A 115,343-nucleotide genomic window follows, 5' to 3' on the forward strand; every position below is an offset into this window, starting at 1 on the left:
TAGAGTATTGATTAATGCTGAAGGAGATGGAGTTATAGAATATGTAGATGCAAATATCATCACTATCAAATACGACCGTTCTGAAGAAGAAAGAATGGTGAGTTTTGAGCCAGATGAAAAAACATACAATTTAATTAAATTTAGAAAAACCAATCAAGGTACAAGTATCAACCTTAAACCTATCGTAAGAAAAGGGGATAGAGTGGTTCCTGGACAAGTATTATCTGAAGGATATGCGACTCAAAATGGTGAATTAGCTTTAGGTCGTAACCTAAAAGTTGCATTTATGCCATGGAAAGGATACAACTTCGAGGATGCGATTGTAATTTCTGAAAAAGTTGTTCGTGACGATATTTTTACCTCTATTCACGTTGATGATTATTCATTAGAAGTTAGAGATACTAAATTAGGTAACGAAGAATTAACGAATGACATACCAAACGTTTCTGAAGAAGCTACTAAAGATTTAGATGAAAATGGTATGATCAGAATTGGAGCCGAGGTTAAACCTGGCGACATTCTTATCGGAAAAATTACTCCAAAAGGGGAATCAGATCCTACTCCGGAAGAGAAATTGCTTCGTGCAATCTTCGGGGACAAAGCAGGTGATGTAAAAGATGCTTCATTAAAAGCTTCTCCTTCTTTACATGGTGTAGTTTTAGACAAAAAATTGTTCGCAAGAGCAGTAAAAGATAAACGTAAACGTACTCAAGATAAAGATGCTTTAGGAGCACTTGAAATGGAGTTTGAAGTTAAATTTGTTGAATTAAAAGACAAATTAGTGGAGAAACTTTTCTTGATCGTAAACGGAAAAACATCTCAAGGGGTAATGAATGATTTGGGTGAAGAAGTTTTACCAAAAGGTAAAAAATACACGCAAAAAATGCTTTATGCTGTTGAAGATTTTGCTCACTTAAGTAAAGGTCAATGGGTTGCTGATGATGCAACTAATAAAATGGTTAATGATTTAATTCATAACTATAAAATTAAATTGAACGATTTACAAGGGGCTTTACGTAGAGAGAAATTCACTATTACTGTTGGGGATGAATTGCCAGCAGGAATCTTGAAATTAGCGAAAGTATATATTGCCAAAAAACGTAAACTGAAAGTTGGGGATAAAATGGCGGGACGTCACGGTAACAAAGGTATTGTTGCTCGTATCGTTCGTCATGAAGATATGCCTTTCCTTGAAGATGGAACGCCAGTTGATATCGTGTTGAACCCATTAGGTGTACCTTCACGTATGAACATTGGTCAAATTTATGAAACTGTTCTTGGTTGGGCTGGACAAAACTTGGGTAGAAAATTTGCTACACCAATTTTTGACGGAGCAACTCTTGATCAAATCAATGAATTGACTGACGAAGCTGGAATACCACGTTTTGGACATACACATTTATATGATGGTGGTACAGGAGAACGTTTCCATCAAGCAGCAACAGTAGGAGTTATCTACATGTTGAAACTTGGACACATGGTTGACGATAAAATGCACGCACGTTCTATAGGTCCATACTCGTTGATTACTCAACAACCACTTGGAGGTAAAGCTCAATTTGGAGGGCAACGTTTTGGAGAGATGGAGGTTTGGGCACTTGAAGCTTATGGAGCATCAAGTACACTTAGAGAAATCTTGACTGTGAAGTCTGATGATGTTATCGGTAGAGCTAAAACTTACGAAGCAATCGTAAAAGGTGAATCTATGCCAGAACCAGGATTACCTGAATCATTCAATGTATTAATGCATGAATTGAAAGGTCTTGGACTTGACATTCGTTTAGAAGAATAAATAAATTTTGTCAACTGTAGAGACGCGATTAATCGCGTCTCTACTTTGGCATTTATAAAAGTTTTTAGGATTTATACCCGTAACCCGTTCCGATTTTTTATTTAAACCCAAAGGTTTTATAAATAGCACTTCAAAATTTTTATTTGAAGTTTAGAGAAGTAACTCGAGGAAGTGTTTAAGTCGAAAGTTTGAAAGTCCAAAGTCTAAAGTCATCTGTGACTTTAAAAACTTTATGACATTTGACTTTAGATTAAAACGAAAATCAATTTTTAATTGCAAATAAATCAATAGTAAAAACTATGATGAATAATAGAAATAATAACAATAAAGATAAAAACCCTGTAAAAAGGTTTAATAAAATCTCCATAGGACTTGCTTCTCCCGAATCTATCTTGAAAGAATCAAGAGGTGAAGTATTGAAGCCCGAAACTATCAACTACAGAACGCACAAACCTGAGCGTGATGGTCTTTTCTGTGAACGTATTTTCGGACCAGTAAAAGATTTTGAATGTGCTTGTGGTAAGTATAAAAGAATACGTTACAAAGGAATCATCTGTGACCGTTGTGGTGTTGAAGTAACTGAGAAAAAAGTACGTAGAGACAGAGTAGGTCACATCAACCTTGTTGTGCCAATTGCTCATATCTGGTATTTCCGTTCTCTTCCAAACAAAATTGGTTATATCCTTGGTCTTCCGTCTAAGAAATTAGATATGATTATTTACTACGAAAGATACGTAGTAATCCAAGCGGGTATCGCTAAAAATGCAGAAGGTGAATCATTGCAAAGACTAGACTTTTTGACAGAAGAAGAATATTTAAATATTTTAGATACACTTCCTGCTGACAATCAGTATCTTGATGATTTTGATCCTAATAAGTTTGTTGCCAAAATGGGAGCAGAGTGTATTATGGATTTATTAGCAAGAATAGATCTTGATGCCTTGTCTTACCAATTGAGACACAATGCTAACAATGAAACGTCTAAACAACGTAAAACTGAAGCGTTAAAAAGATTACAAGTTGTTGAATCTTTCCGTGAGTCTAACTTGAACCGTGAGAATCGTCCGGAATGGATGATTATGAAAGTGGTACCAGTTATTCCACCAGAATTACGTCCGCTTGTGCCACTTGATGGAGGCCGTTTTGCAACTTCAGATTTAAATGATTTATACCGTCGTGTAATTATACGTAACAACCGTTTGAAAAGATTAATGGAGATTAAAGCTCCAGAAGTTATCTTAAGAAACGAAAAACGTATGTTGCAGGAATCTGTAGATTCACTTTTCGATAATACTCGTAAAGCTTCTGCAGTAAAAACAGAATCAAACAGACCATTAAAATCATTATCTGATTCCCTTAAAGGTAAACAAGGACGTTTCCGTCAAAATTTACTTGGAAAACGTGTGGATTATTCTGCTCGTTCGGTAATTGTTGTTGGACCTGAATTGAAATTATCTGAATGTGGTATCCCAAAAGATATGGCAGCAGAATTGTACAAACCTTTCGTTATCCGTAAATTGATAGAAAGAGGAATTGTAAAAACTGTAAAATCAGCTAAGAAAATAATAGATAAGAAAGAGCCTGTAGTTTGGGATATCCTTGAAAATGTAATTAAAGGTCACCCAATATTACTGAATCGTGCTCCTACTTTGCACAGATTAGGTATCCAAGCATTCCAACCAAAATTAATTGAAGGAAAAGCAATCCAATTGCACCCTTTAGTTTGTACTGCATTTAATGCGGATTTTGATGGGGATCAAATGGCAGTTCACTTGCCATTAGGACCAGAAGCTATTTTGGAAGCACAACTATTAATGTTGGGTTCTCACAATATTCTGAATCCTGCTAATGGTGCACCAATCACGGTACCTTCTCAGGATATGGTCTTGGGTCTATACTATATGACCAAAGAACGTTTATCTACTCCTGAGCTTAAGATTTTAGGAGAAGGAATCACTTTTTATTCTGCTGAAGAGGTAAATATTGCTTTGAATGAAGGTAGATTAGAATTGAATGCTTCTGTTAAAATTAGAGCAAAAGATTTTAATGAAGCAGGTGAGTTGGTTTACCAAATCATCAAAACAACTGCGGGTCGTGTATTATTTAATGAAGTAGTACCGGAAGCAGCTGGATATATCAATGATGTATTGACTAAGAAAAACCTTAGAGATATTATCGGTCACGTTTTGAGTTCTACTGATGTACCTACAACAGCGGCTTTCTTGGATAACATGAAAGACATGGGTTACAAATTTGCCTTCAAAGGTGGTTTGTCATTCTCTCTTGGAGATATTAGAATTCCAGATCAAAAACCTAAATTAATTGCAGACGCCAGAGAACAAGTTCAAGGTATTTCTGTTAATTATAATATGGGTCTTATTACCAATAACGAACGTTACAACCAAGTTATTGATGTATGGACTTCAGCAAATGCTCAATTGACAGAGTTAGCAATGAAAAACATTAGAGAAGACCAACAAGGTTTTAACTCAGTGTATATGATGCTTGATTCTGGAGCAAGGGGTTCCAAAGAACAAATTCGTCAGTTAACTGGTATGCGTGGTTTGATGGCTAAGCCAAAAAAATCTACTGCTGGTGGTGGTGAGATTATTGAAAACCCGATTCTTTCTAACTTTAAAGAAGGTCTTTCGATCCTTGAGTACTTTATCTCTACTCACGGTGCGCGTAAAGGTCTTGCGGATACGGCATTGAAAACTGCCGATGCAGGATATTTAACAAGAAGATTGCATGATGTATCTCAAGATGTTATTGTTAACATAGAAGATTGCGGTACACTTAGAGGTGTTGAAGTATCAGCATTGAAGAAAAATGAGGAAATTGTTGAATCATTAGGAGAAAGAATTTTAGGACGTGTTGTTTTACAAGACGTAATTAATCCTTTAAACAATGAGGTTTTAATTCAAGCTGGACAGCAAATCACTGAAGTTATAATGAAAGCAATTGATGCTTCTCCAATCGAGAAAGTAGAAGTGCGTTCACCATTAACTTGTGAAGCGTTAAAAGGTATTTGTGCAAAATGTTACGGTAGAAATTTAGCTACTGGTAAAATGACACAAAGAGGAGAAGCAGTTGGTGTTATTGCAGCTCAGTCTATTGGAGAACCGGGTACACAGTTAACATTACGTACATTCCACGTTGGTGGGGTTGCGGGTGGTATTTCTGAAGAATCAAGCATCATTACCAAATTTGATGGTAAACTTGAAATCGAAGATTTAAAAACTGTTAAAGGAGAAGATAGTGAAGGTAATGCAGTTGATATTGTTGTATCTCGTTCTACTGAATTGAAATTAATTGATGAAAGAACAGGTATCTTATTAAGTACAAATAATATTCCTTACGGTTCAAGTATTTTCGTTAAAGACGGTCAATCTGTTGCTAAAGGAGATGTAATCTGTAAATGGGATCCATATAATGGAGTTATCGTTTCTGAGTTTACTGGTAAAATTGCTTACGAAGATTTAGAGCAAGGTCAATCATTCATGGTTGAAATTGATGAGCAAACTGGTTTCCAAGAAAAAGTAATTTCTGAATCTAGAGCTAAAAAATTAATTCCTACTTTATTGGTTTACGGTAAAGAAGGAGAACTAATTCGTTCTTATAACTTACCAGTTGGAGCCCACTTGATGGTTGAAAACGGTGAGAAAATTAAAGCAGGTAAAGTATTGGTGAAAATTCCACGTCGTTCTTCTAAATCAGGAGATATTACTGGAGGTTTACCTAGAATTACAGAGTTGTTAGAAGCTCGTAATCCTTCAAACCCAGCTGTTGTTTCTGAAATCGATGGTGTTGTTTCTTTTGGAAAAATTAAAAGAGGTAACCGTGAGATTGTTATCGAATCTAAATTTGGTGACGTTAGAAAATACTTGGTTAAATTATCAAGCCAAATTCTAGTTCAAGAAAATGACTTCGTAAGAGCAGGGGTGCCTTTATCTGATGGTGCAATTACTCCGGATGATATTTTAAGAATTCAAGGACCGGCAGCTGTTCAACAGTATTTGGTAAATGAAATTCAAGAAGTATACCGTTTACAAGGGGTAAAAATTAACGACAAACACTTTGAAGTAGTAATACGTCAAATGATGCGTAAAGTAAGAGTACAAGATCCAGGTGATACTTTATTCTTAGAAGATCAATTGATTCACACTAAAGACTTTATCGTTCAAAATGATAAATTATATGGTATGAAAGTAGTTGAAGATGCTGGAGATTCTAGTGCTTTAAAAGAAGGACAAATTATTACGCCTCGTGAGTTGCGTGATGAAAACTCTTTATTGAAACGTACAGATAAAAATCTTGTTGTAGCTCGTGATGTTGTTACCGCAACTGCAACACCAGTTTTACAAGGTATTACTAGAGCATCGCTTCAAACTAAATCGTTTATTTCTGCTGCCTCTTTCCAAGAGACTACTAAAGTATTGAACGAAGCTGCTGTTGCAGGTAAAATCGATTACTTAGAAGGATTGAAAGAGAATGTAATTGTAGGACATAGAATCCCTGCCGGAACTGGTATGAGAGAATATGACAACACAATTGTAGGGTCAAAAGAAGATTATAACGACATGATGGCTAACAAAGAAGAATATATTTATTAAAATATGAGTAATTCTAATCAACAACAAGAGCAAATTAATATTGAGCTAGATGAAAAAATTGCTGAAGGGATTTATTCCAACTTGGCAATAATAAATCACTCTTCATCAGAGTTTGTTTTAGATTTTGTAAGCATCATGCCTGGTATTCCTAAAGCTAAGGTGAAATCAAGAATTGTCTTGACACCACAACATGCTAAAAGATTGTTGAAAGCAATAGGAGAAAACATTCATCGTTTTGAAGTCGCTCATGGCGAAATAAAAGACACTGAACAAGCACCAATACCGCTTAATTTTGGTCCAGCAGGACAAGCATAATTAAAATAATAAAAAGGCTCCAGAAATGGAGCCTTTTTTTGTTTATGGATTAATTCTTTATTTTATAACGTAACTATTAGCTTTGTGTTTTTTGATTTAAGATGTATAATAGTACTACTTCAATATTTCTCTATTATTCGTTCCTGAAATTTTGAATTTCTAAAAAAAATTAAACAATACTTTTTATTTGATAAATTGACATTAAGGAACCTTTAAATTCAGTGGCTTAATAACAAGTTTGTGCTTTAAACGATTATTAAGGTGCTTCATCGAAAATATTTTTTGCTGGTAAATAAATGATATACTTTCGTTCTCGAGATAGGGAAGTAAATCCTATCTATCATAAAAAAACGAATTGTTATGAAATATTTTTCTTTAAAAGCTAACACTAAAGGGATTTCAAATCTCTTGATAATGTTCGTTTTTATATTAATGTCAAACGTATCTGTATTTGGTCAATCTGCTCAAAATGTAGTTGATGCTAATACTATTGAAGTTAACAGTAATACAAAAAGAGAAAATGTTTCAGGAACTTCTTCTTCAAATAGTATGAATTTCGTATTATGGTTTATGGGTACTAAACAAGGTCCAAACGGTACAATTTCTAAAGAAAGTTCAAGTGCAAAAATACAGGTTATAACATCTGGTTCTGCTCCAAACCGTTTGTTAATCAAAGCTTTTTTAAAGAAAGCGGTAGATACTGACAGTATGGTTTCTTAAGTGGAGATTTATTTTAAAAGGGATATAAAAAAAACGCTAATTTTTTAATTAGCGTTTTTTTTGTAAATATTTTAAAAGGATATGTTTTATTCAAATTCTGAAGTAAAAAATAATTTCACATTCGGATATTTATTCTGTGTCATCTGTATAGTAAAATCAGAATCAGCTAGAAATACCAATTGCCCGTATTTATCATGTGCTAAGAATTTTTGTTTGATTCTTCTAAATTCTTTAAACTCATCACTTTTGAGGTCCTTTGGTTTTACCCAACAGGCTTTGTGAACCGGGAAGTTTTCATATGTACATTTTGCGCCATATTCATGCTCTAAACGGTATTGGATAACTTCGTATTGAAGCGCACCAACCGTTCCAATGATTTTTCTGTTGTTCATTTCCAGTGTAAATAACTGTGCCACACCTTCGTCCATCAACTGATCAATTCCTTTGTCTAATTGTTTGGCTTTCATCGGGTCAGCATTATTGATGTACCTGAAATGCTCTGGAGAAAAGCTCGGAATTCCTTTGAAACTCATGATTTCTCCTTCGGTCAACGTATCTCCAATTTTGAAATTTCCGGTATCATGCAAGCCTACAATATCACCCGGATACGATATATCTACAATTTCTTTTTTTTCAGCAAAGAAAGCATTCGGACTTGAGAATTTTAAGTTCTTTTTCTGGCGAACGTGATAATACGGTTTGTTTCTTTCGAAAGTTCCAGAAACAATTTTTATAAAAGCCAGACGGTCTCTATGCTTTGGATCCATATTGGCGTGGATTTTAAAAACAAATCCAGTCATTTTTTCTTCTTTTGGATCTACTAATCGTGTTTCAGAATCTTTTGGTCTTGGCGATGGAGCAATTTGTACAAAACAATCCAATAATTCTCTTACACCAAAATTATTCAATGCCGAACCGAAAAACACGGGTTGTAATTTTCCGTCTAAATAATCCTGACGATCAAATTTTGGATAAACTTCGTCTATCAGCTCTAGTTCTTCTCGTAATCGATCTGCAGGTTTTTGACCAATTATTTTCTCTAATTCTGGGTTTTGAACATCAGAGAAAGCGATGGTTTCTTCAATGTTTTTACGACTATCACCACTAAATAAGTTGATATTTTGTTCCCATAGATTATATATTCCTTGAAAATCATAACCCATTCCTATCGGAAAACTTAACGGCGTAACGGTTAAACCTAGTTTTTGTTCTACTTCATCCATCAAGTCAAAAGCGTCTTTTCCTTCTCGGTCTAATTTATTGATGAATACGATAATTGGAATTTTTCGCATTCTACAAACAGCTACTAATTTCTCTGTTTGTTCCTCAACACCTTTGGCAACATCAATTACAACAATAACGCTGTCAACTGCAGTTAAAGTTCTAAAAGTGTCCTCGGCAAAATCCTTGTGTCCCGGAGTATCGAGAATATTTATTTTTTTGTCTTTATAATTGAATGCTAAAACCGAAGTAGAAACCGAAATTCCTCTCTGGCGTTCAATTTCCATAAAGTCACTGGTAGCACCTTTTTTAATTTTATTGTTCTTTACGGCACCTGCTTCTTGAATAGCACCACCAAAAAGGAGGAGTTTCTCAGTAAGTGTTGTTTTTCCGGCATCAGGATGTGAGATAATCCCGAAAGTTCTTCTGCGTTGTATTTCTTCTAAAAAGCCCATATTTGTATAAATAGTTTGCAAAAGTACTATTTATAAATGCCAATTAAAAAAATTGTATACTCTAAATGGAGTAGGTGGGTTTTGAAGTTGCAATTCATGTGATTTTAATTCAATAATTAAAATTACGAAGATTTAATAACTGATAAAAAGAAGGCTGTCTTTTCAGACAGCCTTTATGATATTTAGGTGTTACATGTTGATTGACCAAATAGAATATCCATTTGGCGGACATTGAATTTTAACCCATTTATCACCTTGTGTTGTAGGAATCCAAGTTGAATTTCCTGTAAAATCTTTGATTTGTGCATTAGCCCAATTCGTCTGAATCCATCTTTCTTGCCAAGTTGATGAGTTATTAATGTAAACCACTAAACCGGGATTCCCATTATAACCATTTCTTCTAGCGATGTATTCATCAGTATCGGTGTATAAAATAGAAGTAGTTCCCGTTCCTTTATTATTGTGAATCCAAATAAGATTGTCCATTTTTGTTTTATTCAACCATTCCTCATAATCCCTGTAAAAAATAGTTGGATATCCTTCGTGCGTTAAAATATAAGCGTATGCTAACTCTTTTTTCCAAATTTCATCGGTGTCATGATTGGAAACGAAAGTAACCGCTTTATAAGGATTTCTTTTCCACATCATATCATCATTCAAAATATTTAAATTGTTTCCGTCAAATGCATCGTTCATTTTATAATAACAGGCAAAATCAAAAACAGAACTATTGGCATTATTCGCCCAATCATTCAGTATGTTTACGTTAGAATCCCATAACTCACCAACGGAGAATCCACCAACGTTTGCATTCCAATCATTCACAACCCAAGGAGCAAAACCTTTAACGTAATCAAATCTCCATCCGTCAAATTTCATCGTATTTTTATAATATTTACCAACTCCGTCTGCTCTTTTCCAAAGCCAGTCTTGCACATTTGGTACCACGTGAGCTAAGTCAGGAAAACCGCCAAAAGCCCCTTCATCGTTATTTCCGTATGCATTTTTATAAAAATCAGCACTGGTTCTTGGGAATTTCCCTGAAGCGACAGCAGTAAAGTTAGTATAGGTTTGTGTTCCTGTAAAAGGATTGTTTTCTAATTGTCCGCCGCTATTGTGATTTAATACCATATCAGCATATACTTGCATGTTTTCGGCGTGTACTTTTGTTATCAGACTTTCTAATTCTGTGCGGGAGCCAAAACGTGTTTCTATAGTGCCATTTTGATTGTAATTTCCAAAATCGAAATAATCTGTAGGATCATAACCCATAGAAAAAGGTCCATTTTGCGCTTTTGATACTGGAGGAAGCCAGATGGAGCCAATACCGGCATTTGACCAAGCAGTTATTTTAGTATTAACAGTATTCCACCACGTTCCACCAGCAGGAACATCCCAATAGAAAGCTTGCATCATAACACCACCGCCAGGATTTGCAACATATCTTCCGGTCGTGGAGTTAGTCGATTTCCCGGTACTGAAAGGTTGTCCGTCGTGATGTGTAACATTGATTACTTTGAATTGTGAAGCTGCAGCAGCGGAATCTGTTACTAGATCGTCATTCGAATTGCACGAATACAGACCAACTAATAAGGCTGATATTAGATACGCTTTAAAATTTTGTTTTTTCATAAAAGAATAAATTAGGTTAAGTAATAGATTTTGGGGTAATAATTGAAAAACAGAAAGTAATATGATAGCTAGAAATTAAATTTTATTTAGTGGTTTTTAAGATTATAAATAAAATCTAATTTTATTAAAATCAAAAAAATAAATTAAATAATTAGTATAAATTTATTTTTATGTTTAATATTTTGATAAAACAGCATTTTTTTTAGCTAATTTATACAAATTCTTACACGAGTAGCATGTGAGTTTTTTTAATACTCAACGAAAACGTTGTAGTGTTTACAACTTTTTGAATAGAGTGTTATAAATGAGAATTTTAAAGCCTTTTTTTTTGTTTTTAGGAATGACTTTTTTGTTATAAGTTGATTTAGAATCAATGAAATACTAGAAAAAGGAAAAACAGTTCCCTCGAAAAGTATGATGTTTGATAAAGCTAAATAAATTTATTACAGGAATCATTCAATACTGTAGAATAAAGATTTTAGATTTTTTACTTCTAACCTGCAGTTTCTTTACGATTTAGAAGCGAAACAGGACAATAAATAAATGCGTTTATAATTTTTTGTTAATAGTAGGCAGGAAACTTGTATTATGTAATTGAATTGTTATTTTTGTTCGTTTTAAATTTAAAGAATGGTAAGAAATTGTATTATAAATTCAATTCACTTCTTGATTCTTAAAGTGTATATTTGCCAAAATTATTCTGGCCTTTATAAAATTAGGTTTAAAGACAATTAAATATAAGGATGTTTTAAAATAAATACAAATTATAATAATGCCAATAAATAAAATACAAATGAGATCCATCAATAATAGAATTGCACTTACTTTTTTTGTTTTGCTTTTTTCCAGTGTTGTAGCAAGTGCTCAAGAAATTATTAAGGATAGTGTCATTACTCCGGTTAAGAAAATCCAATCTACCGGGAAACAAAAAATTGACGGTGTAATTGCCACTGTAGGGGATTATATCATACTTGATTCAGATATCGACAAGTCGTATCTTGAAATTTCGACTCAAGGTGGATCTGTAAAAGACATTACAAGATGTCAAATGTTAGGGAAATTATTGGAAGATAAATTATATGCTCATCAAGCTATTCAAGATAGTATCGTAGTGACAGATGCTGAAGTCAAAGGCATGATGGAAGATCGTTTGAACTATATGGTAGAACAAATTGGGTCTTTAGAGAAAGTGGTGAAATACTACAAAAAAGATTCTGAAGAAGAATTTAGAACTTATTTTTCTGATATTTTGAAAGAAGGGAAATTGAGTACAGAAATGCGAAATAAAATTATCGAAGATGTAGAAATTACTCCTGAAGAAGTTCGTAATTATTTCAAAACAATACCTATTGCTGATCTTCCTTTTTTTGGTGTAGAATTAGAAGTAGCGCAAATTGTAGTTACTCCTAAAGTTTCTGATGCTGATAAACAAAAAGTAATTGATAAGCTGAATGGTTTTAAAAAGGAAATAGAAGAAGGTTCCAGCTTTTCTACTAAAGCGGTTTTGTATTCTCAGGATCCCGGATCAAGATCGAATGGCGGATTTTATAAAATGAATCGTAAAACACCATTTGTAAAAGAGTTTAAAGATATTGCTTTTAGTCTTGCTGAAGGAGAAATTTCTGCTCCATTTCAAACAGATTTTGGGTATCATATTATTTATGTAGAAAAAATCAAAGGACAAGAAATAGAATTGCGTCACATATTATTGACACCAACAGTAACTGAAGAGGCTTTGAACGAAGCGAAAGAAAAAATTACTTTGATTAAAAAAAGAATCGAAGATAAAGAAATCACTTTTGCAGATGCCGCCAGAACATTATCTGATGAGAAAGAAACAAGAGCCAATGGCGGTGCTTTAATAAATCCAAAAACACAAGATACTCGGTTTGAGTTGACAAAATTGGATCCTGCTTTTTATAGTCAAGTTTCTAATTTAAAAGAAGGTGAAGTTTCGGCTCCATTATTAGAACAAGGAGAAGAGGGAAAGAAAACATTCAAACTGATTACTGTTACGAATAGAATAGATGAACATGCAGCAGATTATGCTAAAGATTACATCAAAATAAAAGACTTGGCTTTAAAAAGCAAACAAATTACTGCTATTGGAAAATGGTTTAATGAAAAGATTAAAGAAACATACATCAAAATTATTGGAGAATACAGAGATTGTGATTTTACAAACAATTGGCTTAAAAAATAGTCTCCTTTTTCATTTATCAGATTAGAATTAGGAATAAAAATTTTTCAATAAATAAATAAAAAGAGTTAGTTTTATGATTTCATAATGCTAACTCTTTTTAATTTTAAATACTTAATACATGTCAGACGTAGCAGCAATACATAACTTGGTTCAAAAAAGGAATGAGCTAAAAGCGGAGATAGCAAAAATCATTGTAGGTCAAAATGATGTAGTAGATCAAATTTTGCTTTGTATATTTTCTGGAGGTCATGCATTATTGGTTGGAGTTCCAGGATTAGCCAAAACATTGATGGTAAATACCCTGGCACAAGCATTAGGACTTGATTTCAAAAGAATTCAATTCACGCCAGATTTAATGCCTTCTGATATCCTTGGAAGTGAAATATTAGATGAAAACCGTCAATTTAAATTTATAAAAGGTCCTGTTTTTTCGAATATTATTCTGGCTGACGAAATCAACAGAACACCACCTAAAACACAGGCTGCTTTGCTGGAAGCCATGCAGGAACGTTCCGTTACTATCGCCGGTGAAAACTACAAACTAGACTTGCCTTATTTTGTTTTAGCAACTCAAAATCCTATTGAGCAGGAAGGGACTTATCCTTTGCCGGAAGCACAATTAGACCGATTCATGTTTGCTATAAAACTAGAGTATCCTTCTTTTTTAGAAGAAGTTCAAGTGGTGAAACAAACTACTTCTGATATAAAAAACACTATAAATCCATTGTTTACTGCTCAAGAAATAATTGATTTTCAGCAGTTAATCCGTAGAATACCTGTCGCCGATAATGTAATTGAGTATGCAGTGACCTTAGTTAGTAAAACAAGGCCCGATAATCCGATGTCTAATGAGTTTGTGAAAAATTATTTAGATTGGGGCGCTGGACCAAGAGCTTCTCAAAATTTGATTTTGGCTGCCAAAGCGAATGCTGCTTTTAATGGGAAATTCTCTCCGGATATTGAAGATGTAAAAGCGGTGGCTACTGGAATTTTACGTCATAGAATTATCAAAAATTATAAAGCTGATGCCGAAGGAATTACCGAAGAAGCTATTATTCAGAAGCTGATGTAATAATTTTAATATTGAGAAAAAAGCCAAACAAATTTCTAAAATCTGTTTGGCTTTTTTTGTTATCACTTAATAGGCTAATTTGACCAAAAAGAGCTTTAAAAATACAACTACAACGTTGTAAATGGTAATTTAGAAAGGTTCTTAGCTGAAAGTAGTGTAAAATCTCACTCTCTAAGTATCGTTAAATTTCAACTTTCTCAAAGAAAAGATTTTAAATTATTAATAATTCATTATTTTAATTTAAAATTGAACTTTTGACAATAAAAAGCAGTGAAACTCTTTATTTTGTAATAATAATTTTTGAAAAAGCTACATCTATTATATTTTTTTTAATTCTCGGCTTTAATTCCTAAATTTGCGTACAAAAAATAAAAATACCAAGAAAAGACTTCTATTATGAACACTTATAAGGATTATATTCAAGAGATTGAAGAGCGAAAAGGCCAAGGGCTTAACCCTAAACCAATTGATGGTGCTGAATTATTAAGCGAAATCATTGCACAAATTAAAGATTTAAATAACGAGTACAGAGCAGATTCTCTTAACTTCTTTATTTATAATGTTGTGCCTGGAACTACTCCTGCGGCTAATGTAAAAGCTGATTTTTTAAAAGAAATCATTCTAGGTCAATCAGTAGTTGCTGAAATCACGCCTGCTTTTGCTTTAGAGTTATTATCACACATGAAAGGTGGGACTTCTATCAAGGTTTTACTTGATTTAGCTTTAGGTAATGATGTTGCTATTGCAAAAGACGCTGCAACCGTTTTAAAGACACAAGTTTTTCTTTATGAGGCTGATACAGATCGTTTAGAAGTAGCTTTCAAAAGCGGTAACGGAATAGCAAAAGAAATTTTGGAGAGTTACGCTAAGGCTGAGTTCTTTACTAAATTACCTGAAATTGCAGAAGAAATTAAGGTAGTTACTTTTATTGCTGGTGAAGGAGATATTTCAACTGATTTACTTTCTCCAGGAAACCAAGCGCACTCCCGTTCGGATCGTGAACTTCATGGTAAATGTTTAATTTCTCCTGAGGCACAAGCTGAAATTAAAGCATTAGCAACAGCGAATCCTGATAAGAGCGTGATGTTAATCGCTGAAAAAGGTACTATGGGTGTGGGATCTTCAAGAATGTCAGGTGTAAACAACGTGGCGCTTTGGAGTGGAAAACAAGCAAGTCCATATGTTCCATTTATTAATATTGCTCCAATCGTTGCGGGAACAAACGGTATTTCTCCGATTTTCCTAACAACTGTTGATGTTACTGGTGGTATTGGTCTTGACCTTAAAAACTGGGTAAAAAAATTAGATGAAAATGGTAACGTTCTTCGTAATGAAAGCGGTGATCCTATTCTTGAGGAAGTTTATTCTGTTGCTACTGGTACTGTTCTTACAATCAACACAAAAACAAAGAAACTTTATAGTGGAGATAAAGAATTGATTGATATTTCTAAGGCATTCACACCTCAGAAAATTGAATTTATAAAAGCTGGTGGGTCTTATGCTATTGTATTTGGAAAAAAACTTCAAACATTTGCATCAAAGACTCTTGGTATTGATATTGTACCTGTATATGCTCCGTCAAAAGAGGTTTCTGTTGAAGGACAAGGTCTTACAGCTGTAGAAAAAATATTTAATAAAAACGCAGTTGGTTCAACTCCGGGTAAAGTTTTACACGCTGGTTCAGATGTTCGTGTTACCGTAAATATTGTTGGTTCGCAAGATACAACTGGTTTGATGACTTCTCAGGAATTAGAGTCTATGGCTGCTACTGTGATTTCTCCAATTGTTGACGGTGCTTACCAATCAGGTTGTCACACTGCTTCAGTTTGGGATAATAAATCTAAGGCAAATATTCCGAGATTGATGAAATTCATGAACGACTTCGGTTTGATCACAGCTCGTGACCCAAAAGGCGTTTATCATGCAATGACTGATGTAATTCACAAAGTGCTTAACGATATTACTGTAAACGAATGGGCTATCATCATTGGTGGTGACTCTCATACAAGAATGTCTAAAGGTGTTGCTTTTGGTGCAGACTCAGGAACAGTTGCTCTTGCACTTGCTACTGGTGAAGCTTCAATGCCAATTCCAGAATCTGTGAAAGTAACCTTCAAAGGAGATATGAAAGGGTACATGGATTTCCGTGATGTGGTGCATGCTACGCAATCTCAGATGCTTAAAACATTTGGTGGAGAGAATGTATTCCAAGGAAGAATTATTGAGGTTCACTTAGGAACTCTTAATGCGGATCAAGCCTTTACGTTTACCGACTGGACTGCAGAAATGAAAGCAAAAGCTTCCATCTGTATTTCTGAGGATTATACCCTGATTGAATCTTTAGAGATTGCAAAAGGTAGAATTCAGATCATGATCGACAAGGGAATGGATAATAAGAATCAAGTTCTTAAAGGATTGATTGCTATTGCTGATAAAAGAATTGCTGAGATTATATCAGGCGAGAAACCAGCGCTAAGACCAGATGCAAATGCTAAGTATTACGCTGAAGTTGTTGTAGATCTTGATCAAATTGCTGAGCCAATGATAGCAGATCCAGATGTTAATAATGCTGATGTTTCTAAAAGATATACGCACGACACTATTCGACCTCTATCTTTCTATGGAGGAGTTAAAAAAGTGGATCTTGGATTTATTGGTTCTTGTATGGTTCACAAAGGAGATATGAAAATCCTTGCTCAAATGCTTAAAAATATTGATGAGCAAGAAGGTAAAGTAGAGTTCAAAGCGCCACTAGTTGTAGCTCCTCCTACTTATAATATTGTTGATGAATTAAAAGCAGAAGGTGACTGGGAAATTTTACAAAAATACTCTGGTTTCGAATTTGACGATAATGTTCCTAAAGCTTCGGCGCGTACAGCATACGAAAATATGTTATATCTAGAACGTCCGGGTTGTAACCTTTGTATGGGTAACCAGGAAAAAGCAGCTAAAGGAGATACTGTGATGGCAACATCTACTCGTCTTTTCCAAGGAAGAGTTGTAGAAGATACTGAAGGTAAAAAAGGAGAATCTTTGCTTTCCTCTACACCGGTTGTGGTTTTATCTACAATTCTTGGTAGAACTCCAACAATAGAAGAATATAAAACGGCAGTGGAAGGTATCAATCTAACTAAGTTTGCGCCTTCTCATAAGTTATTAGTTAAATAATTCATATAATTAGTTAATTATAATTTAAAAGCCTGAGTCTAATGACTCAGGCTTTTTTTGTACTCTATTTTTTTGTATCTTGTATGTTTAAAATAGAATAGTAACAATTATATATAAATCTTATGGCTTTTGATATTGAAATGATTGAAAAAGTGTACGCAAATATGACATCCCGTGTTGATAAAGCACGTGAGATAGTTGGTCGTCCACTTAGTTTAACAGAGAAAATTTTGTACAACCACCTTTGGGATGGAACTCCATCTGTCGCTTTTACAAGAGGTGCTGATTATGTTGATTTTGCTCCAGACAGAGTTGCTTGTCAAGATGCAACGGCTCAAATGGCATTGTTGCAATTCATGCATGCGGGTAAATCTAAGGTAGCTGTTCCTACAACAGTACACTGTGATCACTTGATTCAAGCTAAAGTTGATGCTGTAACTGATTTGGCCAGAGCAAAAACACAAAGTAATGAAGTATTTGAATTTCTTTCTTCAGTATCTAATAAATACGGAATTGGTTTCTGGAAACCAGGAGCAGGGATTATTCACCAAGTAGTTTTGGAAAACTATGCATTCCCAGGTGGAATGATGATTGGGACCGATTCTCACACTGTAAATGCAGGTGGTTTAGGAATGGTAGCAATTGGTGTTGGTGGTGCAGATGCGGTTGATGTTATGTCAGGAATGGCTTGGGAATTAAAATTTCCTAAATTAATTGGAGTAAAATTAACTGGAAAACTCTCGGGTTGGACAGCTCCAAAAGATGTTATTCTTAAAGTAGCTGGAATTCTTACTGTAAAAGGTGGAACTGGTGCTATTGTTGAATATTTTGGTGAAGGTGCAACTTCTATGTCTTGTACTGGAAAAGGAACGATCTGTAATATGGGTGCCGAAATTGGTGCTACTACTTCTACATTTGGGTATGATGCTTCAATGGGACGTTATTTACGTTCTACAAATAGAGCTGATGTTGCTGATGCAGCTGATAAAATTGCTCCTTACTTAACAGGTGATGCTGAAGTTTATACTAATCCAGAATTGTATTTTGACCAAGTAATCGAAATCAACTTAGACGAATTAGAGCCACATTTAAATGGACCTTATACTCCAGATTTAGCGACTCCAATTTCTAAAATGAAAGAGGAAGCAATCAAAAATAACTGGCCTTTGAAAATTGAAGTTGGTTTGATTGGTTCTTGTACGAACTCTTCTTATGAAGATATCGCTCGTGCAGCTTCAATAGCCAAACAAGTCACCGATAAAAAATTAAAATTAAAATCAAAATTCACGATCACTCCAGGTTCTGAGGTGGTTCGTTATACAATCGAGCGTGACGGTTTTATTGATACTTTCGATAAGATTGGTGCGACGGTATTTGCAAATGCGTGCGGACCATGTATCGGTATGTGGGATAGAGAAGGGGCTGATAAAGAAGAACGTAATACTATCGTTCACTCTTTCAACCGTAACTTTTCTAAACGTGCAGATGGAAACCCAAACACATTGGCTTTCGTGGGTTCACCTGAATTGGTGACCGCTATGGCCATTGCAGGTGATTTAGGTTTCAATCCATTGACTGATACCTTGATCAACGAAGATGGTGAAGAAGTGATGTTAGAGGCGCCAACAGGCGACGAATTGCCGAAAAACGGATTTGATGCTGAAGACCCAGGTTTTCAAGCACCAGCCCAAGATGGTTCAGGTGTTCAAATCGCAGTTAGCGAAACTTCAGAAAGATTACAATTATTAGCTCCGTTCTTACCTTGGGATGGAAAAAACATCACAGGCGCTAAATTGCTTATCAAAGCTTTCGGAAAATGTACTACAGATCACATCTCTATGGCTGGACCATGGTTGCGTTTCCGTGGACATTTAGATAATATTTCTAATAATATGTTGATTGGTGCTATCAATGCATTCAACCAAAAACCAAATACAGTTAAAAATCAGTTGACGGGTACTTACGATGCAGTTCCTGCTGTAGCGCGTGCTTACAAAGCAGCTGGTGTTCCTTCAATTGTGGTGGGAGATCATAACTATGGAGAAGGATCTTCTCGTGAGCATGCCGCTATGGAACCTCGTTTCTTAGGTGTAAAAGCAGTATTGGTAAAATCATTTGCTCGTATCCACGAAACAAACCTTAAAAAACAAGGTCTTTTAGGATTGACATTTGCTGCTGAAGCTGATTATGACAAAATCCAGGAAGATGATACTATCAACTTCACAGATTTAGTTGATTTTGCTCCAGGAAAACCATTAACGTTAGAATTCGTTCATGCCGATGGAACCAAAGATATCATCTTGGCAAACCATACCTATAACGAAGGACAAATTGGTTGGTTCGTTGCCGGTTCAGCATTAAACTTGATTGCTGCTGCTGGAAAAGCATAAGCATTTAAATAATTTTATTTCAAAACTCCCAAAGAAACTTGGGAGTTTTTTTTGTTTTATGGGTTTTTAAGAACAACAATATTTGTCTTCTCAGGATATGTTAAATTAAGTTAAAGTATTGGTAATCAATAAATTAATAACAATGTAAATTATCTTATTTTGTATCTTTAGTTACTATTAATCTTAAATCCAATTGCAATGAGAATGTTAGTTAATGTTATCTTTCCTATTGAGCCTTTCAACTCAATGGCTAGAAATGGAACAGCTGGTGAAATCATTAGTCGAGTGATTAATGATATCAAACCAGAGAGTATTTATTTTTCGGAACAAGACGGTCATCGAGGCGCTATTATGGTAGTTGAAGTTCCTGATGCGGCTGCAATTCCATCTATTGCTGAACCTTGGTTTTTAAATTTTGAAGCCAATTGCGAATTTAGAATAGCGATGACTCCTGATGATTTAATGCGAGCCAACCTCACGAAACTTGCTGAAAAGTGGAGTGATATTCATGTAGTATAAACAAATCAATAGAATTAACAGCACCACTTCATGTAAAATGAGGTGGTTTTTTTTTGAGCTATTTCCTGCTGACCATTTCAAGCTTTTTCGCGCAATTGCTTTTTTCCAAAATAAAAAAGGAGCTTCTTTTAGTCGCTCTTTTTTCTCAGGAAAAATAGGCAATTCCGCTTCAAAAGGCTTTCCACTCACATCAGGGCTACAAATCAAAAACCAGAATTTCAATTCCTATTTATTGATTTGGAACAAAAATCTTAAAAAAAAAGAAAAGAGCTTTAAGCCGAAAATAGGGGCGAAATTCAAAAAACAAGGCTAAATTTTATTTTTTGAACGTTAAAATTTAAAAAAAGCTCGTGTTTTTTGATTAAATCTCTTATATTAGCTTTTTTGAAAAATTAAATTTTCAAAGAAGCTTTTTTTGATTGTTTTTTAAATCAACCTTCTTTAGAATTTTTATTTTCAGCGCAACAATACATTAGGATTGTACGGCGTTACTATTTCAACTGCTTTTGCAATTGAAATAAAAATCAACTAGAATTTAAAACGAACACATTCTGATCCTCTTTTTATAAAAGAGATAAGGATTATTTTACAATTTTTTAAATAAAAAAAGTAAAAAAACAAACCATAGCGAGATTTAATAATTATATCCCGAAATCGCTGTGAAGAATAAAAATGGGGTAAGTATTTGAAATAAATGAATATGAGTTTAAGATTAATTGTAACATTGTTTTTATTGAATAGTATCGTTCTTTTTTCTCAGGAAAATACCACGAAACACACCATCGTAAAAGGAGAAACAATTTCTAGTATTGCGGAGAAATATGATGTTAAACAAAGCGCTATTTTTAAACTGAATCCAAAGGCAAAAAATCTCTTAAAACTCAATTCCATTTTATTGATTCCTGTAGCAGCCACAAAAAAGACAAATACTAAATCTAAGGTTGCAGCAAATTTTGCCGCAAAAGAACATGAAGTACTTGCCAAAGAAACGCTTTACGGAATTGCAAAACAATACGGAATCTCTGTAAAAGAATTAAATGAACTCAATCCAACATTAGAATCTACAGGATTGAAAATAGGTCAAAAAATTATAATTCCTGCAAACACATCTTCAACGGAAGTAGCAGTTGTTCCTCAAACAAAAAAGACTTCTCAAAAACCGGAATTAGCAGTTATTCCACAAGTAATTGAAGCTGAAAAATCTACAACAGAGAAAACCACGATAGAAGTACTTCCAAAAGAATCAAAATATTCTATCGCAAGAAAATACGGAATTACTGTTAAAGAATTAGATAAAGCCAATCCAACTTTAGGAACCAAAGCGCTTAGAGTAGGCCAGAAAATAACTATTCCAGGAAATGCAATACCAGTAACTGAAGTAGCAGTTGTACCACAACAAAAAAAAGAATTATCAACTGCTGAAGCTGTAGTTATTGCAGAGCCCGTTACAATTACACCCAAAACAGAAGAAGCAGTAGTTTTACAACCGAAAATAGATATATCAAAATTAGAAGTTGCAACTGTTTCTCAACCAAGAGAAATAGTAAGCGTAACTTCAGATAATATTGTTCGTGAAGTATTGCCAAAAGAAACTAAATATGGTATTGCTAAACAATACGGAATCACAGTTCAGGAATTAGAAAAACAAAATCCAGAAGTTAAAAACGGACTTCATGTAGGTGATAAATTGAACATTCGTGCAAATTATGTACCAATAGAAAACAATGTAATAGCTAGCGCTGATAGCAACAATACTACTATTGAAAACACTAAAATTGATTTTAACAATTCAATAAAACCAACTTTTAGTCATGATTTTCTAGATCAATTGATAGAACGTGCTTCAGAAAACATAGGAACCAGATACCGTACTGGAGGAACCTCAAAAGCAGGATTTGACTGCTCCGGGTTAATGTGTACTACTTTTGGTGCATTTGACATTAAATTACCTAGAACATCAAGAGAGCAATCAGGTATTGGTACTAAAATAAATACTGAAGAAGCTCAAAAAGGGGATTTAATTTTCTTTAAAACAAATGGTAGACGCCAAATTAATCATGTAGGTATGGTGGTAGAAGTTTGTGAAGGAGAGATAAAATTCATCCACTCTTCAGTGAGTAATGGAGTTATTATTTCTTCAACAAAAGAAAAATACTATGAGAAAAATTTCTCCCAAATAAATAGGGTATTGCAGTAATTGTAATTCAATAAAAGGAATAAAAAAGCGAAACTCCTCAGGCAACTGAGGAGCTTCGCTTTTTTAGTTTTACAGTTTAATGTTGTTCGGCACTGTTTATTTCAATCCAATAGCCATCTGGATCCTGAATATAAATTTGTTTGATTCCGTCTGCTCTAACGGTGATGGTGTCAAGTTTTCCCGGCCAGTCAGAATATGTGATATTTAAAGCTTTTAGCGCTAGAATCAGTTCGTCAAAATTAGCCGATTTAAACGCAAGATGCACTGCTTTGTTTATTGTAACAGGCCCTTTAATAGTGGAAACTAAATGTAATTCTTTTCCATCACCCAATGAAACCCAACGAATGCCTTCCTTTCTTGTAAGATTTGTGATTTCAGAAAGTTTTAAAACGTTAGTATAAAAATCAACAGAACGATCCAAGTCTTTAACTGAAAGTGCCATATGATCCAGCTTTAAAGCAAAGGCGTTAGTGTTCTGGGCGCAAAGTGTTCCAGTGAATACAAATACAATTAGGAATGCGGCTATTTTTTTCATGGATTATTATATTTTACTAAAATAGTATTTGTTGTTTTATATTTAAAATTAATTTTTACGAAGAATGTTGTTTATTACTTTGATTGAATCTGGAGTATTGCTTGTATTAGTGTTTATTGCTACACTATTATTATTGTAAGGCTCATATTTGTTTTGATTTGGTCTGGAAAATAAACCCACAGTAGGTGTTAGTGAAGCACTGGCCAAATGCATAATTCCGCTGTCGGCACCAATAAAAATTTCAGTATTTGCAATTACGGAGCCAATTTCTCGAATGTCTTTGCTATAAAAGGTAGGAGCTTTAAATCCTATTTGTGAAATATTTTCTACGGGTAAAACTTCTATGATATTATAGTCATCATATTGTATTTTTAATTGCTCATAAAATTCTTCCCACCAAGTTTCTGAATAGCATTTATCATCTGTTGCATAGGTGAAAATAGAAATGGTCTTTTTGTCATTAGGAACTATATTGTCTACTATTTTTTTGCCTTCAGCTAATTCAACGGGACTTAATTTAAGATCTAAAGGCGGAACTGGACTGTCTTTTTCTTGAAAGCCTAATTTAGTTAAAAAGCCTCTAAATTCATACACAGGATATTTTGCAATATGCTCATAATCGTTGTGCTTCAATTGAATTGTTTCGTCAGCTTCACCAAAAAACTTGTATTTTGCATCCGCAAACTGAGCAGACAATCTTCCTGATGATGAGCCTTTATCTACATTTATTACAATGTCATAGTGTTGTTTTTTAATTTTTATCCAAACTTGAAAGTAATCGATTAAATTTTTAAAAGGCTTTTTAGGGAGTTCTATAATGTAATTGATGTTTTTATAATTTTGGAAAACAATTGGGGCTAATCCTCCTTTTACAAATAAATCAATTTTACAATCAGGAAAAGTGGCTATTACTTCCTGAACCAGCGGCGTGATCAGTAATAGGTTTCCTAATCGATGATTTGGTCTGGAAATTAAAACCCTATTGATTTCGATTTTTTGTGTCAAATCTATTTCTTGATTTTTCTGGGAACTGCCGATGTTTTTTGTTAGTCCACGTGTTAAAATCCTTCGAAATACATTGATTTTTTTTAAGATACTCATGCTTTTAAAATATTATATAGTATTGAATTCATTTTTAATTACACCCTTGAAAAGGTGTATTTTTATTGTTTTCAGAAAATAAAATTACTAATACAGTCCAAAATGGCTTGCCTAACAGACAAATATACGATATAGACGGAAATCATTTTGTTTATAGCATAAAATAAAAAGAAACTAAGAATAGTAGTTCGGTTTATGAATTATATTTTCAATAAATTGTATTCTCGATTGGTCAAACAATTTAAGAACCGATAATATTCTATTGTGAATACATTAAAAAAAAAGCCAGACTCATTAAGAATCTGGCTTTTTTAATATTAGGTAATGGGTGTTATTTTTTGATTATTTTGTCAGTAAATAAAATTTTGTTTTCAGTACTTAATGTGAATACATAAACGCCTCTTCTAAAATTACTTACATTGATTTGAATTGTGTTTTCAGTTGTGATACCACTAATTTCAATAGGTGATCCAATTAACATTCCAAAGATATCATATAGTCTCAATGTCATGTTTTTTGGTGCATCCGTTTTTACAGTAATGTTTACAAAATCAGTTGCTGGATTAGGATGAGCCACTACAGAAAGCACTGGGTTTGCATCGCTATTTTTTGGAGTTATTGCCTGAACAACTGTTACAGTAAAGGAACAGTTTGCTGTGTTTCCTGAAGCATCAACTATTTTGAAGGTGTTGGTTGTAACTCCTAATGGGAAAATACTTCCTGAAGACAATCCTTCTGTTTGAGTAATAGTAAAGCCAGTACAATTATCATTTCCTACAGGAAGCGTATAAGTAACCGCTACTCCATGTAGTTTACCTTCTTTTTTCTGAATGATGTTTCCTGAAGAGATTAGTGTAGGTAATTCGGTATCAGTTACCGTTACGTTAAAAGAACTTATCGCTGAATTCCCGGAAGCATCAGTTACTTGAAAAGTATTTGTTGTAGTTCCTATTGGGTATTCGGCACCAGAAGGCAATCCAGCGGTTTGTATTGTTGAAGCTCCTGAGAAATTATCCGTTCCACTTGGAGCTACAAAATTAACTATCGCACCACAAAATCCATTGTCATTGTTTTGTGTAATGTTTGCTAAAGTTGGAATAGCAGGTAAAATAGTATCAGTTATAGTAAGGGACTGAGTCGCATCAACAGCAGCCGAATAATACTCATTTCCTGATTGAGTTGCCGTAATAGTAACAGTTCCTGCTCCAACAATTTGGATTGTATTGTTGTTTATTCTTGCAATTGTCTCGTCAGAACTTATATAAGTAACGTTTAAACCGGATGTTGCAGTCGCTGTTAAATCATAAGAAGTAACGGTTTCGCTTACAATAATCGATGGAAAAGCGATAGTTTGTTCCTGCTTTTTAAGCTCAAAACGTGCAATCACAGGTCCGTGGTCAGAAGTTGTATTTACATAATTAGCAATATCTAATCTTGGGTCATAAACGGCAACTGAATTCGGCACGTACTCATTTGTTAATTCATTGGATACAATAATATGATCTAAAAATCCTCCAGAACCTAAGTAGCTATATGCTCCTGCTTTACTGATTTCTAATGTTAATGCATTGTAACGGTCAGTATCCGCTACCATTTTCTGATATGATGAAGGATTAGGGCTAATAACTGATACATCTACATCATCGTTATAATCTCCTAAAATCATAAAGTTCGCATTTGGATACTCTGCGTCCAAACTGTCTTTTAAAAATTCAGCATCATATTTACGCATGTTGTATCTTGAAATATCGCTGCCGCTATTGGCACGACCGTGAAGATCAATAAGATTTATTTCTTTTTTAACTCCGTTAATATTGGTTTCCACATTAACTAAATAGGGTAAGCGTCCTGAAGCAAAAAAACTTGAACTGCTACCCGGATAATTAGGCAATGTTGTGTTTCCGGCACGAATATTATCGTACAAATCACTAAACATAACACGTGCTTTGTTTACTTTGGTGGTTTGAGTATTATAAAGTACTACTAATTTTTGATCTGGAAAAAGGGGATCTGCAGGAGCAAATGAATAAGACCATGCAGGCGAAACGCTTTTGTCAAATGTTTTTCCGTTGATACTTATTTTTTGAATCAATAGGTCTAATGAAGGTTCATCAGAAACTTCTTGAATGACATAGACATCCGCGTTCAGTTTATTCATAACCTTGGCAACGTTTTCAATTTGCAAAGCATCATCAATAGGTCCAAATTCACTTCCTGTTGAACCGATTACATTACTTCCGAAAAATTCCAAATTGTAAGTTACAATATCAAAAGTTTCTGTTTTTGGTAAAGAAGAACCCGTAAATAAACCTATTTCCTGGTTTAGCTCAGTTGCAGTAATTGTCAATGAACCAGAAAGGCTTAAGGCTTTAGAGGTAGGCGCAAACCGCGCATATATAGTTTTTCCTGCAAGAGCTTCGGTTTGTGAAACGACTACATTAGAACCAAAATTTACATTGTCAACAGATAATAGATAATCTAAAGGAGCTGCGATTGTAAAATCGCCATAACCTCCAGCCATGAAAATAAACGATTGACTGTCAGAAGTTGAATTTGGACTTACTTCTCCAAAATTTAAATTAGGATTTGAAGCCAAGAATGTTGCTTCATTGGTAATACTCACATCATCAATTGTCCATTCTGCCGAGTTATCCCCGGCATTAGTTGGAGTTTCATAAACCCAAGCCACATAAGTATGATTTGTTTTATAGGCTTCTAAATTGATGTATTTAGATTGTTTGAAGGCACCTGTTGTGCTTGGGAAATCACCTTCCAAAGCGGTCCATGTCGCTGTTTCTGGATTGCTTATTCCATCATAATCAGTAGATATCATTAATTTTAAATTACTGCCAGCATAGAATTTACGGGCATAAAATGACAATAATGGAAATTTATCAAAGCTGTCCAAACGTAAACTTGGTGAAATCAACCAGTCTTTACTTGCTCCAGTTTCTGAATATCCATTCATTAGCACTGCAGCTGGTGAGCTGTTAAAACGAGTGCTTGTGCTAGCCCATTTAACTTTGTCACCACTTACGCTATATGCAGTCCAGCCACTATTAGTTAAAACATTCACATCGTTAAAGTTTTGAATGTATGGATTAATCCCTGTTCCTGATAAAATAACTGTTTTATTGGCAGCACCAGCAGATTGATGGACAATAGAACCCGAAGAAGCACCTAGAGCATTAGGTGTAAATCGCACATAAACGGTCATGTTGTTGTTTGCAGCTAAATCAGTAGCGTCAAAAGTCAGAGTCGATTGAAAATTATCATTCTGATTTTTAGAAATACTGAAATTCCCTTGAGCAGTAAGTGTAACTACATCAGTAAGATTTGCATACTGTAATTGATAATTTAACGTTTTTGAATCAAAATTCTGTTCTGAATAACCAAAATTAAGATTGTTTATAGAAGGTAATAATTTAGGTGTTAAAACACTAGATGTTTTAACACTGATTTGATTTCCTTCTGTTTGTATGTTTCCAAAAGTATCTTTTGAAATGGAATACACTTCGTAGCTTGTACCTAAAGTTAATCCCGTAATATTTTTTGTATATACGATAGTTTCGTCTGTAACTAGCAATAGGTCAGCTTGAAGTGCGGTATTTCCGTTTGAATCTAATCCCGCAATTATTTGTGCAGGGCTTGGTTTTGAACTGCCAGCAGCTAAAACAACAAAATAGGTTGTTCCAGTTTCGTTTATTTGGGATGAAAAATCAAACCCATCCGAAAGGATAGTATCAATTTTAGGGAATCCAGCAACATTTACTGGTGGAGTAATATCATTTTGGATTTTGATATTATCAATAGCAAAAGAAGGACGTGAACCACTTCCGGAATTTTGTTTAGAAATCCATCTTAATTGAACCACTTCTTGATTGTTACATTCAGCCGGTAAAATCACTTTGATAGTTACTGGATTTAAAGGTGCTGTAACTCCTGAAGTTGTTTGTCTTACAGTATTACTTAAATAGGAAGTAGTGGGTAATGTATTGAAAACGGTAGTAGTTCCTATTCTATATTGCAATACCATCTCATTGATACGTGTATTAGCAGAACCATCGTATGGGTTACGAATCACCATAGCGTCAAATTGTACTTCAATCGCAGATTTACCCACTGTGTTGATAGCTAGTCCAATAGTTAAGTCTAAAGAGCCACTATTCAAAAAACCAATTTTCCCATTGTAATTATGAAAGTTCCCACTGGTTGTAGAGGCAGCACTATTTGCAGTTAAAGCTCTGTCAGCACCTAAATTTGCGTTTGTGTTGTACGAACTTCCAGGAGCTACACTTGCTGTCCAACCTTGGAATCCCGGAGGGTAGGTAGTTGAAGAGGATGGTAACGTGGAAAAATCTTGTACATAAGGTATGTTTTGCGGTACTGGCGATGTTCCTTGGGCAAGTAAGGATCCAGAGAAGCAACAAAAAATACTTAAAAAGGCCAAAAAATGGCGAATTTGGTAAAATTGTTTCATATGTTATTGGTTTTTTTGAATTTAATCCCCAAATATATAACCTCTAATGTTAAGATATTATTATTTATATAATGATTTGTTATATTTTTTTTAAATGATAGAATTTATGTGTCATTTAAAATATTGCAGATATCATATGATTCGGACTTATTTAACTATGAAAAAAGTTTGAATTTTTTGATAATGTATTTTTGAGATTTTACCAGCTGCTGTCGTGCAAAATAGAATTAATGTAAATAAGCTTTTATCCTCATAAAAAAGTATAGTAATGCTAAACGGTACTACTATTTTTTGCAATCTTTGAACTCTAAAAAATTAAAAAGCATTATGAGCAAGACAAAACTAACAATCAATCGCAATGGATCTATAAAAATAGAAGGCGATTTCGAAATAACAGACTGTGAAGGAAAAACATACGGATTAGAAGGAAGAACGGCTTTGGGTCTTTGCCGTTGCGGATTATCAGTAAACAAGCCTTTTTGTGATGGTTCCCACCGCAATGGTTTTGAGCATGAATCTGCTGCATTTGACTTGCCACCAGTGAAAACGAAGTAATATCATTTTCTGATTCGATTAAATAAGAAAAGCTAAATCTTTATAGGTTTGGCTTTTTTTATTGTCATGATTGGATACCGGAAGTAACAATGTTTTATTCGGAGCCTAATTCAATTGCCTTATCTAAAATTTCATCTCGACCTTGTTTTAAGCCCTCAATTGTTGGTTTAATTTTGATGTCAATTTTAATTCCTTTTCTTTGTGTTTCGGTTTTATCAGGATACAGAATGCCATTTCCTGAAATTGCTGTTTTGTAACCTCCAATGTACTCAAAAATAACTACGTTTCCATCTGCTCCGGCTGTTTGATTTCCAATTGTAATTACATTGTCAGCCGTTTGTATTGCCATAGCAGTAAATTCTGATTTACTTATTGATTCATCATTTACTAAAAGAATAACTTTTCCTTTAAAATTTTTGCTGTTTTTTATACCTGTTTGTAAATTCTCTTTATAGCGGAACATTCCCGGATAATCCATATTTGGACTGTAAATTTTACTAAAATCTCTTTTTTCTGAATTTAAATGCTTTGAAAGCAGTTTATAAATTGAAGCGGGATAATTCCTCAAGTCAATTATTATTACTTTTTTATTTTCAAAGGATTTAAAGATATCGGAAACATCGGCACCTTTAATACTTGCCATGTTTATATAACCAATTTTTTCGTTTATTGATTTTGTTTTAACTGCTTTTGGGCTGTCCCAGTATTTAAAGTCATCAAAATTATATCGATTGGCTTGAATTTTTTCGATTTGGTTATTCCTTTCTATAGTTAATGTTATTATACTGTCTTTTCCAAAGAGGATTTCTTGATAAGTCTGTCGAATTTTAATATTTGCATTCGAGCCAGAAATGTATTTTGATTTTTTTTCTGTTTCTTCTTGAATGTTTACGGCGTTAATTTTTAGGAGTATATCTCCTAATTTTAAATTATTAACTTTCGCAAGAGAATCATTGTAGAAACCTGAAACTACAGCTTTATTGTCAATGTTTGAAATTTTGATAGGAAGGTATTTGACTTTCTCAGCATTGAAGCTGACCCAAGCGTGTGTATCGTCTAATTTTGCAATGAGTTCTTTAACGAGAGATTGATAATCTTCTTTGTTGGATGCACTTCTAAATTTTGGAATCATTTCTGTTAATACAGAATCCCATTTTTGGTCAGTAAGATATTTGTAAGGATAGAAATATTCTATGATATTCCAATATTTGAATAAGCCCAAAAGTCTATATTCTTCACTTGGATATGAAAAATTTTGATAAACAGGTTCATTTGTAACTTTAATAGTTCCAACAGGTTCTGTAGTGACATAGAAATTTTCTCCTTGAAATCTGTTTTCTTCAATGTATTTTAATTTTGCGGTAAGTTCAGTATTGAAAATCTCTGAATCTTGTGTCCAAGAAAGATTGAAATTTTTATCAAAAAGAAGTTGGTCAGAATCACAGTTTTTGCATTTTTCAATCTTGCCCAAACTGTTAATCCAATTATTGTAAATTTTTGATAATGATTCCTTGTCTTTAGCTTCAAGTACTTGCGGGAGATATTTAATAAATTCGTTATCCCAATCGTATTTTCCTTTTCCAACTTCTGGATGATAATATTTTAGAAAACCATAAATTTTGGCAATTGTAGCTAATTTTTTGGTATCCGAAATCTCTTGTTGAGCAATTAGGTAATTAAAACTGAAACAGATTAAAAGTAGAAAAGTTTTTTTCATATTATAGCCAACTTATTTCTTTATAGCTTTTCAAATATATTGAAATTTTCTTACAATTATTAATGAATTAAATCATTGCTATTTCAGTTTTCACAGTGTTACTTGCTCTTTAAACTGCTGATAATCGCCATAACATCTTGATCGCCTAATCCTTCTTTTTCTGCTGCAGCATAACTGTCGTACAAAGGATGAATTAGCGGGGAATCGAGTCCGGCCTCTTTGGCCAGCCTTAAATCTTTAACCAAATGTTTCAAAGCAAATGCTGCCGGATAAGAGTCGTTCAGAATAGAAGGCGTTTTGATATTCGTAATTCCGTTGCCGCAAGCGCCTTGATTGATGATGTTGAGCATATCTTCTTTGCTCACGCCGTTTTTCTCGGCAAATAAAACCGTTTCAGCTATTCCTTGAAGATTCAATCCTAATAGATAATTGATGGCTAACTTAGCTGAACTTGCCACGCCAGGTTCGCCTACATGAATCGCAATTTTACCCAAAACGTCAAATATCGGTTTGGCTACTTCGTAATCTTCATTCGAAGCGCCCACGAGAATGACCAAAGTTCCGTCTTGTGCCGGTTTTACACTTCCAGAAACGGGAGCATCTATAAAATGTACTTTATGTTGGTTGCAAATGGTGTTTAAATAACGCGAGGTTTCCGGAGCAACCGTACTCATATTGATGATGGTTTTGCCAGGATTGGTTTTAGACAATAAACCCGTTGGTCCTTCAAAAACTTCTTTGACAGCTGCGTCATTGGATAACATCGTCAAAACTACGTCACAAGTTTCCATTAGTTCTTGTAAACTGCTTGCTGATTTTGCTCCTGCAGCCAGTAATGGCGCTTCTTTCTCTTTGGTACGATTGAAAACGGATACTTCAAAACCCGCTTTGAGTAGGTTCATAACCATTGGATTTCCCATGTTGCCAAGACCTGTCCATCCTAATTTTAATGTATTCATAGTTTTTAGTGCTAAATGATACGTTTCCTGTTTTGGTGTTAAAAGCTATACTAACATCAGGAAAGCGACACTAAAGTACGTTTAATTTCTGGGAAAGAAACATAAAATTGCGAGTCGAACGGATTATTAACATCCAAGCGAACGGGTTTTATAAATTCAGGTATTCCTAAAGTAAATTTAGAAGTTTAAAAAGTGCAATTCCTGTAGCTACTCCAATTAACATCCAAAAAAATCTTTGCTTTTTGTCTATTTTTACAAATTGTTCCTTGAGTAATACGCCATTTTCTTTCAATTCGAGTTTGATTTCTTTTTTGTCGAATTGTTTGTATTTGGATTCTAATATTAAATCTCTGGCGTGTAGTTTTATTTCATGGGTAATACCAGAAAAAGAAAACTTTTTAGAAATTCTTTTCCCATTCAGTAAGACACTTTCAATTCCAAAAATAGAATTCCAGAATTCTATTTTATTCGAGTCGATGCTAAATTCAGCGTATTTCATTTCTGTTTTGAGTTTTTTTTATAACGTCCCCGCGCTACACGCAGTTTGGGACTAAATTAAGCCCATTATTCGGATTTGCCAAATCATTCCAAATACAAAACCAACTTTCAATTAATCCTATTGCCCAAATCCGTTGTAGTAGCTGTTGGCAGATGTAATTTTATTTCATTACGAATATTTTATCTTTTGGAATACAAGCTTTAATAAACAAACTACCAAATTTAGTCGCATAAATATGTGTTTTCCGATAAATTCCGTTTTGTATTTTTTTCTCTGTATTATCTCCATTTTCCCAGATTGGGGTTTCTGTTATAAGTGACCATTTTATCAAATTCAACGATTCCAAATGAGATACATACATTTCAAAATGTTCTGTGAAATTAAGTTTTTCTTTTGGTAAAGAATCAACTACGACTCTAACATTTTCAAATTGACTTTCGCCAAGAAAATTTTTTGTTAAATCCATTGTATATTCATATTGTATTGATTTTTCTGAAAGGCAAAATAAGATTAATGCTTCATCAGGAGAAAGTTGGTCAATTATATGAAAAAAGGCAGGATGAGCCTCATTAATCCTATCCTTATCAATTGCTCTTTGCAAAAGAGAAAGATATAAATCTAATAGATAATTATCATCTTCTAAATATTTTAATCTGTCCATAATTGGACCACTTAATGAAGTTGGTGCTTCAATTTGTCTTTCTTCTGGAACACCTTCTCTAACTTTATTTAAATATTTAGTTAGTCTGTCTTGATAGGCACCTAAATATTGAATTGGAGCAGTAAATAATCTTGCAGCTTTAATAAAATCTGTTGAAATTTTTCCTGTTTCTTGAACAGATTCAGACAAGCCATCTTCGTATATTTTTTTTACAGTATCAGCACCTAAAATGTTTGCTAATTTTTCAATTCCTTCTATTCCCATATCTTTTTTATTATATCTGCCAATTAGTATATAAGCTAAACAAACCTTCGTATACTCACCCAAATATGGGTAGGTTGGCGAAGGTTTGTTTCGCTTTATATTTTCTCAAATATATTAAATTTTTCTTACAAATTTTATTGAAAGGAATAAACGGTTAGTTATTGCGGTTTGCGTACCGCCCGACCCAAAGTAGCGAGGAGGAACGACAAAGCTACTGCAGGGTCACGCCCAAAGGAACAATCGGTTAGTCAATTCTCACTCTTTGCTCTTGTCTCTTTACTCTTTATTTTGAACTTCTCACTTTTCTCCTTCAATTTATGAAATTTCTAAAAAAAGTATATCTTTAGCCAACTAAAACCAAAACCCCAAAACCAAAAAATATGGAAGACCATAAACCAGACGATTTTAAAAGAGAATTAGGATTACTCGACGGAACCATGCTTGTGGTGGGTTCTATGATAGGTTCCGGGATATTTATTGTGAGCTCCGATATGGTTCGCCAGTTGGGATCTGCCGGTTGGTTGATTGCCATGTGGGTGCTTACGGGAACGATTACCGTGATTGCTGCCGTGAGTTATGGTGAGTTGAGCGCGATGTTTCCTAAAGCGGGTGGTCAATATGTGTACATCAAGGAAGCCTACGGGAAACTGGTGGGTTTCTTGTACGGTTGGAGTTTCTTTGCCGTGATACAAACGGGGACAATTGCTGCTGTGGGTGTGGCTTTTGCTAAATTTGCCGCCTATTTGTACGCACCTTTAAGTGATAAGAATATTTTATATGAAATAGGGGATTTCAAACTCAATGCGGCTCAGATTGTTTCTATTTTCACCATTATTTTGCTGAGTTACATCAACAGTCGCGGGGTGAAAAACTCTAAGATTCTACAAACAGTTTTGACGGTTATCAAAATTTTATCGTTGGCAGGTTTGATTATTTTTGGTTTTATGGCTGCCAAAGCTGAGGTTTGGGACGCTAACTGGACGAATGCCTGGACGTCACAAACACTAAATGTAGAAACGGGTTCGTGGTTGCCCATCAGTGGAACGGCATTGATATCTGGAATTTCGGCAGCATTAGTAGGTTCGATGTTCTCGAGTGTGGCTTGGGAAGGGGTAACTTTTATCGCTGGTGAAATAAAAAATCCAAAACGCAATGTGGGATTGAGTTTGTTCTTAGGAACCTTAATTGTGAGTGTGATTTATATTTTGGCAAATATCATGTATTTAGCAGTGGTACCTTTGTATGAAATTGCAACGGCAGAATCTGATCGTGTGGCTGTTGTGGCTTCGCAAAGTATTTTTGGTTCAGTGGGAACATTAATTATCGCTGTGATGATTATGATTTCGACTTTTGCCTGCAACAACGGATTGATTATGGCGGGAGCCAGAGTGTATTATACGATGGCGCAAGACGGTGTTTTCTTCAAGAAAGCGGCTGAATTGAATCATGCCAGTGTACCGGCTTGGTCTATTTGGGCGCAGTGTATTTGGGCTTCGGCGTTGTGTCTCACAGGGAAATATGGGGATTTACTGGATTTTGTGGTCATCATCGTTTTGATATTTTATATTCTGACTATCTTGGGAATATTTATTCTTCGTAAAAAAATGCCAAATGCCGAAAGACCATATAAAGCTTTTGGATATCCATTTTTGCCGGGATTATACCTAATTATAGCAACGGCGATTTGTATTGCTTTGTTGTATACTAAAACGAGTACAAGTGGTTGGGGAGTTTTGATTATGCTGATAGGTATACCAGTATATTATTTGACAAAAGCTAAGGAGTAGTTTTTTTTAATTATGAGTTATGAATTATTAATTATTAATTTGTGGATGTTAAATCGAATTTTTAAATATAACTTTTTGGAAATCAGTGAAAATCCGTTTATTCTGTGTCATCTGTGGCTAAATTCAGTAGAATAACAAAAAAATCCGTCTCGTTTTGATAACGCGACGGATTTTCTATTTAATTCAGGCTGGGTTGCTGCTTTCTTCAATCTAAATCTAAAAACTAAAAAACTAAAAATTACAATCTGCAACCATCAACCTGTAATCTATAGGCTAGTAATACGTAAAACGTCTTACTTTGGCAATGTATTTTGCTAATCGGATTACCTGGTGGCTGTATCCGTATTCGTTATCGTACCAAATGTATAACACGATATTTTTACCATCGGTAGAAACGATTGTGGCATTACTATCATAAATGGCGGGAGCCGATGTTCCCACGATATCCGAAGAAACCAATTCGTTATTCAAAGAATATTTGATTTGCTCTACCAGTTCGCCTTCCAACGCATATTTTTTCATGATGGCATTGATTTCTAACAGCGATGTCTCTCTGGACACTTCAAGATTCAAGACTACTAATGAACCGTTAGGAACCGGTACCCGAATCGCATTTGAGGTTAATTTTCCGGCAAGGCTTGGCAATGCTTTTGCAACAGCACTTCCGGCGCCCGTTTCAGTAATTACCATATTTAAGGCTGCTGCTCTACCACGACGGTATTTTTTGTGCATATTATCCACAAGATTCTGGTCGTTTGTGTAAGCATGGATGGTTTCTAAATGTCCTTTTACAACTCCTAAAGTATCTTCAACAGCTTTTAATATTGGTGTAATCGCATTGGTAGTGCACGACGCAGCCGAAAAAATGTTGATTTCATCAGGATTGTATTCGTTATGGTTTACGCCATGAACAATATTTGGAACTCCTTTTCCGGGAGCGGTAAGCAATACTTTATCCACACCTTTGGAAACCAAATGTCGGCTTAATGCTTCGTGGGTTGTAAAAGCGCCTGTGTTGTCAATTACCAATGCATTATCGATTCCAAAAAGCGTATAATCAATTTCTTCAGGTCCGTTTGCGGTAATAATGTGAACGGTGGTTCCGTTGATAATCAAAGCATTATTTTCAGTATCAGCAGTTACTGATCCTTGAAAATCGCCGTGAATGGAATCATATCGCAATAAGGAAGCTCTTTTTTCAAGAGAATTGGCGTCATTTTTATCGCGTGTCACGATAGCGCGCAATCGCATTTGACTTCCTTTTCCGGTTTTAGACATTAATTCTCGGGCTAATAGTCGACCAATTCGGCCAAAACCATATAGCACAACATCTTTCGGCTGAATTTCCTCAGAGTCTTTAGCGTTTTTAAGTTTGTCAATTACAAAATACTTGGCATCCGGATATTTATCTTCTTCTAAACCATATTCATACGTCAGTTTGCCAATGTCCAGTTTTGCAGGCGGCAGATTCAATTCTAAAATCGCTTTTGCAATTTTAACCGAATCAAAAACTGAAATAGGTTTACCTACAAATTCAGCAGCATATTCATGCAGGTTGATAATATCACTGACATTTCTATCAATTAATTGATTTCGAAATAAAACCATTTCTATGGATTTATCATACCATAAATCGCTGATAATTTTAATCAGTTTTACTCCTGCACGTCGCCTGTCGGCTTGAAAAGTAACTTCCTTTTCGTATAAAGTTGTGGTTGCCATGTTGAAAATTTAATGAAAAATAAGTGATTGTATTTTTTAAAATTTGCGCAAAAGTACCCATTTCAATCGATTTCGTAACGCATTTTATGATTTATTTGTAAAATAAAAAAGCCACCTTGTTTTTTAAGATGGCTTTGGTTTTTTAAAGCGGGGATGCGTTAGAGAATCACACGCATAATTTCTCCGTTTTTATTAATCATTTCGATACGTACCGTTTGGCTTTCCTCTTTTTTACTTAAAAGTTTAGAAACGGTTTCCACATCGGTAGCTTTTACATTATCAATACTCAAAATAATATTTCCTATTAATTCGTCTTCGTATTGTTTCAAGTTTTGGCTGCTTATGGATTTGATTCGTACACCGTAATCAATTTTAAACTTCTTTTTGTCAGCAGCTTCAATGTTCTCTAATTCGATACCTTTAAATTCAGCATTGAAAAATTCATTTTTGCTTAAAACTACAGGAACCACTCTTGTTTTTCCATCTCTGATATACGTAACCTGCACTTTGTCATTCGGTCTTTTCGTATTGATGTATCCAGAAAGATCAGCAAAAGTGGCCACATTTTGTTCGTCTAATTTGATGATGACATCGCCTTTTCCAAGTCCAGATTTTTCTGCACCTGAATTTTTAGTTACTTTATTAATGTAGAAACCTTGCGTTTGTGTTATGCCTAATTCTTTAGAACTAATGCTGTTCAATTCGCCTCCTTCAACGCCAAGAATTCCACGTTGTACATTTCCAAATTCCATTAAATCTTCAATGATTTTTCGGGCAATATTCGAAGGAACTGCAAATGAATAACCTACATAAGAACCCGTCATGGAGGAAATCATCGTATTGATTCCTATCAGTTCACCACGCGTATTCACTAAGGCACCACCACTGTTTCCTGGGTTTACCGCAGCATCTGTTTGTATGAAAGATTGGATTCCACTGGTGTCTAAATCTCTGGCTTTCGCCGAAACAATTCCGGCGGTTACCGTGGACGTTAAATTATACGGATTACCGACAGCCAAAACCCATTCGCCTACTTTCACCGAATCAGAATTGGCAAAAACAGTATACGGTAATTTTTCATTCGCATCAATTTTCAATAAGGCAATGTCCATTTTAGAATCGGTTCCAATGAGTTTTGCCACGTATGATTTTTTGTTGTTTAGGGTGATTTCAATTTCTGATGCGCCTTTAATAACGTGATTGTTGGTTACGATATAACCGTCCTCAGAAATGATAACTCCAGAACCTGTTCCTACTTGCTCCTGGGACTGTCCTCCTTTATACCCATAGAAATATTCTAAAATAGGATTCGTAATCGTTCTGCGAGAGACGTTTTTTACGTGTACAACCGTATGGATGGTTTTTTCTGCAGCCTCAGTAAAATCAAGTACATCCGATGATAATCCTACTTTCTTTCCGTAAGAATCGGATGCCGTTGTGACTCCTGAATTTTTATCATTAGAAAAATATCCATTGGTGTCAAATAATAATTTGTATGAACCGAGTGTTACTACTCCGCTCAACAAGGAAACCATAAATAGTGTTGAAATTTTTTTCATAATTAAATTCGTTTATTAAGATATTTCCCTGTAAAAATAAAACTAAAATTGATTCAGAAAATGTAGTTTAACGCTCTTTAACAATGATTAACATTTCATTAATAGTTCGTACTTTTGTATCACTCAATTCAATTAAAATGCAACTAGAATTTTATAAATACCAAGGAACAGGAAATGATTTTGTCATGATTGATAATCGTTCAGAGTTTTTTCCAAAAGAGAATACACAACTCATTGCGCATTTATGCGACAGACGTTTTGGAATAGGAGGCGATGGTCTTATTTTGCTGGAAAATGACTCTGAAACTAATTTCAAAATGGTCTATTACAACTCTGATGGAAACCAAAGTTCCATGTGTGGCAATGGTGGAAGATGTTTAGTGGCTTTCGCCAAAAAGCTGAACGTAATCGAGAATGAAACTACTTTTATCGCGACAGATGGTTTGCACCACGCGACAATTGCGGATGACGGATTGGTTTCACTTCAAATGATTGATGTTGCTGAGGTAAAAGTAAGTTCGGATCATGTATTTCTAAATACTGGTTCGCCACATCATGTGCAATTGGTTGATGATTTAGAAAATTACAATATAAAAGAAAACGGAGCTGCTATTCGATACGGAGATTTGTACGGGAAAGCAGGAAGCAACATTAATTTTGTCAAACAAATTGACGACACCACTTTTTCGCTACGAACATATGAAAGAGGTGTAGAAGATGAAACCCTTTCTTGTGGAACAGGAGCGACCGCAGTTGCAATTGCGATGAACGTTTTAGGAAAAACGGATGCTTCTTCCATTGATTTGAATGTTGAAGGCGGAAAATTAGTGGTTTTTTTTGAAAAAAAAGAAGGGCAGTTTACCCATGTTTTTCTGAAAGGACCGGCGGAATTTGTATTTAAAGGAACGATTGAGATTTAAACAAATTCTAAATCAAAAATGAAAACATTAAAAGGCGACAATATCTATATTCGTGCATTAGAACCCAATGATTTGGAGTTTGTGTATGCCATAGAAAACGACCAGAGCATTTGGGAAGTCAGTAATACGCATACGCCTTACAGCCGGTTTTTAGTCAAACAATATTTAGAAAATGCCCATCAGGATATTTATGAGGCTAAGCAATTGCGATTGGCTATTTGTCAGGATCAGGATTTTCCCGCTTTGGGTTTAATCGATTTATTTGATTTTGATCCAAAGAATAACAGGGCAGGAGTAGGTATTGTTATCCAAGACAACGAAAACCGAAAACAGAATATTGGCTCAGAAGCTTTAGGGTTATTAATCGAATATGCTTTTTGTAATCTTAATTTACATCAATTATATGCAAATATAGGAACCGAAAATGAAGCTAGTAAAGCACTTTTTACTAAATTTGGATTCGAAATGATAGGCGTCAAGAAAGATTGGACCTTTGTGAACGGCGTTTATAAAGACGAAGCTATTTTTCAATTAATCAATACTAAATTTTAAATTTTTTAGTTTTGAATCAGTATCGTTTCAAAATCAAATAAATAGGAAGAATGGTCATATCATTATTCCATGAAAAAAATAACACCACATATGAATATTAAGAAAATCATCACCATTGCTTCTGTTGTTTTAATATCAATATTAATGATTTATGGATTAATACTATTGAAACAGATTTTTTCTGGCAACACAAAATTTACAGATAAAGAAGTGTATATCTACGTTCCAACGGATTCTAAATATGAAGATGTCAAGAAAATAATTGCGCCGTATGTTGAGAATATGGACCGTTTTGAAATGGTGGCGAATAAAAGAGGCTATTCTGATAATGTAATTCCGGGTCGTTTTCTATTCACAAAAGGAATGAACAGTTATGAATTAGTAAAAACCTTAAGACTTAATTCGCCTGTGAAATTGGCATTCAATAATCAGGAACGAGTGGAGAATTTAGCCGGACGTGTAGGTTCTCAAATAGAAGCCGACAGTTTATCATTACTGACTTCGTTTAAAGATTCTATTTTCTTGAAAGAAAACGGTTTTAACGAAGAAAATGTTTTGGTGCTATTTATTCCGAATACGTATGAGATTTATTGGAACACTACGGCTGAAAAGTTCCGCGATAAAATGATCAAAGAATACCGTAATTTTTGGAATAAAGAAAGAGTTGCCAAAGCACAGAAACAAGGATTAAATCCTATTGAAGCGACTATTCTGGCTTCAATCGTTCACAAAGAATCCGTAAAAAAAGACGAAAGACCAAGAATTGCCGGTGTGTATTTGAATCGTTTAAGAGCGCAAATGCCATTACAAGCAGATCCAACAGTTATTTTTGCAATGAAAAAGAAATCGAATGATTTCGACCAAGTTATCAAAAGAGTTTTTTACAATGATTTGACGATGAGTCATCCCTACAATACGTATATGAATGTAGGGCTGCCTCCTGGACCTATCGCTATGCCTGATATTACAGCATTAGAAGCTGTTTTAGACCCTGAGAAAAACAATTTCATTTATTTCTGTGCCAGTGTGGAGCGTTTTGGGTACCACGAGTTTGCCGCTACGTTAGAGGAACACAATAAAAACGCCAAAAAATATTCGGATTGGATCAACAGTCAAGGCGTAAAAAGGTAGTTTTGGGATGGAGTAAAAGCTTTGTCTTTTTGTTGCTGTTTTGGATGGTTTCCCAAACTGGTTTTTCACAAAACACATCGGATAGTTTCTTCAAACCATCCGATTCTTTAGATACTAAAAGACAAAATGCAGTTATCATTTCCGAAGCAGTTTTGGCTACGGGAACTTTAATAGGTTTAAACCAGATTTGGTACGCCGAGTATCCCAAATCTGACTTTCATTTTATAAATGACAATTCAGAGTGGCTCCAAATGGATAAAGCCGGTCATGTATTTTCTTCGTATCATTTGGGACGATTTGGTGCTGAAATGCTACAATGGAGTGGTGCCAATAAAAAAAATCAAATGCTGTACGGAGCAGGCTTGGGCTTTGTATTTTTAACTGCAGTTGAGGTTTTAGATGGATATTCCTCTGAATGGGGCGCTTCATTAGGAGATGTTGTGGCCAATGCTTCTGGAACGGCTTTATATATTTCACAAGAATTAATCTGGAAGGAACAACGCATTACGCCTAAATTCTCTTTTCATGCTACAAAATATGCCAGTTACAGACCTGAAGTTTTAGGAAGTTCGTTTACAGAGCAAATTCTAAAAGACTATAATGGACAAACGTATTGGCTTTCGGTCAATTTACATTCTTTTGCTAAAAGCTCAAAAATACCAAAATGGCTTAATTTGGCTTTGGGTTATGGGGCTGATGGAATGATATCCGGAAATATAGAAGATACACCCCCTGTTTTAACTTCTAATCCAAAAAGATTCAGACAATTTTACCTGAGTTTGGATGTAGATTTGACAAAAATTAAGACCAAATCCCATTTTTTGAAGACCGTTTTTTCCATTTTTAATACCGTTAAAATTCCTGCGCCGACAATCGAATTTGTGCGCTTTAACGATATAAAATACCACTTAATCTATTTTTAGAAAAGTTTAACTATCTGATTATCAGTATAATTATTTTTGTTGTATCTTTGCGCATAGAAATTTCTTAACGGGACAGCGTTTTGAAGAAAAACAATTTATGATAAAGAAGTGGTATTTTTACACTAGTCTGACTGTAATTACAGTTTTTTTAAGCTCAGGTTTTAAACCGTTTAACTTAGAAACCAGCCCTTGGTTTCTTATCAATGAAGAAGAAGGAACACACTACTTATTTCCTTCTGAAAAGCAAGAAGATTACATCAATTCGAACATCCCTTTTACTGGAAATTTTTTCGTTGGCTTTAAGGAAGCAATCGGATACAGAGAATCTGAAAGTAAATATAAAAAAATCAATTCTTTAGGATATTTAGGTAAATACCAATTTGGTATTGAAACTTTAAAGTCTGTTGGAGTTCGCAATAGTTCCGCTTTTTTGAACAGTCCTGAATTACAGGAAAAAGCATTTATTGCACTTTTGGCTAAAAATAAATGGGAGTTGAAAAAGGAAATTGAAAAATACGAAGGAACAATACTCAACGGAATACATGTTACTGAATCTGGAATTTTAGCTGCGGCTCATCTAGGCGGTGCCGGATCAGTAAAAAAATATTTTAAAAATAAGGGTAAGCGTTATTTTAGAGATGCTTACGGAACTTCTATAAGAACGTATATGAAACTATTTGGTGGTTATGATACTTCGTCTATAGTTGCTGATGGCAATGCAAACGTAAAAAATATACAGATCTAAATAGTTTAAACAACATAAAAAAGGCTGTCTGAAATTACTTTTGGCAGCCTTTTTTTTATTCTATATGGAATTATTTCGCTTTAAGAATTTCTCCATTGGGGCGCACCACTAATTTCATGGTTTCCTTATCTTTTTTGATTTTAATGTTATATTGTTTTTTGATGATATCTCCTTCTTCTTGTGAATAAAGAAAGCTGTCATTTACAATGGACCAACCTGGATATGCTCGGTAAATAGAATAGATAACCTCACCGGGAAGTTTTACATTTTTGAATTCTTCCACAACGCGTATTAATTTACCGTTTTCATTATAAGTAGCGGTCAAAGAGCCATTTTTTACTTCCATTACTACGAGGTATTCTTCAAATCCTTCAGCATCTTTACCTAAATCAAAGGCAATAAATTTTTCTTCTACAGTTCGTACTCTTTGGTCTGGATTGTTGTCAGGAATATAAACAGAAAAATCTGATCCCACTCTTTTGATAACTACGCCTGGTAATTCTTCGATTTTAATTTTACCTTTTGGAGTTTCTTGTGAATATGATGCTATAGTAACGCTTAAAAAAAGTATAATAATTAGTGCTTTCATAATATTTAAGTTTTAAATTAATTAATGATTTTTCGTAATTGCAATAAACTAATATATTCTAAGGCTTGCTGTTTTACTTCCCCTTCTATAGTTATTTAATTATCTATATATCAGTAATTTACAATTTTAAATTTTTAATAAAAATGAATATTCTTATGTAAATTTAGCTTTTTAATTCATTTTTTTGCGTTAATTTATACCATAACTTATGTTAATAAAATCAGTGAAATCATTTCTTTTTTAATAGGAATAGTATGTTCTTCCTTTTTAATAAAAAACAAAAAAAGCACCAATCTTTTGATTGGTGCTTTAGATAGAATTGACAACTATAGTATTCTTTTTTATTCGAAACTGTCGATTAAAATTTCTAATATTTTAATGGCAGCTTCACTGATTTTTGTTCCGGGTCCAAATACGGCAACTGCACCGGCATCAAATAAAAACTGGTAATCTTGTGCAGGAATTACTCCGCCTACAACCACCATAATATCTTCCCGACCGTATTTTTTTAGTTCTTCGATTACTTGCGGTACAAGAGTTTTGTGTCCTGCAGCTAGAGAGGAAACTCCTAAAATATGCACATCATTTTCTACTGCTTGTTTTGCAGCTTCAGCCGGTGTTTGAAAAAGTGGACCAATGTCTACATCAAAACCTACATCAGCATAACCGGTAGCAACAACTTTTGCGCCGCGATCGTGCCCATCTTGCCCCATTTTGGCAATCATTATTCGAGGGCGACGTCCTTCTTTTTTAGCAAATTCATCTGCTAATTGTTTTGCTTTTTCAAAACTTTTGTCGTCTTTTATTTCTTTACTATACACACCGCTAAAGGATTTAATTTGTGCTTTGTATCTTCCAAAAACCGCTTCCAGTGCATCACTGATTTCTCCTAATGTAGTTCGGTTTCTAGCAGCTTCAACAGCAATTTCCAGTAAATTACCTTCTCCTGTTTGTGCACAAAGGGTTAGTTTTTTTAGTGAATTTTGTACTTTTTCTGTATCTCTGGTCGCTTTAATTCGGTCTAATTGTTCCAATTGTTGCTTGCGAACCATTTGGTTATCCACATCAAGAATCTGTAAAGGATCTTCTTTTTCTAATCGGTATTGATTTACGCCCACAATGATATCCTGGCCGCTGTCTATCCTTGCTTGTTTTCTGGCTGCGGCTTCCTCGATTCTAAGTTTCGGAATTCCAGATTCGATGGCTTTAGTCATTCCGCCCAGTTCTTCCACTTCTTCAATAAGCTTCCAAGCATTTTCGGCAATTTCATTCGTCAAACTTTCTACATAATAACTGCCGGCCCAAGGATCAACGGTTTTGGTAATTTTAGTTTCTTCTTGTAAATAAAGCTGTGTGTTTCTGGCAATTCTTGCCGAGAAATCCGTTGGTAAAGCTATGGCTTCATCCAAAGCATTGGTATGTAAAGATTGTGTTCCTCCAAAAGCGGCTGCGGCTGCTTCAATACAGGTTCGTGCCACATTATTGAAAGGATCTTGCTCGGTTAAACTCCAACCCGAAGTTTGACAATGGGTTCTCAAGGCTAATGATTTATCGTCTTTTGGTTCGAATTGTTTCACCAGTTTTGCCCATATCATTCTTCCGGCACGCATTTTGGCAATTTCCATAAAATGGTTCATACCAATCGCCCAGAAAAAAGATAATCTTGGAGCAAACTCATCAATTTTCATTCCGGTTGCTAATCCAGTTCTAATGTATTCCAATCCATCGGCCAGAGTGTAAGCTAATTCAATATCAGCAGTGGCTCCCGCTTCTTGCATATGATATCCTGAAATAGAAATCGAGTTGAATTTGGGCATTTTTTTGCTGGTGAATTCAAAAATATCAGCAATGATTTTCATCGAAGGAGTTGGCGGATAAATATACGTGTTACGCACCATGAATTCTTTCAGAATGTCATTTTGTATCGTTCCAGAAAGTAACTCGGGTTTTACGCCTTGTTCTTCGGCGGCGACAATATAGAAAGCCATAATGGGTAAAACGGCGCCATTCATCGTCATAGAAACTGACATTTCGTCTAGCGGAATTTGGTCGAATAATACTTTCATATCTTCCACGGAATCAATCGCAACTCCCGCTTTTCCAACATCGCCTACCACACGTTCGTGATCAGAATCATAGCCGCGATGCGTAGGTAAATCAAAAGCGATGGAGAGTCCTTTTTGACCCGCTGCTAGGTTTCTTCTGTAAAAAGCATTGCTTTCTTCAGCAGTTGAAAATCCTGCATATTGGCGTACTGTCCAAGGTCTGCGGACGTACATTGTTGCGTAAGGTCCGCGTAAATTTGGTGCAAAACCAGCTCCAAAATCAAGATGGTTAAGATTCTCAATATCTTGTTCCGAATACGTTGGTTTTAGTTCGATTCCTTCTGCGGTTAGAAATGCATCAGTCAAAGAATTTTCATTCTCCACTTTCAACGGTGTACTTTTTAATTTTATATGTTGTAAATCTTTTCTTTTCATTTGTTTAGTACCAAATTACACGAATGCTGATGAATTTTTAATTTTGATTAATCGAAATTGGGGAATGTTATTCAAGATCCAATCGTTCTTGTTCTATTTTTTCTGCCAGACGTTTTTCGATTATTGGTGTAATCAATGTTTTTCTTGGTTTGACTTTTACAAAAGGGAACAGTTCTAAATCGTGTTTCATCTTATCCTGTTTGTTGGGATGTTTGTTTGTTCCCAATAAAATTTCTTTACCGTTGTCAAATAATGCTTGAGTTGTATCAGCACTTTCCTGAATTTTCCTTTTGATGATTCCATCATTAAGTTGTTTCAGGAAACCGCCATTTGCCTCCATATCTTTGAATAAAGCCAACGATTTTTCAGCTAATTGATTGGTGAGATTTTCTATATAATAACTGCCGTCAGCCGGATTATTAACTTTGTCAAAGTAACTTTCGTTTTTGAGAATCAACAATTGATTTCTCGCGATTCGGTCTCCAAATTCATTGTCTTTGTGGTACAACGCATCATAAGGCAAATTAGCAATAGCATCCGCTCCGCCAATAATTGCACTCATACATTCGGTTGTGGTACGCAACATATTTACGTTATAATCGTATAATGTTTTGTTTCGTTTTGTAGGCGAAACAATGATGTTGCAATCTAAGTTGTGGTTGTATTCTTTGGCAACCAGATTAAAAAGTAATCGTAAAGCACGCAGTTTTGCAATTTCAAAAAAGTAATTTGTCCCAACGGCAACTTCAAAAACAATGGGTTTATTTATAACTTCAATTCTATTGAAATATTCATTGGCATGTCCTAAACTATAGGCAATTTGTTGCACCATATTGGCACCAGCATTTTGATACAATGACGTATTGATGCTTATTAAAGATACAGACGTAGCTGATGTCGAAAGTAAATTTAGGGTGTCAAAATTGCTCTTTTCTTTGGTTGTAAACCAGTTTCCATCTTTGGCTAATTGCCCAATTGGATCCAGATTACAGAAAATAGTAGTATTGTTTTTCTTTGCAAAAGCATCAATTTTTTTGACGAAATCGATTGAGATAAAACCCAAATGAAAGTAAACGGTAACTTTTTCTAAAGGTAATATCTCCAATAGATTGGTAACATCTATCGATTCATTTTCAATTGTAAAACGAAGGCTCTCAGCACCGCGACTCAAGGAATCTAATGCTCTTTCGATTGATTTATCAATGTCGTAAACAAATATGTTTTGGCAAATCCTGAAATTTGTAGCTTTTGTAGTTACCGAAAAAACTTTAGAGAACTCATCTTTATGATAAAAAGGTTTCACTTGGATGTCTTCGGGAGAATTCCAAACTAAGGTTTCATTATAATCCGCTCCATTGAGTTCAAATTGGATTTTTTGTTTCCATTGTTTGGAGGAAATGGGATTGAAATCATCGAAAAGATTTGTTGTCATTTTGTTTTTGGTTTTCCTGATCCCAGCCTTCTCCAAAGGAGAACGAACCGAAACTTGGTGTTTTATTTTTCAATCGTGTCGCCTTCGAATTCAATGATATAAATATCTTCACTATCTTTTTTCATATAGTATTTCTCTCGGGCGTATTTTTCTATCTGTTCTGAATTTTTTAATTGCTTGATATTCTCTTGGTCCTTTTTTATTTCTTCCTTATAATAATTTGCATTGTCTTCCAATTCGTTGATTTGTTTGTCTAAAACACGATGTCCGAAATAGGAATAGTTATCCAAGAAAATCATCCAAGTAGCAAAAAATAACAAGACCCAGACATATTTGTTACTTAAAAATTTAAACCAAGGTTTGTCTTTATACGGATTTGTCATTTTTTATTTTTTTTAGCCCCGATTATAGTGAAAATCCTTTTAGTAGGTGATGATGACGAAGGAAGATTCACCTACTAAAAGATTGCAACGGAAAGCGGGAAATAGCTCCTAATAATTATTACTCTAAAATTACAACTAAATTATAGAATTTTTTGATTTATTACCGCACGAACTACATCAATGGCTACCGTATTGTATTTATCGTTTGGTATAATAATGTCTGCAAATGCTTTTGTTGGTTCTATAAACTGTTCGTGCATTGGCTTTAATGTTGTTTGGTATCTGTTGATTACTTCATGCATATCTCGGCCACGTTCAGTGATATCGCGTTTCATACGGCGGATTAATCGTTCGTCAGAATCAGCATGAACGTATATTTTTACATCAAATAATTCTCTTAATTCTGGATTTGCCAAAATTAAAATCCCTTCTACAATCATCACTTTTCGAGGATGTGTAAAAACGGTATCGTCCGTTCTATTGTGTGTCACAAACGAATAAACGGGTTGATGGATGTTGTTTCCTTCTTTTAATTCCTTAAGGTGAGTTACCAATAATTCGAAATCAATGGCACGCGGATGATCAAAATTAATTAATGCTCTTTCATCAAATGACAGTCCGTGATTTTCTTTATAATACGAGTCTTGCGAAATAATTCCTACTTCGGTTTCTGGTAATTCATTCATAATTTGATGTACAACGGTTGTTTTTCCGCTTCCTGTACCACCTGCAATTCCTATAATGAGCATAATTTTTTTGTTATGTATTTTATCGGGACAAAAATAGGAATTTAATTGGGAGTGGATTTTGTTTTTTGAGGAAATGTTGCTAATTTAATATATTTATGGGTCGTTATTAATTGACATTTTTTTCTATCTTTAGTTTCTAAAACTGACTATTTTGTATACACAAATCAATAAAAATATAAGTCGCTATGTCACTTTTGAACCGAAAGAATTAGAAATTTTCAATTCTTTATTGGAATATAAAACGGTTCCTAAGAAAACGATTTTACTTCATGAAGGCGAAATGTGCAATTTTGAAGCTTTTGTAATCAAAGGTTGTGTCCGGAAATATTATATTGATGCCAATGGTTTTGAAGTCATTTTACAATTTGCCATCGAAAATGCTTGGGTGAGCGATATTTCTTTTAGTATTTATGAAGAGAAACCAAGTAGGGTGTATATCGAAACATTGGAAGATTGTGAGTTTTTTATGTTCAGCCCTGACACTAAAGAAGAATTATTCGTCAGAGCACCTAAGTTTGAACGCGCTTTCCGTATCCTAATGCAAAGGAGTCTTGCGGTTACTCAAGATCGTTTATTTAATACTATTTCTAAAACTGCCACCGAGAAATATTTAGAGTTTCTCGACCATTATCCCACACTTTCTCAGCGCGTTGCCCAGCATTATATTGCTTCTTATTTGGGTATTTCTGCCGAATTTCTAAGTAAAATAAGAACTAAAATCGCCAAACACTAAATTCTAGTTATTTTTCATTTCTTGTCCTAGTTCAATGCATGCGCTTTTTTTTTGACGCAACTTTGTACCACAATATTAAAGAACACGACAATGGAAAATACAGATAAAATAATAGACAGTGCAATTACGAATTCAGTTTTGCATAAAGCGGATACGCGCGGTCATGCTAATCATGGTTGGTTAGAATCCTATCACACTTTTAGTTTTGCAAATTATCACAATCCAGAACGTATGAATTTTGGTGTGCTGCGCGTTTTGAATGATGACAGAGTCAATCAAGGAATGGGTTTTGGGAAACATCCGCATGATAATATGGAAATTATTTCTATTCCGCTCGAAGGTGATTTAGAGCACCAAGACAGTATGGGAAATACTACCGTAATCAAGGAAGGAGATATTCAAGCGATGAGCGCCGGTACTGGGATTTTTCACAGCGAGTACAACAAAAACAAAGATCAGTTGGTTAAGTTTTTGCAGATTTGGATTTATCCGAATCAAAAAAATGTAACACCTCGTTATGACCAAATCACTTTAGATTTAAACGATCGTCACAATAAATTACAACAAATTTTATCGCCAAATCCAGAAGATGAAGGCGTTTGGATTCATCAAGATGCTTGGTTTCATATTGGAAAGTTTGACAATGATTTTTCTACTTCGTATGAATTGAAAAAAGCAGGAAATGGAATTTATGCTTTTGTTTTAAAAGGGGATTTCACGATAGGAAACATTGCTTTAAATGAACGTGACGGATTAGGAATTTGGGATACCAATGCAATTAAAATTACCGCTAATTCAGCCAATGCCGAAATCTTATTGATGGAAGTGCCAATGAAATTGTAATTAAATAAACGAATAATAGCAATAACTAATAATAAATAAGAATACTATGTCAACAACAAAATGGGTAATTGACCCAACACACTCAGAAATTGGTTTTAAAGTGAAACACATGATGTTCACTAATGTTTCAGGTAAATTTTCAAAATTTGATGCAACGATTGAAGCAGAAGATAACGATTTTGAAAACGCAAAAATTGAATTCACCGGAGCAATTGATTCGATAACAACTGGAAATGCTGATAGAGATACTCATTTATTGAGCCCAGATTTTTTTGATGCTGCACAGTTTCCAGAAATTAAATTTAGCGCTACTTCTTTCACCAAGATTAATGAGGGTGAATATGAATTGGTTGGTGATTTAAGCTTACACGGTGTTACAAAATCAGTTAAATTAGCTGCAGAATATGGAGGATTAATGAAAGATCCATGGGGAAATACTAAAATGGCACTTACATTAGAAGGAAAAATTAACAGAAAAGATTGGGGATTAAACTGGAATTCGGCTCTTGAAACTGGCGGTGTTTTAGTAAGCGAAGAAGTTCGCTTGAATATCGAATTGCAATTTGTGCAACAATAATTTTAAAATAAATTAAGCACAAATCTCAAAGAATTATTTCTCTTGAGGTTTGTGTTTTTTAAAAATTGGAATGATGGAAACCATAAATATTTTATACATAGGAAGACATCTCGAAATTTTGGCAACTGTAGTCCGATTAATAAATGCAAATGAGAATTGGAATGGAGTAGGCGTTATGAACGATGAGGAAGCTAAGGAGATTTTTATAAGAAAAGATTTTTCACTTGTATTGTTAGGTTCCGGAATTCAAGAAGAAAGTGAAACTAATTTGTGCACTTTTTTCAATAAACAGAATCCAAATATAATTATTGTTCAGCATTATGGCGGTGGAAGTGGTTTGCTGAAAAGTGAAATTTTACTTGCCTTGGAAAACAATAAAAATTAGCAGAAACAAAAAAGAGAGCCGTATGAATGACTCTCTTTTTTATTTTATAAAAACTATTATTTATTCTTCTTTGCTTTAATCATCATTTCCAACTGATCCCAAAGTTCTTCAGGAATAGCTTCCAGAATGTTGAATTGACCGGCGCCTTTCAACCATTCGCCACCATCAATTACAACTACTTCACCATTTACATACGCTGAAAAATCAGAAACTAAATAAGCCGCTAAATTGGCTAATTCCTGATGATCTCCTACACGCTTTAACGGCACTTTTTTAGCCATATCAAATTTTTCGGCTAAATCTCCTGGTAATAATCGGTCCCATGCACCTTTAGTTGGGAATGGTCCCGGAGCAATTGCATTAGAACGAATTCCGTATTTAGCCCATTCTACCGCAAGACTTCTTGTCATGGCTAAAACTCCAGCTTTTGCTGTAGCACTTGGTACCACATAAGCAGAACCTGTCCAAGCGTAAGTCGTAACAATATTTAAGATAGTAGATGATTTTTGTTTGGTGTCAATCCAATGTTTTCCAAAAGCAAGGGTGCAGTTTTTGGTTCCTTTTAAAACAATATCAATAACGGTATCAAAGGCATTTGCAGATAATCTTTCGGTTGGAGAAATAAAGTTTCCGGCAGCATTATTCAGTAAAACATCCACTTTACCAAAAGCTTTCAAAACTTCTTGGAGCATATTTTCGACTTCTTCATAATGGCGTACATCACATTGAATAGGAAGGCACGTTCCGCCTGTTTCCGTTTCCAGTTCTGCTGCAGTATTTTTCAGTTTTTCTAAATCTCTGGAAGTAATGGCAACTTGCGCACCCAATTCCAAGAAATATTTAGTCATTGCTTTTCCTAAACCGCTTCCGCCTCCGGTTACGACAATCACTTTGCCTTTCAGGGCATCGTCGCGTAACATTTTATCTGTATAACTCATATTTTGATATTTTTTTATTGTAAATATAACAAATTAAATAGTATGCGTGCATAATAAAAAAACAAAATCGTTTCTTTTAAATCGCACACAATCTTTTAGCAGCTTCTTCCAGCGTAGTATTGTCTTTGGCAAAACAGAAACGTATTAATTTCAAGTCTTTCCCATCGGCATAAAAAGTAGAAATAGGAATTGCAGCCACGCCATGTTCAGTAATGAGACGTTTACAAAAATCAACATCATTCTCCTTTGATATAGCTGCATACGAAGCTACCTGAAAATAAGTTCCCTCGCATGGCATGAGTTTGAACCGACTGTTTTTTAATAATTGTCTAAAATAATCTCGTTTTTCCTGATATAATTTCCCGATTTCAGCAATAGAAACGATATCTAGATACTCGCTAATGGCAATTTGAGAAATACTATTTACGCTAAAAACTAAAAACTGATGTACTTTTTTGATTTCCTTCATTAAGTATTCAGGAGCTACTAAATAGCCCACTTTCCAACCTGTAACATGGAACGATTTTCCAAAAGAGGAAACCATCACACTACGATTTAATAGTTTCTCGCGTGTATGAGCCGAAATATGTTTCTCCTCGAAAGTGATGTATTCATAGACTTCATCAGAAAGAAGCACGATATTAGGATATTTTTCTAATAGGATTTCCAAGGCTTCAAAATCAGATTCCGTTAAAATTTTCCCCGTTGGATTATGCGGATTATTGATGATAATCATTTTGGTTTTTGAGGTACACACCTTTTCGATAATTTCCCAATTTGGAGTATAATCATCATTCAGCGCTACCCGAACCGGATTTGCGTTGCACAATAAGACGGGTGCTTCATAGCAATCATAACTTGGATCTAAGATAATTACGTCATCATTATTTTTTACCAAAGCCGTTATCGTGGTAAAAATAGCTTGTGTTGCTCCGGCAGTAACCAGCAATTCCGTTTCGGGCTGAATAGTTCTTCCATAGGAGTGTTTAACGAGTGTCGCTATTTTTGATAATAAGGGCGGATATCCTGACATTGGAGTGTATTGATGCACATTTTCTTTCGCCAGTTTCACAACAATATCAGTTAATCTTTCGTCAACAGGAAAGTTTGGAAAACCTTGTGAAAGATTGATTGCGTTATATTCAGCTGCCATTTTTGACATAACCGTAAAAATACTCGTGCTGATATTTGGTAGTTTACTCATAAAAAAAACAACATTTATTACTTTATAAAAGTAGTAGTTTAATCCTAATTTTAATTTTTTACGGGCTGATAATTATCAAAAATTTAAGTTATTACTTTTCTTATTTAGTTGCTAAATCGTATGTTAAAAAAAAGCTACCCAATTGGTAGCTTTTTCTTTAAGGTTATTAGCAGTTTAATTTGTTTTAACAATCTCGCCATCTGGTTTGACAATTAATTTTCGAACTTCATTGCCTTTTTTTATTTTAAGATTGTATTCTTTTTTAATAATATCACCTTCTTTTTGAGAATATAAATACTTGTCATTTATAATCTGCCAACCTGGATATGTTTTGTAAATGGAGTAAATTACACTGTTGGGAAGTTTTATGTTTTTATAGTTCTCAATCACACTAGTCAATTTACCATTTTCATTATATGTTGCGGTCAATGTGCCTTTACTGGTTTCCATAATCACCAAATAATTTTCAAATCCTTCATAATCTCTCCCTAAATCATAGGCTATGAATTTTTCTTCAAGTGCTCTTACACTTTTATCTGGGTTTCTATCAGGTAAGTATATGGAGAAATCTTTACCTGCACTTTTAATTACAACTCCTGGTAAATTTTCCATTTTAATATTTCCTTGCCCTGAATTAACTTCTTTATCTTGGGAATAAGATAGTGTGCTTATGCCTAAAAAAAATAAAATAATTATATATGATTTCATGATACTTTGTTTTTGAATTAATGGTCTAATAAATAATACATTAATGATAAAAATAATTGATAAGGCTTAATTCATTTCTTCCCCTTTTTGTTGTTTATAATTTATTTAAATCGTTATAATTCATAACATTAGTAGTTTTATTTTTTGAATTTTGAATCAAAAAATGACTGTGAGCATTAGTAAAATTACCTTTTTTTTATAGGTAGACAGGTTAATTTTTTTGTAAATAATGTTAATATAAATAAGGGTTTTATGGGCGTTTTTTAGCAGGAAAATCCATTTGCAATAACGAAGAAATAAAGGAGAATTAGCTATTTCAAAATAAAAAAGAACCTTTTAGTAAGGAATTCTTTAGGTTATGAAATTGATAGAGGAAACCTTTCCAAAAGTTTAATTTTGGAAATGAAATTAGAGCACTAAAATAGAAGTGTTTTTGTATTATTTGGAAAGCGATAAGTTTCTAAATAAAATTTTGAATTCGGTTTTAAAGTCAAAAATCTTAAATATTACATTTTGTGAATGATGAAAATAGTAGGGCGGTTGTGTAAATCTACCTGTACTTTTTTCCAATCAGAGGCTCGCATGGTTTTGATGTATTCTGAAGGTAAAGTAATATCCGTTGCGATACAAAGATGAGTGGCAGGATTAATAGCTTGTAAGATATCCTCTAGCATTTTATTATTTCGATACGGAGTTTCTATGAATATTTGAGATTGGTTTTTGTCCTGAGATAATTTTTCCAGATTTTTCAGAGCTGTCTTTTTTTCTCCTTTTTCGATCGGTAAATAGCCATTAAAAGTAAAACTTTGGCCATTCATTCCGGAAGCCATCATAGCCAAAAGAATAGAAGAAGGTCCAACTAACGGTACAACTTGAATTCCTTTTTCATGTGCCAATTTTACAATAACAGCACCAGGATCAGCAACACCAGGGCAACCTGCTTCACTCATTAATCCCATATTTTTCCCTTCTAATAAAGGTTTAATGAAATCTAAATGCTCTTTGGTTTGGGTATGTTTGTTTAATACAAAAAGTTTTAGCTCGGATTGTTTCTTTTCAGGATTTACGCCTTTAATTGATTTTCGGGCTGTTTTTTCGTTTTCAACAATATAATAATCAATAAAATCAATACTTCTTTTTACGGTTTGAGGCAACACATCCATTGGATCGCAATCGCCCATCGTAGTAGGGATTAAGTACAGTTTTCCTAATAAAGTAGTTGTTTGCATTGCTGTAGTTTTACGTTTCTAAAGTAAATTTTTTGTTGATTTCTTGTGAAAATTTTAAATCCAAAAGATTATTGATGCTTATCTATTAATTTTTTTGCAATTATATCGCAAACTTCATCAAGCATATTATAAACTATTTCAAATCCATTGGGTAAACCAAAATAAGGATCCGGAACATCTACTTTTTCGTTTGGAAATAATTCATCTAAAATGAGTTGTACTTTCTGTTTCTGTTCTTGATTTTCGGCAAGTTCAATGACATCGTTGTAATTAGAATTATCCATTACATAAATATAATCAAATGAATCGAAATCAGATTTACTGAATTGTCTTCCTTTTTGATCTAAAATATTTATTTTATTTTTTTTTGCTACGGCAACGGAACGATCGTCCGGTTTATGGCCTACGTGCCAAGAACCAGTTCCTGCTGAATCAACTTTGAATTTATTTTTTGGGAGCTTGGAGGCTAATATGCCTTCGGCTAAGGGTGATCGACAAATATTGCCTAAACAGACCATTAAAATTTTCACGGACATGATGCGTTTACAGCGTTAATTTTTTATTGATATCTTCAACAAATTTCTTGAATTGTTTGTCGGTAGCAACTAAATTATCAACGGTTTTGCATGCGTGTAATACGGTAGCGTGATCTCTGTCCCCAATTTGAGAACCAATATTTGCTAAAGATGCTTTTGTGAATTTTTTTGCAAAAAACATTGCCAATTGACGGGCTTGAACAACGTGCCTTTTTCTGGTTTTTGATTGTAATGTTTCTAAATCCAATTGGAAATAATCCGAAACAATTTTTTGAATGTAATCGATAGAAATTTCTCGTTTTACATTTTTAACAAACTTTTCTACAACACTTTTAGCAAGTTCCAGTGTAACTTCTTTTTTATTGAATGAAGATTGTGCAATCAAGGAAATGATGGCTCCTTCCAGTTCTCTTACATTGGATTTGATGTTACGGGCAACATATTCTATTATTTCTTCAGGGATTTCTACACCATCTCTGTACAATATATTTTTTAGGATAGAAATTCTGGTTTCATAATCCGGTTGGTGCAATTCAGCAGACAATCCCCATTTGAAACGCGATAACAATCGTTGTTCAATATCTTGCATGTCAACTGGCGCCTTGTCTGATGTCAAGATTACCTGTTTACCATTTTGGTGTAAATAATTGAAGATATGGAAAAATACATCCTGCGTTCCAGACTTTCCAGAAAGGAATTGAACATCATCAATAATTAAAACATCAATTAATTGATAGAAGTGTATGAAATCATTTCGGTTATTTTTCTTAACCGAGTCAATATATTGTTGTGTGAAAATCTCAGCTGAAATGTATAAAACTGTTTTTTCTGGGTACTTGTCTTTTATTTCTACACCAATAGCGTGTGCTAAGTGTGTTTTTCCTAGTCCAACTCCTCCAAAAATCAATAATGGATTAAATGAAGTTCCTCCAGGTTTATTGGCAACAGCCATACCTGCAGAACGCGCTAGTCTATTAGAATCTCCTTCTAGAAAATTATCAAAACTGTAATTGGCATTCAGTTGAGATTCAATTTTTAAATTTCGGATTCCCGGGATTACAAATGGATTTTTTAATTCAGGGTTTAAGTTTTTGAATGGAGCATCAACTTCTTGCGGCTTCATAGGAACTCTGTTGGCACTTGGCAATTGCTCCGTAAACGGTTGTTTGTTGCCATAAGTGTTTTCCATTCTGATTTTATAGAGTAACTTTGCGTTTTTCCCAAGTTCTTTGGTAAGTGCAACTTTTAACAATTTTACATAGTGTTCTTCTAGCCATTCGTAGAAAAATTTACTTGGAACTTGAATATATAATGCGTTATCGGTAAGTTCAACTGATTTGATTGGTTCGAACCAAGTTTTGTAAGCTTGATCCTGAATGTTGTCTTTTATGAAAGACAAACAGTTTTCCCATACTGATTGAGCAGTTTTGTTCATATATTCTGTTAAATTATTTTTAATTGGTAATTGTTATCTTACAAAAAAAAAGATGTTTTCTTATTATTTATCGGGGTAACAAATATGTGAACAAATTTCTGTAAAAAAAAATATATTGGACAATAATTTTCCAAATTATTGTTGTAAGGAGCTTTTTAAATTTAAAAATTTTAATACATAATTAATGAAAGATCATCAAATACAAGTTAGGGTGCGTTACTCTGAAACGGATCAAATGGGCGTTGTTTATCACGGAAATTACATCCCTTATTTTGAGATAGGAAGAGTGGAATGGCTCAGAAACAAAGGGGTTTCGTATAAAAGTATGGAAGAAAGTGGAATTGCGCTTCCGATAGTTTCCATGAATATAAATTATAAAAAATCAGCTCGCTATGATGAGTTGCTTACCGTTCACACTGTTTTCAAAAGCCAGAGTTCTGTGAAGATAGAATTTGATTGCGCTATTTATAATGAGTCTGATGAGTTATTAACAACTGCCCAATTTATTCTTGTTTTTGTGTCCTTAAAAACAGGTCGTCCTACCGCTCCGCCGGATTATATTTTAGAACTCTTAAAAACAATAGAATAAATTACAAAATAAGCAATTTTGAGTAGAAATTAGAGTCGTTTTATATCGATTTCAAACATTGAACTAAAAATGTCGAATACCATTTCGGCATTTTTTTTTCGGGTTTTTATTTCAATTTTGCCTATTGGAAGTCCTGAATCTTCATTTATTTCCATTTCTTGACTTACAATTTCCAGTTTTTTTTCCTTGATTACCCGCATCACTTTATTCATATTTTGATAATCAAATGTGATTGTAAAATGAATATCTATCGTTTTTTCGACAATTTCACAGGTCTCCAGAACCATTTGTGCGGTCGTTTTATAAGCAGAAATTAATCCTCCAACACCTAATTTCACGCCACCAAATATTCGGACGACAACAATAAGTACATTGGTCACAGAAAAAGACTGAATTTGTCCATAAATAGGCATTCCTGCACTATTGCTTGGTTCACCATCATCATTAGCTCTATACGTTACAGTATCAGGGCCTATTTGATACGCATAACAAAAATGTCCTGCATTAGGGTGTAGTTTGCGCAAGGTTTCGATGAGTGGTTTTACGTCTTCCTCTGATTGAATTGGGAAGGCATAACCAAAAAATTTACTGTTTTTTTCTTTGAATAATACTGCTGAAGAGGGAAAATCAATAGTGTTGTAGGTGTCTTTAAATTCCAAAAGCTACTTTTCTAAATTATTTTTTTGTCAAATAAATGGACAACATCTTCTTCTCCTACTTGTAAATTCCAAACTTGGAATCCTAATGCAAGTGCAGCATCGGTATTTTCTTTTTTGTCATCAATAAATAAAGTGCGTTTTGGAGTTAATTCATGTTTTTTTACCAAATAATTGAAAATTTCGGCGTCAGGTTTTCGCATGCCTAACTCAAAAGAAAAATAAACCCTTTCAAAACATTCATAAAATTCTCTGTAAAAAGTTATTCCGGCCTTATGTTGGAATTTATCGATGTGAATCGCATCCGTATTGCTTAACAAAAATAAACGGTATTTTTGCGAAAGCATTTGCAGAAATTCAAGTCTGTACAATGGGAAATCCAGTAAAATGGTATTCCATGCCTTCCTGATCTCATTTATTGAGGTATTAGGCATATGCTTCTGAAAGCCTTCGATGAATTGAAGTTCAGAAATTTTTCCTTTTTCAAATGATAAGTTGAGTTCATTTAAATCCTCAGTCCACTCTTTTAAACCTAATTTAGTAAAGGCAACAATAGGGGCTTCTTTGTCTAAGTTGATAAAAATATCTCCAAAATCAAAAATTATAGTATTAATCATAGTTTCTAGATAGTATTAATCGATCATTACCAATAGATTGTTTTTTGAACTGGTTTTTAGTAAGATTTGGAGCCTTGGTTCCGTCCTTAAATTCGACACTTCCTTCAAATACTCTAGCTTCGTCCCAAAGATTGGCATCAATAAAAGTTTGTAAAGTTTGTCGCCCGCCTTCAATAATAATGGATTGAATTTGATGCTGATATAGTGATTGTATTATTTGAGTTGCTATGTTTTGTTCAAAATCAAGATACTCAAAGATACAGTTTTCTTTTTCAATAGGTTGTTTCGATTTAGAAAATAAGATTGTTTTAACGTGATTGTCAAACACATGGTTGTCTTTAGGAATGCGATTGTTTTGGTCTAAAACGACTCTAATCGGATTGTTTCCGGACCAATCCCGTGCGTTTAATTTGGGGTTATCATCAATAGCAGTTTGAGTTCCCACCAAAATAGCTTGTTCCTCAGTTCTCCATTTATGTACTAATTGTCTCGAATACTGATTTGTAATCCAGACCGGTTTTTTTTCTGATTTTACCTTTGGCGCGATAAAACCATCTTGACTTTCGGCCCATTTCAAAATAATATAGGGTCTTTTCTTTTCGTGAAATGTAAAAAACCTTTTGTTAAGTTCATTGCATTCTCCTTCAAGAATTCCTACAGTAACATGTATTCCGGCTTCCATTAGTTTTTTGATTCCGTTTCCTGCAACTTTTATATTGGGGTCAACAGTTCCGATAACTACATTTGGAATTTTATTTTTGATAATCAAATCACAACAAGGTGGCGTTTTGCCAAAATGACTACACGGCTCTAAACTCACATAAATAGTCGCTTTTTTCAATAACGATTTATCTTTTACGGAATTCACAGCGTTTACCTCGGCGTGTGGTTCTCCCGATTTTTTATGCCAGCCTTCGCCAATGATTTTGTCTTCATAAACAATAACACTGCCTACCAAAGGATTTGGATAAGTTGTTCCCAAACCATTTCTGGCTAATTCGATGCAGCGTCGGATGTATTTTTCATGTATTTTCACAACACAAAAGTAGTTATTTTGGGTTTAGCCCCGAAACTTCGAGATTAGTTTTGAAACTTTCTAAAATAACACTAAACAATTTCTATTTTTGCATGTAAAATTAGTTTTTGAAGAAAATGGAAAATTACAGCATTAGAAAAATAAAAAAAGAGGACAATCAAGCAGTTGCAGCATTGATAAGAGCGGTTTTTGACGAATTAAACATTCCAAAAGTAGGAACGGCTTATGAAGATCCGTATTTGGATTTAATGTTTGAGGAATACAACAAACCTAAATCGGTTTATTATGTTGTAGAAAAGGATGGGAAAATCATAGGTTCTGCCGGAGTTGCGCCACTTGAAAATGAAGCGGAAACCATCTGTGAACTTCAAAAAATGTATTTTCTACCGGAAACTAGAGGTCTTGGAATTGGAAGCCAAATGATGGCTCAATGTTTACAAAGTGCCAAAGACTTTGGTTTTGAAAAATGCTATTTGGAAACAATGCCTTTTATGCTTGATGCTCAAAAACTGTACAAGAAAGTAGGTTTCGAATACATTTGTTCCCCAATGGGGAGCACAGGTCATACCAGTTGTCCTGTTTGGATGCTTAAAAAATTATAAATTTTAAATGAAAAAGAGCTCTTTTAAAATTAAAGAATACAGAACCCAATTTATTCAAGAACTGACTCCAATTTATGATGCTGGAGAAGCAGAGAGTTTCTTCTATTTAATATTAGAAGAAAAACATCAATTGAAAAGAATAGACTTGGCGTTGCATCCTGATTTGGTTTTTTCGGAGGAAGAAATCGTAGTTTGGAACTCGATTTTGGAACAATTGAAACAGGAAATTCCAGTACAATATCTTTTAGGAAAAACGAGTTTTTATGGATTGGATTTTGAAGTCAATGAAAATGTCTTGATTCCAAGACCCGAAACCGAAGAATTAGTCGAATGGATTTTAGAAAGTCAAAAGTCGAAAGTCGAAAGTCAAAATATCCGTATTTTGGATATTGGAACCGGAAGCGGTTGTATTGCCATTTCATTGGCGAAGAATATTCCAAATGCTCAGGTTTTTGCCATTGATGTTTCTGAAAAGGCTTTGGCTACAGCCAAAACAAACGCAGAAAATAATTCCGTCAACGTTACTTTTATCAATCAAAACATTCTTGAAACAGAAGATTTAAGGCAACAATTTGATATTATTGTTTCTAATCCGCCTTACGTTCGCAATTTAGAAAAGGAAGAAATCAAGAAAAATGTATTGGACAATGAACCGCATTTGGCACTTTTTGTTGAAGATAATGATGCGTTGATTTTTTATAAAAAAATAGCCGAATTGGCCCAGGAAAACTTGTCTAAAAATGGACAATTGTATTTTGAAATCAATCAATATTTAGGAAAAGAAATGGTTGATTTACTCGAAAAAATGAATTTCAAAAACATCCAATTACGAAAAGATATTTACGGAAATGACAGGATGCTTAGTTGTCATTGCGAGGAACGAAGCAATCGCATCTAACTTTGGTTGTTGTTTATGCAAAAATTCTGGTTTTACGGGGTTTGCGTGAGGGGTAGGAGCGAGTTACCTTGTAACGCGGATGACCCGACCGCATTAAAAAAAGGGGCAACTAGCACGTTAAGATTAGTTAGCCCCTTTTTTTAATGTGGTCACGCCCAAATTGTTTTGAAAAATATTAAATGTGATTGCTTCGTTGCTCGCAATGAAGTTGATTACTGCAAACTACTCGTATCGCAATGCTTCAATTGGGTCTAGCATAGCCGCTTTTATTGCAGGATATAAACCAGAAGCGATTGCAACCATAAAACTGGTTATAAATGCCGCCATAATTGCGCTCCACGGAATTACAAATGCAAAACTCATGGCAGTTGCAATACCAAAACCAATTAAGATTCCGAAAATTATTCCTACCAATCCACCCAACTGACCAATAAGTAAAGTTTCTATAAAAAACTGAAAAGCAATCGTTGTTTTTTTGGCTCCCAAGGCTTTTCGAACGCCTATTTCCCGTGTGCGTTCCGTTACCGAAACAATCATGATATTCATCAACGCAATCGAAGATCCAAGAACGGTAATGATACCGATTAGCCAAGAAGCAAGTCCAAGATATTTTGTGATTCCAAGGATTCTGTTGATAAGATCATCACTGCGAACTACTCCAAAATTATTGTCTTTTATCGGGCTTAATTTACGAACGCGGCGCATGGTGCTTGTTGCATTGTCTATGGCTTCATCTAATAATTCTTTTTTAGAAACCATAACACTCACTGTGTAATTTATACTTGGAGCTGTAAACATGGAACGAGCCAGTTGAATAGGGATCAAAATTCTTAAATCCTGACTGTTTCCAAAAGTAGATCCTTTCTCTTTTAATACTCCAATAACTTTAAATTTAGCTCCTCGAATCGAGATTAGTTTATCAATAGGATTTACGTCTTTTAATAATCCTTTCTCAAAATCAGAACCTACAATACATACATACGCATTGTTATCGATGTCAAATCTGGTGAAATTACGTCCAGAGCTGGTTTCTAATCCGGAGTTGGTAATAAAAAATTCATCGACACCAACAACAGTGTTTTCGGGATCTGTTTTAGACGACTCATATTTTACTTCAGCAATAGAAGTTGCGGTAAAAGAAAGCGAAGTTTCAGTAAAAGGATATTTGTATTTGTTTTTGAAAGCAACCGCCTCAGGATAAGAAATGATAGGATTTATTATTTCTCTTTCTCCGCCGCCTCGATTTCGAGTGGTGTTTTCGTATTGATTAATGTTGAATGTATTGGCTCCCATCGATGCGAAATCAGAGGAAATAGTGTTTTCTAAAGCAGAAACAACAGTAAGGATACTAACTAAAGCTGTTATTCCGATAGCGATAATCAACACAGTTAGAACGGTTCTCAACAATTGTGTTCTGATGGAACCGAATGCAATTCGAATATTTTCTTTGAATAATTTTAACATCATAGCAGTTTGACACGAAAATACAATTTTTGTTACAAGTTTGTTTTAGAAGAAGCATTATTTATTTTAAAAATAAGATATTTGCAGTCTTATTTAAGAAGTATACACAATGGCATCAAAACCGAGCATTCCAAAAGGAACCAGAGATTTTTCACCAACTGAGGTGGCAAAACGTCACTATATCATTCAGATTATAAAAAGTAATTTCGAGAAATTTGGTTTTCAACCGATAGAAACTCCTTCGTTCGAAAACTCCGAAACCTTAATGGGGAAATACGGAGAAGAAGGCGATCGTTTGATTTTTAAAATATTAAATTCCGGAGATTATTTGGCGAAAGCCAATGCGACTCATTTAGAAAACAAAGACAGTACAAAATTAACGTCAAGTATTTCCGAGAAAGCCTTGCGTTATGACTTAACCGTTCCGTTTGCGCGTTATGTGGTACAACACCAAAATGATATTGAATTTCCATTTAAAAGGTACCAAATCCAACCCGTTTGGAGAGCTGACCGCCCGCAAAAAGGACGTTTCAGAGAGTTTTTTCAGTGTGATGCTGATGTGGTAGGTTCTAAATCATTGTGGCAAGAAGTAGAATTGGTACAATTGTACGATACTGTTTTTTCTGCTTTAGGTTTAGAAGGTGTAACCATCAAAATCAATAATAGAAAAATATTATCCGGAATTGCCGAAGTGATAGGCGCATCCGATAAATTAATAGATTTCACTGTTGCGTTAGACAAACTCGATAAAATAGGCGAGGACGGCGTGAAAAAAGAAATGATGGAGAAAGGAATTTCGGAAGAAGCAATTCTGAAAGTACAGCCGCTATTTAATTTCACAGGAACTATTTCAGAGAAAATAAACCAACTTTCTGTTTTGCTTGCGGAGTCCAATGAAGGAATGAAAGGAGTTGAAGAGCTGCGTTTTATTTGTGACAACGTTACGGAACTTGGATTGTCAACAGCAATTTTAGATTTGGATGTGACTTTGGCCAGAGGACTAAATTATTATACGGGTGCTATTTTTGAAGTGGCTCCGCCAAAATCAGTTTCGATGGGATCCATTGGCGGTGGCGGACGATATGATGATTTGACCGGAATTTTCGGATTGAAAAATATGAGCGGCGTGGGAATTTCTTTTGGATTGGATCGAATTTATTTGGTTGTCGAAGAATTGAATTTATTTCCTGAAACCGTAACGGCAACTTCTAAAGCGTTGTTTATTAATTATGGCGATACAGAAGCTTTTTATGCGATGAAAGCGATAAAAGAATTAAGGAATTTAGGTGTAAAAGTGGAATTGTATCCGGATAATGCGAAAGTGGCGAAGCAGTTTCAGCATGCTGATAAAAGAGAAATTCCTTTTGCGGTAATCGCAGGGGAACAGGAAATGGCTGCCAATTCTTTTTCTCTTAAAAATTTAGTGAGCGGAGAACAGACTTCAGTAGATTTTGAGGGTTTGAAAAACGCATTATTGTAGTTTTATTTTAAAAGCATAAAAAAAGCTTCGTCTACTAGACGAAGCTTTTTTTAATATAAAATAATGGTGAATTAATAATTTGTAGGCAATCTTTAGTTTTTTATTTACAGAAAATTAACGGTAAATAATTGAAACAAATTTAAATAAACTATATCTAGATAGTCTTAAAATTTTATTAAAATTTCAAGGTCTTAAAATTTGTTTTAAAACGTATAAAATTTAAAAAGAATTATAAATTCGATAAAAAGGTGACAATTTGACATTTTAAAAGAATTGGCAGTACTTTTGCAATCCATAGAAAAGAATAAAAATGAAGTTTAAGAATATTTTTAAAAATACAAGTAATATGACTACTGAAAATACAGAAATTGATCAAGAAATAGATGATGTGACTTTAGAAAATAATGCAAATGGAGAGCAAATCATTATTGAGGAATTAAGTCTGGAAGAGCAATTGACTCAAGACTTAGCCAAAGAGAAAGACAAGTATTTACGATTATTTGCTGAATTTGAAAATTACAAACGCAGAACTACTAAAGAGCGTATCGAGTTGTTTAAAACAGCTAATCAAGAAGTTTTGCTTGCCATGTTACCTGTTTTAGACGATTTCGATAGAGCGATTGTGGAAATAAGCAAATCAGAAGATGAATTGCTGCTAAAAGGAGTGGAGCTTATTCATGAAAAATTAAAAAACACTTTAGTTTCTAAAGGATTAGAGCAAGTTGAGGTAAAGGCTGGAGACGCTTTTGATGCTGATTTTGCCGAAGCAATAACTCAAATTCCTGCATCATCAGATAAAATGAAAGGTAAAATTGTCGACGTTCTTGAAAAAGGATATAAATTAGGAGACAAAATCATTCGTTTTCCAAAAGTTGTTATCGGTCAGTAGTAGAGACGCGATAAATCGCATCTGTACGACATAAAAAAATAAAAATGAAAAAAGATTTTTACGAAATATTAGGCATTTCAAAGAATGCTGATGCTGCTGAAATTAAAAAAGCATACCGAAAAAACGCACTACAATTTCATCCTGACAAAAATCCTGGAGACAAATCGGCAGAAGATAAATTCAAATTGGCTGCTGAAGCTTACGAAGTATTAAGCGACCCTCAGAAAAAAGCAAAATACGATCAATATGGTCATCAAGCTTTTGATGGTTCTGGTGGTTTTGGCGGAGGTGGTCACGGCGGAATGAATATGGATGACATTTTCAGTCAGTTTGGTGATATTTTCGGAGGCGGTTTTGGTGGTTTCGGAGGCGGTGGAGGCGGCGGCGTTCGTCGTGCTAAAGGAAGCAACCTTCGTATCAAAGTAAAATTGACATTGGAAGAAATTGCCAATGGCGTTGAGAAAAAAGTAAAAGTAAAACGTAAAGTTCAAGCACCTGGGGTTACCTATAAAACATGTTCTACATGTAACGGTCAAGGACAAGTAATGCGCGTTACAAATACCATTTTGGGTAGAATGCAATCTGCTTCTACATGTCCAACATGTAGTGGTTCAGGTCAAATTTTAGACAGAAAACCATCCGAAGCGGATTCACAAGGAATGATTCTTGAAGATGAAACGGTTTCAATAAAAATACCTGCGGGTGTTGTGGACGGAATGCAATTGAAAGTTTCTAATAAAGGAAACGATGCTCCGGGAAACAGTATTCCGGGAGATTTGATTGTTGCTATTGAAGAATTGGAGCATGAGTTCTTGAAACGTGAAGGAGAGAATTTACACTACGATTTATACATCAGCTTCGCTGAAGCTGTTCTTGGAATTTCCAAAGATATCGAAGCTATAAACGGAAAAGTGAGAATCAAACTGGAAGAAGGAATTCAATCCGGTAAAATTCTAAGATTAAAAGGAAAAGGAATTCCTAGTATCAATGGGTACGGAAACGGCGATTTATTGGTACATGTAAATGTTTGGACTCCAAAAACACTGAGCAAAGAGCAAAAACAGTTTTTCGAAAAAAATCTTACCGATGAGAATTTTATTCCAAATCCTGAAAAATCAGACAAATCATTTTTTGAGAAAGTGAAAGACATGTTTTCATAATAAAAAGTAGCGATACAATTTATCGATGCTGTTTAAAAAATATATTTCCCATCCTTGTTAAAATAAGGATGGGTTTTTTATGAAATCGCCACTACCAATTTGTTTGTTGCAAACAATTGAAAATCATCGAACTCCGATGAAAATAAAATATTGTGAGATAAACACCAATAAATATAAGGCGATAACATCTAGGACCTCAAAAAATTAAATGCTACATATATGAAACTATTCTAAGTATTTCGATACTAATTATTTACTTTTACACCAATTAAAAAATGAGCATGAGTAATATTCTTGAAGTGAATAAAGTTGTCAAGCAATACGGTGATTATGTGGCGCTTAACGAGGTTTCATTAATGGTTCCAAAAGGAAGTATCTACGGACTTTTAGGTCCAAATGGAGCCGGAAAAACATCACTTATCCGAATTATAAATCAAATTACATTGCCTGACAGCGGTGAAATTATTTTGGATGGTGAAAAATTGCAACCCAAACATGTTCAATATATAGGCTATTTACCAGAAGAAAGAGGATTGTACAACACAATGAAAGTGGGAGAACAATGCTTGTATTTGGCTCAAATGAAAGGACTTTCTAAGGCTGAAGCCAAAAAACAACTGGAGTATTGGTTCGAAAGATTAGAAATTCAAGGCTGGTGGAACAAGAAAATCCAAGAACTATCTAAAGGAATGGCGCAGAAAATTCAGTTTGTGGTCTGCGTTTTGCACAAACCCAAACTGTTGATTTTTGACGAACCTTTTTCTGGTTTTGATCCTGTAAATGCCAATATTATCAAAGATGAAATTCTGGCGTTGCGAGAAGAGGGAGCTACCATAATTTTTTCGACACACCGAATGGAAAGTGTTGAAGAATTATGCGACCATATTGCGCTGATTCACAAATCCAATAAACTCATTGAAGGAAAACTGGATGATGTTAAGAGACAATTTAAAACCAATAGTTTTGAAGTGGGCATTTTATCGGAGAATGTAGAAGGTTTGATGTATGCTATTACACAGAAATTTATCGTTGGTCCAGCTAATTTTAAATCATTGAACAACGAATTAAAACTGGAAATCCAACTCGGGAATGCCACACCAAATGAGTTATTGAATATCCTAACGCAATGCGGTCAGGTAACGCATTTTGTAGAAAAAATCCCAAGTGTTAACGATATATTCATTCAAACAGTAACACAATAGACTTTCTTAGACTTCTTAGATTTTTAGAAAATCTAAAGGTTTATAATTCTAACAGTCTAAAATGTCCAATAATCTAATAATCTAAAATGTCTATAGTATCATTAATTATAAAAAGAGAGTTTATTGCCAAAGTGCGCAATAAATCCTTTATTGTTATGACTTTTTTAAGTCCGTTACTATTTGTGGGAATAGCCGTTTTTGTAGCGTATTTAAGTTCCATGAAAGCAGATACCAAACGAATCGCTATTCATGATGAATCGGGTATGTTTGTAAAGGAATTTACTTCCCAAAACAATAAAAACAAAGCGTATAAATACCTTGATTTGTCTTTGATAGATTTAAAATTCCTCAAAGACAGTATCACAAATGAAAGCTATGAAGGATTGTTATATATTCCAAAAGCGAGTAATTCCAAGGATTTCGAAAGTAAAATCCAGTTTATTTCAAACAGTAGTCCAAGTATTTCATTCATTGAAAATGTTCAGGATGTGATAGCCAATAAACTGACCAAAAATAATTTAGAAAAAGCACATTTAGATACGCTGGCAATTAAAAATGCGCAGTCAAAAGTAAATATCAGCTTGACAAAAGCATCTGGTGAAGAAAGTGTCAAAGGACTTAACGAAATAAAAATTGGTATCGGTGGCGCATTTGGATATCTTATTATGATGTTCATAATCATCTACGGGAACATGGTGATGCGAAGTGTCATCGAAGAAAAAACCAGCCGAATAGTAGAAATTATAATTTCCTCAGTCAAACCATTTCAATTAATGATGGGGAAAATCATAGGAACTTCATTGGCAGGATTGTTGCAATTCTTTATTTGGGCAATAATCGGAATGTCATTAATGTTTGCAGCCTCCGTGTTTTTTGGTGTAAATGTGGGACCTACAGCCAGGGTTTCACCAGAAATGATGCAAACTGCACAGCAAGAAATGACAGGAACTGCCCAAATGTATATTAAAGAATTATGGAATTTACCCATTGCAAGTATTCTTGGTGGCTTTGTAATTTATTTCATTGGCGGTTATTTTCTGTACAGTTCATTTTACGCGGCGATTGGTGCTGCAGTCGATAATCAAACGGATTCACAACAATTTTTGTTGCCAATCATTATGCCATTAATGTTGAGCGTTTACATCGGATTTTTCACTGTTATCAATGATCCGCATGGGACAATTGCAGTCGTTTTTTCAATGATTCCGCTTACCTCACCAATCGTAATGCTGATGCGGATTCCGTTTGGCGTACCTTTGTGGCAAATTGCAATATCTGTAACATTATTATTCGGAAGCTTCTTTTTTGTAGTTTGGTTTGCCGCAAAAATATACCGAATAGGAATACTCATGTACGGCAAAAAACCAACGTGGAGTGAAATGTACCGCTGGTTAAAATATTAATAGAAGTTAATTCGTGGATTTGGTTATTTGTTTAACCGATTAACCGAATGAGCAAATAATCGAATCAAAAAATATGTCAAAAATACTAATCATAGAAGACGAAGCTGCAATTCGAAGAGTACTCACAAAAATACTCTCTGAAGAAAACGATACTTATCAGGTTGAAGAAGCCGAAGATGGTGTTGCAGGTTTTGAAAAAATAAAAAACAACGATTACGACTTGGTTTTGTGCGACATCAAAATGCCAAAAATGGACGGTGTTGAAGTTTTGGAAGCAGTCAAAAAAATCAAACCCGAAATTCCTATGGTGATGATTTCCGGTCACGGCGATATGGAAACTGCAATCAATACGATGCGTTTGGGAGCGTTTGATTACATCTCAAAACCACCGGATTTAAACCGATTATTGAATACGGTTCGAAATGCTTTGGACAAAAAACAACTCGTAGTAGAGAATAAAATTCTGAAGAAAAAAGTCAGTAAAAACTATGAAATGATTGGCGAAAGCGACGCCATCAATCACATCAAAGTGATGATTGAAAAAGTAGCACAGACCGAAGCCAGAGTTTTAATCACGGGACCAAATGGAACCGGAAAGGAATTGGTAGCCCATCAATTGCACGAAAAAAGCGAACGCGCTAATTTCCCTTTAATTGAAGTGAATTGTGCTGCTATTCCGTCTGAATTGATAGAAAGTGAATTATTCGGTCACGTAAAAGGAGCGTTTACATCGGCAGTAAAAGACCGCGCAGGAAAATTTGAAGCCGCAGATAAAGGAACTATTTTCTTGGATGAAATTGGGGATATGAGTCTTTCGGCGCAAGCCAAAGTATTGCGCGCTTTACAAGAAAGTATGATTACCAGAGTGGGAGCGGATAAAGACATAAAAGTTGATGTTCGTGTGGTTGCGGCTACTAATAAAGATTTGAAAAAGGAAATTGCCGAAGGTCGTTTCCGGGAAGATTTATACCATCGTTTGGCAGTAATTTTGATAAAAGTTCCTGCGTTGAATGAAAGACGGGATGATATTCCGATGTTGATTTCGCATTTTGCAGATAAGATTGCTTCGGAGCAAGGAAATGTAGTGAAAAAATTCTCTTCAGCAGCGATTAATTTATTGAAGGAATACGATTGGACAGGAAACATTCGTGAATTGCGAAATGTAGTGGAACGCTTGATTATCCTTGGCGGAAGCGAAATTTCCGAAAATGATGTGAAGTTATTCGCAAGTAAATAAAACTAATTTAATGATTTAAAAATTTGAAGATTTAAAGATTTGGCATCTGTTTTAATCTTTCAATTTTTTCATTTTTTCATCTTTCAATCATAAGAAATGAAACTAAAAAAAATAAACGAAGAGTTGCAACAAGCCCTAATTGAAAACGGTTTGACTGAAGCTAATGCGATGCAAAAAGAAACATTTTCGACACTGAAAAGTGGTTCGGATTGTATTATTATTGCACCAAAAGGAAGCGGAAAATCGACAACAATTGTGCTGAATGTAATTCAGAGATTGGCAGGCGCAAACGAAGAATCACCAAGGGCTTTGATTATTGTCGAAGACAAAGCCAAAGTATTGGAAATGGAATCACTTTTTGAAAAATACGGAAAGAGTTCTAATTTAGAAGTCTATGGTATTCATGATAAAGGAGATATGGAATACGATAAAAATTATATTTCTAGCGGAGTTGATGTGTTGATTGGGACTCCAAATAAGTTAAGTGAAATGTTTACCACGGCTGGATTTAATGTAAACCGATTGAAAATGTTTATTTTGGATGATGCAGATCCAATTTTGAAATTGCGTCATGAAACTAAAATTATGCGTATCTCGAATAGCATTGTTAGAACCCAACGTATTATTTTCTCGGAACAGTTTACAGAACGAATAGAAATCCTTGCTGAAAAAATGCTAGTGGAGCCTTTTGAATTCGATTTTGATGGAGAAGACGAGGAAGAGGATGAAGACGAGGACGAAATCTTTGAAACGGATGAAGCAGATGATTCTGAGGAGCAAGAAGGTGATGAAGAAAACGGTAATAAATAATTAAATAAAGAGTAAAATGGGATTAATGAAAGTGTTTTCGGGAAGTGAAATTTTAGCTTTAGCGTTACAGGAAAGAATTGAAGCAATAGGTGTTGATACTGTTTTGAAAAATAATATACAATCAGCTCGATTGGGAGGATTTGGGGAATTAGGTCAAGCGGTGGAATTGTTTATTCAGGAAACAGAGTTTTCTAAAGCGAATCCAGTTATTGAAGAATTCAGAATGAGTATTTAAACATATTCACAATAAAAATAGAATGAAATATAAAATGTTGGTTTTAGACATGGACGACACTTTGTTGACTGATGATCATAAAATTTCGAATGAGAATAGAGAAATGTTGTTTAAGGCACAGGAATTGGGTGTTTATGTTATTTTGGCTTCCGGGAGACCAACGCCAGCAATGACCTCATATGCCAAAGAATTACAATTAGATAATTCGTATATGATATCGTATAATGGCGCTGTTATTACAGATTTAAAGGAAGATAAAGTCATTTTTGAGCAAACGTTAACCCAAGAACAAATCCATGAATTGTATGATTACAGTTTAAAAAGTAATACACATATTATTACTTATGTTAATGGAAAAATTGTGAGTGAAACGGATTCTGAATTTATCGAAATTGAAAAAAACATCACTGGTTTAGAACATAATAAAGTTGTTAGTTTTAAAGAAGAGGTTCAGTCTTCCGCTGTAAAATGTATTTTATTAGAAGATCCAATTTATCTTAAAGAAGTAGAAAAAGATTTGAAAGCAGCCATGCCACATCTTAGTGTCAGCATGTCAAAGCCTTTCTTTCTTGAAGTAGCACAAAACGGAATTGATAAAGCTGCCAGTATCAAATTTTTAGCCGAAAAACTGAACATTCTTCAAAGCGAAATTATAGCCGTTGGAAACGCAGGAAATGATTTGACAATGATCCAATATGCCGGATTAGGGGTTTGGGTTGATAATGTAGATCCTGAATTGAGAGATAAAGGAGATGTTATTGTAGCTTCAAATAATAATCATGGAGTTGCTGAGGTGGTGAGACGATTTATCTTGAACTAAGATTATTTTATTTAGGTTTGTTTTTCATGTTTTGGTTGAATAGTATAAAGAAGATTTTATTCTATGATGACATCAATTAACTGTACTTCGGAGTTATTTAATTCTTCTACAGACTGAGAAGTGATGCAATCATCAAATTCATTATTCAAGTAAAACACATTTGCTCTTATGGTGGTTTTTACAAAATGTAATTCCCATTTTTCTTTCCAAATTGATATAACCTTATTCATGCTAAATCCTTCTTTTTGAAATAATTTCATCAAATCTCCAGGGAATATATAAATTGTAAATTGCTTTTTATTTTCCGTTTCAATATGGTACATCCCATCATAACTAAGTTTAAAATTTGTAATTTTTAATTGCCTCGTTTCCATAGTATCATTACTTTATTGTTTTTAACAAAGCAAATGTATTGGGTAAGTACGACAAAATAGGGCGGAGTAGATTTATTAGGCAGATGTTTTATTATTATGTGTGTTTAGATTATTTCATAGCAGTTTTGAAAAGTAATTAAAGTATCTTTTTTGTTGTTGATTAAGACTTGATCTTTATATATAACCTTTTCCAAAAGAGTTAATTCGTTTATTTGTAATAGCTGAAATTTTAAGTCATCAATATTGAATTCGTTTGTCCTAATTTCAAAGCTTGCTATTAAGCCTATTTCTGTCTGTTCTACATAAAAACCTTTCTCTAAATGAAAACTTACTTTTTGGATTGTAGCGTTGTATAAAGGGAAAAGTAATAATTTCTCATTTAAATCATCTATTTTTAATTTTTTAATTTTTTTGTTTTTATACCAAATTTCTACTTGGTTTTTGGATGAGTTGATAAGTCCTTCTGTCGTGTTTCCATCTAGGTCTTCGAAAGATTGGATTGTTTTATTCTGAAGGGAGTTATAGAAAAAAGGATCAATAATAACAGCTGTTATAGGTTGTCGCGTTTTATTAGCTGCGTCCATTATTTTTTTTAATAGTTCTTCCGGCAGCACTAACCGTTTTGTTTTCCAGTTTTCGCCAAAAAGGGTTATTTTGAGTTTGTTAGTTGCCACTTAAATGCTATTTACAAATGATGAATTTTATTTTTCGAGAGTGGAAAACCATCCTAAAACTGAAAAATCCCGACTAATCGGGATTTTGTGTATTTATCTTTTATGCCAAGATGCACCCTTGTTTTTTGAATAATACAGCCCTTTTGAGGTAGATGCTAAAAGTTCATTCCCATTATCAGTTAAATCCTGAAATTCAAAAATTATTGATTTTGAAGATCTGCCATGCCATGACCGACCATCATTTGTAGAATACTCAATGCAATTTTTGTTTACGTTAATTCGAACTAATTCTCCTTGATGTGAAACCATTTGACTCATAATTTTTTTGTTTTAAAGTTATAGATCAAAAGTAAAATAGTACACTGCCAAAAGATGACATTTTGTAAATATTATTAAAAAAAACGACACTTTTAGGAGTGTCGTTTATGAAAAATTGTTTGCATCAATAATTATGAAATATTGATATAATAATTTTCATACCAATCTGCATAAATATTAACCATTCTAGAAATAACTGCATTCAAAAATAATTTTGTTTTTTCTGGATCACTGTTTTTAATTCTATTAAAACTAGAATCTATTTGATTCCAAAACACATAATCATCCTTGATAAAACTTTCTTCTTTTTTATCATCTTTTTCAAATCTCGCTTTTGGTGACATTGTATTACTTTCACTTCTGTTATCATCATAAGATAAAGCTCTAAAATTACCAATAGAATTGACCCACCTTTTTACTAGTTCGTCAATACCTTTATTATTATAGACCCAACTATTTGGATAGATGTGATCCCAATCCCAAGGTCTATTAGTATCATCAATATTTTCAATTTGATTAAATTCCTTAAATTTGGAATTCATATAATCACGTTGAGCAAACAAAAGCATCGATTTATTTCCGTACAATTGATGGATAAAAGAATCCCAATTAGTATTTGCTATATTAATATCATCTGAGTCATTTTGTAAGATTTTTAAAACTTCATTATCTAATAATTTCTCATCTCTAATAACATCAAAATGATTAAAGTTAACTCTTCTTTCAATTACAATTCTCTCTAAATTTTCTTTTAACAATTTTGGAGTAATAACTGGAATGACTAAATTTTCTACTGTCAAATCTGATAATGCAATTTTCCAACTAACTTTAGTGTCATTTTTTAGCAAGGAATTAAAAAGATTAGAGGCAATTTTTTTTCCATCACGGTTAAACCAAAGTGTATAAATATAGGTTGAGGCAATGTCATTTTTTTCTTCATTTGATAATGTTACAAAATCATATTTATTCAAATATATAATTAGTACATAAAACAGATCAATATTCGTTAAAACCCATTGTTTGATTAATATATTAGGAATATTTTTCATTCCTTTTTTTAAGATTTCAATCGCATTTTCAATCAATTGGTTTGCTTTACTTTCTGTTGCATTACCAATATAGTTGTTAAGCAACTTCTTAAATTCTTCTTCTTGAACTTTTTTTCTAAAATTAACTACAGTAAATTCTTTTTGAAAGCTGTTGTAATTATTCTGCTCACAGGAAACTAATCTAGAAAAAATGCCTATAACTTTACTGGGAGAGATATACGATGCTCCAATATTTTCGACCAAATCTTTAATTTTTGGAAAACTTGCTTTATAGATTGAATAAATCAATTCTTCTCCAGAAATTCTTGTTCCTGCTGAATTTAATCTTACAAATAATGTTGGGTCTTGACTTTCGTTTTCTATATTATTTTCAGATTCATTCAATACTTCTGCATTAACAGCTATTTCTGGAATTTGAAGTCTTTTGTAATTCAAGAATCCTAAAAATATTTTATTCAAATCCTCATCAACTACCTCATCAAAATCCACGTATTCGTTTCCAGAATGTTTAGTTTTTATATTTAGCTCCTTAGTTTTATTAATAATACTTGACTTAAAATCAATGAAGTTTTCTGTTGTTTCTTCTAAAATAAAAGACAATGGAATTGGGAATTTTGAATCCCAAGGATTGATTTTGTCTGATTTCAAATCAGTATAACGCTCTACTTTTTCATCACGATTAAAAAAAGTATTTGCATTTCGCCTATCTTGCATACTCAAAGAATTTGAATTTACTTTTAATTGATAACCCCAAGGATGGGATTGTGTTAAACAGCGAAAAGTGAATTTTTGAGTTTCGGTTGCATTTGCCGTATTTAAGTCTATCCAAACACTCGGTTTGTATGTTTTTAAGGAAAGAAAATTTTCTGAATTATTATCAAAAGGATTAAAATGACCCAAAGCAATTGATGTACTTCTTTGTTGACCATCTAATAAAAAGCGATTGTTTTCTTTATCAACTGACATCATAATCGCGCCGATAGGATACCCTCTAAAAATAGAATCCCATAATGCTTCAATTTGTTCAGGTTTCCACACAAAACCCCTCTGTAATGATGGTAGAGAAATTTTGGTTTCTTCTCCAGAAACTTCTTTTTGCCATTGTGATATTTCTCTTAATGTGTAACTTTTCATTTATATGATTTTTATTTTATTTATTTTATCCTTTTAAACTTTTCAAATACAACTCCGCACAAGCTCTAGCATCACTCAGCGCATCGTGATGATTCAGCGGAATATTATGTTCTTGGCACAAGTTAGCTAAATTTGTATTATAAATCTTATAGGTGTAAAATTTATTATAGTCGGGAGTTGGTAAATTATAGTAGTTAAGTGTTTTATCCAAAACTGGGAAATCAAAGCCAAAACCATTGTGCCCCACTACATTTTGATTTTCGATATAAGGAGCAATTTGATGCCAAACTTGATCGAAAGCAAGTGCATTGGAAGTCATTTTGGCTGAAATTCCGTGAATGTCCGTAAAACGACTCCAATAATAATTATGGGGTGGTTGTACTAATATATTGACTTCTTTGGTAATGATTCCGTTTTCTACTCTAACCAATCCAACTTGGCAAATACTATTCCTGTAACCCGTTGCAGTTTCAAAATCTAACGCAGTAAAAGAATTCATAAAATTTAATTGCTATTCATTACAATTTGTAATATTCATTCCTGAAATTTCTATCTTATACAGTCTACCATCAATTACTAATCGATTCATAAAACCTAACGGAATAGTGGCTGTTGTTCTATCATCTATCCCTTCAGGGAATTTTTCCTTAAAAGTACGTTCTAGCTTATCAATCCGTTTTGAAAACAAGCTCACAAATTCTTCCTTTTCCATAAATTATATATAAAGATTTGACATTTCCAAAATTCTATTTTTGATTTCATTTTGAAGTGAAATAGGAGAGAGTGTTTTTACATTCGATCCGTATTTCAGCAGTTCCATAATAATATCATTAGTGGTGTGGATGAAAATTTCTATGACAACCGTATCTTCGGTTTCTTTCACAATGCGTTGGGATTCGTGCAATGGAAATGTTTTGATATAGTTACCCTGTTTATTAGAAAACTGCAAAACCACTTTTTCGGCAAGAGAGTATGTTTCAACTCCAAAAGCGTGTTGAAATTCTTTTTCTACGTTATAAGCAATGGGTTTGAACTTGGTATCTGTAATTTTTAAGTTCGAAATTCGGTCTAAACCAAAGGTTTTTACAGTATAGTCTTTTTTGTCTTGTGCGACTAAATACCATCTTTGTTGCGATTCTTTGATAGCAATGGGTTTCACTTCTCGTTGGGTACTAAAATCCTCCCAATGCTTTTGATGGGTAAATTGTAAAAGATAACCATTTTGTATGGCATGAATAATACCATAAATATGTTCAGTTCCTAATGATTTTCGCTTTTCAAGAAATACACTTGGTGACAATTTATTTCCTTCTTGCAGTGCGTGATGTATCGAAAAGGCATCTATCATTCGAGTTACGGATTGGTCTTCTATTTCTTCTTCATCAATAGTATAGGTTTTGTCTTTTCGGTTGTATTGAATAACGATTCCAAAAAGAGTTGTAATATCTTTTTTATCGCGTTCAAAAGTGCGTATGGCATATTCAAAAGTCGTATCAATATCGTCCTGTTCTAGTTTATGCATCACATGATCTTGCAATTCACTAAAACTACATGGTCTGCTTCTCAAGCGATCTATAACATACAAATACCTTTTAAAATAAATTAATTTTGACATAATTGTTCGATTTATTTTTCAAAGATAATTTATTTGTCTGCCAATTTATGACGGAGTATAATAATTGTATTTAAAAGGGCAAATCACTATCCGGTTTATCATAGAAAGGTAAATTATCAAATTCACCTAAATGTCCGGTAAATTTTACTCTAGCATTGCCGAGGCCTCCATAACTATTTTTGGCAACAATAATTTCAGCTTCTCCAGCTGTTGGCGAAGCATCATCATCGTCCCATTCGTCAATTCTATAATATTCAGGTCTATAGAGAAATAAAATTAAATCGGCATATTTATCTATCGGGGCATGCTTTCTTATATCTGATAATAGTGGGCGTTTATAGTAACCGTGTCCGTAAATTTTTTCTTTTAATTGGACAAAGACAATCATAGTAATATTTAATCTTTCAGCTAATTTTTTTAGTTGAAAAGTTATCATCGCAAGCTCTTTTTTATTTAAGACTTTGTCAACTTTGTCTTTACTATTATTGCCAATTAAATGTAACATGTCAATCATAATTAGATCTACTCCATAATTAGGACAAATTAATTCGTAAATTTTATGTTCAATATCGGATACAGTAAGAAATGGATAGTCAATAATAAATAAAGGCGCTTCTTCTAGTTCTTCTGTTTTTTGGGAAATAAGTTCTATTTCATTTTCATTGAGTAAACCTAAACGTAATTTTTCTATATCGATAGTTGTTTGTTGGCGAATAATTCGCGTCATCAATTGTTGAGCTGTTAATTCTAATGAAAAATAAGCTATTGAGCATTGATTTTCTAAAGTCATTTTATTGATTAATGATAGAGCGAATTCAGTTTTTCCCATTCCGGCAACCGCACCAATTAATATTAAATTGGAAGGCTGAAAACCATTGGTAAGGGCATCTAGTTTGTGAAATCCAGAAGGAATTCCCGATGTGCTCTTTTCGTTTTTGGCAATAATGTCAAGTCTTTCTTTAAGCTCGTCTCCCAATTCTTTTAAGCTTTTAATCTCTATATGATCCATATTTTTTTAGCAAAGGAAATAGAGTTGAATGCCAAAATATGGCGAAGTTTAAAATAGTAAGTAGTTTCTTTTTGATTCCATTAAAATGAAATAAACATTGACCAATACAAAATGTTGCATTACTATTAATTATAAATTTTAGTTCGTAAATTTGCGCACTCAATTTTTTGACAACGATTTCATTAATTGAGCAATATTATGGAAAATAGAAAAAAAGTTGCCTTTTATACGCTTGGTTGCAAACTGAATTTTTCGGAAACTTCAACGATTGCACGTTCTATCCAAGACGAAGGTTTTGATCGTGTAGATTTTGAAGAAGTGGCTGATATGTATGTAATTAATACCTGTTCAGTAACTGAAAATGCAGATAAACAATTCAAACAGATTGTAAAAAAGGCAATGAAGCTAAATAATAAGGCTTTTGTTGCAGCAGTAGGTTGTTATGCGCAATTGAAACCGGAGGAATTAGCGGCAGTTGATGGCGTGGATTTAGTTCTTGGCGCAACTGAAAAGTTCAAAATCACCGATTATATTAATGATTTGTCCAAAAATGATTTTGGAGAAGTGCATTCCTGCGAAATTGCCGAAGCTGATTTTTATGTGGGAAGTTATTCGATTGGAGACAGAACCCGTGCTTTCTTGAAAGTGCAGGATGGTTGTGATTATAAATGTACCTATTGTACGATTCCGTTGGCAAGAGGAATTTCCAGAAGTGATGAATTGGAAAATGTGTTGAAAAATGCCTCAGAAATTTCGAAACAAAATATCAAAGAAATTGTTCTTACTGGCGTAAATATTGGAGATTACGGGAAAGGGGAATTTGGAAATAAAAAACACGAACATACATTCTTAGAACTAGTTCAGGAATTAGATAAAGTGGAAGGAATCGAAAGATTACGAATTTCGTCTATTGAACCGAATTTATTGAAAAATGAAACGATAGAATTTGTATCGAAAAGCAGAACTTTTGTACCGCATTTTCACATTCCTTTGCAATCAGGGAGCAACGATATCTTGAAATTGATGAAACGTCGTTATTTACGTGAAGTATATACCGAAAGAGTAAATAAAATAAGAGAAGTAATGCCGCACGCTTGTATTGGCGTAGATGTAATTGTAGGTTTTCCTGGCGAAACAGATGAACATTTTTTAGAAACCTATCATTTTTTGAATGAAATGGATATTTCGTATTTGCATGTTTTCACGTATTCAGAACGTGATAATACGGAAGCAGCTGACATGAGCGGAGTTGTTCCTGCCAATGTTCGCGCCAAACGAAGTAAAATGTTACGCGGATTATCGGTAAAAAAACGTCGTGCTTTTTACGAAAGTCAATTGGGAACCAATAGAACTGTTTTGTTCGAAAGTGAAAATAAAGAAGGCTATATTCACGGGTTTACCGAAAATTATGTAAAAGTGAAAACGCCTTGGAATCCAGAATTAGTCAATACCTTACACGACATTAATTTGACAAAAATTGATGAAGATGGAAGTGTACGAATGGACTTTGTTACTACTATGGTATAGTTTATAAACATATAAGTCATTTAAGCTTTTAATATATAAGTCATATAAGCAAAAGATTAAAAAACCACTAAGGGATTAAGTTCATTAAGTTTTACGCTTAATTTTCTTAATCCCTTAATGTTTTAAAAAACTTATATGACTTATATGGTTGAAAATTTTTAAGGATTCGTAGACCAAATACTGCTATTTTTAATGAAAACGCGTCGGTTTAGTTTCAGTTGTGCGATGATTAATTCGGCCATATCTTCGGCTTGCATGACTTTTTCCGGATTGCCATCAGTCAAATTTAATTCTTTCGCCATGTCCGTAGCAACAGTGCTTGGCGTTAATGCCGTCACACGAATATTATGTTTACGAACTTCCTGCATCAACGATTCAGTTAATCCTAAAACAGCAAATTTAGAAGCACTATAAGCGCTCGTTAACGCATTTCCGCTTAATCCGGCTGTTGAAGAAATATTGATGATATCACCTGTTTGTCTTTCAATCATATTAGGCAACACGGCGCGCGTTACATAATAGGTTCCCATTAAATTTACCTGAATGATGCGTTCCCAATCCGTTGGTTCTAATTCTAAGAATTTTCCAAAAGCAGCTATTCCTGCATTGTTGATTAAAATGTCAATGCTTCCAAATTCGGCTAAGGCTTTGGCAACGGCAGCGTTTACCGAATTAATATCGGCAACATCAGCGGTTATTGCCAGTGCTTTTACTCTTAAAGAACGCACTTTTGCCGCTACACTGTCTATTTCTTCTTGTGTTCTGGCAACCAAAATTATATTTACACCTTCTTTGGCTAAGGCCAAAGCAATCGCTTTTCCAATTCCTTTTCCTGCGCCTGTGATTAGGGCATTTTTATTTTTTAAATCTGTCATTTTATATTATTTGATGCCAATAAAAGGCTGAGTTTACTGTAAAAGTAGTACGTTTTACATTTGAAATCTATTTTGATTTTCTATTTAATCTAAATTTAACGTTCTGTTATTTTGACTGAAATGAACATTATTTTTTATCCAAAGTTAATTTGTAAATATCCGTTTCCAGAGCTTCGGTGTCTTTGTCTTCACAAAGCAGGAACTCGATTTTTTCTTTTGAATTGGTGTATAAAGTCAATCCTTCGAATTTATGTGTGCTACTAATTTTTTGAGTAAAATCGATTTTCATGGTTTTCAGGTTGATTCTCCCAATCAAACTTCCTAAAACTTCACCGTCATCATACGTAGATTCGGTATCTTCGGCTGTGGCTAAAAAATAAATACTGTCATCGACTAAAACTCCATCGGTAAAACTACTGCGTACTCCTTTTATTTTAGGGAGTTTGTAGGCGTTAGAAAGAATAGTGAAATCATTGGTGAGGTTTTTTCCTTCTATGGTGAAAAGAACATTCTTATTGGAACTACCGTTGCCGCGATTCAATAAAAACCAACTTTCGCCATTATAGATGGCACCTTCGATGTTGAAATCTTCGGGTTTTATTTCTCCGAAATTTTGCATGACTGCATACAAATCGGCGAGGTCATTTGTGGCAATTACCTTTTTATCGCTGGAATTGACTTGTATCATTTTGTTCCTTTTTTCAGTGGAACCGGAACCAAAAATATACAAGCTGTCGCCAAAATAAGTTATGGCTTCAAAATCAGCTTTATCTTTTTTTAGCGTGTTTTCTGTTGGGTTTTCCAGTAATGGATGGCGTTTTAAATCTTTGGAATCCATTTGATATTCATAAAGAAAACCGCTGTTGTCACCAATAATCAGTAGGGAATTGTCTTTGTAAATGAGTCCGGATGCGGAACCAATGCCGATGATTTGAAATAGTAATTCGAGTGTGAATTTTTCCATTGTATTTGTTTTGAAAACGAGTGCCTAGCCCAGATAGCAGTGGAAATCCTTTTATTATTTTTCTTTAAAATAATAAAAGATTGCAACGAATAGCTGGAAAATGCTCCTTATAATTTGTTATATTTGAGTTTACAAAGATAAAATATTTCTTATGAAGTCTATAAATCCCGATGATTTTAAAGTGATTGGCAAAATTGATTTGGCCAAAATCCCTACGAACTTGTTCAATGAGTCCAGTGAGGATGATAAAGAGGAAAAACTGGATAAAGTTCAGGCGAAATTGAGCGAGTTGCAGGATGTGATGTATGCGCACAATCGATACGGCGTTTTGATTTGTTTGCAAGGCATGGACACATCGGGGAAGGATAGTCTGATTCGGGAGGTTTTTAAGGAATTTAATCCGCGTGGTGTTGAGGTGCATAGTTTTAAAACACCCAATTCAACGGAACTGGAACACGATTATTTGTGGCGACATTATTTAGCTTTGCCCGAGAAAGGGAAGTTTGCTGTTTTTAACAGAACGCATTATGAGAATGTTTTGGTTACCCGCGTACATCCGGAATATATTATGAATGAAAATTTGCCGGGAATTGAAAATGTTTCAGCTATAACGCCACAGTTTTGGGAAGACCGATTGGAGCAAATTAATAATTTTGAGAAACATATCTCGCAAAACGGCACCATTGTTTTGAAATTTTACTTTCACATGAGTAAGGAAGAGCAACGCAAACGCTTGCTACGCCGATTAGAAGAAGTGGAGCACCACTGGAAATTTTCGCCCGGAGATTTGAAAGAGCGAGAGCATTGGGATGAATACATGCAGTATTATGAAGAGGCAATTAATAAAACCGCTACCAAAAATGCACCTTGGTATATCATTCCTGCTGATGATAAGGAAATGGCCCGTTATGTTGTGGCTAAAATTATCTGGGAAGAAATGCAAAAATATACCGATATAAAAGAACCGGAATTAGACGATAAAGTAAAAGCTAATTTTGAAATGTATAAAGAGATGTTGAAGGAAGAGCATTGATTTAATTGATTTTCTTACGAAAGTTATTTGAAGTTTATCATTGTATTACGGTACTGTTAGTATGTAAAATTATTGTTTTTATCGCTTTAAAATTCAGCCAACTCTTAGCTTTTTGTTAATATTCAATTCATTTAGAGTTTAAATACACGGCATTACTTTGCTTGAAATTTAAACAATCAACCAAGATGAAAAAAATTATTTTACCAATGTTATTTTTAGTATCCTTAATCTCATGTGAGAATGATGCTAAATCTTCGAATGAAGCAACTAGTGTTATTTTAGCGAATCAATCTGCGACTCCGGTGTTATTGAAAAAGCAAGCGGGCTTTGAAAACCTAGAGCTTTTTTCACTAATTGCTTCTGATGATGTTTTGGCAGGAAGCCCAAATTTTGTTTTTGGAGGTTCTGCGGATGGATCAGGATTATTGAAAAATGCGGATGGTACTTTTACTTTTTTGGTAAATCATGAAGACAATTTTGCGGTATCAAGAGTCACATTCGACAAAACATTCAAACCGACAAAAGGAGAATATTTATTGAATTCTAATGGGGGAACTTGGAGGTTATGTGGTGCTACAATGGCTACGGTTGCTGAACACGGTTTTGGTCCATTGTATTTGACTTGTGGAGAATCTGGTGAAGAATCGCGTACTCATGCCATAAATCCTTTTGGAGATGTTGCTTCTGCTTCGGTTTCTAAAGAATTACCTGCTTTAGGAAGAATAAGTGCTGAAAATGCTTTACCGTTAAAAGCGTCTGCGTTTGCAGGAAAAACTGTGGTTGTCATTGGAGATGATGATTCAGGAACGTATGGCGGTCAAGTATTTATGTATGTTTCAAACACTGTTGGTGATTTAACGAATGGTTCTTTGTACATGATGAAAAGAACGGATAACAATCAGAGAGAGAAAGATATGGTTGTCAATCAATCGTACGGTGTTTCTTTTGTGAAAATTGAGAACCATACTACAATGACAGGAGCGGCTATAAATGCCTCTGTAAATACATTGAAAGGAATCAAATTTGGAAGAGTAGAGGATTTGGACTATAAAAAAGGTACGGATGCCGGAGCAAGAGAAATCTATTTTAATGTTACAGGACAAAATACTTCTGGTGCAAATGCAGATGCTTCAAGAACAAAATATGGTAGAGTTTACAAATTGAACTTGGATGCAAATAATCCTTTGGTTGGTTCGCTTGAAGTAATTCTTGATGGCGATGACCGTACCGGAATTGCTGGGAAATTTCAAAATCCAGATAATATTTGTGTGACAAAAAACTATGTTTATGTTCAGGAAGATGCTAATGGTTATGGCGATGAAACGCATGACGCTTACATCTACCAATACAATATGGCGACAAAACAATTGAAAGTGGTTGTAGAGTTAGACCACCGTCGTACGGCTACAGATGCTGCTAAGTATAATGTAGGCGGAACTTCAGGATTAGGAGACTGGGAATATGGGGCAATGATTGATGTTTCAGAACAATTAGGAATCGAAGATACTTTCTTATTGAGTGTTCAGCCTCATACTTGGAGAGGGACAAAATATAAAGGTGTCGATGGAGGAACAAATCGTCCAAATGAAGACCAGGCAAGTCAAATCGTTTTAATCAAAGGATTAGCACGATAATTAACCCAATCAAATAGTTACAAATATCCACGGTTTCTTATTAGGAATCGTGGTTTTTGTTTTTACAATTTTTTAAAGTTACTCGCATTTATCATGAAAAACAGTTTCATTTTATTGGTTCTAATTGTATTGTTCTCTTGCCAAAATGCTATTCCTAAGCATGAAACGGTAAATAATGTATTCAAATCAGATATTCTAAAAGTCATAGATGAAGTTTCTAAACTGGAACATTTAATAAAGCTGAATACTTCGATTGGGCAACTTCAGCAACAATTTCTAAAGGCACACAGCAGTTACAAACAAGTGGAAACGATCAGTGAATATTATTTTCCTGCTGTCTCTAAAGCTATAAATGGTCCAGCCTTGGCAGAATTTGAAGAAAATGATGGAAAGACTTTGCCTCCCGAAGGATTTCAAGTGATTGAAGAATTTATTTTTCCAACATATAATCCAAAGTCAAAATCCGAATTGCTGAAAGAAATGGGTATTCTATCGGCTAATTTAAAGCGTTTGGACAAAGTGTCACAGACAAATGAATTCACAGATTCCCACGTTTTTGATGCGATGCGTTTGGAGGTTTTTCGAATAATAACCTTGGGAATAACAGGATTTGATTCCCCGATTGCTCAAAAATCTATTCCGGAAGCAGCATCAGCATTAGAAAGTATCGAGAAATATTATAAAATCTATGCGGATAATTCAACCGATGAATCTTTTCAGAAGGTTTTAAAAACGATTAAAAAAGGCAAGGAATATTTAAAAACAAATACCAACTTTAATGCATTTGACCGCGCTTTTTTTATTCGAGAAATCGCCAATCCGTTAAGTATCGGTTTGCATAAAACGCAAGTCAGTTTGAAAATTCCTTTTATAAAAGAAACAAGAGGATTAAAAACAACTGCGCAGACACTTTTTGATAAAAACGCTTTTGATGTCGAAGCTTTCTCCGCATTTCCAGATTATGAAACAACGCCTGAAAAAATAGAATTGGGGAAATTATTGTTCAATGATCCTGTTTTATCAGGAGATAATTCTCGTTCGTGTGCTTCCTGTCACCATTCAGATAAAGCATTCACGGATGGTTTGGAGAAATCTATTTCATTAGATGGTAAATCTTTGGTAAAAAGAAATACGCCTACGCTTACCCATATTGCATTTCAGCGTGCTTTCTTCTCAGATTCCAGAGTCAATTATCTCGAAGATCAGGCCGTAGCGGTAATTATAAATGAAAATGAAATGCATGGTTCTTTGGCAAAATCAGTGGTGGCTTTAAAAAAAGAAGCAAGTTATGTTGCCAAGTTCAAAAAGGCATTCCCTAAAACAGCAATAAATGAATTTGGGATAAAGAACGCATTGGCATCCTACATAAGATCATTGAGTACTTATGATTCAAAGTTTGATGAATTTATGCGTGGAGAGGAAAAATTTGATTTAGATGAAATTGCAGGGTTTAATTTATTCACCGGAAAGGCAAAATGTGCTACATGTCATTTTATTCCATTAACAAACGGAACGGTTCCACCAAGTTTTATGAAATCAGAAAGTGAAGTGCTGGGCGTTCCTGATAAATATAAAAAATTAGATGCTGATTTGGGTAAATTTGAATTAACAAAAGCCGAAATTCATCGTAATTCTTTCAAAACACCAACCATAAGAAATGTAGAATTGACGGCGCCTTACATGCACAATGGTGTTTTTAAAACGATGGAAGAAGTGATTGATTTTTACAATGACGGCGGTGGAAACGGATTGGGGTTTAATTTACAAAACCAAACGTTACCCGAGGACAAATTGAATCTTACTGACTTGGAAAAAAAACAGCTTATCGCCTTTATGAAAACATTGACAGATAAAAAGTACTATTGATAGTAAACAAAAAATGCGCTGAAATTCAGCGCATTTTTATAACTAATTCAAAAAAGTTTTATAGTTCAAAACCGTAAGCCAAACGAACACCTACTTGTCCAACACCTTTTCCGAGAGAACCGTTGTTGTTTAAACGATCAAAATGATTGTAGTGTGTATAGTTCAAAGAAATATCTATGTATTTAGTAGCATAACCTATACTTGGAGATAACAATAAAGAAGTTTTATCTCTGGTATTGTCTACATTACTTACTGCAAATGCTGCACCAGCTTCTCCCATTACATAAAATTGGTCATTCCATACAAAAGCTTTAAAACCTGCTTTAGCTGGGATGATACCTAAATCTTTTCCTTCTGTTTGACCAGGAAACGTATCAGCTTTGCTTACAAATAAATTAGTGTAACCAGTTGTTAAAGTTAAAGAGTATCTTTTTGATAAATCGTATTGACCTCTTACATCAGCTCCTAGTGCTAATTTGTATGGGTCGCTAGTTGAATATCCTGCATTTGCACCAAATCCTAAACGAAATCCTTGATCGTAATTTGTAGCTGTAGTTGTTGTTTCTTGTGCTTGTACATTGTTAGCAAACATCATTGCTATTGCGAATACAAATAACATTTTGATTTTTCCTGTCGTTTTCATAATTGTAATATTTTTTATTAATAATTTTTTTTGGTGTTATCTTGGTTTTATTTAATTCAAAACAACGTTACAAATGTATAGCCCTCATAAGCCTGTTTTGTTATAGAATTACTTGGTTTTGTTATAGAATTCCTTGTTATGTGAAATTATGCAGTAAAAAAGAAGTGTTATATATGTAATAGTATTGATGCAATTGAAAGCTTCTAATTATCTTTGCCATCAAAAAAAAGCAAAAAGTGAATTTATCTCAATACTTCAAAGAGTTTTCTTATAATATAAAATTAGCTTATCCTGTAGTTTTAGGAATGTTAGGGCATACATTAATAGGAATAGTTGATAATTTCATGGTTGGGAAATTGGGCTCTACGGAGTTGGCGGCTGTTTCACTGGGTAATAGCTTTATATTCATTGCTTTGTCTTTAGGGATAGGTTTTTCTACTGCAATTACTCCATTAGTGGCTGAGGCTGATGCCGAAAAAAATGATCAAAAAATCCGTACTACTTTTCATCATGGATTGCTTTTATGCACCGTTTTAGGAGTTGCATTATTTATTTTGACAGTGTTGTCTAAACAAATTATGTATTTGATGCACCAACCCAAAGAAGTGGCTGATATGGCTGCTCCATATATTGATTGGGTTGCATTTTCTTTGATTCCGGTGATTATATATCAAGGATACAAACAATTTGCAGATGGTTTGGCCAAAACAAAATATTCAATGTATGCTATTTTAATGGCTAACGTTGTGCATATCTTTTTTAATTATGTACTGATTTACGGAATTTGGTTTTTTCCAAAATTAGGAATTCTGGGAGCTGCTTTGGGAACTGTCTTGTCAAGGATAATGATGGTGGTTTTTATGCATTATCTGATGAAAAAGAATTCGGCATTGAAAAAATATTTTAAGAATTTCAGTTTCAAAGAAATCAGAAAATCAATTTTGAAAAAGATTATCAATCTGGGTATGCCTTCAGCTATGCAAATGTTGTTTGAAGTAACTTTGTTTACCGCTGCAATTTGGCTTTCTGGTTCTTTAGGTAAAAACAGTCAGGCTGCCAATCAGATTGCACTTATTTTGGCATCTTCAACCTTTATGGTTGCAATGGGTTTAAGTGTCACGGCAATGATTCGAGTGAGTCATACTAAAGGAATGAATGATTTTAAAAAGTTGATTGTTGTAGCACGATCTATTTTTCTATTGGCGATTATACTTGAAACTTTTTTTGCGATAATATTTGTGGTATTCCATAATTTTTTACCGCATTTATTCTTGAATATGACCGATTCAGCTCAAATGCTGGACAACGAAGAAATCATCATAATCACTTCAAAATTACTATTGATTGCAGCTATTTTCCAAATCTCAGATGGAATTCAAGTCGTTGTTTTAGGAGCATTACGTGGTTTGCAGGATGTGAAAATTCCAATGTACATTACCTTTGTGGCGTATTGGATTATTGGTTTTCCTATTTCTTATTATTTAGGAAAATATACGGAACTTAAAGCCGTTGGAATCTGGATAGGACTTTTGGCGGGACTAACTGCTGCCGCTTTATTTTTGTATATTCGCTTTGCAAGATTAACAAGAAAGTTGGTGTTACAAAATCATAACAAATAAAATAATAAATACTTAAATACTAAATTCATGGAATTACCAAAATTTTTACTAGGCGATAATACTGATTTTCCTGAAGATATTTTCATCATACACCTTGATTACCCTAGATTTATAATCAATCTGAAAGATGATGAGGTAGAGTTTATGGAAGAAGCAGAGGATCTTGACGAAGCAGAATTAAATGCAGAAATGGAAGGATTAATAGTTCTTGCCAATGAGTTTTATGACCGAGAAATTAAACTTTACGAAGAGTAGTTAAATTTTTGTCTTACCTAATCTATATCCAAATGAAAAATGTACTTATGTATTCTATGTTTATTTTTGGCACAATACTCATAATTAAAGGGGTTTTCAACTTTTTTCCGTTTGAAATTAAATCAAATATAAACGCAAGTGAAGCCTATAATTCTGGACATATTGTAGGATATATTATTGGTAAATTTGGTAAGATTGCTCTTGGTGTTTTAATGTTAAAGTATGGATACCAAACTTATTTGGAAGGAAAAAGAAGAACAGAATAGATTAGTCTTTTTTAAAATATTTTTTCAATAATTTTTGAGCGGCGGCAAAGGGTGAAATTTCATCATTTTGCACCGCTTTTTTAGTTGAATCCAATGATTTTTGAATTTCCGGATTGCTGTAAAAATTGGTTTTCAATTGCTCGTTAATGGTCTCCAGCATCCAATATTGATTTTGTTCTTTTCGTTTTTCAAAAAAGTAATTATTGCCTTTTGTAAGTTCTAGGAATTTTTGAATGGTTTCCCAAACATCGTGTATTCCTTCATGGGTAATGGCGCTACAGGCTGCAGTTGTGGGTGTCCAACCTGATTTTTTGGCAGGAAAAAGATGCAGTGCTCTATTGAATTCCAGTTTGGCAAGATGCGCTCTTTTGATATTGTCACCATCGGCTTTATTGATTACGATAGCATCTGCCATTTCCATGATTCCACGTTTGATGCCTTGCAATTCATCGCCGGCACCAGAAATTTTTAATAAAAGGAAAAAATCAACCATGCTGTGTACGGCAGTTTCACTTTGGCCTACGCCAACGGTTTCTATGATGATGGTATCAAAACCGGCAGCTTCACAAAGCGTAATGGTTTCCCGGGTTTTTCGAGCTACACCACCTAATGTTTCCCCCGATGCAGAGGGACGTATAAAAGCATTCTTATCTTTAACTAATTCTTCCATTCGGGTTTTATCACCCAAAATGCTTCCATGTGAAATCGTGCTGCTGGGATCAACGGCAAGTACCGCTACTTTTTTTCCTAAACCGGTCAGGTATTTTCCAAAAGCTTCAATAAAGGTGCTTTTTCCAACGCCTGGAACTCCAGTAATTCCTATTCTGACAGATTTGTTTGCATAAGGCAAACAGGCATTTATGACTTCATTGGCTTTTGCCAAATGGTTTATATTAGTACTTTCCACTAAGGTAATCGCACGGCTCAGTGCGGTAATATTCCCTTCTAAAATCCCTTCAACGAGTTCTTTTGCCGAAGGTTGTATTTTTCTAAATTGCTGAATATGCCCAACAGCAACAGCGCTGATAATTTCAGGAGGAGAAATTCCGGGTTTTTCGTTTATGGAGCTGGGATGATGTTTTTTATTTGGCAAAACTATTTTTTAGAATAGTAAAAATAATAAAAACTATCTTGAATAGACGATCATTCTCTTAAAATGTCATTTGATTTTGATGGTTCTTCTTTTGCGGAGGATATATCACAAATTTTATTTTTTTGAATTCATTTTATTTCTCATTAGTCAATATCTTTGCTGTATTATGACCAACTTTATTCTAATCTTTGTTTTTTTATTCCTGGGCATTGTATTGCAAAATGTAAAAGCATTTCCTGTTGTAAATGTTTACAAGCTATTAAACAAGATTGTTATTTATATCTGTCTTCCAGCTTTGGCTTTGTACTATATTCCAAAAATAAAGTGGAGTACTGAATTGCTTTTGCCAATTGGTGTATCATGGATTGGGTTTGTCGTTTCGTATTTGTTTTTCAGTTTTTTAGGAAGCAAATTTGGATGGTCTAAAAAACTCATAGGATGTTTAATTATAACTGCCGGTTTGGGAAATACTTCTTTTTTAGGTTTTCCAATAATTGAAGCATTATACGGAGAAGAAGGTTTGAAAACGGCTATTTTAGTGGATCAACCCGGCTCTTTTGTCGTGCTTTCTACATTGGCAATTCTTGTGGCAACCTTATATTCTAGTGGCAATCCAAATGGTTTTCAAATTGCCAAAAAAATTATTTTTTTTCCACCATTTATAACTTTTTTGCTAGCCTGTTTGATGAATGTTTTTAATGTTGATTTTCATGAATATATTCAGATTCTATTGCAAAAACTGGGAAGTGGTGTGACTCCGTTGGCTTTGCTTTCTGTTGGTTTGCAACTGCATTTTGATAGGAAAAGCCAGCATTGGAAGTTTTTAGGACTGGGTCTTTTGTATAAATTAATATTGACTCCGGCTCTTATTTACGTATTGTATGTCGTAATTTTGCAACAGCATTCTAAAGTTATTCAAGTTGCCATAATGGAGTCTGCGATGGCACCCATGATTACAGCTTGTATTTTAGCGTCTACCCACGGTTTAAAGCCCCGTTTGTGTAGCATGATGATTGGTTTTGGAATTCCATTATCGTTTATCACCTTGTTATTTTGGTATTTTGTGGTTCAGTATGTTTAATTTTTCTGAAACTCATCAGAACCAATAATTAGTAATATAGTTTTTAAAAAATATGAATGCATCTCCTGATACTGTATCAAAAATAGATACGACTCCTATTGCGCAGCAAACCGTTTACTCTGTATTATTTTCTATCGCATTCGCCCATTTATTGAATGATTTACTACAAGCCGTTATTCCGGCTGCGTATCCTATTTTAAAAGAAAATTTCAATTTAACCTTCACACAAATCGGGTTAATAACCTTGGCGTATCAATTGGCGGCTTCTATATTACAGCCTTTGGTTGGTTTGTATACGGACAAAAGACCAAAGCCTTTTTCTCAAATTTTCGGAATGCTGTTTACTTTATCCGGAATCGTATGTTTATCGTATGCTTCCAGTTTTTCAATGATTATAATTTCGGTTGTTTTGGTTGGAATTGGTTCTTCCATTTTTCATCCCGAAGCTTCCCGAATCTCCTTTTTGGCATCTGGTGGAAAGCGTGGTTTGGCACAATCTATTTTTCAGTTGGGAGGCAATGCCGGAACAGCTATCGGCCCTTTGTTAGTCGCCTTAATTGTAGTTCCTAATTCACAATATTATATCATTTGGTTTGTGGTTGTTGCCATCATAGGATTGATTGTTTTGAGTAGAATTGCGCTGTGGTATCAAAACCATTTAAGTTTAAGAAGTGCAAAGAAAGCGGTAATCGATTTGCCTAATTTATCCCAAAAAAAGATTGTAATCTCAGTGGGAATTTTGTTGGTTTTGATATTTTCAAAATTCTTTTACATGGCTAGTATGTCCAGTTATTTTACGTTTTATTTAATCGAAAAATTTGGATTATCGGTTCAGGAAGCACAATTTCATTTGGTTTTATTTTTGGCTTCTTGTGCCATTGGAACCTTAATTGGAGGACCGTTAGGCGATAAATTCGGAAGAAAATATGTAATTTGGTTTTCGGTTTTGGGAGCAGCACCTTTTACTTTATTGTTGCCGTATGTCGATTTGTTTTGGACAGGCGTTTTATCAGTCTTAATTGGAATCATAATCTCCTCTGCATTTCCCGCAATCTTAGTTTATGCACAGGAATTATTGCCTAAAAAACTCGGAATGGTTTCCGGTCTTTTCTATGGTTTTGCTTTTGGAATGGGCGGTTTAGGTTCCGCTTTATTGGGAAATCTTGCAGATCACACCAGCATAACTTACGTGTATTATCTTTGCGCCTATTTGCCTTTGATAGGGATTATAGCGCTCTTTTTACCTAATTTAAAGAAAAAATAACACTTCTTTTCAGGAGCTTTTTCCTGCTCTGCACTGTATCTTTTGTTTTTTTAAGAAAAAAAACAAAAGGATGCCGTTGCGATCAGGGCTAGGGCATTTGTTTTCCTAATGGCATTTTTTGGAAGTATTGCTTTCTGGTTTTTATAAAAATTAGTACAATTTTAAGATTAGTTTCCTCCTTTATTGCTTTTATTTCAATAACTTACAGTGTTACTAATCAATAAAATTAATTACTATGGCAACATTACGATTAGGCGATATTGCTCCTGATTTTGAAGCAGAAACGTCACAAGGAAAAATAAAATTTCATGAATGGTTAGGAGATTCTTGGGGAGTTCTATTCTCCCATCCAGCTGATTTTACACCTGTTTGTACCACGGAGTTAGGTACAGTTGCAAATTATTATCCTGAATTTGAAAAACGAAATGTAAAAGTAATCGCATTGAGTGTCGATGGTGTCGATTCCCACATGGAGTGGATTAAAGACATCAATGAAACTCAAAATACAACTGTAAATTTCCCAATAATTGCCGATGAAGACAAGCAAGTTGCTGAATTATATGATATGATTCATCCCAATGCAAGTGAGAGTTTTACAGTGCGTTCCGTTTTTATAATTGGACCTGACAAGAAAATAAAATTAACGTTAACATATCCTGCATCAACCGGTAGAAATTTTGATGAATTATTGCGTGTAATTGACAGTTTGCAATTGACTGCTAAATACAGCGTAGCAACCCCTGCAAACTGGAAAGATGGTGATAAGGTGGTAATCTCGACAGCAGTTAAAGACGAAGATATTGCTGCTAAATTTCCAAAAGGCTACGAAAGAGTAAAACCATATTTAAGAATGACTCCACAGCCTAATAAATAGTAATTTTTAGTATATCTTTTGAATAGAAAAGCAGAATGAAAACAAATTCATTCTGCTTTTCTATTTTGTCAAAAGTATACTTTTTTATTTTTTATTGGTAATTAATAACCCGGAAATAATGATTCCCATGCTTATAATTTGGGTTAGTAAAATGGCTTGATTTAGAAAAAAATACGCCAAAATTCCACTGAATACAGGAATCAAATAATAAATTAAAGCTGTTTTTGAGGTTCCAATTAATCGAATGGCTTCGTTCCATAAATAAAATGAAATTAAGGAAGCGCAAATGCCAACGTATGTGGTAACCAAGACTGTTTTAGTGTCAAAAATCACTTTTTTATAATAAATATGTTCATACATATAAAAAGGAAACAGCAAAATTGTACCTATAACAAATACACTAAACAAAAATACTTTTGGTGTTAATTCATCTGGTTTTTGTCGCACTAGTATTGTGTAATAAGCAAAAAAGAAGCAAGCCACGAGCATCAATAAATCCCCAATCGTGAAGTTGATATGAAGTAATGCTTGTAAGGAACCTTTGGAAACAAGCACTAGAACTCCTGTGATTATGATTGCAATTCCCACTATTTTTATATTGGACACTTTCTCTTTAAAAATAATCCTAGAGAGGACAACAATAAATAATGGAATTGAAATAGCGATTAACGATAAGTTGACTGCACTTGTTGTTTTTCCTGCAAAGTATATCAGCGTATTAAAAATAGTGATGCCTAATACAGCCGTAAGCGTAAGATACCGAATGTGTTTCTTTACGATTTTGAAATTTTCAAGAGTACTTTTTATGGCAAATGGTGCCAAAACAATACAAGCAACAGTCCATCGCCAAAAAGCCAATCCAATAGGAGGAATATGACCTTTTATGCCACTGGCAATTACCATATTTACGGACCAAAGAAAGGTGGCTAATAGGGCAAATAAAACCCCTTTAGTGGTGTTGTTCATTAAATAAGACTGTTTATTTTGGCATATTGTAGTAACATAATGGTTTTTGCATCCTGCATTTGACCAGATTCAATCATAGTATACGCTTCGTCAAAAGTCATTTCCATCACATCTATATTTTCTTCTTCATGTTCCACTCCGCCACCGTCACTCACTTTCATAGATTCATCGTATTCACCAACAAATAAATATAATATTTCAGTTACGGCTCCTGGAGACATATAGGTTTCCATAACTTTTTTTACTTTAGAAATGCGGTATCCTGTTTCTTCTTCAGTTTCTCGAATGATGCATTGCTCCGGATTATCTTGGTCCAAAAGTCCTGCGCAAACCTCAATCATCATTCCGGTTTCATTTCCGTTAAGATACGTTGGCAAGCGAAACTGACGTGTTAGAATAACTGTTTTTTGTTGTGTGTTATAAAGTAAAATGGCAGCGCCGTTTCCTCTATCATAGACTTCTCTTTTTTGGGTAATCCAGGAGTCGTCTTTTTTTTGATAGTCAAAAGTTACTTTGTTTAAAATGTACCAATTGTCAGAGAGCAATTCGGTTTTTTCTATTTTAATAGTTGGATTTTTCATTCGGTTGGATTGGATTTTAAACTAAAAAAAACGCTCTGAATTTTCAGAGCGTTTCGTAATCTTATTTTAGAATAGTTTGCTTTCTGTCTGGACCTACAGAAACTATTTTGATAGGAACTTCCACTTCTTTTTCAATGAATGCAATGTATTCTTTCAACTCTGTCGGTAATTCATCATAGGTTGTCATACCAGTCAAATCTTGTTTCCATCCTTTGAAATCCTGATATACTGGAGTTACATTTTCTGGTTCGATGTTATAAGGGAAATGAGAAATTTTCTCTCCTTTATAATTGTATTCCGTACATACTTTTAAGGTTTCAAATCCTGAAAGTACATCACCTTTCATCATCATCAATTGCGTTACGCCATTAACCTGAACAGCGTATTTAAGCGCTACTAAGTCTAACCAGCCACAACGTCTTTGTCTTCCGGTTACAGATCCAAATTCATTTCCTACACGTGCCATAGTTGCGCCATCTTCGTCAAAAAGTTCAGTAGGGAACGGACCACTTCCTACGCGTGTTACATACGCTTTGAAAATTCCGTATACTTCCTTGATTTTATTTGGAGCAATCCCTAAACCGGTACAAGCACCAGCAGCGGTAGTGTTAGATGAAGTTACAAAAGGATACGTTCCAAAATCAACATCTAATAATGAACCTTGAGCACCTTCACATAATATTGATTTACCCGCTTTTTGAGCTTGGTGTAAATATTCTTCGCTATCGATAAAATCTAATTTTTTTAATTCTTCGATGGCTTCAAAAAATTCTTTTTCTAATTCTTCTAAATTGTATTGGATAGCAACATCATAGAATTTAATCATAGCTTCATGCTTGTCAGCCAAAGCTCTGTAACGATCTGCAAAATCTTCTAATTCAATATCACCTACACGAAGACCATTTCTTCCTGTTTTGTCCATATATGTTGGACCAATACCTTTTAATGTAGAACCAATTTTTGCTTTACCTTTAGAAGCCTCAGAAGCTGCATCTAATAAACGGTGTGTTGGTAAAATTAAATGTGCTTTTCTTGAAATGATTAATTTATTTTTAATGTCTAAATTAAATTTCTCAAGACCTTCAATTTCTTTTTGAAAAACAACAGGATCAATTACTACTCCATTTCCAATGATGTTTACAGCAGTTTTATGAAAAATACCAGAAGGAATAGTTCTAAGAACATGTTTTATTCCGTCAAATTCCAAAGTATGTCCTGCATTTGGACCTCCTTGAAAACGAGCGATAATATCATAATTTGAAGTTAGAACATCAACAATTTTTCCTTTTCCTTCATCTCCCCATTGTAATCCTAGTAATAAATCTACGGTCATTCTATCTGTTATTTTGTAGTTAGTGATATATTGAAGGGACAACTAGTAAGTTATCCTGTACTATTTTTGTTTTTTTATTCCATATAAATATAAGGAATGGTTGGTAATCTCTATGTCGAATATTTCTTCGATTGTTTTTTTGATACTTTGAATTCTTGGGTCACAAAACTCAATTACTTCGCCAGTATCAGTCATTATAATGTGATCGTGCTGTTTGTCAAAATATGATTTTTCATAATGTGCCTGATTTTGTCCAAATTGGTGTTTACGCACTAAAGCACAATCCAATAGCAATTCGATCGTGTTGTAAAGAGTTGCTCTACTCACACGATAGTTTTTATTTTTCATTTTGATATAAAGGTTTTCTACATCAAAATGTTCTTCGCTATCGTAAATTTCCTGAAGGATAGCATAACGTTCAGGAGTCTTGCGATGTCCTTTTTTTTCAAGATACATTGTAAAAACATTTTTTACAATTTCTTGGTTTTTGGTGTTATCTGTGGAAATGAGTGTCATATGCGGGCAAAGATAAATTTTTTAGTTTAAAGTATAAAGTTTAAGGTTTGTTTAGTTTCAAGTTTTTTAGTTTCACCTTGAATAAATTGAGATTTGAAACTAAAAACTAGATTTTTTTCTATGTTTTATAAACCCTTGTTACTTTATCGATTCCGTCAATTTTTTTGATGTTGTTGATCATTTTTTTCAAAATGGTATTGTTTTGAACAATTACCGCAACTTGACCATGAAAAATTCCTGCATCGGTACTCAAAGAAATACTCTGAATATTAACATGCATATTGTTCGAAATTACCTTTGTTAATTGGTTTGTGAGTCCTAAAACATCCATTCCGGTTATGTTAATGATGGCTTTGAATTCTTCTTGCGAAGAGTCAATCCATTTGGCTGTCATTATTCGGTAAGCATAGTTGGATTGCATCCCAATGGCGTTTGGACAATCTTTTTTATGCACTTTTATTCCTTCGTTAATCGTTACAAATCCAAATACATCATCACCAGGTATTGGGTTGCAGCAAGGCGATAATTTGTAATCCAGTTTGTCGTGTTCTTTTCCAAAAACAAGCATGTCGTAATTACTGCTTATGATTGGTTTATGAATGTCTTCGTCAGCAGTGCTTGGCGAACGTTTCATTTTATTTTTGAAAAAATTAATGAACGTATTACTCTTTTGTGCTGCGTAATCTTTGAGTTGTTGGTTTTCAATAGCGCCAATTCCCACTCTATAAAATAAATCTAAACTGGTTTTTAGTTTGAAAAAGTTAACCAATTCGTTAACTACTGATTCGTTTAACGTTATTTTTAAATGCTTTAGTTTTCGAGTAAGGAGTTCTTTTCCTTCCTCGCCAATTTTCTTGGTATTTTCGTTTAAAACATTTTTTATTTTCGTTTTGGCTCTGGAAGTGGTTACATAATCAAGCCAGTTGATTGTAGGTTTCTGATGTTGCGAGGTGATAACTTCAATCTGATCGCCACTTTTTAATTCGAAATTCAAAGGAACTAATTTCCCATTGACACGCGTTCCTCTGGTTCTAATTCCTATTTCAGAGTGAATACTGAAAGCAAAATCAAGTGAAGTGGCGCCTTTAGGCAATGATTTTATTTCTCCTTTTGGAGTAAATACAAAGATTTCTTTAGAATATAAATTCATTTTGAAATCTTCCACAAAATCTACTGCATTCGTTTCTGAATTTTCTAGCGCTTCTTTAAGTAAATTAAGCCATACATCCAAACCGCTTTCTTCAGTAGCACCGTTTTTATATTTGTAATGTGCTGCGTATCCTTTTTCGGCAATTTCATCCATGCGTTCACTTCGAACCTGCACTTCAACCCAGCGGCCTTTTGGTCCCATTACCGTAATATGCAGGGCTTCATAACCGGTGGATTTTGGTGACGAAATCCAGTCACGTAAACGACTTGGACTTGGTCTGTAATGATCTGTTACGATAGAATAGATCTTCCAGGCAAGAAATTTTTCGTCATGAGGATTTGATTTGTAAACGATTCGCAACGCAAATTTATCATATACTTCGTCGAAGCTAACGTTTTGCGCTTTCATTTTTCGACGAATAGAATAGATAGATTTTGGACGACCTTTTATAATGTACTCGATTCCTTCTTCATCCAAAGCTGTTTTTAGAACCGTAGTAATATCAGCAATGTAAGCATCTTGCTCTTCTTTGGTTTCTTTTATTTTACTTACAATATCATTGTATACTGCTGGCTCGGTGTATTTTAATCCTAAATCTTCAAGCTTTGTTTTGATGTTGTACAAACCCAGTCGATGCGCTAATGGTGCGTATATGTATAAAGTCTCCGATGCGATTTTAGTTTGTTTGTCTTCCTGCATCGATTCCATAGTCTGCATATTGTGCAAACGATCGGCTAGTTTGATCAGAATTACTCGAACGTCATCGTTCAGTGTAAGAATCATTTTTCTGAAATTCTCAGCCTGTAATGATGCATTCAAATCTTTTTGAACCATGGATATTTTTGTTAATCCCTCAACGATTTGAGCCACTTTAGGATTAAACAAACGTTCAATATCTTGAATAGTAGTTGGTGTGTCTTCAACCACATCATGCAATAATGCAGCAGCGATGGATGTAGCTCCCAAACCTATTTCGGAAGCAACAATTTTTGCCACAGCAATTGGGTGGAAGATATAGGCTTCACCAGATTTTCTGCGCTGCTCTTTATGAGCTTCTACGGAAACATCAAATGCTTTCCGGATTAATTTTTTGTCTTCAGGTGTTAAAGTTTGGTAACTTATGCGAAGCAATTCTTTATATTCTTGGGCAATTGCCTTGTTTTCTTTTTCTAAATCTATTTCTGTCATAACGGCATTGTTCATTTCCTAAAAATAAGAATAAGTTGGGAGATATGCAAATGTATATTTGAATTTTAAACGAAAGAAACTAGAGTTTGTTTTTAAATTTTTTAATCAAAAATCTAAAATCCTCTCTGTCTTTTGGCTTCAAAAATCAATATGGCAGCTGCAACCGAAACATTCATGGAATCGATCTCGCCTTGCATTGGAATAATAATATTTTGGGTCGCTGCTTTTCTCCATTCTTCCGTCAATCCAGTGGCTTCCGTTCCTACAACCAAAGCGGTTGGCGTAGTGTAATCTTGTGTGTGATAGTAAGTGGAGTTTTGTAAAGTAGCACAATAAAAATTGATTTTTCTTTCTTTCAAAAAGGCAATAATTTCAGAGGTAGTTCCGGTTGCAATTTGGTTGGTGAATAAACAGCCCACACTGGAACGCACAATATTTGGATTGTATAAATCGCTTTTTGGATTGGCGATAATTACCGCATCAAGATTAGCAGCATCGGCAGTACGAAGTAAAGCTCCAATGTTTCCGGGCTTTTCCGGTGCTTCGGCAATAAGAATCAATGGATTTTCAGATAATTTCAAATCAGATAATTGCAATGATTTGGTTTTGGCTACAGCCAAAATTCCTTCAGTAGTATCCCTATAGGCCAGTTTTTGATAAACTTCTTTATTGATTTCTATCAGTTCTGCATTTTTAGATAATTGACGGGCTTCGTCTTCGGAACAAATTTCAGGTAAAAACAACAGCCTTTCTATTTCGTAACCACCTTTGATGGCAATAGAAATTTCACGTTTTCCCTCAATTAAAAAGGTTCCGGATTGTTTACGAGCTTTTGCTTTTTCCTGCAATTGCACTAAAGATTTTATGTGTGGATTTTGTATCGAAGTGATTTGTTTCAAGAGGTACAACTATTTAATTTTTAGGAAACAAAGATACACAGAGAAAATTCAGTTTTCTATATTTGGATTCGAATATTTATCTGCTGTAATGAACCTTGATTAAATGTAGACAATAGGAGTTGGTTACACGAGTATTTTCTTTAATTTTGCCTGAATCATATGCAATTGATAGCATTCTTTTTATCCATTTTTAAATCCAAAAAACAGCATGTTCCATTTATTAGACATCATCGGTACGATGGCTTTTGCCATGTCTGGCGCTTTGACGGCAATGAATAAAAAAATGGACCCTTTTGGTGTATTTATTATTGCATTTGTAACTGCCGTGGGCGGTGGAACGTTGCGGGACATTATGATTGGGCGAACTCCAGTAGGATGGATGCTGGATTTAAAGTACGTTTATGTGATAATCATCGGGTTTGTATTGGCCATTATTTTTAGAAAAAAATTCGATCGATTGCGAACTTCTTTATTTTTATTTGACACTATTGGGTTGGGCGTTTTTACTTTAATAGGTCTCGAAAAAGGAATAAATATTGGACTTCATCCAGTCATTTGCGTAGCTTTAGGGACTATGACAGCTTGTTTTGGAGGCGTTATTCGAGATATTTTATGTACTGAAATTCCCGTTATTTTTAGAAGGGAAATTTATGCAACGATTTGTATTCTCGGTGGAATTGTTTTCTTCATCCTTCGGGAATTTAATTTAGAAAGTGATGTTTTATACTTAGCGACATCCTTAGTTATCATTTCGGTTCGTCTAATGGCGGTGAAATTCAAATGGTATTTATCACCTTTAGAGAATAAATAAAAAATGCTTAATTTCACGAAGTCTAAAATCAAATAGTGAAAAATTATTCAGTCAAACAATACCAGGAAAGCGATTATACAAATTGGAATGCCTTCATTGGTCAAGCCAAAAACGCTACCTTTTTATTTCACCGTGATTTTATGGAATACCATAACGATCGATTCGAGGATAATTCCTTGATTGTTTTTTATAAGGATAAATGGATTGGAGTTATGCCAGCGAATAAAGTTAGGAATGAAATTTTTTCGCATCAAGGATTGACTTATGGTGGCTTGGTTTATAGTGATAAGTCAAAATTGACAACTATAATCACCGCTTTCAGAGCTGTTTTATTGTTTCTAAATGACAATGAAATCAAGAAACTGCATCTGAAAACGATTCCACCTATTTATAATACTAAACCTGCCGAAGAAATTAAGTATGCTTTATTTTTGGCAGAAGCCAAATTGGTAAGACGAGATAGTTTATCGGTTATTGATTTGTCACAGAAAAATAATTTTTCAAAAATCAGAAAAAGAGGGATTCAAAAAGGGATTTTAAGTGGTTTGATAATCAAAGAAGAAGCGGTTTTTGAATCCTTCTGGAATGAAATATTGATTCCAAACTTGAATGAAAGACATAGAGCAAAACCGATTCATTCCATTGCAGAAATGAATCTTTTGAAAAGTCTTTTCCCTAATAATATCAGACAGTTTAATGTGTATTATAACAATAAAATTGTAGCAGGAACTACTGTTTTCGAAAGTGAAACGGTTGCGCATTGTCAATACATTTCTAAATATGAAAAAGATGAAAATCTTGGAAGTTTAGATTTTTTATATCATTTTTTGATTACAGAAGCTTTTGCTGAAAAGCGATTTTTTGATTTTGGAATTTCCAATGATGCGCAAGGAAAATTATTGAATGATGGATTGTCTTATTGGAAAGAAAGTTTCGGAGCCAGCACCATAGTTCATGATTTTTATGAAGTCAAGACGGCTAATTATGTTAAGCTAGATTCCTTTTTTACTAAATCAAAAAATATACTGACCGAATGATTTCATTTCTTGATTTAAAAAAAATAAACGAACCGTATGAAACTGCTTTTCAGGAAAAATTGAAAGCAGTTTTAGCCAATGGTTGGTATGTTTTAGGAAATGAAGTCAAGGAATTTGAATCTAGTTTTGCCAAGTATTGTGGTGCCAAATATTGCATCGGGACTGGAAATGGGTTAGATGCTTTAGTTTTGATTTTTAAGGGGTATATTCAACTTGGAAAATTGCAAAAAGGGGATGAAGTTATTGTTCCTGCAAATACTTATATTGCGAGTATTCTGGCTGTTTTACAAGCGGATTTAATTCCTGTTTTGGTCGAGCCAAAATTAGAAACCTACAACATCAATCCCGATTTAATTTCACAAAAGATTACTTCAAAAACCAAAGCAATTCTGGTAGTTCATCTTTACGGACAATTGGCAGAAATGGCTGCGATAAATGAAATTGCTGTTGCAAATAACTTGTTGGTTGTCGAAGATGCGGCGCAGGCTCATGGAGCAATTTTAGAAGTCGAAAGTCAAAAGTCGAAAGCCGAAAGTTTGGTCACGCATAAAATAATTCCTAAAACTCAAGCGTATAGTTTTTATCCCGGAAAAAATCTTGGCGCTTTAGGAGATGCTGGTGCTGTTACAACAAATGATTCGGAGTTAGCTAAAGTTATCGAATCGTTGCGAAACTATGGTTCGGAAACGAAATATTACAATGATTATATTGGAGTGAATTCACGATTAGATGAATTGCAAGCGGCTTTCCTTAATGTGAAATTGCCCCATTTAGATATTGAAAATGAACGCCGTAGAACAATTGCCAAACGTTATTTATCTGAAATTAAAAACGATAAAATAATAGTGCCAAATTGGGATTTATCAAATAATCATGTTTTTCATTTATTTGTCATTCGAACACAAAGCAGACTTGCTTTACAAGACTATTTACACCAAAATGGGATTCAAACGGTAATACATTATCCCATTCCACCTCACAATCAAAAAGCCTTATCATTTTTGAACCATTTGTCTTTTCCTATTACCCAAAAAATTCATGATGAAGTGTTGAGTTTGCCTATAAGTCCTGTTTTGACAATGGATGAGGTTAGTTTTATTATTGAAATTCTAAATAAATATTAAGTTGGAATTTATTAAAAAAATTGCCCAAACACAACTGTTTAAGATTACGTCTTTAAATAGTTTAAGCGTCATTTTAAAAATTGGAATCGGGTTAATTACTTCAAAATTATTGGCTGTTTTTGTAGGCCCAAGCGGAATGGCTTTAGTTGGTAATTTGAGAAATTTTTTAACTTCCTTAGAAGGTATTTCGACTTTAGGTTTTCAAAACGGAATTATAAAATATGTTGCTGAAAACGAAGAAAATGAGAATCAGCTTAAAAAAATAATTACCACAGTTTTTATTAGTTTGCTATGTATTGCGAGTGTTTTAAGTGGCGTCTTATATTTTTTTGCGTCTTATTGGAACAGTCAAATATTTGGAAATAATTTCGAATATGCAGTTGTTTTTAAAGTACTGGCGTTGGCTTTGCCTTGGTATGCAATTTCTGTTTTTTTGTTATCCGTAATTAATGGTTTAGGGCAATTCAAAAGAGTAATTTGGGTCAATATAATAGGAAATGCCATTGGTCTATTGGTTTCTATCAGTCTAATTTTGAATTATAAAACCTTGGGCGCTTTACTTTCCTTGGTGATTTCGCCAGCTTTATTGTTTTTCGTGACATTCTATTATATAAATAAAGAAATTAATTTTTTTAAAACGATTCGGTTTCAGCAGTTTGATTTTCAGGTGCTAAAAAATCTATCGTCTTATTCTTTAATGGTCGTAGTTTCAACAGTTTTAGGGCCTTTGGTGTATTTGTTAATCAGAAATCATGTTATCCAGAATATTGGACTGGAACAAGCCGGTTTTTGGGAAACAATGACCCGTATTTCAACGTATTATATGCTGTTTGTTACCACAATTTTGACTGTTTATTTTTTACCGAAATTGGCTGTCGCCAAAAACAATCTGGAGACAAAACGTGTTTTTTGGAGTTATTTCAAAAGCATTTTACCCGTTTTCATAATAGTATTAGCGGTGCTTTACTTTTTACGATTTTTTATCGTTAATTTACTTTTTACCAATGCGTTTCTACCGGTAGCGACTTTGTTTTTTTGGCAGTTGGCAGGAGATGTTTTAAAAGTTGCTTCTTTGATTTTAGGGTATCAGTTTTTTGCAAAAAAATTAACTGTAGCCTTTATAATCTCAGAGTTGTTTTCACTTTTAGTTTTGTACTTTTTGAGTGTTTATTTAGTTAATTTATTTGGAATTCAAGGAGTTGTAATGGCACAGGCTTTTGATAATTTTATTTATTTGTTGGTGTTGGTTGTTTATTTTAGGAAGAGTTTGTTTTAGATAAAAACTTAAGCTTTTTGCCAAGTTTCTAAGTATTGATTAGCGATTTTTATATAATCATGTTCTTTCTCCACAAATGTTCTTGCCCGTTTGCCAATTGCTATAATCTCTTCAGGATTTTCAATCAAAAAAGACAATTCATTTACTAAATAATCTACATTAGGTAAAGCATTTACAGCAACTCGTTCTGATAAATTATAATGCTGTACAAACTCTTTTTCGGCACCAGTGAATACGACTTTTCCTTTTGCCATGGCTTCTAGTGCATTATAACCTTGGTCGCAACTAAAAGTTTGGTCTAATAAAATATGTGCTTTATTGTATGAGTCTATATAAACGGGATATGGAACTGTTTTTGTAATAATTATTTCCACTCGATTTTCGTATTTTATTTTTATAATTTCAAGTGCTTTTTCAAAATAAGGAATGCCTTTTTGATTGTAGCTCCATTCATTTATACCAAGAAAAATTACTATTTTATTTTCAATGTTCGATTGCTGAAACATTAATTTTGTATGATTAATTGGGTATGGAATGAAACCGGAATATTTCGAACTTTTATTTACGGCAGCAACATAATCAAAATCAGTCGCAATAATTCCAATGCATTTATCAAGTACCAAATCGTGTACTTTTTTATGGCTTTCTTTTAAATATTCAAATAATGGATAAAACTCTTTGGTTAGTTTTGGATTAAGAAAAAAGGGTTGTAAAATTGATTTTTTATTTTTGTTTTCTATGTCGAATTTCATGTTCAAATAATCAGCGCCACACGACAAGACGAAAACTCTTTTATTTGATTCGAAAATTTTCTTAATCAAGAAAAGTTCTGATTTTTTTGTTGTTTTTATAGGAGCTTCATTAACGAACTGAATTACGTCGAAATTTTTAAATTTTGGAAGTAAAAAATAAAAACGGATTCCATATTCTACAGTCGCAAAGTCATATTTAAAAAGGCGATAAATAATTTGTCTAACTATATTAATTAACTTAAATTTACTCCATTTGGCTTCAAAATCTAAATCAACGGGATAGTTTTTGAAACCATCACTATTTGCTGCTAAAATTACTTCATGTCCAAGTTGAACTAACCCTTCCTTCAAAGAATTGTGTAAAAGACTATATTCTCCGATAAGTAAAATTCGCATGAATAGTATATTTATAACGAAAATATACAATCAGCAATGATAAAACAAAACTTTAAGTATAAAATTGCTTTAATTGGGTATCGGTTAAGTGGAGGCGGAAGCGAAAAAGTTATGGCTGCGTTGTCTATTTTTTTTGATAAAATTGGGATAGACGTTTATAACATAATTATTTTAGATGAAGTATCATATCCTTATGCTGGGAAGCTTGTCAATTTAGGATTGTTGAAAGATAACAAAAATGGATTTGTCGATAAATACAAGCGACTGATTGCTTTACGAAATTGTTTAAATGCGAATGATTTTGATTATATAATAGATTTTCGTTTTAGAATTAAACCTATTCAGGAGTTAATTGTATCACGATTGATTTATAACACAAAAACGATATTTACAGTTCATAGTTTTTTGATAGATCATTATATGCCTAACAATTCTTTGTTAGCCAGGTTTATGTACAATCATTGTTATGCGAATGTTGCTATTGTGGAAGAAATGAAGGAATTGATCGAGCGTAAGCATAATTTAAAAAATGTTGTTACGATTTCTAATCCTGTTAATTTAGAGGAAGTTAACGAAAAGTGTACGGAATCAATTGAAATTGAATTTGATTATATCATAGCGATAGGTCAATATGAGAGTCCAATAAAGCAGTTTGATAAGTTGATATTGAGTTATGCAAATTCAAGTTTACCTCATAAAAATATTCATCTTATAATACTGGGGAAAGGCAATAAAATTCCATTGGAAAGTATAGCAGAAGCGAGTGGAATTTCAGAATATGTACATTTTTTAGAATACCAAAACAATCCTTTTAAGTATATTTCTAAAGCTAAATTTCTCGTATTAACGAGTAAAAACGAAGGATTTGCAAATGTTTTGTTAGAAGCTTTAGCGTGTGAAACTCCCGTTATAGCATTTGACTGTCCTTGTGGGCCAAGTGTAATTATTAAGGATAAAAAAAATGGTATTTTAGTAGAAAATCAAAACTTGCAAAAACTTACGGAAGCAATGAATTTATTAGAATCAGATGAATCTTTATATCTCCATTGTAAGCAAAATGCATTAGAAAGCATAAAGCCTTTTTTGTTGAATACAATTGGTCAGCAATGGCTAGAACTGATGAAAATGGAAGATATTTTAAGTACAACTAAATTAGAATTATGAATGTAAAAATTATTGACATTCCAAAAATAGAAAATACCTTAGGAAATATTGCTGTAATGGAAAACGGTTCTATTCCTTTTGATATAAAAAGAGTTTATTATTTATATGACATACCTAGTTCGTCAAAACGCGGAGGTCATTCCCATAAAAATCTCCAACAAATATTGATAGCCATTTCAGGAAGTTTTGATGTTGTTTTAAAGAATGGAAGTTCAGTCAAAACAATTACATTGAATAAACCAGACAAAGGATTATTTATAGAAAATCATATTTGGAGGGAATTAGAAAATTTTTCTTCCGGAGCGGTTTGTTTGGTTTTGGCATCTGATGTGTTCGATGAAGAAGATTATATTCGGGATTTTGATGAATTTTTGATTTCTAAAAAATGAAACTTTTATACATTGTTCCCAACATAAATAACGAAGGCGGTGTAGCCCGAATGCTTTCTGTAAAGGCAAATTATCTAGTTGAAAAATTGGGATATGAAGTTGATATTCTGACTCAAAACAAGGGTTTTTCTCCTTTGTTTTATTCTTTTAATTCCAATATTATTTTTCACGATATACTATTGAAAGGTAATTTTTTTCAGTTTTTTAATTCTTTTTCCAAAGGGTTAAAAAATAAAATTAAAGCAATTCAACCTGATGTTATTGTTGTTTGTGATAATGGACTAAAAGCGTATTTGATTCCTTTTATTTTAAAAAATAAAGTTCCTCTTGTGCTAGAAATGCACAGTTCTAAGTTTATTGAGGAAAGAGAATCAGATAAAAATATTTTGACGAAAGTTGCATTTAATTGGATTCATGCTTTAAAAAAAATTGGAATAAAGGAATACGATCGGTTTGTTGTGGAAACGAGCGAAAGCATTGCAGAATGGGAAATAAATAATGCAATTGTCATTCCAAATCCTTTATGGTTTACTTCCGAAAAACCAAGTGCTTTAGAAAATAAAAAAGTCATTGCTGTAGGACGACATACGTACGAAAAAGGATTTGACAGAATGTTACAAATCTGGAAAAAAGTTATTGCAAAACATCCAGATTGGATATTGGAAATTTACGGAAAAGCATCAGGAAATCTCGATTTAAAATTGCTGGCCGAAAATCTAAATGTTTCGAATAATGTTGTTTTTCATAAACCGGTTCAAGATATTGATAAAAAATATTTAGAAGCTTCGTTTTATCTTATGACGTCTCGATTTGAAGGTTTTGGAATGGTTTTGATTGAGGCGATGGCTTCCGGATTGCCTTGTGTTGCTTATGATTGTCCGTGCGGACCAAGAGGCATTTTGTCTCAAAAAGAAGACGGTTTTTTGATTGAAAACGGCAACCAATCAGATTATGTAAAAGCAGTCGAGACTTTAATCGAAAATGTAAAATTAAGAAGAGAGATGGGAAAAAAGGCAAAATTGTCTAGCGAAAAATACAACATCGATGCCATTATGCAAACTTGGAATCAATTGTTTATTGGAATCAAAAAGAATTAATTTTTATGATTTAGCGAGCATAAATACCCAACTCGAAACCAATTAAAAAGAAATAAATTAGGGTTTTTTCCAGTCAAATTTTGCGATAGATATTTCTCGAAAACGGAATGTATTTTTGAAAAGATAAAAGTGGATTTTGTTCTTTTTAAAAAATGATACAATTGAATCAGTCTTACAAATTCAATATCAATTTTTTCTTCTTCATACAGCGAAATCAAATTTTCTAAAGACTCTTTGGTTTTGTTCAAATAAACCAAATTAGTGTCAATATCTCCGTGTTTAACAGGATTTTCAATGTGATTTACTTTAGATTTTAATAGACCTAACTGATACGAAAGTTGGGTGTCATCATGACCATATTTCTTTCTGTTTGTGTCAAATTTTACTTTGTTGAAACAGTCTTTTTTGATTACAGTATTGTTAAAAAGTAACGATTGATACGGTTTTTTCTTTCGGTTTGCTGCAGATTTGTCCTCAATAAATCTTCCGTATTTCCAACGTAGTTTTTGATTGTCGGAAGGACATTTTTCAGGATGCAACCTTCCGCCATAAACAACATCAAAATCCTGAAGATTGTCAATGTATTTTTTTATAAAATGGTCATGAATAATAATAGAGTCCCCATCGATAAAAAGCAAATAATCAAATTTTGCTTGTTTAGCAAGTGAATTTCTGTTTTCTCGATGCGCTAGATTTTCTTTTAAAGAGACAAAACTGCAATTGGATACTGCATTTACATTTTCATTAGATGTATTCAAACTTGATTCAGAAGCGTCGTCTTGACATAGAATTTCAAAATGTATTCCGCAATCTATACATTGTTTGTGCAGCTCTAAAACAAGCGGATAAACATTGTAATTGTATATAGGAACAAGAATAGAAAGCATTATGCCGTTCTCTGAACCACTTCAAAGATTTTTGCATCTTCGCATTTCAATGTTTTTGAAGGGAATTTCATTAATAATGCATAATCGTGTGTTGCCATAATAATGGTTTTTCCGTTAGCATTGATCTTTTTTAATACTTCTAATACTTCGGCGCTCGTTTGTGGATCTAAGTTTCCAGTTGGTTCATCAGCAAGGATTAATTCTGGATCGTTAAGCAAAGCTCTGGCGATAGCCACACGCTGTTGTTCTCCTCCAGAAAGTTGATGTGGCATTTTTTTGCCAAAATCTCTCATTCCCACTTTATTCAAAACTTCGTCGATCTTATTTTGCATTTCTACATTGTCTGTCCAGCCAGTTGCTTTAAGTACAAACAACATATTGTCATTTACAGTACGGTCCGGCAGTAATTTGAAATCTTGAAAAACGATTCCAATCTTTCTTCTCAAAAACGGAATGTCATCTTCTTTTAAAGTGGCTAAATCAAAATCTACTATATGACCTTCTCCTTCCGTTAAAGCTAAATCAGCATATAAAGTTTTCATTAAACTACTTTTTCCGGAACCTGTTTTTCCAATAATATAAAGGAATTCACCGTGTTTTACCTCCAAGTTTACTTGGGATAAAATAGATTTACCTTCTTGATAAATGTTTACATTTTTTAGAGACAGTACGGATTGTGACATAATTTGCATTTGTTTATTGGGTAAAAGTAATAAGATAACGGTTCTATTCAAAATAAATTCTATTCAATTAGATAGAATTGTGATAATTATAAATAATATGTGAAAGTAGCGGAGTTTGCAGGGATGAATAGTACAGCATTGAAAGTTAAATTCTGCAGTGTTAAAAAAAATGTTCATAATAAAAGCCAATAACGATTCGTTATAGACTTCAGAATATGATACATTTGAATTATTAAAATAAAATCACAATGCGTAAAATTTCTTGGCTCTTCTTTATTCCAATTTTCATTATAACGGCCACTGTTTCGGCACAAAAATCAACCATTTACACACACGATTCGAAAGATTTCAATAAAGCAGTTTCTTTATTTAAAGACGCGCAATATGCATCGGCGCAACTAATTTTTAATAAAGTAAAGGAAACGGCCACTACTGAAGAACTAAAATCAGATTGTGCGTATTATGCAGCTAATTGCGCCATTCGAACCAACCAATCCAATGCGGATGAATTGATGGAGCAATTTGTTTCGGATTATCCTACGAGCGTAAAACAAAATCAGGCGTACATTGAAGTGGCACATTATCATTTTAACCAAGGGAATTATCCGCAAGCTTTAGAATGGTTTGATAAAGTGGACGAAAGTAGTTTAAGCAGAAATGACCAAGATAAATTTAACTTCCAGAAAGGCTATAGTTTTTTTAATGCCAAAAAGAAAAAGGAAGCTACAGTGTATTTGAATAAAGTGGTAAACTCAGCTGAATATGGATCTCAAGCCAAATATTATTTAGGATTTATGGCTTATGAAGGCGATGATTACAAGCAAGCTACAAAGTATTTTGACGAAGTTTCAGGCGAAGAAAAGTACAAAGAAAAGCTTTCTTATTATCAGGCTGATATGAACTTTAAGTTAGGAAATTTTCAAAAAGCAATTGATTTAGGTCAGAAAGCTATGGCTAAATCAACTCCTTTGGAAAAATCAGAACTCAATAAAATCATTGGCGAAAGCTACTTCAATTTGAAGCAATATGATAAAGCAATTCCATATTTAGTAGATTATAAAGGAAAAAAAGGAAAATGGAATAATACTGATTTCTATCAATTGGGATATGCGTATTACAAACAAAAAGACTACGAAAACGCGATTTCTCAGTTCAATAAAATAATTGGCGGGAAAGATTTCGTAGCGCAAAATGCCTATTATCATTTGGGAGAAAGTTACCTCAATACCGATAAAAAACAACAAGCATTGAATGCTTTTAAAAATGCTTCGGAAATGGAGTTTGATGTAGCAATTCAGGAAGATGCCAGTTTAAATTATGCCAAATTAAGTTATGAATTAGGGAATTCGTATCAAAGTGTACCAGCAGTTTTACAAGCTTTTTTGAAAAAATATCCAGAGAATGCAAGCCGTTCTGAAGTTGAAAAATTACTGATAGATTCTTATATTTCTTCTAAAAACTACAAAGAAGCCTTAGTTTTATTGGAAAAAAATAAAGCACCAGAAAATAAATTAGCCTACCAAAAAGTGCTTTTTTATAGAGGTTTAGAATTGTATACCGATGGGAATTACCCGGAAGCATTGAAAATGTTCACGAAATCCGTAAGCGAACAAAAAGATGCTGTTTTTACGGCTCGTGCTACTTTCTGGCAAGGAGAAACAGAATATGTTTTAAATGATTTTAAAAACGCTTTATTAAGTTTCAAGCAGTTCATTAGTTCAAACCAAGCAGCAACAACACCGGAATTTAAAAACAGTAATTACAATATTGCGTACGCGTATTTCAAATTGAAAGAATACGATCAAGCAGGTGATTATTTCCAAAAACAAATAGAAAAAGCGCCTAGTGATAAAGTGCGTTTGAATGATTCGTATTTGCGTTTAGCGGATTGTCGTTTTGTGACTTCAAAATACGGTCCCGCAATGGATGCCTACACTAAAGTGATCGAATCCAAAAGTGTTGATGCAGATTATGCCTACTTCCAAAAAGCAATTTCCTATGGCTTTATGGCTAAAAACGATAAGAAAATTGACGAGCTAAATGCTTTTTTACAATTGTATCCAAAATCAGAATACAGAGACGATGCGCTTTTTGAACTGGCAAATACCTACGTTGCTGAGAATAAAAATGACCTTGCCGTTAAAACGTATGACCGTTTAAATACGGAATTTAAAAAAGGATCTTTCACTTCCAGATCTATTTTGCGTCAGGGATTAGTGTATTATAATACGGATAAAGACGAGCAGGCATTGTTGAAGTTTAAAAAAGTAGCTGCAGATTTCCCTAGAACTCCTGAGGCTTTAGAAGCGGTAGCAACCGCTCGATTGATTTATGTGGACAATGGCAGAGTAGACGAATATGCAACTTGGGTTCGTACATTAGATTTTGTTGCTGTAACGGATGCAGAACTGGATAATGATACGTATGAAGCTGCTGAAAAACAATTTCAACAAAATAACACCAAGCAGGCTATTGCAGGATTTAGTGGGTATATAAATCAATTTCCTAGAGGAATTCATGCTTTGCAGGCTAATTATTATCTGGCTCAATTGTATTATTCTGAAGGATCAGAGAGCAAATCTATTCCTAATTATGAATACGTGATTGCACAATCCAGAAGTGAATTTACAGAACAATCGTTGTCGCGATTGGCTCAAATTTTCCTTAAAAATAAAGAGTATGAGAAAGCAATTCCGGTTTTATCCCGTTTAGAAAACGAAGCGGATATTTCTCAGAATAAAACTTTTGCACAATCTAATTTGATGAAATCGTACTATGACAAAAAAGATTATCCAAATTCGGTTATATATGCTGAGAAGGTTTTAATGAATCCTAAAACGGATGATAATGTAAAAAGTGACGCGCAAATCATCATTGCACGTGCGGCAATTGAAACCGGTGATGAAGCGAAAGCAAAAGTTGCTTACGCAAAATTAATGACGATTGCCAAAGGAGAATTAGCTGCCGAAGCCTTGTATTATGATGCTTATTTTAAAAACAAAGATGCAAAATTTGAAGCTTCAAATGTTGCGGTTCAAAAATTAGCGAAGAATTATTCCAGCTATAAATATTTTGGAGCCAAAGGATTAGTCTTAATGGCCAAAAACTTTTACGGACTAAAAGACAGTTATCAGGCAACGTATATTTTAGAAAATGTAATTCAGAATTTCACTGGTTTTCCGGATGTAGTTTCAGATGCGCAAAGAGAATTGGATAGTATAAGAGCAGAAGAATCCAAAACAAATTCATCGATTACTAAGTAAAGAAGTCGGGGAATTGTATTAAGAAAAAAAGAAGAATCGGCATGAAGTTTTTAAAATGATCGAAGCCAAAAAACAAAGAGAATGAATCTACCTTTTTACATCGTTGATGTTTTTACAGAGAAAAAATATGCAGGCAATCAATTGGCTATTTTTTTAGAGGCTGAAGGCTTAAGTGACGAACAGATGCAAAAAATTGCCCGTGAAATCAACTTTGCGGAAAGTACATTCATCACGAAGCTTAGCCCTGAAAGTAATACAGCAACAATTAGAATTTTTACTCCAGAGCACGAAATGAAGTTTGCTGGACATCCAATAATAGGAACATCGTGGGTTTTGATGAATAAAATATTTGGAAATCAACCGCGAAATATAACTTTAAAGGTTCCAATTGGTGAAATTCCAGTGCATCAATCGGGAGATTTGGTTTGGTTGAAGTCGGCTCAACCCCAGTTTTTAGATACTTTTTCAGCAGAGAGTTTTTTATCTTTCAGTAATCTAAGTAGTGCTGATTTTGATGATGCATTTCCCATTCAGGAAGTGACCACAGGAAGCGCGTTTGTAATTGTTCCTCTCAAAAACAAAAAAGCATTGGAGAATTTAATTCTTGACAAGGATATAATGAACGAATGGTTACACAAGCATTGTAAAACTAATCATAGAGCGTTATATTTCTATTGTTTAGAAGATGATAAACTCATTAGCAGAATGCTGTGTATTGAAAATAATCAACTTATTGAAGATGCAGCAACGGGAAGTGCAAGCACTTGTTTACAGGCTTTTCTGTTAAAATATAATGCGCCAGAAATTCAAATTATCAATCATCAGGGAGATTTTATTAACAGATCTTCTCAAATTTATTTTGATGGAAAATTAACTGAAAATCATTTTGATATAAAAATAGGTGGAGAAACGCAATTCATTGCAAAAGGCGAATGGGAAGTTTAAATTACAGGTTAAGAGTTATAAATAAGTAGTAAAAAAGTAAAGAGGCAATTAGAAAGAAAGTTTAGTGATTAGGCAATTTGTAAAGTCTTGTTTCTTTCTTCTTTTATCAAAAAACAACAATAAAAATGAGAATCAATTTCCAAAATAAAATAATTATAAGTTTGTTACTTATTGCATTTCAGTTTTCGTTTGCACAAAAGAAAGAGCAAATAGGAACCGAAACTGTAAATGTTGTAAAACCATATACACCAAAAATTTCGGATGCTTTTAAAGTAAAAGAAATTCCAGAACTAGATGATGAAGGAAATTCCAAGAAAGAAAAGATAAAATACACGATTTTCTCTTTTCCGGTAGCATCTACTTTTACACCGTCAAAAGGAAAAGCTGAAGGTGTAGAAAAAGAAAAACAAGCGCATTTATTTAAAAATTACGCCACTTTTGGAGTTGGGAATTACGGAACCTTTATTGGGGAATTATTCGTAAATCATGATCTTAATGACACGGATTATGTTGGTGGAATGTTCCGTCATCATTCGTCTGAAGGCGGAATTCAAAATGTAGCATTAGAAGATCGTTTTTATGACACATCGATTGATTTGATGTATGGTTCCAATCAAAAAGACGTGTCTTGGAATCTTGATTTAGGGTATCAAAACCAAATTTATAATTGGTATGGATTACCTGAAAATTTTGGGAGTACTTTGACGCCTCAAGACAGAGTGACTTTAATTAACGGAATTAATCCACAGCAAACTTACGGTACGATATCATTAGGCGGAAATGTAGCATTTAACGAAAGTATTTTAAACAAAGCAAGTCTTAAATACAATCATTTTTCGGATGCTTCCGGATCTTCGGAAAATCGATTTTATGCAAAGCCGACAGTAGAATTTGATGTAATGGAAAGTGCTGTAAAAACAAATATAATTGTTGATTATGTTGGTGGAAGTTTCAAGAAAAATTATTCAAATACGAATACTGAACGTGTGAAATATGGTTTTACAAATTTTGGAATTGTTCCTAGTTTTGTAATGCAAGAAGATGATTGGACGTTGAATATCGGAGCTGGATTGTTTTATAGCTTGGATAATGTAAATAGCAATAATAAGTTTTTAGTGTATCCGCAATTCAATGCTTCGTATAAAGTGGTTGGTGATTTGATGATTTTCTATGCTGGAGCCGAAGGGAATTTGGAGCAAAATTCCTATATGGATTTTGTGAATGAAAATCCGTTTTTATCACCAACATTGAATATTGCGCCAACAGACAAGCAGTATGATGTTTTTGCCGGATTAAAAGGGAAATTGACTAATAATGTGAGTTATAATATTAAAGCTTCGTATGTAAACGAAAGAAATAAAGCCTTGTTTAGAAGCAATGATTACAATGAAAACACGAGTAATGATGATTATGCGTATGGAAACTCCTTTCAAGTAGTGTATGATGATATGAAAACATTGAGTTTTTACGGAGAATTAAAAGCTGATTTTTCTGAAGATGTTACTTTTGGAATCAATGGAACTTTCAGTAGTTATACCAATGATCTTCAACAAGAAGCTTGGAATTTACCAACAATAAAAATAAATTCAAATCTTGATTTTAATATAACAGAGAAATGGTTCGCTGGTGCAAATGTGTTTTACGTAGGTGAGCGAAAAGATTTCCAGATAAATACTAATTTTGTGACTAACGCTGCTCCAGTAACTTTGAAGTCTTATTTTGATGTCAATGCAAATGTAGGATTCAAATACAGCGACCGATTGACTGCTTTTGCAAGAGCCAATAATATCACTAATAATGCCTACCAAAAATGGTTGAATTACCCAGTTCAGGGATTTCAAGTGATTTTAGGAGTGAACTATAAATTTGATTTTTAACTTTTTACTTAACCACCAAGTTCACAAAGAAAGCGCAAAGACCACAAAAAAATATTTAAGATTTTAGGTTAACCTTTTGCCTTTTTTGGTTAAAATTTTTTAAATATAGAAATATA

Annotated in this window: 100 protein-coding genes (1 of these 100 cut by a window edge); 53 read left to right on the forward strand and 47 right to left on the reverse strand. The window is 33.9% G+C overall.

The features are described 5' to 3' along the window. The 4 genes from rpoB to QLS97_RS05615 form a co-directional block, all read left to right on the forward strand. Nucleotides 1-1,792 carry the 3' end of a DNA-directed RNA polymerase subunit beta gene (rpoB, locus tag QLS97_RS05600; RefSeq protein WP_282710498.1) on the forward strand. The gene continues 2,021 nt to the left of window position 1, outside the view, so only the last 1,792 of its 3,813 coding nucleotides appear in the window; its start codon lies off the left edge, out of view; it ends in the stop codon at nucleotides 1,790-1,792. A gap of 299 nt (nucleotides 1,793-2,091) precedes the next feature. After that, nucleotides 2,092-6,405 (forward strand): DNA-directed RNA polymerase subunit beta', encoded by a 4,314-nt coding sequence (gene rpoC, locus QLS97_RS05605; protein WP_282714831.1) that lies wholly within the window; start codon nucleotides 2,092-2,094, stop codon nucleotides 6,403-6,405. 3 nt (nucleotides 6,406-6,408) lie between these two features. After that, on the forward strand, nucleotides 6,409-6,720 hold the full coding sequence (locus tag QLS97_RS05610) for a DUF3467 domain-containing protein (RefSeq protein ID WP_073354716.1): 312 nt from the start codon (nucleotides 6,409-6,411) through the stop codon (nucleotides 6,718-6,720). A gap of 414 nt (nucleotides 6,721-7,134) precedes the next feature. Then, nucleotides 7,135-7,440 carry a hypothetical protein gene (locus tag QLS97_RS05615; RefSeq protein ID WP_282714832.1) on the forward strand — a complete coding sequence of 102 codons (306 nt, stop codon included), beginning with the start codon at nucleotides 7,135-7,137 and terminating at the stop codon, nucleotides 7,438-7,440. A gap of 86 nt (nucleotides 7,441-7,526) precedes the next feature. Here the strand turns inward: QLS97_RS05615 and QLS97_RS05620 are convergent, their stop codons facing one another. Both QLS97_RS05620 and QLS97_RS05625 read right to left on the reverse strand, forming a co-directional pair. Then, on the reverse strand, nucleotides 7,527-9,116 hold the full coding sequence (locus tag QLS97_RS05620) for a peptide chain release factor 3 (protein WP_282715548.1): 1,590 nt from the start codon (nucleotides 9,114-9,116) through the stop codon (nucleotides 7,527-7,529). 189 nt (nucleotides 9,117-9,305) lie between these two features. Continuing rightward, complete coding sequence (locus tag QLS97_RS05625) at nucleotides 9,306-10,748, reverse strand: alpha-amylase (protein ID WP_282714834.1); 1,443 nt, start codon at nucleotides 10,746-10,748, stop codon at nucleotides 9,306-9,308. Nucleotides 10,749-11,541: 793 nt separating this feature from the next. On the opposite strand from QLS97_RS05625, the gene QLS97_RS05630 reads away from it, so the two are divergent. The 6 genes from QLS97_RS05630 (at nucleotide 11,542) to QLS97_RS05655 (ending at nucleotide 22,297) form a co-directional block, all read left to right on the forward strand. After that, nucleotides 11,542-12,951, forward strand: a complete 1,410-nt coding sequence (locus tag QLS97_RS05630) for a peptidylprolyl isomerase (protein WP_428831769.1) — start codon at nucleotides 11,542-11,544, stop codon at nucleotides 12,949-12,951. Nucleotides 12,952-13,069: 118 nt separating this feature from the next. Next, complete coding sequence (locus tag QLS97_RS05635) at nucleotides 13,070-14,023, forward strand: AAA family ATPase (RefSeq protein WP_282714838.1); 954 nt, start codon at nucleotides 13,070-13,072, stop codon at nucleotides 14,021-14,023. 396 nt (nucleotides 14,024-14,419) lie between these two features. Continuing rightward, nucleotides 14,420-17,191 carry a bifunctional aconitate hydratase 2/2-methylisocitrate dehydratase gene (locus tag QLS97_RS05640; RefSeq protein WP_282714840.1) on the forward strand — a complete coding sequence of 924 codons (2,772 nt, stop codon included), beginning with the start codon at nucleotides 14,420-14,422 and terminating at the stop codon, nucleotides 17,189-17,191. 122 nt (nucleotides 17,192-17,313) lie between these two features. Further along, a complete protein-coding gene (locus tag QLS97_RS05645) occupies nucleotides 17,314-19,581 on the forward strand; it encodes an aconitate hydratase (protein ID WP_282714843.1) in 2,268 nt (755 codons plus the stop codon). A gap of 198 nt (nucleotides 19,582-19,779) precedes the next feature. Further along, nucleotides 19,780-20,100, forward strand: a complete 321-nt coding sequence (locus QLS97_RS05650; RefSeq protein ID WP_282714845.1) for a panthothenate synthetase — start codon at nucleotides 19,780-19,782, stop codon at nucleotides 20,098-20,100. 700 nt (nucleotides 20,101-20,800) lie between these two features. Next, nucleotides 20,801-22,297: a peptidoglycan endopeptidase gene (locus tag QLS97_RS05655; RefSeq protein WP_282714847.1), complete on the forward strand. Its 1,497-nt coding sequence runs from the start codon at nucleotides 20,801-20,803 to the stop codon at nucleotides 22,295-22,297. 76 nt (nucleotides 22,298-22,373) lie between these two features. Here QLS97_RS05655 and QLS97_RS05660 read toward each other — a convergent pair whose 3' ends face one another. From QLS97_RS05660 to QLS97_RS05670, 3 genes are all read right to left on the reverse strand, one after another. Next, on the reverse strand, nucleotides 22,374-22,832 hold the full coding sequence (locus tag QLS97_RS05660) for a VOC family protein (RefSeq protein WP_282714848.1): 459 nt from the start codon (nucleotides 22,830-22,832) through the stop codon (nucleotides 22,374-22,376). A gap of 48 nt (nucleotides 22,833-22,880) precedes the next feature. Then, nucleotides 22,881-23,933 (reverse strand): glycosyltransferase family 9 protein, encoded by a 1,053-nt coding sequence (locus tag QLS97_RS05665; protein ID WP_282714850.1) that lies wholly within the window; start codon nucleotides 23,931-23,933, stop codon nucleotides 22,881-22,883. 331 nt (nucleotides 23,934-24,264) lie between these two features. Then, the gene (locus tag QLS97_RS05670; RefSeq protein WP_282714852.1) at nucleotides 24,265-28,413 is read right to left on the reverse strand and encodes an HYR domain-containing protein; all 4,149 of its coding nucleotides are present in this window, start codon (nucleotides 28,411-28,413) and stop codon (nucleotides 24,265-24,267) included. A 327-nt stretch (nucleotides 28,414-28,740) separates the two neighbouring features. Here QLS97_RS05670 and QLS97_RS05675 point away from each other — a divergent pair, with 327 nt between their 5' ends. Continuing rightward, nucleotides 28,741-28,968 carry a CDGSH iron-sulfur domain-containing protein gene (locus QLS97_RS05675; protein WP_132065763.1) on the forward strand — a complete coding sequence of 76 codons (228 nt, stop codon included), beginning with the start codon at nucleotides 28,741-28,743 and terminating at the stop codon, nucleotides 28,966-28,968. A gap of 94 nt (nucleotides 28,969-29,062) precedes the next feature. On the opposite strand, the gene QLS97_RS05680 is transcribed toward QLS97_RS05675, so the two are convergent. The 4 genes from QLS97_RS05680 to QLS97_RS05700 form a co-directional block, all read right to left on the reverse strand. Beyond that, nucleotides 29,063-30,685 carry a S41 family peptidase gene (locus tag QLS97_RS05680; RefSeq protein WP_282714854.1) on the reverse strand — a complete coding sequence of 541 codons (1,623 nt, stop codon included), beginning with the start codon at nucleotides 30,683-30,685 and terminating at the stop codon, nucleotides 29,063-29,065. A 98-nt stretch (nucleotides 30,686-30,783) separates the two neighbouring features. Continuing rightward, nucleotides 30,784-31,644: an NAD(P)-dependent oxidoreductase gene (locus QLS97_RS16900; protein WP_345956936.1), complete on the reverse strand. Its 861-nt coding sequence runs from the start codon at nucleotides 31,642-31,644 to the stop codon at nucleotides 30,784-30,786. 166 nt (nucleotides 31,645-31,810) lie between these two features. Further along, a complete protein-coding gene (locus QLS97_RS05695; protein WP_282714856.1) occupies nucleotides 31,811-32,143 on the reverse strand; it encodes a hypothetical protein in 333 nt (110 codons plus the stop codon). Between the two features lie 160 nt (nucleotides 32,144-32,303). Next, complete coding sequence (locus QLS97_RS05700) at nucleotides 32,304-33,068, reverse strand: Abi-alpha family protein (protein ID WP_282714859.1); 765 nt, start codon at nucleotides 33,066-33,068, stop codon at nucleotides 32,304-32,306. A gap of 380 nt (nucleotides 33,069-33,448) precedes the next feature. Here QLS97_RS05700 and QLS97_RS05705 point away from each other — a divergent pair, with 380 nt between their 5' ends. Beyond that, a complete protein-coding gene (locus tag QLS97_RS05705; RefSeq protein WP_282714860.1) occupies nucleotides 33,449-34,855 on the forward strand; it encodes an APC family permease in 1,407 nt (468 codons plus the stop codon). Nucleotides 34,856-35,128: 273 nt separating this feature from the next. Here the strand turns inward: QLS97_RS05705 and QLS97_RS05710 are convergent, their stop codons facing one another. Both QLS97_RS05710 and QLS97_RS05715 read right to left on the reverse strand, forming a co-directional pair. Continuing rightward, nucleotides 35,129-36,577, reverse strand: coding sequence for a glyceraldehyde-3-phosphate dehydrogenase (locus QLS97_RS05710; RefSeq protein WP_282710472.1), 1,449 nt, complete (start codon nucleotides 36,575-36,577; stop codon nucleotides 35,129-35,131). Between the two features lie 158 nt (nucleotides 36,578-36,735). After that, on the reverse strand, nucleotides 36,736-38,136 hold the full coding sequence (locus QLS97_RS05715; protein WP_282714862.1) for a S1C family serine protease: 1,401 nt from the start codon (nucleotides 38,134-38,136) through the stop codon (nucleotides 36,736-36,738). A gap of 137 nt (nucleotides 38,137-38,273) precedes the next feature. Here QLS97_RS05715 and dapF point away from each other — a divergent pair, with 137 nt between their 5' ends. From dapF to QLS97_RS05740, 5 genes are all read left to right on the forward strand, one after another. Further along, nucleotides 38,274-39,056 (forward strand): diaminopimelate epimerase, encoded by a 783-nt coding sequence (gene dapF, locus QLS97_RS05720; protein ID WP_282714864.1) that lies wholly within the window; start codon nucleotides 38,274-38,276, stop codon nucleotides 39,054-39,056. A gap of 18 nt (nucleotides 39,057-39,074) precedes the next feature. After that, on the forward strand, nucleotides 39,075-39,608 hold the full coding sequence (locus QLS97_RS05725) for a GNAT family N-acetyltransferase (RefSeq protein WP_282714866.1): 534 nt from the start codon (nucleotides 39,075-39,077) through the stop codon (nucleotides 39,606-39,608). 90 nt (nucleotides 39,609-39,698) lie between these two features. Next, nucleotides 39,699-40,739 (forward strand): endolytic transglycosylase MltG, encoded by a 1,041-nt coding sequence (mltG, locus tag QLS97_RS05730; RefSeq protein WP_282715551.1) that lies wholly within the window; start codon nucleotides 39,699-39,701, stop codon nucleotides 40,737-40,739. A 44-nt stretch (nucleotides 40,740-40,783) separates the two neighbouring features. Then, a complete protein-coding gene (locus QLS97_RS05735; protein WP_282715553.1) occupies nucleotides 40,784-41,662 on the forward strand; it encodes a DUF2279 domain-containing protein in 879 nt (292 codons plus the stop codon). Between the two features lie 97 nt (nucleotides 41,663-41,759). Beyond that, complete coding sequence (locus tag QLS97_RS05740) at nucleotides 41,760-42,407, forward strand: peptidoglycan-binding protein LysM (protein WP_282714868.1); 648 nt, start codon at nucleotides 41,760-41,762, stop codon at nucleotides 42,405-42,407. A gap of 70 nt (nucleotides 42,408-42,477) precedes the next feature. Here QLS97_RS05740 and QLS97_RS05745 read toward each other — a convergent pair whose 3' ends face one another. The 5 genes from QLS97_RS05745 to udk all read right to left on the reverse strand — a co-directional run bounded on the left by QLS97_RS05745 (nucleotide 42,478) and on the right by udk (nucleotide 48,040). Continuing rightward, on the reverse strand, nucleotides 42,478-42,996 hold the full coding sequence (locus tag QLS97_RS05745) for a hypothetical protein (protein ID WP_282714869.1): 519 nt from the start codon (nucleotides 42,994-42,996) through the stop codon (nucleotides 42,478-42,480). Between the two features lie 341 nt (nucleotides 42,997-43,337). Next, nucleotides 43,338-45,476 carry a methylmalonyl-CoA mutase gene (gene scpA, locus QLS97_RS05750; protein ID WP_282714870.1) on the reverse strand — a complete coding sequence of 713 codons (2,139 nt, stop codon included), beginning with the start codon at nucleotides 45,474-45,476 and terminating at the stop codon, nucleotides 43,338-43,340. Nucleotides 45,477-45,543: 67 nt separating this feature from the next. Then, on the reverse strand, nucleotides 45,544-46,908 hold the full coding sequence (locus tag QLS97_RS05755) for a methylmalonyl-CoA mutase subunit beta (RefSeq protein WP_282714872.1): 1,365 nt from the start codon (nucleotides 46,906-46,908) through the stop codon (nucleotides 45,544-45,546). A gap of 62 nt (nucleotides 46,909-46,970) precedes the next feature. After that, the gene (locus QLS97_RS05760) at nucleotides 46,971-47,291 is read right to left on the reverse strand and encodes an FtsB family cell division protein (RefSeq protein WP_099714581.1); all 321 of its coding nucleotides are present in this window, start codon (nucleotides 47,289-47,291) and stop codon (nucleotides 46,971-46,973) included. A gap of 140 nt (nucleotides 47,292-47,431) precedes the next feature. Then, nucleotides 47,432-48,040 carry a uridine kinase gene (udk, locus tag QLS97_RS05765; RefSeq protein ID WP_282714874.1) on the reverse strand — a complete coding sequence of 203 codons (609 nt, stop codon included), beginning with the start codon at nucleotides 48,038-48,040 and terminating at the stop codon, nucleotides 47,432-47,434. Nucleotides 48,041-48,191: 151 nt separating this feature from the next. On the opposite strand from udk, the gene QLS97_RS05770 reads away from it, so the two are divergent. From QLS97_RS05770 to QLS97_RS05785, 4 genes are all read left to right on the forward strand, one after another. Then, nucleotides 48,192-48,773 (forward strand): Crp/Fnr family transcriptional regulator, encoded by a 582-nt coding sequence (locus QLS97_RS05770; protein ID WP_282714876.1) that lies wholly within the window; start codon nucleotides 48,192-48,194, stop codon nucleotides 48,771-48,773. Nucleotides 48,774-48,863: 90 nt separating this feature from the next. Continuing rightward, nucleotides 48,864-49,616, forward strand: a complete 753-nt coding sequence (locus tag QLS97_RS05775) for a pirin family protein (protein WP_282714879.1) — start codon at nucleotides 48,864-48,866, stop codon at nucleotides 49,614-49,616. A gap of 46 nt (nucleotides 49,617-49,662) precedes the next feature. After that, a complete protein-coding gene (locus QLS97_RS05780; protein WP_282714880.1) occupies nucleotides 49,663-50,193 on the forward strand; it encodes a YceI family protein in 531 nt (176 codons plus the stop codon). Between the two features lie 73 nt (nucleotides 50,194-50,266). Beyond that, nucleotides 50,267-50,578 (forward strand): hypothetical protein, encoded by a 312-nt coding sequence (locus QLS97_RS05785; protein WP_282714882.1) that lies wholly within the window; start codon nucleotides 50,267-50,269, stop codon nucleotides 50,576-50,578. Between the two features lie 56 nt (nucleotides 50,579-50,634). Here QLS97_RS05785 and QLS97_RS05790 read toward each other — a convergent pair whose 3' ends face one another. The 6 genes from QLS97_RS05790 to dnaA all read right to left on the reverse strand — a co-directional run bounded on the left by QLS97_RS05790 (nucleotide 50,635) and on the right by dnaA (nucleotide 56,628). After that, nucleotides 50,635-51,516, reverse strand: coding sequence for an SDR family oxidoreductase (locus QLS97_RS05790; RefSeq protein WP_167547431.1), 882 nt, complete (start codon nucleotides 51,514-51,516; stop codon nucleotides 50,635-50,637). A 76-nt stretch (nucleotides 51,517-51,592) separates the two neighbouring features. Beyond that, on the reverse strand, nucleotides 51,593-52,720 hold the full coding sequence (locus tag QLS97_RS05795; RefSeq protein WP_282714884.1) for a methionine aminotransferase: 1,128 nt from the start codon (nucleotides 52,718-52,720) through the stop codon (nucleotides 51,593-51,595). Between the two features lie 174 nt (nucleotides 52,721-52,894). Then, nucleotides 52,895-53,428, reverse strand: coding sequence for a hypothetical protein (locus QLS97_RS05800; protein WP_282714886.1), 534 nt, complete (start codon nucleotides 53,426-53,428; stop codon nucleotides 52,895-52,897). Between the two features lie 506 nt (nucleotides 53,429-53,934). Next, nucleotides 53,935-54,657, reverse strand: a complete 723-nt coding sequence (locus tag QLS97_RS05805; RefSeq protein ID WP_282714888.1) for an SAM-dependent methyltransferase — start codon at nucleotides 54,655-54,657, stop codon at nucleotides 53,935-53,937. 68 nt (nucleotides 54,658-54,725) lie between these two features. After that, complete coding sequence (locus QLS97_RS05810; RefSeq protein ID WP_282714890.1) at nucleotides 54,726-55,193, reverse strand: low molecular weight protein-tyrosine-phosphatase; 468 nt, start codon at nucleotides 55,191-55,193, stop codon at nucleotides 54,726-54,728. Nucleotides 55,194-55,200: 7 nt separating this feature from the next. After that, nucleotides 55,201-56,628, reverse strand: a complete 1,428-nt coding sequence (gene dnaA / locus QLS97_RS05815; protein ID WP_035674283.1) for a chromosomal replication initiator protein DnaA — start codon at nucleotides 56,626-56,628, stop codon at nucleotides 55,201-55,203. 184 nt (nucleotides 56,629-56,812) lie between these two features. Here dnaA and QLS97_RS05820 point away from each other — a divergent pair, with 184 nt between their 5' ends. Beyond that, the gene (locus QLS97_RS05820) at nucleotides 56,813-57,217 is read left to right on the forward strand and encodes an acyl-CoA thioesterase (protein ID WP_282714892.1); all 405 of its coding nucleotides are present in this window, start codon (nucleotides 56,813-56,815) and stop codon (nucleotides 57,215-57,217) included. 29 nt (nucleotides 57,218-57,246) lie between these two features. On the opposite strand, the gene QLS97_RS05825 is transcribed toward QLS97_RS05820, so the two are convergent. Genes QLS97_RS05825 through ribD form a run of 3 tightly spaced genes read right to left on the reverse strand, consistent with a single transcriptional unit; the run spans nucleotide 57,247 to nucleotide 59,526 of the window. After that, nucleotides 57,247-57,876 (reverse strand): IMPACT family protein, encoded by a 630-nt coding sequence (locus QLS97_RS05825; RefSeq protein WP_282714894.1) that lies wholly within the window; start codon nucleotides 57,874-57,876, stop codon nucleotides 57,247-57,249. Between the two features lie 11 nt (nucleotides 57,877-57,887). After that, complete coding sequence (locus QLS97_RS05830; protein WP_282714895.1) at nucleotides 57,888-58,490, reverse strand: HAD family hydrolase; 603 nt, start codon at nucleotides 58,488-58,490, stop codon at nucleotides 57,888-57,890. Next, nucleotides 58,483-59,526: a bifunctional diaminohydroxyphosphoribosylaminopyrimidine deaminase/5-amino-6-(5-phosphoribosylamino)uracil reductase RibD gene (ribD, locus tag QLS97_RS05835; protein WP_282714897.1), complete on the reverse strand. Its 1,044-nt coding sequence runs from the start codon at nucleotides 59,524-59,526 to the stop codon at nucleotides 58,483-58,485. The genes QLS97_RS05830 and ribD overlap by 8 nt, the downstream gene beginning before the upstream one ends. Before the next feature lie 116 nt (nucleotides 59,527-59,642). Here ribD and QLS97_RS05840 point away from each other — a divergent pair, with 116 nt between their 5' ends. Both QLS97_RS05840 and prmC read left to right on the forward strand, forming a co-directional pair. Then, nucleotides 59,643-60,128 carry a GNAT family N-acetyltransferase gene (locus tag QLS97_RS05840; protein ID WP_282715555.1) on the forward strand — a complete coding sequence of 162 codons (486 nt, stop codon included), beginning with the start codon at nucleotides 59,643-59,645 and terminating at the stop codon, nucleotides 60,126-60,128. Nucleotides 60,129-60,135: 7 nt separating this feature from the next. Further along, on the forward strand, nucleotides 60,136-61,026 hold the full coding sequence (gene prmC / locus QLS97_RS05845) for a peptide chain release factor N(5)-glutamine methyltransferase (RefSeq protein WP_282714899.1): 891 nt from the start codon (nucleotides 60,136-60,138) through the stop codon (nucleotides 61,024-61,026). Nucleotides 61,027-61,248: 222 nt separating this feature from the next. On the opposite strand, the gene QLS97_RS05850 is transcribed toward prmC, so the two are convergent. Further along, on the reverse strand, nucleotides 61,249-62,493 hold the full coding sequence (locus QLS97_RS05850) for an ABC transporter permease (RefSeq protein WP_282714901.1): 1,245 nt from the start codon (nucleotides 62,491-62,493) through the stop codon (nucleotides 61,249-61,251). 106 nt (nucleotides 62,494-62,599) lie between these two features. On the opposite strand from QLS97_RS05850, the gene hisS reads away from it, so the two are divergent. From hisS to QLS97_RS05895, 9 genes are all read left to right on the forward strand, one after another. Then, on the forward strand, nucleotides 62,600-63,970 hold the full coding sequence (hisS, locus tag QLS97_RS05855) for a histidine--tRNA ligase (RefSeq protein WP_282714903.1): 1,371 nt from the start codon (nucleotides 62,600-62,602) through the stop codon (nucleotides 63,968-63,970). A gap of 310 nt (nucleotides 63,971-64,280) precedes the next feature. Beyond that, nucleotides 64,281-64,859 (forward strand): nucleotide exchange factor GrpE, encoded by a 579-nt coding sequence (locus QLS97_RS05860; RefSeq protein WP_282714905.1) that lies wholly within the window; start codon nucleotides 64,281-64,283, stop codon nucleotides 64,857-64,859. 44 nt (nucleotides 64,860-64,903) lie between these two features. Beyond that, nucleotides 64,904-66,019 carry a molecular chaperone DnaJ gene (gene dnaJ, locus QLS97_RS05865; RefSeq protein WP_099714600.1) on the forward strand — a complete coding sequence of 372 codons (1,116 nt, stop codon included), beginning with the start codon at nucleotides 64,904-64,906 and terminating at the stop codon, nucleotides 66,017-66,019. Nucleotides 66,020-66,300: 281 nt separating this feature from the next. Further along, entirely contained in the window at nucleotides 66,301-67,221 is a 921-nt protein-coding gene (locus QLS97_RS05870; RefSeq protein WP_282714907.1) for an ABC transporter ATP-binding protein, read from the forward strand. An 86-nt stretch (nucleotides 67,222-67,307) separates the two neighbouring features. Beyond that, complete coding sequence (locus tag QLS97_RS05875) at nucleotides 67,308-68,624, forward strand: ABC transporter permease (RefSeq protein ID WP_282714908.1); 1,317 nt, start codon at nucleotides 67,308-67,310, stop codon at nucleotides 68,622-68,624. 73 nt (nucleotides 68,625-68,697) lie between these two features. After that, on the forward strand, nucleotides 68,698-69,861 hold the full coding sequence (locus QLS97_RS05880; RefSeq protein ID WP_282714910.1) for a sigma-54-dependent transcriptional regulator: 1,164 nt from the start codon (nucleotides 68,698-68,700) through the stop codon (nucleotides 69,859-69,861). Between the two features lie 96 nt (nucleotides 69,862-69,957). Continuing rightward, nucleotides 69,958-70,671: a DEAD/DEAH box helicase gene (locus QLS97_RS05885; RefSeq protein ID WP_282714912.1), complete on the forward strand. Its 714-nt coding sequence runs from the start codon at nucleotides 69,958-69,960 to the stop codon at nucleotides 70,669-70,671. 16 nt (nucleotides 70,672-70,687) lie between these two features. Then, the gene (locus QLS97_RS05890; RefSeq protein ID WP_091164573.1) at nucleotides 70,688-70,906 is read left to right on the forward strand and encodes a putative signal transducing protein; all 219 of its coding nucleotides are present in this window, start codon (nucleotides 70,688-70,690) and stop codon (nucleotides 70,904-70,906) included. A gap of 22 nt (nucleotides 70,907-70,928) precedes the next feature. After that, a complete protein-coding gene (locus QLS97_RS05895; RefSeq protein WP_282714914.1) occupies nucleotides 70,929-71,726 on the forward strand; it encodes a Cof-type HAD-IIB family hydrolase in 798 nt (265 codons plus the stop codon). Nucleotides 71,727-71,782: 56 nt separating this feature from the next. Here QLS97_RS05895 and QLS97_RS05900 read toward each other — a convergent pair whose 3' ends face one another. From QLS97_RS05900 to QLS97_RS05935, 8 genes are all read right to left on the reverse strand, one after another. Continuing rightward, a complete protein-coding gene (locus tag QLS97_RS05900) occupies nucleotides 71,783-72,100 on the reverse strand; it encodes a hypothetical protein (RefSeq protein WP_282714916.1) in 318 nt (105 codons plus the stop codon). 104 nt (nucleotides 72,101-72,204) lie between these two features. After that, nucleotides 72,205-72,774, reverse strand: a complete 570-nt coding sequence (locus tag QLS97_RS05905) for a hypothetical protein (RefSeq protein ID WP_282714918.1) — start codon at nucleotides 72,772-72,774, stop codon at nucleotides 72,205-72,207. A gap of 93 nt (nucleotides 72,775-72,867) precedes the next feature. Further along, nucleotides 72,868-73,092 (reverse strand): beta propeller repeat protein, encoded by a 225-nt coding sequence (locus QLS97_RS05910; protein WP_282714919.1) that lies wholly within the window; start codon nucleotides 73,090-73,092, stop codon nucleotides 72,868-72,870. A 131-nt stretch (nucleotides 73,093-73,223) separates the two neighbouring features. Next, on the reverse strand, nucleotides 73,224-75,275 hold the full coding sequence (locus QLS97_RS05915) for a DUF262 domain-containing protein (RefSeq protein WP_282714920.1): 2,052 nt from the start codon (nucleotides 75,273-75,275) through the stop codon (nucleotides 73,224-73,226). A 25-nt stretch (nucleotides 75,276-75,300) separates the two neighbouring features. Continuing rightward, a complete protein-coding gene (locus QLS97_RS05920; RefSeq protein ID WP_282714922.1) occupies nucleotides 75,301-75,774 on the reverse strand; it encodes a 3'-5' exonuclease in 474 nt (157 codons plus the stop codon). A 12-nt stretch (nucleotides 75,775-75,786) separates the two neighbouring features. After that, a complete protein-coding gene (locus QLS97_RS05925; RefSeq protein ID WP_282714924.1) occupies nucleotides 75,787-75,987 on the reverse strand; it encodes a hypothetical protein in 201 nt (66 codons plus the stop codon). Between the two features lie 3 nt (nucleotides 75,988-75,990). Then, nucleotides 75,991-76,890: a helix-turn-helix transcriptional regulator gene (locus tag QLS97_RS05930; RefSeq protein WP_282714926.1), complete on the reverse strand. Its 900-nt coding sequence runs from the start codon at nucleotides 76,888-76,890 to the stop codon at nucleotides 75,991-75,993. Between the two features lie 70 nt (nucleotides 76,891-76,960). Beyond that, on the reverse strand, nucleotides 76,961-77,899 hold the full coding sequence (locus tag QLS97_RS05935) for a DnaB-like helicase C-terminal domain-containing protein (protein WP_282714928.1): 939 nt from the start codon (nucleotides 77,897-77,899) through the stop codon (nucleotides 76,961-76,963). A 198-nt stretch (nucleotides 77,900-78,097) separates the two neighbouring features. Here QLS97_RS05935 and mtaB point away from each other — a divergent pair, with 198 nt between their 5' ends. After that, complete coding sequence (mtaB, locus tag QLS97_RS05940; RefSeq protein ID WP_282714952.1) at nucleotides 78,098-79,426, forward strand: tRNA (N(6)-L-threonylcarbamoyladenosine(37)-C(2))-methylthiotransferase MtaB; 1,329 nt, start codon at nucleotides 78,098-78,100, stop codon at nucleotides 79,424-79,426. A gap of 158 nt (nucleotides 79,427-79,584) precedes the next feature. Here mtaB and QLS97_RS05945 read toward each other — a convergent pair whose 3' ends face one another. Continuing rightward, the gene (locus QLS97_RS05945; protein WP_282714954.1) at nucleotides 79,585-80,301 is read right to left on the reverse strand and encodes a 3-ketoacyl-ACP reductase; all 717 of its coding nucleotides are present in this window, start codon (nucleotides 80,299-80,301) and stop codon (nucleotides 79,585-79,587) included. Nucleotides 80,302-80,428: 127 nt separating this feature from the next. Then, complete coding sequence (locus QLS97_RS05950; RefSeq protein WP_282714956.1) at nucleotides 80,429-81,265, reverse strand: DUF6929 family protein; 837 nt, start codon at nucleotides 81,263-81,265, stop codon at nucleotides 80,429-80,431. A gap of 151 nt (nucleotides 81,266-81,416) precedes the next feature. Between QLS97_RS05950 and QLS97_RS05955 the strand changes: the two genes are divergently transcribed. From QLS97_RS05955 to QLS97_RS05965, 3 genes are all read left to right on the forward strand, one after another. Further along, nucleotides 81,417-82,298, forward strand: a complete 882-nt coding sequence (locus QLS97_RS05955) for a PPK2 family polyphosphate kinase (RefSeq protein ID WP_282714957.1) — start codon at nucleotides 81,417-81,419, stop codon at nucleotides 82,296-82,298. Nucleotides 82,299-82,483: 185 nt separating this feature from the next. After that, the gene (locus QLS97_RS05960; RefSeq protein WP_282714960.1) at nucleotides 82,484-83,932 is read left to right on the forward strand and encodes a PhoX family protein; all 1,449 of its coding nucleotides are present in this window, start codon (nucleotides 82,484-82,486) and stop codon (nucleotides 83,930-83,932) included. 93 nt (nucleotides 83,933-84,025) lie between these two features. Continuing rightward, entirely contained in the window at nucleotides 84,026-85,798 is a 1,773-nt protein-coding gene (locus QLS97_RS05965) for a cytochrome-c peroxidase (protein WP_282714962.1), read from the forward strand. 58 nt (nucleotides 85,799-85,856) lie between these two features. Here the strand turns inward: QLS97_RS05965 and QLS97_RS05970 are convergent, their stop codons facing one another. Further along, entirely contained in the window at nucleotides 85,857-86,441 is a 585-nt protein-coding gene (locus tag QLS97_RS05970; RefSeq protein ID WP_099714614.1) for a hypothetical protein, read from the reverse strand. Nucleotides 86,442-86,677: 236 nt separating this feature from the next. On the opposite strand from QLS97_RS05970, the gene QLS97_RS05975 reads away from it, so the two are divergent. From QLS97_RS05975 to QLS97_RS05985, 3 genes are read left to right on the forward strand one after another with little or no spacing between them, the layout of a single operon-like run. After that, complete coding sequence (locus QLS97_RS05975) at nucleotides 86,678-88,060, forward strand: MATE family efflux transporter (RefSeq protein ID WP_282714964.1); 1,383 nt, start codon at nucleotides 86,678-86,680, stop codon at nucleotides 88,058-88,060. Nucleotides 88,061-88,087: 27 nt separating this feature from the next. Continuing rightward, complete coding sequence (locus QLS97_RS05980; protein WP_091204000.1) at nucleotides 88,088-88,315, forward strand: hypothetical protein; 228 nt, start codon at nucleotides 88,088-88,090, stop codon at nucleotides 88,313-88,315. A gap of 32 nt (nucleotides 88,316-88,347) precedes the next feature. Continuing rightward, nucleotides 88,348-88,581, forward strand: a complete 234-nt coding sequence (locus QLS97_RS05985) for a hypothetical protein (RefSeq protein WP_282714966.1) — start codon at nucleotides 88,348-88,350, stop codon at nucleotides 88,579-88,581. Between the two features lies 1 nt (nucleotide 88,582). Here the strand turns inward: QLS97_RS05985 and meaB are convergent, their stop codons facing one another. Next, the gene (meaB, locus tag QLS97_RS05990) at nucleotides 88,583-89,674 is read right to left on the reverse strand and encodes a methylmalonyl Co-A mutase-associated GTPase MeaB (RefSeq protein WP_428831770.1); all 1,092 of its coding nucleotides are present in this window, start codon (nucleotides 89,672-89,674) and stop codon (nucleotides 88,583-88,585) included. Nucleotides 89,675-89,840: 166 nt separating this feature from the next. On the opposite strand from meaB, the gene QLS97_RS05995 reads away from it, so the two are divergent. From QLS97_RS05995 to QLS97_RS06005, 3 genes are all read left to right on the forward strand, one after another. Further along, nucleotides 89,841-90,755, forward strand: coding sequence for an AEC family transporter (locus tag QLS97_RS05995; RefSeq protein WP_282714967.1), 915 nt, complete (start codon nucleotides 89,841-89,843; stop codon nucleotides 90,753-90,755). A gap of 52 nt (nucleotides 90,756-90,807) precedes the next feature. Next, nucleotides 90,808-92,019 carry an MFS transporter gene (locus QLS97_RS06000; protein ID WP_282714970.1) on the forward strand — a complete coding sequence of 404 codons (1,212 nt, stop codon included), beginning with the start codon at nucleotides 90,808-90,810 and terminating at the stop codon, nucleotides 92,017-92,019. Between the two features lie 235 nt (nucleotides 92,020-92,254). Next, nucleotides 92,255-92,893 carry a peroxiredoxin gene (locus tag QLS97_RS06005; RefSeq protein ID WP_282714971.1) on the forward strand — a complete coding sequence of 213 codons (639 nt, stop codon included), beginning with the start codon at nucleotides 92,255-92,257 and terminating at the stop codon, nucleotides 92,891-92,893. A gap of 84 nt (nucleotides 92,894-92,977) precedes the next feature. Here QLS97_RS06005 and QLS97_RS06010 read toward each other — a convergent pair whose 3' ends face one another. The 6 genes from QLS97_RS06010 to QLS97_RS06035 form a co-directional block, all read right to left on the reverse strand. Further along, entirely contained in the window at nucleotides 92,978-93,859 is an 882-nt protein-coding gene (locus tag QLS97_RS06010) for a DMT family transporter (RefSeq protein ID WP_282714974.1), read from the reverse strand. Beyond that, nucleotides 93,859-94,440 carry a GDP-mannose pyrophosphatase NudK gene (gene nudK / locus QLS97_RS06015; RefSeq protein ID WP_282714976.1) on the reverse strand — a complete coding sequence of 194 codons (582 nt, stop codon included), beginning with the start codon at nucleotides 94,438-94,440 and terminating at the stop codon, nucleotides 93,859-93,861. The genes QLS97_RS06010 and nudK overlap by 1 nt, the downstream gene beginning before the upstream one ends. Nucleotides 94,441-94,501: 61 nt before the next feature. Continuing rightward, nucleotides 94,502-95,773 carry an adenylosuccinate synthase gene (locus QLS97_RS06020; RefSeq protein ID WP_282714978.1) on the reverse strand — a complete coding sequence of 424 codons (1,272 nt, stop codon included), beginning with the start codon at nucleotides 95,771-95,773 and terminating at the stop codon, nucleotides 94,502-94,504. 60 nt (nucleotides 95,774-95,833) lie between these two features. Further along, nucleotides 95,834-96,289 carry a Fur family transcriptional regulator gene (locus tag QLS97_RS06025; protein ID WP_035670620.1) on the reverse strand — a complete coding sequence of 152 codons (456 nt, stop codon included), beginning with the start codon at nucleotides 96,287-96,289 and terminating at the stop codon, nucleotides 95,834-95,836. A 118-nt stretch (nucleotides 96,290-96,407) separates the two neighbouring features. Beyond that, nucleotides 96,408-98,627, reverse strand: coding sequence for a RelA/SpoT family protein (locus QLS97_RS06030; protein ID WP_282714980.1), 2,220 nt, complete (start codon nucleotides 98,625-98,627; stop codon nucleotides 96,408-96,410). Nucleotides 98,628-98,740: 113 nt separating this feature from the next. Beyond that, complete coding sequence (locus tag QLS97_RS06035; RefSeq protein WP_282714982.1) at nucleotides 98,741-99,526, reverse strand: TrmH family RNA methyltransferase; 786 nt, start codon at nucleotides 99,524-99,526, stop codon at nucleotides 98,741-98,743. 208 nt (nucleotides 99,527-99,734) lie between these two features. On the opposite strand from QLS97_RS06035, the gene QLS97_RS06040 reads away from it, so the two are divergent. From QLS97_RS06040 to QLS97_RS06055, 4 genes are read left to right on the forward strand one after another with little or no spacing between them, the layout of a single operon-like run. Beyond that, complete coding sequence (locus tag QLS97_RS06040) at nucleotides 99,735-100,337, forward strand: trimeric intracellular cation channel family protein (protein WP_282714984.1); 603 nt, start codon at nucleotides 99,735-99,737, stop codon at nucleotides 100,335-100,337. Nucleotides 100,338-100,372: 35 nt separating this feature from the next. Then, nucleotides 100,373-101,374, forward strand: a complete 1,002-nt coding sequence (locus QLS97_RS06045; protein ID WP_282714987.1) for a GNAT family N-acetyltransferase — start codon at nucleotides 100,373-100,375, stop codon at nucleotides 101,372-101,374. Beyond that, on the forward strand, nucleotides 101,371-102,498 hold the full coding sequence (locus tag QLS97_RS06050) for a DegT/DnrJ/EryC1/StrS family aminotransferase (protein ID WP_282714989.1): 1,128 nt from the start codon (nucleotides 101,371-101,373) through the stop codon (nucleotides 102,496-102,498). Before QLS97_RS06045 ends, QLS97_RS06050 begins: the two co-directional genes overlap by 4 nt. 1 nt (nucleotide 102,499) lies before the next feature. Then, nucleotides 102,500-103,774 carry an O-antigen translocase gene (locus QLS97_RS06055; protein WP_282714990.1) on the forward strand — a complete coding sequence of 425 codons (1,275 nt, stop codon included), beginning with the start codon at nucleotides 102,500-102,502 and terminating at the stop codon, nucleotides 103,772-103,774. Nucleotides 103,775-103,782: 8 nt separating this feature from the next. On the opposite strand, the gene QLS97_RS06060 is transcribed toward QLS97_RS06055, so the two are convergent. Further along, complete coding sequence (locus QLS97_RS06060) at nucleotides 103,783-104,922, reverse strand: glycosyltransferase (RefSeq protein WP_282714992.1); 1,140 nt, start codon at nucleotides 104,920-104,922, stop codon at nucleotides 103,783-103,785. A gap of 36 nt (nucleotides 104,923-104,958) precedes the next feature. On the opposite strand from QLS97_RS06060, the gene QLS97_RS06065 reads away from it, so the two are divergent. Genes QLS97_RS06065 through QLS97_RS06075 form a run of 3 tightly spaced genes read left to right on the forward strand, consistent with a single transcriptional unit; the run spans nucleotide 104,959 to nucleotide 107,572 of the window. Beyond that, a complete protein-coding gene (locus QLS97_RS06065; protein WP_282714994.1) occupies nucleotides 104,959-106,086 on the forward strand; it encodes a glycosyltransferase in 1,128 nt (375 codons plus the stop codon). Beyond that, entirely contained in the window at nucleotides 106,083-106,475 is a 393-nt protein-coding gene (locus QLS97_RS06070; RefSeq protein ID WP_282714996.1) for a sugar 3,4-ketoisomerase, read from the forward strand. Before QLS97_RS06065 ends, QLS97_RS06070 begins: the two co-directional genes overlap by 4 nt. Beyond that, nucleotides 106,472-107,572: a glycosyltransferase family 4 protein gene (locus QLS97_RS06075; protein ID WP_282714997.1), complete on the forward strand. Its 1,101-nt coding sequence runs from the start codon at nucleotides 106,472-106,474 to the stop codon at nucleotides 107,570-107,572. The genes QLS97_RS06070 and QLS97_RS06075 overlap by 4 nt, the downstream gene beginning before the upstream one ends. On the opposite strand, the gene QLS97_RS06080 is transcribed toward QLS97_RS06075, so the two are convergent. Beyond that, complete coding sequence (locus tag QLS97_RS06080; RefSeq protein ID WP_282714999.1) at nucleotides 107,569-108,459, reverse strand: glycosyltransferase family 2 protein; 891 nt, start codon at nucleotides 108,457-108,459, stop codon at nucleotides 107,569-107,571. The genes QLS97_RS06075 and QLS97_RS06080 overlap by 4 nt on opposite strands. After that, on the reverse strand, nucleotides 108,459-109,142 hold the full coding sequence (locus QLS97_RS06085) for a cell division ATP-binding protein FtsE (protein WP_282715001.1): 684 nt from the start codon (nucleotides 109,140-109,142) through the stop codon (nucleotides 108,459-108,461). Before QLS97_RS06085 ends, QLS97_RS06080 begins: the two co-directional genes overlap by 1 nt. Nucleotides 109,143-109,390: 248 nt before the next feature. Between QLS97_RS06085 and QLS97_RS06090 the strand changes: the two genes are divergently transcribed. The 3 genes from QLS97_RS06090 to QLS97_RS06100 all read left to right on the forward strand — a co-directional run bounded on the left by QLS97_RS06090 (nucleotide 109,391) and on the right by QLS97_RS06100 (nucleotide 115,227). After that, entirely contained in the window at nucleotides 109,391-112,405 is a 3,015-nt protein-coding gene (locus QLS97_RS06090) for a tetratricopeptide repeat protein (protein WP_282715003.1), read from the forward strand. Between the two features lie 81 nt (nucleotides 112,406-112,486). Further along, nucleotides 112,487-113,350, forward strand: a complete 864-nt coding sequence (locus tag QLS97_RS06095) for a PhzF family phenazine biosynthesis protein (protein ID WP_282715005.1) — start codon at nucleotides 112,487-112,489, stop codon at nucleotides 113,348-113,350. Between the two features lie 125 nt (nucleotides 113,351-113,475). Next, nucleotides 113,476-115,227: a porin family protein gene (locus QLS97_RS06100; protein WP_282715007.1), complete on the forward strand. Its 1,752-nt coding sequence runs from the start codon at nucleotides 113,476-113,478 to the stop codon at nucleotides 115,225-115,227. Nucleotides 115,228-115,343 lie beyond the last annotated feature (116 nt).

Source organism: Flavobacterium yafengii, assembly GCF_030010375.1.
In the GTDB taxonomy this organism is placed as follows: domain Bacteria; phylum Bacteroidota; class Bacteroidia; order Flavobacteriales; family Flavobacteriaceae; genus Flavobacterium; species Flavobacterium yafengii.

Coding starts and splice junctions, on each gene's coding strand:
- rpoC (WP_282714831.1), top strand. CDS start 2,092: ATGATGAATAATAGAAATAATAACAATAAAGATAAAAACCCTGTAAAA.
- QLS97_RS05610 (WP_073354716.1), top strand. CDS start 6,409: ATGAGTAATTCTAATCAACAACAAGAGCAAATTAATATTGAGCTAGAT.
- QLS97_RS05615 (WP_282714832.1), top strand. CDS start 7,135: ATGTTCGTTTTTATATTAATGTCAAACGTATCTGTATTTGGTCAATCT.
- QLS97_RS05620 (WP_282715548.1), bottom strand. CDS start 9,116: ATGGGCTTTTTAGAAGAAATACAACGCAGAAGAACTTTCGGGATTATC.
- QLS97_RS05625 (WP_282714834.1), bottom strand. CDS start 10,748: ATGAAAAAACAAAATTTTAAAGCGTATCTAATATCAGCCTTATTAGTT.
- QLS97_RS05630 (WP_428831769.1), top strand. CDS start 11,542: ATGAGATCCATCAATAATAGAATTGCACTTACTTTTTTTGTTTTGCTT.
- QLS97_RS05635 (WP_282714838.1), top strand. CDS start 13,070: ATGTCAGACGTAGCAGCAATACATAACTTGGTTCAAAAAAGGAATGAG.
- QLS97_RS05640 (WP_282714840.1), top strand. CDS start 14,420: ATGAACACTTATAAGGATTATATTCAAGAGATTGAAGAGCGAAAAGGC.
- QLS97_RS05645 (WP_282714843.1), top strand. CDS start 17,314: ATGGCTTTTGATATTGAAATGATTGAAAAAGTGTACGCAAATATGACA.
- QLS97_RS05650 (WP_282714845.1), top strand. CDS start 19,780: ATGAGAATGTTAGTTAATGTTATCTTTCCTATTGAGCCTTTCAACTCA.
- QLS97_RS05655 (WP_282714847.1), top strand. CDS start 20,801: ATGAGTTTAAGATTAATTGTAACATTGTTTTTATTGAATAGTATCGTT.
- QLS97_RS05660 (WP_282714848.1), bottom strand. CDS start 22,832: ATGAAAAAAATAGCCGCATTCCTAATTGTATTTGTATTCACTGGAACA.
- QLS97_RS05665 (WP_282714850.1), bottom strand. CDS start 23,933: ATGAGTATCTTAAAAAAAATCAATGTATTTCGAAGGATTTTAACACGT.
- QLS97_RS05670 (WP_282714852.1), bottom strand. CDS start 28,413: ATGAAACAATTTTACCAAATTCGCCATTTTTTGGCCTTTTTAAGTATT.
- QLS97_RS05675 (WP_132065763.1), top strand. CDS start 28,741: ATGAGCAAGACAAAACTAACAATCAATCGCAATGGATCTATAAAAATA.
- QLS97_RS05680 (WP_282714854.1), bottom strand. CDS start 30,685: ATGAAAAAAACTTTTCTACTTTTAATCTGTTTCAGTTTTAATTACCTA.
- QLS97_RS16900 (WP_345956936.1), bottom strand. CDS start 31,644: ATGAATACATTAAAATTAGGATGGACAGGTCTTGGCAACATGGGAAAT.
- QLS97_RS05695 (WP_282714856.1), bottom strand. CDS start 32,143: ATGAAATACGCTGAATTTAGCATCGACTCGAATAAAATAGAATTCTGG.
- QLS97_RS05700 (WP_282714859.1), bottom strand. CDS start 33,068: ATGGGAATAGAAGGAATTGAAAAATTAGCAAACATTTTAGGTGCTGAT.
- QLS97_RS05705 (WP_282714860.1), top strand. CDS start 33,449: ATGGAAGACCATAAACCAGACGATTTTAAAAGAGAATTAGGATTACTC.
- QLS97_RS05710 (WP_282710472.1), bottom strand. CDS start 36,577: ATGGCAACCACAACTTTATACGAAAAGGAAGTTACTTTTCAAGCCGAC.
- QLS97_RS05715 (WP_282714862.1), bottom strand. CDS start 38,136: ATGAAAAAAATTTCAACACTATTTATGGTTTCCTTGTTGAGCGGAGTA.
- dapF (WP_282714864.1), top strand. CDS start 38,274: ATGCAACTAGAATTTTATAAATACCAAGGAACAGGAAATGATTTTGTC.
- QLS97_RS05725 (WP_282714866.1), top strand. CDS start 39,075: ATGAAAACATTAAAAGGCGACAATATCTATATTCGTGCATTAGAACCC.
- mltG (WP_282715551.1), top strand. CDS start 39,699: ATGAATATTAAGAAAATCATCACCATTGCTTCTGTTGTTTTAATATCA.
- QLS97_RS05735 (WP_282715553.1), top strand. CDS start 40,784: ATGGTTTCCCAAACTGGTTTTTCACAAAACACATCGGATAGTTTCTTC.
- QLS97_RS05740 (WP_282714868.1), top strand. CDS start 41,760: ATGATAAAGAAGTGGTATTTTTACACTAGTCTGACTGTAATTACAGTT.
- QLS97_RS05745 (WP_282714869.1), bottom strand. CDS start 42,996: ATGAAAGCACTAATTATTATACTTTTTTTAAGCGTTACTATAGCATCA.
- scpA (WP_282714870.1), bottom strand. CDS start 45,476: ATGAAAAGAAAAGATTTACAACATATAAAATTAAAAAGTACACCGTTG.
- QLS97_RS05755 (WP_282714872.1), bottom strand. CDS start 46,908: ATGACAACAAATCTTTTCGATGATTTCAATCCCATTTCCTCCAAACAA.
- QLS97_RS05760 (WP_099714581.1), bottom strand. CDS start 47,291: ATGACAAATCCGTATAAAGACAAACCTTGGTTTAAATTTTTAAGTAAC.
- udk (WP_282714874.1), bottom strand. CDS start 48,040: ATGCTCATTATAGGAATTGCAGGTGGTACAGGAAGCGGAAAAACAACC.
- QLS97_RS05775 (WP_282714879.1), top strand. CDS start 48,864: ATGGAAAATACAGATAAAATAATAGACAGTGCAATTACGAATTCAGTT.
- QLS97_RS05780 (WP_282714880.1), top strand. CDS start 49,663: ATGTCAACAACAAAATGGGTAATTGACCCAACACACTCAGAAATTGGT.
- QLS97_RS05785 (WP_282714882.1), top strand. CDS start 50,267: ATGGAAACCATAAATATTTTATACATAGGAAGACATCTCGAAATTTTG.
- QLS97_RS05790 (WP_167547431.1), bottom strand. CDS start 51,516: ATGAGTTATACAGATAAAATGTTACGCGACGATGCCCTGAAAGGCAAA.
- QLS97_RS05795 (WP_282714884.1), bottom strand. CDS start 52,720: ATGAGTAAACTACCAAATATCAGCACGAGTATTTTTACGGTTATGTCA.
- QLS97_RS05800 (WP_282714886.1), bottom strand. CDS start 53,428: ATGAAATCATATATAATTATTTTATTTTTTTTAGGCATAAGCACACTA.
- QLS97_RS05805 (WP_282714888.1), bottom strand. CDS start 54,657: ATGCAAACAACTACTTTATTAGGAAAACTGTACTTAATCCCTACTACG.
- QLS97_RS05810 (WP_282714890.1), bottom strand. CDS start 55,193: ATGTCCGTGAAAATTTTAATGGTCTGTTTAGGCAATATTTGTCGATCA.
- dnaA (WP_035674283.1), bottom strand. CDS start 56,628: ATGAACAAAACTGCTCAATCAGTATGGGAAAACTGTTTGTCTTTCATA.
- QLS97_RS05820 (WP_282714892.1), top strand. CDS start 56,813: ATGAAAGATCATCAAATACAAGTTAGGGTGCGTTACTCTGAAACGGAT.
- QLS97_RS05830 (WP_282714895.1), bottom strand. CDS start 58,490: ATGATTAATACTATAATTTTTGATTTTGGAGATATTTTTATCAACTTA.
- QLS97_RS05840 (WP_282715555.1), top strand. CDS start 59,643: ATGGAAAATTACAGCATTAGAAAAATAAAAAAAGAGGACAATCAAGCA.
- prmC (WP_282714899.1), top strand. CDS start 60,136: ATGAAAAAGAGCTCTTTTAAAATTAAAGAATACAGAACCCAATTTATT.
- QLS97_RS05850 (WP_282714901.1), bottom strand. CDS start 62,493: ATGATGTTAAAATTATTCAAAGAAAATATTCGAATTGCATTCGGTTCC.
- hisS (WP_282714903.1), top strand. CDS start 62,600: ATGGCATCAAAACCGAGCATTCCAAAAGGAACCAGAGATTTTTCACCA.
- QLS97_RS05860 (WP_282714905.1), top strand. CDS start 64,281: ATGAAGTTTAAGAATATTTTTAAAAATACAAGTAATATGACTACTGAA.
- dnaJ (WP_099714600.1), top strand. CDS start 64,904: ATGAAAAAAGATTTTTACGAAATATTAGGCATTTCAAAGAATGCTGAT.
- QLS97_RS05870 (WP_282714907.1), top strand. CDS start 66,301: ATGAGTAATATTCTTGAAGTGAATAAAGTTGTCAAGCAATACGGTGAT.
- QLS97_RS05875 (WP_282714908.1), top strand. CDS start 67,308: ATGTCTATAGTATCATTAATTATAAAAAGAGAGTTTATTGCCAAAGTG.
- QLS97_RS05880 (WP_282714910.1), top strand. CDS start 68,698: ATGTCAAAAATACTAATCATAGAAGACGAAGCTGCAATTCGAAGAGTA.
- QLS97_RS05885 (WP_282714912.1), top strand. CDS start 69,958: ATGAAACTAAAAAAAATAAACGAAGAGTTGCAACAAGCCCTAATTGAA.
- QLS97_RS05890 (WP_091164573.1), top strand. CDS start 70,688: ATGGGATTAATGAAAGTGTTTTCGGGAAGTGAAATTTTAGCTTTAGCG.
- QLS97_RS05895 (WP_282714914.1), top strand. CDS start 70,929: ATGAAATATAAAATGTTGGTTTTAGACATGGACGACACTTTGTTGACT.
- QLS97_RS05900 (WP_282714916.1), bottom strand. CDS start 72,100: ATGGAAACGAGGCAATTAAAAATTACAAATTTTAAACTTAGTTATGAT.
- QLS97_RS05910 (WP_282714919.1), bottom strand. CDS start 73,092: ATGAGTCAAATGGTTTCACATCAAGGAGAATTAGTTCGAATTAACGTA.
- QLS97_RS05915 (WP_282714920.1), bottom strand. CDS start 75,275: ATGAAAAGTTACACATTAAGAGAAATATCACAATGGCAAAAAGAAGTT.
- QLS97_RS05920 (WP_282714922.1), bottom strand. CDS start 75,774: ATGAATTCTTTTACTGCGTTAGATTTTGAAACTGCAACGGGTTACAGG.
- QLS97_RS05925 (WP_282714924.1), bottom strand. CDS start 75,987: ATGGAAAAGGAAGAATTTGTGAGCTTGTTTTCAAAACGGATTGATAAG.
- QLS97_RS05930 (WP_282714926.1), bottom strand. CDS start 76,890: ATGTCAAAATTAATTTATTTTAAAAGGTATTTGTATGTTATAGATCGC.
- QLS97_RS05935 (WP_282714928.1), bottom strand. CDS start 77,899: ATGGATCATATAGAGATTAAAAGCTTAAAAGAATTGGGAGACGAGCTT.
- mtaB (WP_282714952.1), top strand. CDS start 78,098: ATGGAAAATAGAAAAAAAGTTGCCTTTTATACGCTTGGTTGCAAACTG.
- QLS97_RS05945 (WP_282714954.1), bottom strand. CDS start 80,301: ATGACAGATTTAAAAAATAAAAATGCCCTAATCACAGGCGCAGGAAAA.
- QLS97_RS05950 (WP_282714956.1), bottom strand. CDS start 81,265: ATGGAAAAATTCACACTCGAATTACTATTTCAAATCATCGGCATTGGT.
- QLS97_RS05955 (WP_282714957.1), top strand. CDS start 81,417: ATGAAGTCTATAAATCCCGATGATTTTAAAGTGATTGGCAAAATTGAT.
- QLS97_RS05960 (WP_282714960.1), top strand. CDS start 82,484: ATGAAAAAAATTATTTTACCAATGTTATTTTTAGTATCCTTAATCTCA.
- QLS97_RS05965 (WP_282714962.1), top strand. CDS start 84,026: ATGAAAAACAGTTTCATTTTATTGGTTCTAATTGTATTGTTCTCTTGC.
- QLS97_RS05970 (WP_099714614.1), bottom strand. CDS start 86,441: ATGAAAACGACAGGAAAAATCAAAATGTTATTTGTATTCGCAATAGCA.
- QLS97_RS05980 (WP_091204000.1), top strand. CDS start 88,088: ATGGAATTACCAAAATTTTTACTAGGCGATAATACTGATTTTCCTGAA.
- QLS97_RS05985 (WP_282714966.1), top strand. CDS start 88,348: ATGAAAAATGTACTTATGTATTCTATGTTTATTTTTGGCACAATACTC.
- QLS97_RS05995 (WP_282714967.1), top strand. CDS start 89,841: ATGACCAACTTTATTCTAATCTTTGTTTTTTTATTCCTGGGCATTGTA.
- QLS97_RS06000 (WP_282714970.1), top strand. CDS start 90,808: ATGAATGCATCTCCTGATACTGTATCAAAAATAGATACGACTCCTATT.
- QLS97_RS06005 (WP_282714971.1), top strand. CDS start 92,255: ATGGCAACATTACGATTAGGCGATATTGCTCCTGATTTTGAAGCAGAA.
- QLS97_RS06010 (WP_282714974.1), bottom strand. CDS start 93,859: ATGAACAACACCACTAAAGGGGTTTTATTTGCCCTATTAGCCACCTTT.
- nudK (WP_282714976.1), bottom strand. CDS start 94,440: ATGAAAAATCCAACTATTAAAATAGAAAAAACCGAATTGCTCTCTGAC.
- QLS97_RS06020 (WP_282714978.1), bottom strand. CDS start 95,773: ATGACCGTAGATTTATTACTAGGATTACAATGGGGAGATGAAGGAAAA.
- QLS97_RS06025 (WP_035670620.1), bottom strand. CDS start 96,289: ATGACACTCATTTCCACAGATAACACCAAAAACCAAGAAATTGTAAAA.
- QLS97_RS06030 (WP_282714980.1), bottom strand. CDS start 98,627: ATGACAGAAATAGATTTAGAAAAAGAAAACAAGGCAATTGCCCAAGAA.
- QLS97_RS06040 (WP_282714984.1), top strand. CDS start 99,735: ATGTTCCATTTATTAGACATCATCGGTACGATGGCTTTTGCCATGTCT.
- QLS97_RS06050 (WP_282714989.1), top strand. CDS start 101,371: ATGATTTCATTTCTTGATTTAAAAAAAATAAACGAACCGTATGAAACT.
- QLS97_RS06060 (WP_282714992.1), bottom strand. CDS start 104,922: ATGCGAATTTTACTTATCGGAGAATATAGTCTTTTACACAATTCTTTG.
- QLS97_RS06065 (WP_282714994.1), top strand. CDS start 104,959: ATGATAAAACAAAACTTTAAGTATAAAATTGCTTTAATTGGGTATCGG.
- QLS97_RS06070 (WP_282714996.1), top strand. CDS start 106,083: ATGAATGTAAAAATTATTGACATTCCAAAAATAGAAAATACCTTAGGA.
- QLS97_RS06075 (WP_282714997.1), top strand. CDS start 106,472: ATGAAACTTTTATACATTGTTCCCAACATAAATAACGAAGGCGGTGTA.
- QLS97_RS06080 (WP_282714999.1), bottom strand. CDS start 108,459: ATGCTTTCTATTCTTGTTCCTATATACAATTACAATGTTTATCCGCTT.
- QLS97_RS06085 (WP_282715001.1), bottom strand. CDS start 109,142: ATGTCACAATCCGTACTGTCTCTAAAAAATGTAAACATTTATCAAGAA.
- QLS97_RS06090 (WP_282715003.1), top strand. CDS start 109,391: ATGCGTAAAATTTCTTGGCTCTTCTTTATTCCAATTTTCATTATAACG.
- QLS97_RS06095 (WP_282715005.1), top strand. CDS start 112,487: ATGAATCTACCTTTTTACATCGTTGATGTTTTTACAGAGAAAAAATAT.
- QLS97_RS06100 (WP_282715007.1), top strand. CDS start 113,476: ATGAGAATCAATTTCCAAAATAAAATAATTATAAGTTTGTTACTTATT.